The sequence below is a fragment of the Chromobacterium haemolyticum genome (genome assembly GCF_002081825.1).
In the GTDB taxonomy this organism is placed as follows: Bacteria; Pseudomonadota; Gammaproteobacteria; order Burkholderiales; family Chromobacteriaceae; genus Chromobacterium; species Chromobacterium fluminis.
Genome location: NZ_MUKU01000011.1, coordinates 1 through 112,332, shown reverse-complemented (window position 1 = coordinate 112,332; position 112,332 = coordinate 1). Strand labels below are relative to the sequence as shown.

The 112,332-nt window shown below is 60.8% G+C and carries 110 protein-coding genes, 5 tRNA genes and 3 pseudogenes (1 of these 118 only partly in view); 36 read left to right on the top strand and 82 right to left on the bottom strand.

Annotated elements, in window-relative coordinates:
- The 4 genes from ubiU to B0T39_RS10680 all read left to right on the top strand — a co-directional run.
- Positions 1-691: the 3' portion of a ubiquinone anaerobic biosynthesis protein UbiU gene (gene ubiU, locus B0T39_RS10695; protein WP_081546398.1), read on the top strand. Its footprint begins 326 nt before the window's first position; the window shows 691 of its 1,017 coding nt (coding positions 327-1,017); its start codon lies beyond the left edge, outside the window; it ends in the stop codon at positions 689-691.
- A 25-nt stretch (positions 692-716) separates the two neighbouring features.
- A complete protein-coding gene (locus tag B0T39_RS10690; RefSeq protein ID WP_081546396.1) occupies positions 717-1,646 on the top strand; it encodes a U32 family peptidase in 930 nt (309 codons plus the stop codon).
- A complete protein-coding gene (gene ubiT / locus B0T39_RS10685; RefSeq protein WP_081546394.1) occupies positions 1,633-2,067 on the top strand; it encodes a ubiquinone anaerobic biosynthesis accessory factor UbiT in 435 nt (144 codons plus the stop codon). Before B0T39_RS10690 ends, ubiT begins: the two co-directional genes overlap by 14 nt.
- 265 nt (positions 2,068-2,332) lie before the next feature.
- Positions 2,333-3,091: a GGDEF domain-containing protein gene (locus tag B0T39_RS10680; protein WP_081546392.1), complete on the top strand. Its 759-nt coding sequence runs from the start codon at positions 2,333-2,335 to the stop codon at positions 3,089-3,091.
- 1 nt (position 3,092) lies between these two features.
- On the opposite strand, the gene B0T39_RS10675 is transcribed toward B0T39_RS10680, so the two are convergent.
- The gene (locus B0T39_RS10675) at positions 3,093-4,385 is read right to left on the bottom strand and encodes an NAD(P)/FAD-dependent oxidoreductase (RefSeq protein ID WP_081546390.1); all 1,293 of its coding nucleotides are present in this window, start codon (positions 4,383-4,385) and stop codon (positions 3,093-3,095) included.
- Between the two features lie 173 nt (positions 4,386-4,558).
- Complete coding sequence (locus tag B0T39_RS10670; RefSeq protein WP_081546388.1) at positions 4,559-5,524, bottom strand: LysR family transcriptional regulator; 966 nt, start codon at positions 5,522-5,524, stop codon at positions 4,559-4,561.
- 625 nt (positions 5,525-6,149) lie between these two features.
- Here B0T39_RS10670 and B0T39_RS10665 point away from each other — a divergent pair.
- From B0T39_RS10665 to B0T39_RS10650, 3 genes and pseudogenes are all read left to right on the top strand, one after another.
- Positions 6,150-8,063, top strand: a pseudogene (locus tag B0T39_RS10665) (ribonucleoside triphosphate reductase).
- Positions 8,044-8,751 carry an anaerobic ribonucleoside-triphosphate reductase activating protein gene (locus B0T39_RS10655; RefSeq protein ID WP_081546382.1) on the top strand — a complete coding sequence of 236 codons (708 nt, stop codon included), beginning with the start codon at positions 8,044-8,046 and terminating at the stop codon, positions 8,749-8,751. Before B0T39_RS10665 ends, B0T39_RS10655 begins: the two are co-directional and overlap by 20 nt.
- 278 nt (positions 8,752-9,029) lie before the next feature.
- A complete protein-coding gene (locus B0T39_RS10650; protein ID WP_081546380.1) occupies positions 9,030-9,827 on the top strand; it encodes a LuxR family transcriptional regulator in 798 nt (265 codons plus the stop codon).
- A gap of 16 nt (positions 9,828-9,843) precedes the next feature.
- Here B0T39_RS10650 and B0T39_RS10645 read toward each other — a convergent pair whose 3' ends face one another.
- A complete protein-coding gene (locus tag B0T39_RS10645; protein WP_176219536.1) occupies positions 9,844-10,509 on the bottom strand; it encodes an acyl-homoserine-lactone synthase in 666 nt (221 codons plus the stop codon).
- Positions 10,510-10,919: 410 nt separating this feature from the next.
- Between B0T39_RS10645 and B0T39_RS10640 the strand changes: the two genes are divergently transcribed.
- Entirely contained in the window at positions 10,920-12,101 is a 1,182-nt protein-coding gene (locus B0T39_RS10640) for an NAD(P)H-dependent flavin oxidoreductase (RefSeq protein ID WP_081546376.1), read from the top strand.
- 138 nt (positions 12,102-12,239) lie between these two features.
- Here B0T39_RS10640 and B0T39_RS10635 read toward each other — a convergent pair whose 3' ends face one another.
- The 4 genes and pseudogenes from B0T39_RS10635 to B0T39_RS10625 form a co-directional block, all read right to left on the bottom strand.
- Positions 12,240-13,034, bottom strand: coding sequence for a MetQ/NlpA family ABC transporter substrate-binding protein (locus B0T39_RS10635; RefSeq protein WP_043636254.1), 795 nt, complete (start codon positions 13,032-13,034; stop codon positions 12,240-12,242).
- A gap of 219 nt (positions 13,035-13,253) precedes the next feature.
- Entirely contained in the window at positions 13,254-13,931 is a 678-nt protein-coding gene (locus tag B0T39_RS10630; protein WP_081546374.1) for a methionine ABC transporter permease, read from the bottom strand.
- Positions 13,931-14,164 carry an NIL domain-containing protein gene (locus tag B0T39_RS26555; RefSeq protein ID WP_425598752.1) on the bottom strand — a complete coding sequence of 78 codons (234 nt, stop codon included), beginning with the start codon at positions 14,162-14,164 and terminating at the stop codon, positions 13,931-13,933. The genes B0T39_RS10630 and B0T39_RS26555 overlap by 1 nt, the downstream gene beginning before the upstream one ends.
- A 45-nt stretch (positions 14,165-14,209) precedes the next feature.
- Positions 14,210-14,941: pseudogene (locus tag B0T39_RS10625) on the bottom strand (methionine ABC transporter ATP-binding protein); the annotation flags it as partial.
- A gap of 219 nt (positions 14,942-15,160) precedes the next feature.
- On the opposite strand from B0T39_RS10625, the gene B0T39_RS10620 reads away from it, so the two are divergent.
- On the top strand, positions 15,161-16,516 hold the full coding sequence (locus B0T39_RS10620) for an aldehyde dehydrogenase family protein (RefSeq protein ID WP_081546370.1): 1,356 nt from the start codon (positions 15,161-15,163) through the stop codon (positions 16,514-16,516).
- Positions 16,517-16,546: 30 nt separating this feature from the next.
- Here B0T39_RS10620 and B0T39_RS10615 read toward each other — a convergent pair whose 3' ends face one another.
- On the bottom strand, positions 16,547-18,874 hold the full coding sequence (locus B0T39_RS10615; RefSeq protein WP_081546368.1) for an N-6 DNA methylase: 2,328 nt from the start codon (positions 18,872-18,874) through the stop codon (positions 16,547-16,549).
- A 179-nt stretch (positions 18,875-19,053) separates the two neighbouring features.
- On the opposite strand from B0T39_RS10615, the gene B0T39_RS10610 reads away from it, so the two are divergent.
- Positions 19,054-20,700, top strand: a complete 1,647-nt coding sequence (locus B0T39_RS10610; protein WP_081546366.1) for a methyl-accepting chemotaxis protein — start codon at positions 19,054-19,056, stop codon at positions 20,698-20,700.
- A gap of 546 nt (positions 20,701-21,246) precedes the next feature.
- On the top strand, positions 21,247-22,884 hold the full coding sequence (locus B0T39_RS10605) for an APC family permease (RefSeq protein WP_217806222.1): 1,638 nt from the start codon (positions 21,247-21,249) through the stop codon (positions 22,882-22,884).
- An 18-nt stretch (positions 22,885-22,902) separates the two neighbouring features.
- Here B0T39_RS10605 and cynR read toward each other — a convergent pair whose 3' ends face one another.
- Positions 22,903-23,829 carry a transcriptional regulator CynR gene (cynR, locus tag B0T39_RS10600; protein WP_081546364.1) on the bottom strand — a complete coding sequence of 309 codons (927 nt, stop codon included), beginning with the start codon at positions 23,827-23,829 and terminating at the stop codon, positions 22,903-22,905.
- Positions 23,830-23,938: 109 nt separating this feature from the next.
- Between cynR and B0T39_RS10595 the strand changes: the two genes are divergently transcribed.
- The 4 genes from B0T39_RS10595 to B0T39_RS10580 all read left to right on the top strand — a co-directional run bounded on the left by B0T39_RS10595 (position 23,939) and on the right by B0T39_RS10580 (position 28,032).
- A complete protein-coding gene (locus B0T39_RS10595) occupies positions 23,939-24,574 on the top strand; it encodes a carbonic anhydrase (RefSeq protein WP_081546362.1) in 636 nt (211 codons plus the stop codon).
- Positions 24,575-24,616: 42 nt separating this feature from the next.
- Positions 24,617-25,087, top strand: coding sequence for a cyanase (gene cynS, locus B0T39_RS10590; protein WP_081546360.1), 471 nt, complete (start codon positions 24,617-24,619; stop codon positions 25,085-25,087).
- A gap of 391 nt (positions 25,088-25,478) precedes the next feature.
- Positions 25,479-27,038 (top strand): OPT/YSL family transporter, encoded by a 1,560-nt coding sequence (locus B0T39_RS10585; RefSeq protein ID WP_081546358.1) that lies wholly within the window; start codon positions 25,479-25,481, stop codon positions 27,036-27,038.
- Between the two features lie 64 nt (positions 27,039-27,102).
- Positions 27,103-28,032, top strand: a complete 930-nt coding sequence (locus tag B0T39_RS10580) for a DUF1177 domain-containing protein (protein WP_081546356.1) — start codon at positions 27,103-27,105, stop codon at positions 28,030-28,032.
- 57 nt (positions 28,033-28,089) lie between these two features.
- Here B0T39_RS10580 and B0T39_RS10575 read toward each other — a convergent pair whose 3' ends face one another.
- The 13 genes from B0T39_RS10575 to B0T39_RS10515 form a co-directional block, all read right to left on the bottom strand.
- Positions 28,090-28,473, bottom strand: coding sequence for a hypothetical protein (locus tag B0T39_RS10575; RefSeq protein WP_141111173.1), 384 nt, complete (start codon positions 28,471-28,473; stop codon positions 28,090-28,092).
- 23 nt (positions 28,474-28,496) lie between these two features.
- On the bottom strand, positions 28,497-28,841 hold the full coding sequence (locus B0T39_RS10570; RefSeq protein ID WP_141111172.1) for a DUF1484 family protein: 345 nt from the start codon (positions 28,839-28,841) through the stop codon (positions 28,497-28,499).
- 320 nt (positions 28,842-29,161) lie between these two features.
- Complete coding sequence (locus B0T39_RS10565; RefSeq protein ID WP_081546350.1) at positions 29,162-29,890, bottom strand: substrate-binding periplasmic protein; 729 nt, start codon at positions 29,888-29,890, stop codon at positions 29,162-29,164.
- A 268-nt stretch (positions 29,891-30,158) separates the two neighbouring features.
- Positions 30,159-30,656 carry a thiol peroxidase gene (gene tpx / locus B0T39_RS10560; protein WP_043594076.1) on the bottom strand — a complete coding sequence of 166 codons (498 nt, stop codon included), beginning with the start codon at positions 30,654-30,656 and terminating at the stop codon, positions 30,159-30,161.
- A gap of 98 nt (positions 30,657-30,754) precedes the next feature.
- Positions 30,755-31,582 carry an ABC transporter permease gene (locus B0T39_RS10555; RefSeq protein ID WP_019102964.1) on the bottom strand — a complete coding sequence of 276 codons (828 nt, stop codon included), beginning with the start codon at positions 31,580-31,582 and terminating at the stop codon, positions 30,755-30,757.
- A gap of 52 nt (positions 31,583-31,634) precedes the next feature.
- The gene (locus B0T39_RS10550; RefSeq protein WP_081546348.1) at positions 31,635-32,894 is read right to left on the bottom strand and encodes an ABC transporter permease; all 1,260 of its coding nucleotides are present in this window, start codon (positions 32,892-32,894) and stop codon (positions 31,635-31,637) included.
- A 61-nt stretch (positions 32,895-32,955) separates the two neighbouring features.
- Positions 32,956-33,990: an ABC transporter substrate-binding protein gene (locus tag B0T39_RS10545; protein WP_081546346.1), complete on the bottom strand. Its 1,035-nt coding sequence runs from the start codon at positions 33,988-33,990 to the stop codon at positions 32,956-32,958.
- Between the two features lie 65 nt (positions 33,991-34,055).
- Complete coding sequence (locus B0T39_RS10540; RefSeq protein WP_254894534.1) at positions 34,056-34,433, bottom strand: ABC transporter substrate-binding protein; 378 nt, start codon at positions 34,431-34,433, stop codon at positions 34,056-34,058.
- 77 nt (positions 34,434-34,510) lie between these two features.
- The gene (locus B0T39_RS10535) at positions 34,511-35,320 is read right to left on the bottom strand and encodes a class II aldolase/adducin family protein (RefSeq protein WP_141111170.1); all 810 of its coding nucleotides are present in this window, start codon (positions 35,318-35,320) and stop codon (positions 34,511-34,513) included.
- Positions 35,321-35,397: 77 nt separating this feature from the next.
- Complete coding sequence (locus B0T39_RS10530) at positions 35,398-36,438, bottom strand: ABC transporter substrate-binding protein (RefSeq protein ID WP_081546340.1); 1,041 nt, start codon at positions 36,436-36,438, stop codon at positions 35,398-35,400.
- A 41-nt stretch (positions 36,439-36,479) separates the two neighbouring features.
- The gene (locus tag B0T39_RS10525) at positions 36,480-37,583 is read right to left on the bottom strand and encodes an ABC transporter ATP-binding protein (RefSeq protein ID WP_081546338.1); all 1,104 of its coding nucleotides are present in this window, start codon (positions 37,581-37,583) and stop codon (positions 36,480-36,482) included.
- A gap of 147 nt (positions 37,584-37,730) precedes the next feature.
- On the bottom strand, positions 37,731-38,360 hold the full coding sequence (locus tag B0T39_RS10520) for a response regulator (protein WP_081546336.1): 630 nt from the start codon (positions 38,358-38,360) through the stop codon (positions 37,731-37,733).
- Positions 38,357-40,744 carry a PAS domain-containing sensor histidine kinase gene (locus B0T39_RS10515; RefSeq protein WP_217806221.1) on the bottom strand — a complete coding sequence of 796 codons (2,388 nt, stop codon included), beginning with the start codon at positions 40,742-40,744 and terminating at the stop codon, positions 38,357-38,359. Before B0T39_RS10515 ends, B0T39_RS10520 begins: the two co-directional genes overlap by 4 nt.
- A gap of 324 nt (positions 40,745-41,068) precedes the next feature.
- Here B0T39_RS10515 and B0T39_RS10510 point away from each other — a divergent pair, with 324 nt between their 5' ends.
- A complete protein-coding gene (locus B0T39_RS10510) occupies positions 41,069-41,617 on the top strand; it encodes a cupin domain-containing protein (protein ID WP_081546332.1) in 549 nt (182 codons plus the stop codon).
- A 149-nt stretch (positions 41,618-41,766) separates the two neighbouring features.
- On the opposite strand, the gene B0T39_RS10505 is transcribed toward B0T39_RS10510, so the two are convergent.
- The 3 genes from B0T39_RS10505 to B0T39_RS10495 all read right to left on the bottom strand — a co-directional run bounded on the left by B0T39_RS10505 (position 41,767) and on the right by B0T39_RS10495 (position 45,884).
- The gene (locus B0T39_RS10505; protein WP_081546330.1) at positions 41,767-43,203 is read right to left on the bottom strand and encodes a sodium:solute symporter family protein; all 1,437 of its coding nucleotides are present in this window, start codon (positions 43,201-43,203) and stop codon (positions 41,767-41,769) included.
- Between the two features lie 328 nt (positions 43,204-43,531).
- Entirely contained in the window at positions 43,532-44,752 is a 1,221-nt protein-coding gene (locus tag B0T39_RS10500) for a DUF2399 domain-containing protein (protein ID WP_081546484.1), read from the bottom strand.
- 88 nt (positions 44,753-44,840) lie between these two features.
- Positions 44,841-45,884, bottom strand: a complete 1,044-nt coding sequence (locus tag B0T39_RS10495; RefSeq protein ID WP_081546328.1) for a GGDEF domain-containing protein — start codon at positions 45,882-45,884, stop codon at positions 44,841-44,843.
- Positions 45,885-46,078: 194 nt separating this feature from the next.
- On the opposite strand from B0T39_RS10495, the gene B0T39_RS10490 reads away from it, so the two are divergent.
- From B0T39_RS10490 to kynA, 9 genes are all read left to right on the top strand, one after another.
- Positions 46,079-46,594, top strand: a complete 516-nt coding sequence (locus B0T39_RS10490) for a GNAT family N-acetyltransferase (RefSeq protein WP_081546326.1) — start codon at positions 46,079-46,081, stop codon at positions 46,592-46,594.
- Positions 46,595-46,698: 104 nt separating this feature from the next.
- Positions 46,699-47,091 carry a hypothetical protein gene (locus tag B0T39_RS10485; RefSeq protein WP_081546324.1) on the top strand — a complete coding sequence of 131 codons (393 nt, stop codon included), beginning with the start codon at positions 46,699-46,701 and terminating at the stop codon, positions 47,089-47,091.
- Between the two features lie 72 nt (positions 47,092-47,163).
- Entirely contained in the window at positions 47,164-48,498 is a 1,335-nt protein-coding gene (gene miaB / locus B0T39_RS10480; RefSeq protein WP_081546322.1) for a tRNA (N6-isopentenyl adenosine(37)-C2)-methylthiotransferase MiaB, read from the top strand.
- Positions 48,499-48,552: 54 nt separating this feature from the next.
- Complete coding sequence (locus B0T39_RS10475) at positions 48,553-48,870, top strand: YciI family protein (RefSeq protein ID WP_368651275.1); 318 nt, start codon at positions 48,553-48,555, stop codon at positions 48,868-48,870.
- Between the two features lie 82 nt (positions 48,871-48,952).
- Complete coding sequence (locus B0T39_RS10470; RefSeq protein WP_081546320.1) at positions 48,953-49,933, top strand: PhoH family protein; 981 nt, start codon at positions 48,953-48,955, stop codon at positions 49,931-49,933.
- The gene (gene ybeY, locus B0T39_RS10465; protein WP_081546318.1) at positions 49,920-50,426 is read left to right on the top strand and encodes an rRNA maturation RNase YbeY; all 507 of its coding nucleotides are present in this window, start codon (positions 49,920-49,922) and stop codon (positions 50,424-50,426) included. Before B0T39_RS10470 ends, ybeY begins: the two co-directional genes overlap by 14 nt.
- Before the next feature lie 3 nt (positions 50,427-50,429).
- Positions 50,430-51,281 carry an HlyC/CorC family transporter gene (locus tag B0T39_RS10460; protein WP_019102982.1) on the top strand — a complete coding sequence of 284 codons (852 nt, stop codon included), beginning with the start codon at positions 50,430-50,432 and terminating at the stop codon, positions 51,279-51,281.
- A 259-nt stretch (positions 51,282-51,540) separates the two neighbouring features.
- Positions 51,541-53,025 carry an apolipoprotein N-acyltransferase gene (gene lnt, locus B0T39_RS10455; protein WP_141111168.1) on the top strand — a complete coding sequence of 495 codons (1,485 nt, stop codon included), beginning with the start codon at positions 51,541-51,543 and terminating at the stop codon, positions 53,023-53,025.
- Between the two features lie 165 nt (positions 53,026-53,190).
- Entirely contained in the window at positions 53,191-54,033 is an 843-nt protein-coding gene (gene kynA / locus B0T39_RS10450; RefSeq protein WP_081546316.1) for a tryptophan 2,3-dioxygenase, read from the top strand.
- 45 nt (positions 54,034-54,078) lie between these two features.
- On the opposite strand, the gene B0T39_RS10445 is transcribed toward kynA, so the two are convergent.
- The 4 genes from B0T39_RS10445 to B0T39_RS10430 all read right to left on the bottom strand — a co-directional run bounded on the left by B0T39_RS10445 (position 54,079) and on the right by B0T39_RS10430 (position 60,841).
- Positions 54,079-55,716 carry a methyl-accepting chemotaxis protein gene (locus B0T39_RS10445; RefSeq protein ID WP_141111167.1) on the bottom strand — a complete coding sequence of 546 codons (1,638 nt, stop codon included), beginning with the start codon at positions 55,714-55,716 and terminating at the stop codon, positions 54,079-54,081.
- 172 nt (positions 55,717-55,888) lie between these two features.
- On the bottom strand, positions 55,889-57,376 hold the full coding sequence (locus B0T39_RS10440) for a CoA-acylating methylmalonate-semialdehyde dehydrogenase (RefSeq protein ID WP_081546312.1): 1,488 nt from the start codon (positions 57,374-57,376) through the stop codon (positions 55,889-55,891).
- A 42-nt stretch (positions 57,377-57,418) separates the two neighbouring features.
- Positions 57,419-58,735: an aspartate aminotransferase family protein gene (locus B0T39_RS10435; protein ID WP_081546310.1), complete on the bottom strand. Its 1,317-nt coding sequence runs from the start codon at positions 58,733-58,735 to the stop codon at positions 57,419-57,421.
- Between the two features lie 228 nt (positions 58,736-58,963).
- Positions 58,964-60,841: a methyl-accepting chemotaxis protein gene (locus tag B0T39_RS10430; protein WP_081546308.1), complete on the bottom strand. Its 1,878-nt coding sequence runs from the start codon at positions 60,839-60,841 to the stop codon at positions 58,964-58,966.
- 246 nt (positions 60,842-61,087) lie between these two features.
- Between B0T39_RS10430 and B0T39_RS10425 the strand changes: the two genes are divergently transcribed.
- Genes B0T39_RS10425 through B0T39_RS10415 form a run of 3 tightly spaced genes read left to right on the top strand, consistent with a single transcriptional unit; the run spans position 61,088 to position 64,282 of the window.
- A complete protein-coding gene (locus tag B0T39_RS10425; RefSeq protein ID WP_081546306.1) occupies positions 61,088-62,485 on the top strand; it encodes a PLP-dependent aminotransferase family protein in 1,398 nt (465 codons plus the stop codon).
- Positions 62,486-62,520: 35 nt separating this feature from the next.
- On the top strand, positions 62,521-63,318 hold the full coding sequence (locus B0T39_RS10420) for an MOSC domain-containing protein (RefSeq protein ID WP_081546304.1): 798 nt from the start codon (positions 62,521-62,523) through the stop codon (positions 63,316-63,318).
- 52 nt (positions 63,319-63,370) lie between these two features.
- Positions 63,371-64,282, top strand: coding sequence for a glutaminase (locus B0T39_RS10415; protein WP_081546302.1), 912 nt, complete (start codon positions 63,371-63,373; stop codon positions 64,280-64,282).
- A gap of 115 nt (positions 64,283-64,397) precedes the next feature.
- On the opposite strand, the gene rplQ is transcribed toward B0T39_RS10415, so the two are convergent.
- The 48 genes from rplQ to rsmD all read right to left on the bottom strand — a co-directional run bounded on the left by rplQ (position 64,398) and on the right by rsmD (position 97,570).
- Positions 64,398-64,793: a 50S ribosomal protein L17 gene (gene rplQ, locus B0T39_RS10410; protein ID WP_019102992.1), complete on the bottom strand. Its 396-nt coding sequence runs from the start codon at positions 64,791-64,793 to the stop codon at positions 64,398-64,400.
- 25 nt (positions 64,794-64,818) lie between these two features.
- Positions 64,819-65,802 carry a DNA-directed RNA polymerase subunit alpha gene (locus tag B0T39_RS10405; RefSeq protein WP_039755788.1) on the bottom strand — a complete coding sequence of 328 codons (984 nt, stop codon included), beginning with the start codon at positions 65,800-65,802 and terminating at the stop codon, positions 64,819-64,821.
- Between the two features lie 23 nt (positions 65,803-65,825).
- Entirely contained in the window at positions 65,826-66,446 is a 621-nt protein-coding gene (gene rpsD, locus B0T39_RS10400; protein ID WP_043594097.1) for a 30S ribosomal protein S4, read from the bottom strand.
- An 18-nt stretch (positions 66,447-66,464) separates the two neighbouring features.
- Entirely contained in the window at positions 66,465-66,860 is a 396-nt protein-coding gene (gene rpsK / locus B0T39_RS10395) for a 30S ribosomal protein S11 (RefSeq protein WP_008955659.1), read from the bottom strand.
- 19 nt (positions 66,861-66,879) lie between these two features.
- Entirely contained in the window at positions 66,880-67,242 is a 363-nt protein-coding gene (gene rpsM, locus B0T39_RS10390) for a 30S ribosomal protein S13 (protein ID WP_048411917.1), read from the bottom strand.
- Positions 67,243-67,312: 70 nt separating this feature from the next.
- Entirely contained in the window at positions 67,313-67,426 is a 114-nt protein-coding gene (gene rpmJ / locus B0T39_RS10385) for a 50S ribosomal protein L36 (RefSeq protein WP_011137711.1), read from the bottom strand.
- Positions 67,427-67,686: 260 nt separating this feature from the next.
- Positions 67,687-69,006 carry a preprotein translocase subunit SecY gene (gene secY / locus B0T39_RS10380; RefSeq protein WP_039755684.1) on the bottom strand — a complete coding sequence of 440 codons (1,320 nt, stop codon included), beginning with the start codon at positions 69,004-69,006 and terminating at the stop codon, positions 67,687-67,689.
- An 11-nt stretch (positions 69,007-69,017) separates the two neighbouring features.
- On the bottom strand, positions 69,018-69,449 hold the full coding sequence (rplO, locus tag B0T39_RS10375) for a 50S ribosomal protein L15 (RefSeq protein ID WP_043636363.1): 432 nt from the start codon (positions 69,447-69,449) through the stop codon (positions 69,018-69,020).
- A 3-nt stretch (positions 69,450-69,452) separates the two neighbouring features.
- A complete protein-coding gene (rpmD, locus tag B0T39_RS10370) occupies positions 69,453-69,638 on the bottom strand; it encodes a 50S ribosomal protein L30 (RefSeq protein ID WP_011137715.1) in 186 nt (61 codons plus the stop codon).
- Entirely contained in the window at positions 69,631-70,149 is a 519-nt protein-coding gene (rpsE, locus tag B0T39_RS10365; protein ID WP_043594101.1) for a 30S ribosomal protein S5, read from the bottom strand. Before rpsE ends, rpmD begins: the two co-directional genes overlap by 8 nt.
- Before the next feature lie 13 nt (positions 70,150-70,162).
- Positions 70,163-70,516: a 50S ribosomal protein L18 gene (gene rplR, locus B0T39_RS10360; protein ID WP_081546300.1), complete on the bottom strand. Its 354-nt coding sequence runs from the start codon at positions 70,514-70,516 to the stop codon at positions 70,163-70,165.
- A 13-nt stretch (positions 70,517-70,529) separates the two neighbouring features.
- On the bottom strand, positions 70,530-71,063 hold the full coding sequence (gene rplF / locus B0T39_RS10355) for a 50S ribosomal protein L6 (protein ID WP_081546298.1): 534 nt from the start codon (positions 71,061-71,063) through the stop codon (positions 70,530-70,532).
- 9 nt (positions 71,064-71,072) lie between these two features.
- Positions 71,073-71,468, bottom strand: coding sequence for a 30S ribosomal protein S8 (gene rpsH / locus B0T39_RS10350; protein ID WP_019104495.1), 396 nt, complete (start codon positions 71,466-71,468; stop codon positions 71,073-71,075).
- Positions 71,469-71,482: 14 nt separating this feature from the next.
- The gene (rpsN, locus tag B0T39_RS10345) at positions 71,483-71,788 is read right to left on the bottom strand and encodes a 30S ribosomal protein S14 (RefSeq protein ID WP_081546296.1); all 306 of its coding nucleotides are present in this window, start codon (positions 71,786-71,788) and stop codon (positions 71,483-71,485) included.
- A 4-nt stretch (positions 71,789-71,792) separates the two neighbouring features.
- Positions 71,793-72,332, bottom strand: coding sequence for a 50S ribosomal protein L5 (gene rplE, locus B0T39_RS10340; protein ID WP_019104493.1), 540 nt, complete (start codon positions 72,330-72,332; stop codon positions 71,793-71,795).
- A gap of 10 nt (positions 72,333-72,342) precedes the next feature.
- Entirely contained in the window at positions 72,343-72,657 is a 315-nt protein-coding gene (rplX, locus tag B0T39_RS10335) for a 50S ribosomal protein L24 (protein WP_048413703.1), read from the bottom strand.
- Positions 72,658-72,666: 9 nt separating this feature from the next.
- Positions 72,667-73,035 carry a 50S ribosomal protein L14 gene (gene rplN / locus B0T39_RS10330; protein WP_019104491.1) on the bottom strand — a complete coding sequence of 123 codons (369 nt, stop codon included), beginning with the start codon at positions 73,033-73,035 and terminating at the stop codon, positions 72,667-72,669.
- 203 nt (positions 73,036-73,238) lie between these two features.
- The gene (gene rpsQ / locus B0T39_RS10325; RefSeq protein WP_043594104.1) at positions 73,239-73,502 is read right to left on the bottom strand and encodes a 30S ribosomal protein S17; all 264 of its coding nucleotides are present in this window, start codon (positions 73,500-73,502) and stop codon (positions 73,239-73,241) included.
- Position 73,503: 1 nt separating this feature from the next.
- Positions 73,504-73,692, bottom strand: coding sequence for a 50S ribosomal protein L29 (gene rpmC, locus B0T39_RS10320; RefSeq protein ID WP_011137725.1), 189 nt, complete (start codon positions 73,690-73,692; stop codon positions 73,504-73,506).
- On the bottom strand, positions 73,692-74,108 hold the full coding sequence (rplP, locus tag B0T39_RS10315; RefSeq protein WP_019101458.1) for a 50S ribosomal protein L16: 417 nt from the start codon (positions 74,106-74,108) through the stop codon (positions 73,692-73,694). The genes rpmC and rplP overlap by 1 nt, the downstream gene beginning before the upstream one ends.
- Positions 74,092-74,793 (bottom strand): 30S ribosomal protein S3, encoded by a 702-nt coding sequence (rpsC, locus tag B0T39_RS10310; RefSeq protein WP_081546294.1) that lies wholly within the window; start codon positions 74,791-74,793, stop codon positions 74,092-74,094. The genes rplP and rpsC overlap by 17 nt, the downstream gene beginning before the upstream one ends.
- Positions 74,794-74,803: 10 nt before the next feature.
- On the bottom strand, positions 74,804-75,133 hold the full coding sequence (rplV, locus tag B0T39_RS10305; RefSeq protein ID WP_019099946.1) for a 50S ribosomal protein L22: 330 nt from the start codon (positions 75,131-75,133) through the stop codon (positions 74,804-74,806).
- Between the two features lie 9 nt (positions 75,134-75,142).
- Positions 75,143-75,421 carry a 30S ribosomal protein S19 gene (gene rpsS, locus B0T39_RS10300; protein WP_019099947.1) on the bottom strand — a complete coding sequence of 93 codons (279 nt, stop codon included), beginning with the start codon at positions 75,419-75,421 and terminating at the stop codon, positions 75,143-75,145.
- Positions 75,422-75,427: 6 nt separating this feature from the next.
- Entirely contained in the window at positions 75,428-76,261 is an 834-nt protein-coding gene (gene rplB / locus B0T39_RS10295; RefSeq protein ID WP_043594111.1) for a 50S ribosomal protein L2, read from the bottom strand.
- 11 nt (positions 76,262-76,272) lie between these two features.
- Positions 76,273-76,581 (bottom strand): 50S ribosomal protein L23, encoded by a 309-nt coding sequence (gene rplW / locus B0T39_RS10290; RefSeq protein ID WP_019100830.1) that lies wholly within the window; start codon positions 76,579-76,581, stop codon positions 76,273-76,275.
- Positions 76,578-77,198, bottom strand: coding sequence for a 50S ribosomal protein L4 (gene rplD, locus B0T39_RS10285; protein ID WP_081546292.1), 621 nt, complete (start codon positions 77,196-77,198; stop codon positions 76,578-76,580). Before rplD ends, rplW begins: the two co-directional genes overlap by 4 nt.
- Positions 77,198-77,842, bottom strand: coding sequence for a 50S ribosomal protein L3 (gene rplC / locus B0T39_RS10280; RefSeq protein ID WP_081546290.1), 645 nt, complete (start codon positions 77,840-77,842; stop codon positions 77,198-77,200). The genes rplD and rplC overlap by 1 nt, the downstream gene beginning before the upstream one ends.
- 158 nt (positions 77,843-78,000) lie before the next feature.
- Complete coding sequence (gene rpsJ, locus B0T39_RS10275) at positions 78,001-78,312, bottom strand: 30S ribosomal protein S10 (RefSeq protein ID WP_011137734.1); 312 nt, start codon at positions 78,310-78,312, stop codon at positions 78,001-78,003.
- A 15-nt stretch (positions 78,313-78,327) separates the two neighbouring features.
- Positions 78,328-79,518 (bottom strand): elongation factor Tu, encoded by a 1,191-nt coding sequence (gene tuf / locus B0T39_RS10270; protein WP_081546274.1) that lies wholly within the window; start codon positions 79,516-79,518, stop codon positions 78,328-78,330.
- A gap of 77 nt (positions 79,519-79,595) precedes the next feature.
- Positions 79,596-81,692: an elongation factor G gene (gene fusA / locus B0T39_RS10265; protein ID WP_081546288.1), complete on the bottom strand. Its 2,097-nt coding sequence runs from the start codon at positions 81,690-81,692 to the stop codon at positions 79,596-79,598.
- Positions 81,693-81,719: 27 nt separating this feature from the next.
- Entirely contained in the window at positions 81,720-82,190 is a 471-nt protein-coding gene (rpsG, locus tag B0T39_RS10260; protein WP_081546286.1) for a 30S ribosomal protein S7, read from the bottom strand.
- 109 nt (positions 82,191-82,299) lie between these two features.
- Entirely contained in the window at positions 82,300-82,671 is a 372-nt protein-coding gene (rpsL, locus tag B0T39_RS10255; protein ID WP_019103491.1) for a 30S ribosomal protein S12, read from the bottom strand.
- Positions 82,672-82,879: 208 nt separating this feature from the next.
- A complete protein-coding gene (gene rpoC, locus B0T39_RS10250; RefSeq protein ID WP_081546284.1) occupies positions 82,880-87,076 on the bottom strand; it encodes a DNA-directed RNA polymerase subunit beta' in 4,197 nt (1,398 codons plus the stop codon).
- A gap of 54 nt (positions 87,077-87,130) precedes the next feature.
- Complete coding sequence (rpoB, locus tag B0T39_RS10245) at positions 87,131-91,303, bottom strand: DNA-directed RNA polymerase subunit beta (protein ID WP_081546282.1); 4,173 nt, start codon at positions 91,301-91,303, stop codon at positions 87,131-87,133.
- Positions 91,304-91,461: 158 nt separating this feature from the next.
- Complete coding sequence (gene rplL / locus B0T39_RS10240) at positions 91,462-91,833, bottom strand: 50S ribosomal protein L7/L12 (protein ID WP_081546280.1); 372 nt, start codon at positions 91,831-91,833, stop codon at positions 91,462-91,464.
- A gap of 36 nt (positions 91,834-91,869) precedes the next feature.
- Positions 91,870-92,367, bottom strand: a complete 498-nt coding sequence (rplJ, locus tag B0T39_RS10235) for a 50S ribosomal protein L10 (RefSeq protein ID WP_081546278.1) — start codon at positions 92,365-92,367, stop codon at positions 91,870-91,872.
- An 86-nt stretch (positions 92,368-92,453) separates the two neighbouring features.
- Positions 92,454-92,528: transfer RNA gene (locus B0T39_RS10230), tRNA-Thr, on the bottom strand.
- 179 nt (positions 92,529-92,707) lie between these two features.
- Entirely contained in the window at positions 92,708-93,403 is a 696-nt protein-coding gene (gene rplA, locus B0T39_RS10225) for a 50S ribosomal protein L1 (protein ID WP_019100247.1), read from the bottom strand.
- Positions 93,403-93,834, bottom strand: a complete 432-nt coding sequence (gene rplK, locus B0T39_RS10220) for a 50S ribosomal protein L11 (RefSeq protein ID WP_048411721.1) — start codon at positions 93,832-93,834, stop codon at positions 93,403-93,405. Before rplK ends, rplA begins: the two co-directional genes overlap by 1 nt.
- Before the next feature lie 99 nt (positions 93,835-93,933).
- On the bottom strand, positions 93,934-94,467 hold the full coding sequence (gene nusG, locus B0T39_RS10215) for a transcription termination/antitermination protein NusG (RefSeq protein ID WP_081546276.1): 534 nt from the start codon (positions 94,465-94,467) through the stop codon (positions 93,934-93,936).
- Positions 94,467-94,823, bottom strand: a complete 357-nt coding sequence (secE, locus tag B0T39_RS10210; protein WP_019100014.1) for a preprotein translocase subunit SecE — start codon at positions 94,821-94,823, stop codon at positions 94,467-94,469. Before secE ends, nusG begins: the two co-directional genes overlap by 1 nt.
- Before the next feature lie 69 nt (positions 94,824-94,892).
- Positions 94,893-94,968 (bottom strand) — tRNA-Trp (locus tag B0T39_RS10205).
- An 11-nt stretch (positions 94,969-94,979) separates the two neighbouring features.
- Positions 94,980-96,170 (bottom strand): elongation factor Tu, encoded by a 1,191-nt coding sequence (gene tuf / locus B0T39_RS10200; protein ID WP_081546274.1) that lies wholly within the window; start codon positions 96,168-96,170, stop codon positions 94,980-94,982.
- A gap of 40 nt (positions 96,171-96,210) precedes the next feature.
- Positions 96,211-96,285 (bottom strand) — tRNA-Thr (locus B0T39_RS10195).
- Between the two features lie 22 nt (positions 96,286-96,307).
- Positions 96,308-96,381 (bottom strand) — tRNA-Gly (locus B0T39_RS10190).
- Positions 96,382-96,434: 53 nt separating this feature from the next.
- Positions 96,435-96,519 (bottom strand) — tRNA-Tyr (locus B0T39_RS10185).
- Positions 96,520-96,657: 138 nt separating this feature from the next.
- Positions 96,658-96,909, bottom strand: coding sequence for a YfhL family 4Fe-4S dicluster ferredoxin (locus tag B0T39_RS10180; RefSeq protein WP_019100314.1), 252 nt, complete (start codon positions 96,907-96,909; stop codon positions 96,658-96,660).
- 103 nt (positions 96,910-97,012) lie between these two features.
- Complete coding sequence (gene rsmD / locus B0T39_RS10175; protein WP_081546272.1) at positions 97,013-97,570, bottom strand: 16S rRNA (guanine(966)-N(2))-methyltransferase RsmD; 558 nt, start codon at positions 97,568-97,570, stop codon at positions 97,013-97,015.
- 231 nt (positions 97,571-97,801) lie between these two features.
- Between rsmD and ftsY the strand changes: the two genes are divergently transcribed.
- From ftsY to rpoH, 4 genes are all read left to right on the top strand, one after another.
- A complete protein-coding gene (ftsY, locus tag B0T39_RS10170) occupies positions 97,802-98,959 on the top strand; it encodes a signal recognition particle-docking protein FtsY (RefSeq protein ID WP_081546270.1) in 1,158 nt (385 codons plus the stop codon).
- Between the two features lie 60 nt (positions 98,960-99,019).
- A complete protein-coding gene (gene ftsE, locus B0T39_RS10165) occupies positions 99,020-99,673 on the top strand; it encodes a cell division ATP-binding protein FtsE (protein WP_043592279.1) in 654 nt (217 codons plus the stop codon).
- Complete coding sequence (gene ftsX / locus B0T39_RS10160) at positions 99,670-100,578, top strand: permease-like cell division protein FtsX (RefSeq protein WP_081546268.1); 909 nt, start codon at positions 99,670-99,672, stop codon at positions 100,576-100,578. The genes ftsE and ftsX overlap by 4 nt, the downstream gene beginning before the upstream one ends.
- Before the next feature lie 185 nt (positions 100,579-100,763).
- On the top strand, positions 100,764-101,627 hold the full coding sequence (gene rpoH, locus B0T39_RS10155; RefSeq protein ID WP_019102027.1) for an RNA polymerase sigma factor RpoH: 864 nt from the start codon (positions 100,764-100,766) through the stop codon (positions 101,625-101,627).
- A gap of 70 nt (positions 101,628-101,697) precedes the next feature.
- Here the strand turns inward: rpoH and B0T39_RS10150 are convergent, their stop codons facing one another.
- The 4 genes from B0T39_RS10150 to B0T39_RS10135 form a co-directional block, all read right to left on the bottom strand.
- Positions 101,698-103,482, bottom strand: a complete 1,785-nt coding sequence (locus B0T39_RS10150; RefSeq protein ID WP_081546266.1) for a PglL family O-oligosaccharyltransferase — start codon at positions 103,480-103,482, stop codon at positions 101,698-101,700.
- Positions 103,483-103,557: 75 nt separating this feature from the next.
- The gene (locus tag B0T39_RS10145; RefSeq protein ID WP_081546264.1) at positions 103,558-105,381 is read right to left on the bottom strand and encodes a PglL family O-oligosaccharyltransferase; all 1,824 of its coding nucleotides are present in this window, start codon (positions 105,379-105,381) and stop codon (positions 103,558-103,560) included.
- 50 nt (positions 105,382-105,431) lie between these two features.
- Positions 105,432-105,869, bottom strand: coding sequence for a pilin (locus tag B0T39_RS10140; protein ID WP_081546262.1), 438 nt, complete (start codon positions 105,867-105,869; stop codon positions 105,432-105,434).
- A 12-nt stretch (positions 105,870-105,881) separates the two neighbouring features.
- A complete protein-coding gene (locus tag B0T39_RS10135) occupies positions 105,882-106,301 on the bottom strand; it encodes a pilin (protein WP_081546260.1) in 420 nt (139 codons plus the stop codon).
- 195 nt (positions 106,302-106,496) lie between these two features.
- Between B0T39_RS10135 and B0T39_RS10130 the strand changes: the two genes are divergently transcribed.
- The 4 genes from B0T39_RS10130 to B0T39_RS10115 all read left to right on the top strand — a co-directional run bounded on the left by B0T39_RS10130 (position 106,497) and on the right by B0T39_RS10115 (position 112,052).
- Positions 106,497-107,849, top strand: a complete 1,353-nt coding sequence (locus tag B0T39_RS10130) for an adenosylmethionine--8-amino-7-oxononanoate transaminase (protein WP_081546258.1) — start codon at positions 106,497-106,499, stop codon at positions 107,847-107,849.
- Positions 107,850-107,950: 101 nt separating this feature from the next.
- The gene (locus tag B0T39_RS10125; protein WP_141111166.1) at positions 107,951-109,453 is read left to right on the top strand and encodes a hypothetical protein; all 1,503 of its coding nucleotides are present in this window, start codon (positions 107,951-107,953) and stop codon (positions 109,451-109,453) included.
- A 199-nt stretch (positions 109,454-109,652) separates the two neighbouring features.
- Positions 109,653-110,771 carry a glutamate 5-kinase gene (proB, locus tag B0T39_RS10120; RefSeq protein ID WP_081546254.1) on the top strand — a complete coding sequence of 373 codons (1,119 nt, stop codon included), beginning with the start codon at positions 109,653-109,655 and terminating at the stop codon, positions 110,769-110,771.
- Positions 110,772-110,978: 207 nt separating this feature from the next.
- Positions 110,979-112,052 carry an ABC transporter substrate-binding protein gene (locus B0T39_RS10115; RefSeq protein WP_081546252.1) on the top strand — a complete coding sequence of 358 codons (1,074 nt, stop codon included), beginning with the start codon at positions 110,979-110,981 and terminating at the stop codon, positions 112,050-112,052.
- Positions 112,053-112,100: 48 nt separating this feature from the next.
- On the opposite strand, the pseudogene B0T39_RS25820 reads toward B0T39_RS10115, so the two are convergent.
- Positions 112,101-112,332: pseudogene (locus B0T39_RS25820) on the bottom strand (IS4 family transposase); the annotation flags it as partial.

Below are 112,332 nucleotides of genomic sequence, written 5' to 3'. Positions count from 1 at the left end.
CGCCGCAGAACGCCACCCTGAGCTGCGCCTGCACATGTCGGTGCAAAGCTCGGCCACCAATTACGAAGCCATCAATCTGGCGCGCGACATGTTCGGCATCCGCCGCGCGGTGCTCCCTCGGGTGCTGACCCTGGATCAGGTGCGCCACGTGATCGAACACACCGACGTCGAGATCGAAGTCTTCGGCTTCGGCAGCCTGTGCGTGATGGTGGAAGGCCGCTGTCAGCTGTCCAGCTACGCCACCGGCGAATCGCCCAACACACACGGGGTGTGCTCGCCGGCCAAGTTCGTGCGCTGGGAGCCGGACGGGCAGCGCATGAACGCCCGCCTCAACCACATCCTGATCGACAGCTACCGCGACGACGAACCCGCCGGCTACCCGACGCTGTGCAAGGGTCGCTTCCAGGTGCGCGACGAAACCTATTACGCGCTGGAAGAACCCACCAGCCTCAATGTGCTGGACATGCTGCCGCAAATCATCGCCAGCGGCGTCGCCGCCATCAAGGTGGAAGGGCGCCAGCGCAGCCCGGCTTACGTGGCCCAGGTGACGCGAGCGCTGCGCGAAGCGCTGGACGCCGCCGGCCGCGACGGCGCGCGCTTCCAGGCGCGCCCGGCCTGGCACCAGGCGCTGAACAAAGTGTCGGAAGGACAACAGCAAACGCTGGGCGCCTACAACCGGCCGTGGAAATGAGCGCCGCCCCCATGGAAAACCGCCAATGACAAGCCTTAATCTGCAATTGACTCTGGGGCCGGTGTTGTTCTTCTGGCCGCGCGACACCCTGCTGGACTTCTACGCCGCCGCCGCCGACTGGCCGCTGGACCGGATCTATCTGGGCGAAGTGGTGTGCTCGCGCCGCCAGCAGATGCGGCCGCAGGACTGGATCTCCTTGGCGCGCGACCTGGCCGCCGCCGGCAAGCGCGTCACGCTCAGCTGCCAGGCGCTGCTGGAGAGCGAATCCGATCTGCGCCGCGCGCGCCAATTGGCCGCCAACGGCGACATCGCGCTGGAGGCCAACGATCTGGGCGCGATCAAGCTGGCGCGCGAGCACGACCTGCCCTTCGTCGCCGGCCCGCATCTCAACATCTACAACGCCGACACCCTGAAGCTGATCCGCGACTGGGGCGCCGAGCGCTGGGTGCCGCCGGTGGAAATGGACCGCGCCACCTTGGCTCAACTGCTGGCCCGCTACGCCGAGATCGGCGCGCCCATCGCCACAGAGTTGTTCGCCTGGGGCAAGCTGCCGCTGGCGCTGTCCGCGCGTTGCTTCACCGCCCGTCATTACAATCTGAGCAAGGACGACTGCCAGTTCCGCTGCCTGGAACACCCGGACGGGCTGACCATGCGCACCCAGGACCAGCAGGACTTCCTCACCCTCAACGGCATCCAGACCCTGTCCGCCGGCTGCCACAGCCTGCTGCCGCATCTACGCGGCCTGGCCGCCATCGGCGTCGACGCCGTGCGCGTCAGTCCGCAGTCGCGCGCCACCAGCGACGTCGTCGCCCTGTTCCGCCAAGCGCTGGACGGCGCCGACCCGGACACGCTGCAAGCCGCCAGCGGACTCCATGCCGACGCCGAACTGGTGGACGGCTATTGGCGCGGCCAGGCCGGCAATCAAGCCATAGGAGCCTCCCATGCGCATTCCTGATCTCGCCCTGCCCTCCGCCGCCGCTGCGCTGCTGTCCCGGCTGCCGGCCGCGCCGCCGGCCTGGCTGCTGGCCGCCAGCCTCAATCAACTGGCCCGGCGCGGCGTACTGCCGGCGGACATGGCGCTGTTGACCGGCCGCCGCTTCGCCATTCGCGTGCTGGACGCCGGCCTGACACTGCGCTTCCGCGCCGACGAACAAGGCTTCCGCCGCGACCAGGACGACGAAGCGCCTGATTTGCAGCTCTCCGCCACGCTGGCCGACTTCGCCCGGATGATGCTGCGCGAGGAAGACCCGGACACGCTGTTTTTCCACCGCAAACTGCTGATTGAGGGCGACACCGAGCTGGGGCTCATCGTCAAGAACCTGCTGGACAGCGTGGACTGGAGCGCCACGCCGCTGGCGCGCTTCATGGCCGTTTAATCTCCTGTTCAAAATCTCTAGTGCAAGGACTAAGCAAGATGAAAACCGCTGAGAAAGCGGAATGTACACGTGGTACATGAGCATTTCGAAGCGGTGCTCGCCGTCTGACGCCTCACGACGCGCAGCAAGTCGTAAACAGGTTCTGATAAGGTGCTGCCGGCACGCGCGCCTTGTGGCCGAGCCAAGTTTGGGCTAATCCGAAAAGAATCAACGCAATCTAGCCGCCTCCCGGCGGCCTGCACTCATCGGAAACGGCCCAAGCCCCATGAAGTCACGCCTGTTCAGCCTGCGGCAGATCTTGCTCGACTTGGCCACCCTGCTCCTGGCCAATCTGCTGATATTCTGGCTGGCAGAACGTTACCAATGGCTGAACTCCGGCGATGGCAATGCGCAAACCATGGCGCTGGCCCTGCTGCTTTGCGTCAACCTGGCCGTATCGCTAGCGCTGTTCGCCTACCGCCGCGCCCGCGAATCCCACGCCATGCTGCAAGAGCTCAACACCCTCGCCGGCCAAGACGCGGTCACCGGCCTGGCCAACCGCCGCCAGGCCAACACCATTCTGGAACGCGAAACCGAGCGCTCCTACCGCACCCGCAGGCCGTTCTCGGTGCTGCTGTTGGACATCGACCACTTCAAGGACGTCAACGACAATTACGGCCACCTGGCCGGCGACCAAGTGCTGGCCGCCTTCGGCGAACTACTACAAAAACGCGCGCGCCAGTTGGACACCGTGGCGCGCTGGGGCGGCGACGAATTCCTGTTGATTTGCCCGGAAACCGAGCAGAGCGGCGCGATGGCGCTGGCCGATGATATCCGTCAGCGCTTGGCGCAGACCGAACTGCCGGCGGTGAATCGCTTGACCGCCAGCATCGGCGTGGCCACCCAAACCGTGGACGACATGCCGGAAACCCTGCTGCACCGCGCCGACATGTATCTGTACGCGGCCAAGAACGCGGGCCGCAACCGCGCGGTGGGCGAAGCTGGCAGCGCCAACCGCGAACGCCGCCTCGCCCCCGACGACTAACTCACAGCCCCAAGCGGTCCCTGAGCCCATACCACCACGCGCCCATGGTCAGCATCGGCACGCGGAACGCGCGTCCGCCGGGGAAGGGATAGTGCGGCAGGCCGGCGAAACGATCAAAGCGCCGGCTGTCGCCGTCGATGGCCTCCGCCAGCAAACGCCCGGCCAGATGGGTGTAAGTCACGCCGTGGCCGCTGCATCCCTGCGAGTAATAGACATTGTCGCCGATGCGCCCGGCCTGCGGCAGCCGCGACAAGGTCAGCGAGAAATTGCCGGTCCAGCCGAACTCGATCTTGTAATCCGCCAGCTGCGGAAAGGTTTTCAACATCTTGGGGCGAATCAGCCGCTCCACCTCGCCCGGATCGCGCGCGCCGTACACGGTGCCGCCGCCGTACAAGAGCCGGTTGTCGGCGGTCAGCCGGTAATAGTCCAACAGGAAATTGCAATCCTCGACGCAGTGGTCACCCGGCAACAGGCTCTTGGCCAGCGCTTCCGGCAAGCGCTCGGTCGTCAGCACCTGGGTGCCGCAAGGCAGACTCTTCTCCGCCAGCGCCGGCAATAGATCGCCCAGATAAGCGTTGCCGGCCACCACCAGGAAGCGGCAACTGATCTCGCCGCCGGCGGTTTCCACCCTCACCCGCCCGCCCGGATGAATCTTCAGCGCCGCAGACTGCTCGAAAATCCGCCCGCCCAGAGACTCCAGCGCCGCCGCTTCGCCCAACGCCAGGTTCAAGGGGTGGATATGCCCGCCCCAGTTGTCCAGCAAGGCGCCGACGTACTGATCCGACGCCACGATGCCCCGCATGCCCTCGCGATCCACCAACTGCAAACCGGTATGGCCGTAACGCTCCCACAAACGCTTCTTGGCCGCCAGCTCGTCCAACTGCTTCTGGGTGAAGGCGGCGAACACATTGCCGGTTTTCAGATCGCACTGGATGCCGTACTGCTCGATGCGCTCGCGAATGATACGTCCGCCTTCGAACGCCATCGCGCCCAACCCCTCGGCCGCCGCTTTGCCGTGCCGGCGCTCGATCACATCCATATCGCGGCTGTAGCTGTTGACGATCTGGCCGCCGTTGCGGCCCGACGCGCCCCAGCCCACCCGCGCCGCCTCCAGCACCGCCACCTGATAACCGCGCTCCGCCAGGTGCAACGCCGCGGACAAGCCGGTGTAGCCGGCGCCGATCACGCAGACATCAACCTGCAAAGCCCCTTGCAAGGACGGGCGCTCCGGCGCCGTATTGGCCGAGGCGGCGTAATAAGAGCTCGTATGTTCCTGTCGGGCCGGCGCGTTCATGGCTGTCTCCTTGGCAAAGCGAACGCGTGGCGTCCGTTCATGATTGGTATAAAAACACAATACACGCGCTCATTATATTTAACAACACCTAGGAGAAAGGATGGCTCGCGGCGGTAAAAAGACAACAAAAAAGCCAGCTCGAGCGCTGGCTTTCGGATGAAGCGGAGACCGGATCAGGCTGAGTTTTTCTGAGCCGCCTTGCGTTTGGCGCTCAAATCCAGGCCCGGCAAATCCGCCATGATGTCCGGATGATCCGCCAATTTCTCCACCACGAAATCAACGAACACCCGGGTGCGCGGCGCGATGTGGTCGCGATGCGGGAAGCAGATGTAAATCGAACGCTCCAGCGACACCATATCGGTCAACACCGGCTCCAGCTCGCCGGAACGGATCAGATGCACCACCTCGTGGCCCGGCAACTGGGCCACGCCCATGCCCAGACGCGCCAGCTCGGCCACCGCCTCCATCTCGTTCAAGGTGTAAGTGCCGTTGACCTCCAGCGGAATCCGCTCGCCCTTGCGGTCGAACTCCCACTTGAACAGACGGCCGGAAGTGGGGAACTGGAAATTGATGCAATCGTGGTTGCTCAGTTCCTCCGGAGCGCTCGGGCGGCCATGCAAATCCCAATACCCCGGCGACGCCACCACGTACAGCGGCATCTGCGCCAGGTTGCGCGCCACCATGCGGCTATCCGGCATCATGCCGGAACGCACCCCCACATCGTAGCCGTCCTCGATCAAATCGCTGAAGTGGTCGTCCAGGCCGAAGAAGACCCGCACCTTGGGGTAGCGCTCGCAGAACTCGCCCATGATGGGCAAGATGAAACGCCGGCCAAAGGAGTTGGGCATGCTGACCCGCAGATGGCCGGCCGGCTCGTCGCGGCTGGCTTTCAGCTGGTTGATCGCCGAATCCAGATTGTTCACCGGCCCGCGGCACTGGGCGTAGAAACGGCGCCCGTCCTCGGTCAGCGTCAATTGGCGCGTGGTGCGGTTGAACAGGCGAACCTCCAGCTCCTGCTCCAGCCGGGCAATGCTCTGGCTGATAGCGGCCGGCGATACGCCCAGCTTGCGTGCGGCGTCGGAGAAGCTGCCGTTTTCCGCCGTGGTCATGAAGACCATCAATGCTTTTAAGGTGTCCATAATCAGGGATGTTCCAGGCTCGGCATCGCCTACCCTTCACGCCCGGACGGACGCCCTGGATTTGACAATGCTGATAACATTATTAAGTAGTATCTCTTTAAAAAGGGTACACCATACCCTTTAATGATTAAAGAAGAACTTGCAAATTGTTGTGAATGCATCTTCATGGACAAATCCACGCCAGGAACAGAACCGACCGCAGCTTCCCCACTGCACCGCTCGCGGAGCGCACTTTGTCATATAGTTTTTACAGCTTGCTTGAAAATACATCGCCCTATTTTCTATGCAATCCAAGTATGCACCTGATTCGGGCTGAATGCCATGAGTTTGTTGCAACAGACTCAATGAAACAGCATCAAGTTGGCAACAATATGCCCCAGGGCCAACGGCGGCCGCTCAGAAGCGGCGTTTGCGGCGCGGCGGCATCCCATCCAGCATAAGCCATGCGTCGCCGCAAACAATACGAGAATCGCGCTCAACAAGCCGTTTTCACCGGCCTGACAAGCGTCGCCTTCTCCCAAAAGCGCCGCGCTTGATCCGCGTCAAGTTATCGCCACCTCGGCCACACAGACCATAAAACACAATTTATAGTGGCCTCCATTCGATAACTTCACTAGATATAGAAATGAGCACAGCTTCCGCGCCCACCGCCATGGTGGATGCCATCTCCGCGATCGACGAATATCTGGACCGGGCCGACTGGCGGGTCAACGCCAACGCCAACCAGGGCTACAGCCTGGGCGGCCTGATCCTCAACATCGCCGGCAAACTCACCGCCAATTACTGGCTGGAGCGGGTGCTGGCGCCGGAAGTTGCCATTGCCCACCGCCAGGGGGACTTGCACATCCACGATCTGGACATGCTGTCCGGCTACTGCGCCGGCTGGTCGCTGCGCACCCTGTTGCAAAATGGCTTCAACGGCATTCCCGGCAAAGTGGAATCCGCGCCGCCGCGCCACCTATCCTCCGCCTGCGGCCAAATCGTCAATTTCCTCGGCACCCTTCAAAACGAGTGGGCCGGCGCCCAAGCCTTTAGTTCCTTCGACACCTACCTGGCTCCCTTCGTCAAGAAAGACGGGCTGAGCTACGCCGACGTGCGCCAGTGCGTCCAGGAACTGATCTACAACCTCAACGTGCCCAGCCGCTGGGGCACCCAGACCCCATTCACCAATCTGACCTTCGACTGGACCTGCCCGGACGACGTCGCCGAGCAGATTCCGGTGCTGGGCGGAGAGGAAATGCCGTTCCGCTACGGCGATTGCGCGCGCGAAATGGCAATGATCAACCGCGCCTACATCGAAGTGATGCTGGCCGGCGACGCCAAGGGCCGCTCCTTTACTTTCCCCATCCCCACCTACAACATCACCCGCGACTTCGACTGGCACGGCGAAAACACCGATCTCTTGTTCGAAATGACCGCCAAATACGGCCTACCCTATTTCCAGAACTTCGTGAACTCCGACCTGGAGCCGCAGATGGTGCGCAGTATGTGCTGCCGGCTGCAATTGGACTTGCGGGAACTGCTCAAGCGCGGCAACGGCCTGTTCGGCAGCGCCGAGCAAACCGGCTCCGTCGGCGTGATCACCCTCAACTGCGCGCGTCTGGGCCACCGCTTTGCCGGCGACTACGCCGCGCTGCTGGCCGAAACCGACCGCTTGCTGGAACTGTCCCGCGACGCGCTGGAGAAAAAACGCGGCGAAGTGCAAACGCGCATCGACGACGGCCTCTACCCCTACACCCGTCACTTCCTGGGCTCGCTGCGCAATCATTTCAGCACCATAGGCGTCAACGGCATCAATGAAATGATCCGCAACTTCAGCGGCGACCGCATCGACATCACCAGCGACGAGGGCCACCAACTAGCCTGCGACTACCTGGATCACATCCGCCAGCGCATGGTGGAGTTCCAGGAAAGCACCGGCCACCTGTACAACCTGGAAGCCACCCCGGCGGAAGGCACCACCTACCGCTTCGCCAAGGAAGACCGAAAACGCTATCCCGGCATCTTGCAAGCCGGCAGCGACGCTCATCCTTATTACACCAACTCCAGCCAATTGCCGGTGGGCTTCACCGACGATCCCTTCGAAGCCCTGCAGCGCCAGGAACAGCTGCAGCGCAAATACACCGGCGGCACCGTGCTGCACCTTTATATGACCGAGGCGGTCAGCTGCGCCGACGCCTGCCGCGAACTGGTGCGCCGCTCGCTATCCCGCTTCCGCCTGCCCTATATCACGGTCACCCCGACCTTCTCGATCTGCCCCAAGCACGGCTATCTGTCCGGTCACCACGAATTCTGCCCGCGCTGCGACGCGGAACTGCTGGCGCGCCAGCCTTCATAAGCCCTTAAGAAAGGAAAGCTCATGACTCCCCCCACCCGCATCCCCGGCCAAGACGCCGCTCCGCTCAACGACGAACAGCGCACCCGCTGCGAAGTCTGGACCCGCGTAATGGGTTATCACCGCCCGGTGCAGTCTTTCAATATCGGCAAGCGCGGAGAATTCGACGAACGGGTCTGCTTCAGTGAACACACCGCCCGCTGACCCCGCAGCAGCCCGCATCGGCGGGCTGACGCCGTTCTCCAGCTGCGACTGGCCGGGCAAACTGTGCGCCGTGGTCTTTCTCGCCGGCTGCCCCTGGCGTTGCGGCTATTGCCACAATCCCCACCTGCTGCGGCGCCAAAACGGCGAAACCCGCTGGCCGGACACCCTGCGCTGGCTGCAAAGCCGGACCGGCCTGCTCGACGGCGTGGTGTTCTCCGGCGGCGAACCGCTGCAGGAGCCGGCGCTGCCGGCGTTGCTGGAACAGACCCGGGCGCTGGGCTTCGCCACCGGCCTGCACACCGGTGGCGCGTATCCGCAGCGCTTGCGGCGGGTGCTGCCGTTGCTGGATTGGGTCGGCCTGGACATCAAAACCGATTTCGGTGCCTATCCGGCGCTAACCGGCTTGCCCCGCAGCGGCGAGCAGACCGAGGCCTCGCTGCACTGTTTGTTGCAAAACAACAGTAATTTTGAATGTCGCAGCAGCATACATCCGCACTGGCACAATGAGATCCAACTGGCCGCGCTGGCGCGGCGGCTGGCGGCGCTGGGCGTCGCCGACTATCACTGGCAGCAACTGCGTCCGCCGCCCTCCTTCGCCCTGCCTCCGGCCCCGGCCGGCTGGCCCGCGCCGCAGCTGATAGAAGAGATCGCGCCTTTGTTCCAGCACTTCAGTTATCGGGAACACTGACAGAAGGTCCAGTTTTCCAAGCTTGTCCCGGCGTCTTCCTTATGACGCCCCAACTTCCCGCCTAGTTTGCCCCCCGCCAGATAGCACCAAATAAGTCATTGATCAATATAATTATTTCTACTTACGGATTTTTAGACAGGCAATTTGTTATAATGTCGGCGACGAATGCAACAGTCGCTGTTCTTGGCACCAGAACAAGGAGTTAGCGCTTCCCATGCCTTTTGCATGTGGGCTACTATCCAGCAGCGTAAAACCACAAGATCAAGAAAGATTTGCTCATGGTCATCTCAAATTCCGCGATAGCACGGCCGCTGCCCAGCGGCTTGTCCGCGAGTCAGCAATGGACGTTGCTGGAATGGATTCACCTTGCCGGACAAATCGAAACCGAAGCCGAGCTCAGGGGGTTTCTGGACATGTTGCTCAGCCAGGCGCCTTCCGAGCACATGGTGCTGGCGCTGGGTCGCATCAACCAGCACCAGCAGATTCAGCGGCTGGAGCGGGTCTTGAATGTCAGCTATCCCTCGGAATGGCTGAAGCATTACATGGAGGAAAACTACGCCCAGCACGATCCCATCTTGAAGATCCATCTGGGCAGCGGACCGGTGCAGTGGCAAGAGCGCTTCAGCCGTGCCAAGGGCAAGGAAGAACGCAAGTTCATCGCCGAGGCCGCCACCGTAGGATTGGAAAGCGGCGTCACCTTCAGCGCCGCCTCCAAACGCAATAATCTGGGTTGCATTTTCTCCGTCAGCGGCAAAGACGCCAGCTCCGACCCCAATCTGGTCGCCATGCTGGAATGTCTGACGCCCCACTTGCACCAAGCTGCGGTGCGCATCGCCAATCTGGCCCCGGCCACACCCAGTTCCATGCCGCTATCGCAGCGTGAATACGATATTTTCCACTGGATGAGCCGCGGCAAGACCAATTGGGAAATCGCCACCATCCTGGACATCAGCGAACGAACGGTGAAGTTCCACGTCGCCAACGTCATCCGCAAGCTGAACGCCAACAATCGCACTCACGCCATCGTGCTGGGCATGCACTTGTTGCCGCCTCCCGGACTCCAGGTCAGCGATTAGCTGCGGGCCGGCCAGCTTAAGCCCACGCGGGAGCATGCGCACGGTCATATTCCAACCAGGAACGGACGCACTCTCTTGGCGCAGCGACTTCCCGTCGCAGCGACTTGATGAACTCCGGATCAGCCTGCTCCCAGTCAAAGCAGCCCGCAACCGACATCACTCCGCCGTCCAGCGGTCTTGGCACGCCCACCGGCTGTATCGGAAACCCCATTCGGGACAGATGCCGATAAAAAGACGGCTCCACCACGAAATAAAGCCAGCGCACCTCGTTGGCGCGCGACCACTCCCATAAGCTCAGATACAACAAGCGCGCAATCGCTCTCGTCTCACGACCGGAAATCGTCTTGCCCACCGCGAAGCGAGTGATTTCCCCACAACCCGCGCCTTTGCGGATGCGCTCCCCAGGCGCCAGCAAACGGGCAAACTCCCGCTCGATCATGAAGGGCTGATCGCCTGGCGTGAAACGCGCCGACCCCACCACTTGCTGCTGCGCAATCACCGCCAGATTGTCGGAGAACACGTCGTAATCATCCAAGTCCAGGCCGTCCGGCCGCGGCGGTACCCAACCCAGTTGCACGCGAAACACCTGGTGGCGGAACTTCAGCAAATCAATTTCATAAGACGTCGCGTTGACCTTCTCCATCTGCAAGCTATCCAACTCCAGTGGAAAGAAATGAGCCATTTTATTTTCTCCAATCATCAAGTTACCGGCACGGGCACTGTAAGAGCAGGACTGAACCGGGAAATCTGACCAAATGGACAGGAGCTGATTTTTAGGAATGTGCTAAGGCCAACGATGGCAAAAAGTCTTTACCCTGGATTTGCCTGGACTTTCGCCGCGCGATTTCTTTTCACAAAAATGCCAAATACATATTTGAACGCATCACAATGGCTTAGCTAAAAATATCCTCACTAAAATCAAAAGTTTGCGTGCCATACCCGGCAGAGGCAAGTGCTCAAGTCATTGAAGCATCAATAGTTTTTCCGAGTTAAAAAGCGAGCCATCCTTAGTTTTTTGCCCTAGAGCAAAGACTCTTAAGGCCGCCATGCCTAAGATCGCCTTTTATTCACCCGTACCGGCATCGTTGCTAAATGACCACAAATTCCCCGCTCTACGCTCCCTTGCAGATAGGGCAACGCGCTCTGCTCCCCATCGTGCAAGGCGGAATGGGCATAGGCGTTTCCGCCAAAAGCCTGGCCGGCCACGTCGCCCGAGAGGGCGCGCTGGGCACCGTGGCCAGCGTCGATCTGCGCCATCTGCACGCTGATCTGGTTGAGCAGTCGCCATACGCGCGCGGTCAGGCCGAACTGGATCGTCTCAACCTGATTGCGCTGGATCGCGAAGTGAAGGGCGCGCTGACCTACGCTCAGGGCCACGGCATGGTGGCGGTCAATGTGATGAAGGCTGTGGCCTCTTATCCGGACTATGTGCGCCAAGCCTGCGAATCCGGCGCAGAAGCGGTGGTGATGGGCGCGGGCCTCCCGCTGGACCTGCCGGAGATGACCTCGGACTTTCCCAAGGTGGCCTTGATCCCCATCCTGTCCGAGGCGCGCGGCATCGGCATCGTGCTCAAGCGCTGGATGAAGAAGGGACGCCTGCCGGACGCCATCGTCATCGAGCACCCCAAACACGCCGGCGGCCATCTGGGCGCGGCCAGCCTCGCCGAACTGGACGCCGAGCGCTTCAGCTTCCAGAAAGTGCTGGACGACACCCGACAGTTGTTCAAAAGCCTGCAACTGGAAAGCGAGCGCATCCCGCTGATCGTCGCCGGCGGCGTCAACAGCTTCGAGAAGATGAAGGCCTGCATCCAGGACTTCGGCGCATCCGCGGTACAGATAGGCACCGCCTTCGCCGTCACCCGCGAGGGCGACGCGCACGACAACTTCAAGCGCACGCTGGCGGAGGCCAAGCCGGAAGACATAGCCGAATTCATGAGCGTGGCCGGCCTTCCGGCGCGCGGGGTGCTGACGCCCTTCCTGAAAAGCTATCTGAAGCGCGAGGCCATCTTGCAGGCCAACGCCAAGGCCGACCCCGCGCGCTGCACTCAAAGCCTCAATTGCCTGAGCGCCTGCGGCCTGCGCGACGGCGTGGCCAAGATGGGCCAGTTCTGCATCGATCTCAAACTCGCGGCGGCCTTCCGCGGCGAAGTGAGCAAGGGGCTTTTTTTCCGAGGCGCCGATCCGCTGCCTTTCGGCGACGCGATGCGCAGCGTCAACGAAACCATCCGCTATTTCCTGACCGGGGAGAAACCGGCCGATCTCGCCGGCGCCTGAACGCCTGTTCAAAGTCTCGCGAGCAAGGACGAGACAAGGCGAAAACAGCTTCAAGCCTGTAGGCAAACAAGACAAAGCCCCGCAAAGCGGGGCTTTATCAATTCAACCAGACATGTCGGACGGCTTGGCACTAGACTCTCAGAACGCCGGGATCACCGCGCCCTGGTACTTGCTCTCGATGAACTTGCGCGCTTCCGGGCTGGCCAGCGCGGCGGCCAGCTTCTTCACGCCCACGCTGTCCTTGTTGTCGGCCCGCGCCACCAGTAGGTTGGCGTAGGGCGAGGTGGTCTCGATGAACAAGGCGTCGCGCTTGGGATTGAGTTTGGCTTCCAGCGCGTAGTTGGCGTTGATCAGCGCCAGGTCCACCTGCGGCAGCACGCGCGGCAGCGTGGCGGCTTCCAGTTCCTTGATCTTCACCTGCTTGGCGTTGGACGCAATGTCTTTCACCGTCGGGTACAGATTGTTGCGGTCCTTCAATTTGATCACGCCGCCCTGATCCAGCAGCAGCAAAGCGCGGCCGGCGTTGGTCGGATCGTTGGGGATGGCCACAGTCGCACCCTTGGGCAGGTCCGCCACTTTCTTGAACTTGCTGGAGTAAGCGCCGAACGGTTCGATGTGCACCGGCTTGCTGGCCACGACCAGCTTGGTGCCGCGATCCTTGTTGAACTTGTCCAGATAGGGAATGTGCTGGAAGAAGTTGGCGTCCAACCGCTTCTCGGACACTTGCAGATTGGGCTGCACGTAGTCGTTGAACACCTTCACCTCCAGCTTGACCCCTTGCTTGGCCAGGGTGGGCTTCAAGGCTTCCAGGATTTCCGCGTGCGGCACCGGAGACGCGGCCACGGTGACGGTCACCAGGTCGGCGGCCAGCGCCTGCGCGCCCCACAGCGCGGTGACGGCGGTAAAGGCGAAGCGAGCGATATTCTTTTTCATGATGCGATTTCCTCTATTCAACACAGTGTTGGGTTCAAATCTCTTGGGTTTTCGATGCGGCCGCAGCGCCGGGCGCTCAGAGCCAACTCACGATCTCGCGAGCTCAGGCGAGACAAGGCGAAAACGGCTGAGAAAGCGGAATGTACGCGTGGTACATGAGCATTTCGAAGACGGTTTCAACGCCGTATCGCCGACGCGCAGCAGATCGTGAACAGGTTCTCAGCCGCGTTGACAGCGCAGCACCAGCCGGTCGCCAAAACTCTGTATCAACTGCACCAGCAACAGCAGCAACACCACGGTCACCACCATCACCTCGGTCTGAAAACGCTGATAGCCGTAGCGCACCGCCAAATCTCCCAGGCCGCCGCCGCCGATGACGCCGGACATCGCGGTGTAGGACACCAGCGCCACCGTGGTCACCGTCGCCGCGCCCACCAGGCCCGGCAAGGCCTCCGGCAGCAGTACGTGACGCACGATCTGGCCCAGGCTGGCGCCCATGGACTGGCTGGCCTCGATCACCCCCCGGTCCACTTCGCGCAGCACGTTTTCCACCAGTCGAGCGAAAAAGGGCGACGCGCCGGCCACCAGCGGCGGAATCGCGCCCGCCACCCCTATCGAAGTACCCACCAGCTTCAGCGTCAGCGGGATCATCACGATCAGCAAAATCACGAAGGGCAAGGAGCGGAACACATTGACCAGGAAGGACAGCGTGGCGTACAAGCGCGGCCGCGACAGCAATTGCCCCGGCGAGCTAACGTACAGCACCACGCCCAGCGGCAGGCCGAACAGCACGGTGAACAGCAACGAGGCGCCCAGCATGGTCAGCGTGTCCAAGGTGGCCTGGCCTATTTCCAGCCAGTCCATGCTCAATAATTGGGCCCAGTCGAAACCTTCCATCACAGCACCTCGCAACGCACGCCATGACTGGCGAATAATTCAGGCAGACTCTCCAGCGGAGCCTTCGACTCGATCACGCCGGCCACCAATTGGCCAAACGGCGTGCCCTTGATCTCGGACAGCGTGCCGCTGACCAGGTTGAAGCGGGCGCCCGCCTCCTTGCCCACTACATCCAGCACCGGCTGCAAGGTGGGATCGCCAACGAAGGTCAGCTTGATCAGCGGCGCGCCCACGCGCTGTTGCCAGGTCTGGCGCGCTTCTTCGTGATACAAGCCGGTTTCCGCCAATAGCCCGCGGGTCACCTCGTGCCGCGGGTGCAGAAACACGTCCAGCACCGGCCCCTGCTCCACCACGCGGCCGTGGTCCAGCACCGCCACCTGATCGCACAATTGGCGGATCACGCGCATCTCATGGGTGATCAACACAATGGTCAGGCCAAGCTGGCGGTTGATGTCGGCCAGCAGGGTCAGGATGGAATCCGTGGTTTCAGGGTCCAGCGCCGAGGTCGCCTCGTCGCACAGCAAGAGTTCGGGGTGATTGGCCAGCGCCCGGGCGATGCCGACGCGCTGCTTCTGGCCGCCGGACAATTGCGCCGGGTATTTGTCGCGATGGCCGGATAGCCCCACCAAGGCCAGCAGTTCTTCGACGCGAGCGTCCATATCGACCGCGGACACGCCGCCGGCCAACTCCAGCGGAAAGCGCACATTGCCCGCCACGGTGCGCGACTTCAACAAATTGAAATGCTGAAACACCATGCCGATGCGTTGGCGGCGCAATTGCAATTGCCGGCTGTCCAGCGCGGTCAGATCCGTGTCGCCCAAGCGCACCGCGCCGCGGTCCGGGCGCTCCAGCAGGTTCAGGCAACGCACCAAGGTGCTCTTGCCCGCACCGGAACGGCCGATGATGCCGAACACCTCGCCCTTGGCCACCTTCAGGCTGACGTCAGCCAAGGCCGGCACTTCACGCCCGTCCACCCGGTAATGTTTGTATAAATTCTCTATTTCAATCATGCCTTGCCTCTGAATCCCGCCATCCGTCAACGCCACTGCCTGACGATTGCGAACCAGTCTATAAGCAAGTCACATAAAACCTAAAGAACTATAAATTTAATCATTTATTCAAATTAGAAATATGAATGACAAATCACCGCGGAATTGACCCCGCTCACCCCCGTCCCCGGGGATTTTTGCTACATTGTGTCTTTGCTTGCCAACCGAATACAGCACGTCATGACCGCCTTTACCAGCTGCAACCCCGCCACAGGAGAAGTCGTCTACACCCGCGCCGCCTGGCCGGAATCCCAACTGCCTGCCGCCCTGGCGCAGCTGCGCGAGGCACAGCGCCACTGGCGCGAGCTGAGCGTGGCCGAACGCGCCGAGCAACTGCTGCGCCTGGCCGATCAACTTCAAGCTCATCGCGAAGAACTGGCCGGCCTGGTCACGCTGGAGGTGGGCAAACGCACTGCGGAATGCCTGGCGGAAATCGACAAATCCGCCCAGTTGATCCGTTACTACGCTCAATTGGCGCCGGAACTGCTGGCTTCGCTGGACATCCCCACCCAGGCCAGCCGCAGCGGCGTGGCCTTCGAGCCGCTGGGCACGGTGCTGGCGGTGATGCCGTGGAATTATCCGATCTGGCAGGTGCTGCGCTTCGCGGTGCCGGCGCTGATGGCCGGCAACGCCTGCCTGGTGAAGCCGGCGCCGTCGGTGCCGCAATCCACTCAGCGTCTGCTGGAGTTGGCGCGCGCCGCCGGCTTGGCGGTGCTGGACGTGGCCTGGATAGATCATGATCAAGTGGAAGAGGCCATCCGCCAGTGCGACGCGGTGGCCTTCACCGGCTCCACTCAAACCGGGCGCGCCATCGCGGCGCTGGCCGGCCGCCATCTGAAAAAGACCGTGCTGGAGTTGGGCGGCAGCAATCCCTTCATCGTGCTGGCCGACGCCGACGTCGCCGCCGCGGCTCAGGACGCGGCCAACTCCCGCTTCCGCGACGCGGGCCAGAGCTGCAATGCGGCCAAGCGCATGATCGTGGTGCCGGAAATCGCCGAAGCCTTCATTGACGCCTTCTGCGCCGAAGCCGCCAAACTGCGCGCCGGCGACCCGCGCCACCCCGCCACCACCTTGTCGCCGCTGACCCGCGCCGATCTGCGCGAAGCGCTGCACGCCCAGGTGCTGGACGCCGTCGCTCACGGCGCCGAGCTGCGGCTGGGCGGACAGATGCCGGCCAGCCCCGGCTTCTTCTATCCGGCCACGGTGCTGGACCGGGTCAACTCGGACTGCCGCGTCTACCACGAGGAAGTATTCGGCCCGGTAGCCGGCATTTTGCGCGCGCGCGACGAGGCCGACGCGCTGCGGCTGGCCAACGATACCCCCTTCGGCCTGGGGGCCAGCATCTACAGCGCGGACAAGGAGCGCGCCTGGACACTGGCGCGCCAAATAGAAGCCGGCAGCGTGTTCATCAACCGCCATACCAGCTCGGACCTGCGCCTGCCTTTCGGCGGCGTCAAATCCTCAGGCTATGGCCGCGAGCTGTCCGAGTTCGGCCTGTACGAGTTCGTCAACGTCAAAACCTACTGGCAGAAATAAGCCGCCGTCGCAACGGCGGCCGGCGGGCCTTTAGTCTTCCGACGGAAAGCGCGCCAACAGCGCGTCGCGCCGCGCCTGCCATTGCTGCAGGCGCTGCTGCAGAGCAAGCAAGGCTTCGTCCTGGCGCGCCAACTCCTCCACCAGCTTGCGTTGCTCGCTCAAGGGCGGCACGGGCAGCGGCATTTCCGCCAGCGCCTCGAAGCCGAACTCGGCCCCCTCCACCGCCGCGCCCAGCCGTTCCAGGCAAAAGCGCCACCCTTCCGACTGCCGGTAGCACTCCAGGAAAGCCGGCAAGATCCGAGCTTCGTCCAACGCGAAAGCCCTTTGGTCCGCCGCGGCCAGCGTCGGAGCTTCGTCGACGTTGCGCGCCAGCGCGCCCTGATACAAACGGGCCGGATCAAAGGCGAAAGCGTTGGGCGGCAGCGCCGTGCCCAGGCCCTCTCCGGCCCGACGCCAGCCGCCGCCCTCGGTAGCCTCCAACAGTTCGCCCTCGGCGGTGGCCGCCAGCGGCGCGGCCAATTCCCCCAATTTGCACACCTCCCAGTTGCCGGGAACCACCCCCAACGGACTGGGTTTGAACGATTGATGCGGACTCCACTTGCCCATGCGCCGGGTGCCGTAGCCGCGGTTGAGCAAGGCCTGGATGCGGCTGGGGCGCAGCTTGCGCTCCGCCGCGTATTGGCTGGACAGCAACTCCAACTTTTCATCCGTCAAAGCCAGGCAGCCCTCCAGCTCGCCCTCCTCCGCCCGCCAACCCTGCTCTTCCGTGAAGAAGGCCGCCAGCCGCGCGTCCAGCGCCTGCTCCTGCTCTTGCAAGGCGGCCAGCTCAGTGGCCAAGGCCTCGGCGTCCACCACCTCGGCCGCCTCGTCCTGGGCGAAGTAGCGCTGCACGTTCAGATTGCCCCGGTGACCTTGCTTGATCTCGCGCAGCCCCACCAGGCGCAGATAGTCCGGCTCTTCCGTTTCCTGCTCCACCGCGGCGCGGTAAGCGCGCAGGATATGTTCGATGTCCTCTTGCCGCAGCGTGTTCTGCACCCGGCCACGGCCGAACTCCTTGCTGGCGTCGACGATGATCACCTTATTGCGCAGGCCCGCCGGTTTGTTCTTGTTCAACACCACCACGCAGGTGGGCATGCCGGAACCGTAGAACAAGGCAGGCGGCAAGGCGATTACTCCCTCGATGCGGTCGCCGGACTGGCCTTGACTGCCAAACAGCAGGCCGTTGCGGATGCGGCCCTCGTCGCCGTCGCGGAACAGCACGTCGTGCGGCATCACCAGCGCAGCGCGACCATCCTCTTTCAAGGTGGCCAATACGTGCTGAACGAAGGCGTAATCGCCGAAGCTGCGCGGCGGAATGCCGTAGCCGAAGCGCTTATGCTCGTCCGTCAGCTTCTTGTAGTTGGGCTCGGCGGGACGTTTGCGGCGACGCTTCTTGCCGTCGGCGGGCGGCGGTTCCACCGCCTCGGCCTCCAGTGGCGTCCACCAGTTTTTCACCGTGAACGGCAGTTGCGCCACGATGCGGTCGAAGCGAGGCAGCCAGCCTTCCGGGGTCAGGTGCTTGGGCTCCACCAAGGTGTCCCCCAATTCCAGGCTCATCTCCACGCCGTGGAAATAAGCGCACAGCTTGGCCATCGCCCAAGTGGCCGGCAGTTTTTCCTGGCCGAACAACTCCAGCGCGACTCGGCCGTCCGGCAAGCGGCCGCCCGGCCGCGCGCCCAGCATGCGCCAAGCTTCGAGCAAGGTGCCCGCCACGCCGCAGCTGGGGTCGTACAGGCTCTGGCCCGGCTGAGGCTCCGCCAGCCGCAACAGCAACTGGCTGACCGGCGCCGGCGTGGAAAAGGCGCCGCCGCGCTTGCCGGACTCCGCCGCGTAGCGGCGCACCAGCCCTTCGCAGACCTCGCCCAGACGGGACGGCGCTTCCAGAGCGGCGTCGCCCAGCTTCAGCGCGCCGATATGGTTCATCAAGGGGTGCAGCACCTCGTCGCTCAAGCGCTTATGGCCCTGGTATTGAGCAACGCTGAGTACGCCGGCCAGCGCCGGGTGATGCTCCTCAATGGCGGCCACCGCCTTGTCCAGCGCCTCGCCTATGCCTTTCTTGCGCTCTTGCAGGCCGGGCCAGCGCGCATGCTGCGGATAGACGCCGTATTGTTCCTGCACCACGCCCTCGGCGCGCTTGCGGCTCATGCCCTCGGCCGCCACGCGCGCCTGAACCCGCTCCACAAACACATCGTGCAGGCGCTTGAGCACAAACAGGCCGAACACGTGGTTCTTGTAGTCGTACAGGTCCACTTGCTCGCGCAGCAGTTCCGTGGACGCCCACAGCGCCTGTTCCAACTGGTCCGGGGATAGCAAAGTCATAAGCCAACAACCAAGTTAAATGACAAACCCGGCTATTTTAGCCGCAACGTCGCACAGCGTCGGCAAAGAATGGTCTCGGCAATAGGGTTCCCTACAGGACAATTCATCTTCATGTCATTCTGCCGTCATCCGCCGCGCCTAGACTGCGGCTCTTCCGCATCGCAACTCACGACATCATCATGACTTTGGCCAAACGCCTGTGGCTGACCATCCTCTTCACCCTCGCCAGCCTGGCGTTGGCCCTCATCCTCACCGGACAGCAGCTGAGCGGCCTGACCCGCGCGGTGGACCGCCACAGCGCGCGTCAGCAATTGAGCGCCAGCCTCTATCAGCTCAAAGCCGGCGTATTGCAGCTGTCGCGGCTGGACCCGCTGCTGCCGGACAGTCCGGCGCGGCTGCGGGACACCAGCCTGGCCGTGGCGCGCCTGACCGGCGACATCGCCACCGGTCTGCCCGCCAATGAGTCCGCCCCCTTTCGTCAGGCAGTCGGCCGATTGTGGCAAGACTACGAGCGCAATCTGAGCAGCGCGCTGGCCATCGCCGAGACCGCGCCGCAGGACGCGCTGTCCATTCCGGAACAAGCCTGGCAGCAAAGCCTGCAGCCGCTGGCGACCTTGCTGGACCGCCAACAGGCGCAGGAACAAGGACGGCTGGCCCAGGAAACCGCGCAATTGCAGGACACGCTGCAAGGCCTGGCCTGGCTGACGCTTGGCCCGCTGGCGCTGGCCAGCCTGATAGTGGCGGCAATGCAATTGGCGCTGGCGCGCCGGTTGAAGCGGCAGTTGCAGGCGATGGCCGCTTCAGCCGACGCGCTGGGAGAAGGCAATCTGGCGATGCGGCTGCCGGCTCAGGGCCGCGACGAGCTGGCCGCCACCGCCGGCCGCCTGAATCAGTTCCTGAACAAGCTGAACGACTTGCTGCGCCGGGTGGAAGCCGACGCCCACCGCAGCGGCGGCGACTGCCAGCGCCTGCAATTGCTGACTTTGCAAGTGGCCGACGCCAGCCGCCAGCAAAGCGCCAAGGCCAAGCTCAGCAACGAGGCGGCCCACGCGGTGGCCGACAGCGCCCAAACCGTGGCCGGCCATCTGCAACAGGCGGACGCCCACACCCGACAAGCGGCGGACGATACCGGCCGCGCGCGCGAACTGGGCCGGCTCAACGCCGAAGCGATGCGGACGCTGGCCGACAATATGGGATGCGCGCAAACGGAAATGCGCCAGCTCCAACTCAGCCTGGACGACATCGCCGGCGTCAGCGGACTGATCCGCGATGTAGCCGAGCAAACCAATCTGCTGGCGCTCAACGCCGCGATTGAAGCCGCGCGTGCCGGCGAAAGCGGCCGCGGCTTCGCCGTGGTGGCCGACGAAGTGCGCAAACTGTCAGAGCGCACCCGCGCCGCCACCGGCAGCATCTTCGACGCGTTGGGCCGCGTGGAGGGCGCCACCGGCTCGCTGCACGCCGCGCTGGAGCAAGCCGGCGACGCCTGCGCCGACAAGCTGGATTCTCAACAGGCGCTGGATCAGGCTCTGCTGCAAGTGGACGCGGGGTTGGAGCGCTTGAATCGCTTGATGGCCGACATCCGCGAGCACAGCGCCGCCCAGGCCCGCGCCGGCGGAGACATCCGCCAGCACGGCCACGAAGTGGCTCACCTCGCCGCCGCCATCGACCAGCAAATGCAGCAAGCCGCGCCGGTGATGCAGCACCTGGCCGCCGCGGCGCAGGATCTGAATCAGACCCTGAGCTGGTTCCGCATCGACGCGCCGGACGCCGAACCCGCGTCTTCCGCCGAGGCGCCCGATTGGCGGCTGCGGCAACAACCGGCTTAGCCACCGCGCCGGCGTCAATTAGGCAGAAAATTGCCGCCGACTCACGCCTAGAGCATTTATTCCACACAAAGTCTTGCCATCCGCCTAAACACGCAATAGATCGCCCTTTTGCTCGCCATCTTCAATCTTTTGTCATGTTTGAAATAAGCTAGCGAGTACATTTCGTTACATACCGTAATGAAAAGCAAAGGTAGATTAGCCCCCTCTTATAAAAGAGCACATCAGACCGGGCCCACCCGGCACCCGGGACAAGCTCGCCGGCGCCCTCCGCGCCGGCGCATCCAGCACGCCGTCATTCTCCATGCCATGCCCTCCGCCTCGGACGGCCGGGCGAGCGCGTCGTGGTCGGAACTTGTCTCCATCGCTTGCCCGCCGCGTCCGGAGCTGACTCCACCGGGCCGTCGGGTTTTCAGAAGCTGTTTACGATCTCGCGAGCCAGAGCGGGACAGGGCGAAAGTGGCTTCAGCATTCTGAAGCGGTACTCGCCGTGTGACGCCTCACCACGCACAGCGGATCGTCAGCAGGTTCTTTAGACAGGAGATACCTTTGACACAGCAACACTCCCGCCATATCGGCCCCGTCGCCCTGATGCTGACCGGCCTGGGCTCCATCATCGGCTCCGGCTGGCTGTTCGGCGCCGCCCACGCCGCCCAGATCGCCGGCCCCGCCGCCATCGTCGCCTGGATAGTCGGCATGGTGATCATTCTCTCCATCGCGCTGAGCTACGCGGAACTGGGCGCCATGTTCCCGGAAAGCGGCGGCATGGTGCGTTACGCCCGTTACTCCCACGGCTCCCTGCTCGGCTTCATCGCCGGCTGGGCCAACTGGATCGCCATCGTCTCGGTGATCCCGATCGAGGCCGAGGCTTCGGTGCAATACATGAGCTCCTGGCCATACGCCTGGGCCCAACAACTGTTTTCCAACGGCGAATTGACCCCGCCCGGCCTGATGCTGTCCGCGCTGCTGGTCATCGTCTACTTCATGCTCAACTACTGGGGCGTGCGCCTGTTCGCCAAGGCCAACAGCGCCATCACCATCTTCAAAGTGATCGTGCCCGCGCTGACCGTGGGCGCGCTGATCTACAGCGGCTTCCACCCCGGCAACCTGGGCGGCGACACCCCCGGCGGCTTCGCGCCGTTTGGCTGGGCCAGCGTCATGACGGCGGTGGCCACCAGCGGCATCGTGTTCAGCTTCAACGGTTTCCAAAGCCCGATCAACCTGGCCGGCGAAGCCCGCAATCCGGGCAAGAGCGTGCCCTTCGGCGTGGTGGGTTCCATCCTGCTGGCCGCGGTGATCTATGTGGCGCTGCAAGTGGCCTTCATCGGCGCGCTGTCGCCGGCGGACCTGGCCCACGGCTGGCAAGGCCTGAACTTCAGTTCCCCCTTCGCCCAACTGGCGATGGCGCTGGGCCTGAACTGGCTGATGCTGCTGCTGTACTTCGACGCCTTCGTCAGCCCCAGCGGCACCGGCGCCACCTATATGGCCACCACCTCGCGCATGATTTACGGCATGCAGCGCAACGGCACCATGCCGGAGATCTTCGGCCGCATCCACCCGCTGTACCAGATCCCTCGCCCGGCGATGTGGTTCAACCTGGCGATCTCCTTCGTGTTTCTGTTCTTCTTCCGCGGCTGGGGCACGCTGGCGGCGGTGATCTCGGTGGCTACCGTGATTTCCTACCTGACCGGCCCGATCAGCGTGGCCTCTTTGCGCCGTTGCGCCTCCGACCTGCCGCGCCCGCTGCGCCTGGCCGGCCTGAGCGTGATCGCGCCGTTCGCCTTCGTCTGCGCGTCCCTGGTGCTGTACTGGGCGCGCTGGCCGCTGACCGGCGAGATCATCTTCCTGGTCGTGGCCGCCTTGCCGGTGTACTTCTGGTATCAGGCCCGCGCCGGCTGGCCCGAGTTTGGCCGCGAACTGAAAGGCGCGCTGTGGATGGTGCTCTACCTGCCGACGATGGCGCTGCTGTCCTACATCGGCAGCCATGACTTCGGCGGCATCGGCCTGTTGTCCTACGGTCCCGACATGGCGGTGGTGGCGGTGGTGTCTCTGGCCTTCTACTACTGGGGCGTCAACAGCGGCTGGCGTACTCGTTACCTGGACGCCGAGCACGACGCCCGCACGGTAGCCGACATGCAAGCCGCCGAGAGCGCGCCGCGCGGCAAGCTGGCCGGCCAGCAAGCCTAAACCTCTCCCGGGTGCCGCTCAGCCGGCTCCCGCCGCGGGCGGCCTCGCGCCGCCCTCGGCTTCCAACTCCTCTCCCAAAGCGTCCAACACCGGCAGAAACGCCCGCAAAGCGGCGCTGCGATACGCGGCCTTGCGCGTCAGAACCGCCGCCGTGCGCGCCGGCAACGGCGTTTGCAATTCCACAGCCCCCAGCTCCGGATGCCGCCGCGTGATCGCCCTCGGCAGAATGGTGGCGCAATCGCTGTGGCGGACGATCTCCATCACCGCGCCGATGCTGTTGGCCTGCGCCGCGATCCGCGGCTTCAGGCCCAGTTCCCGGAAATAGCGATCGATATGGCCGCGAGTGGCGAAATCCGCGCTCAATAGCGCCCAGGACGTCTGCGCCAAAGCCTCGGCGTCCACCGCTTCCGCCTGTCGTCGCCATGGGTGGCCCTCGCCCACCACCACGGCCAGGGTTTCGCTAAACAGCGGCCGCGCGTCTATCTCCGCCGAGCGCGCCTGGTCGAAGGCGATTCCGACATCGATCTCATCCTCCAGCAAGGCCAGCTCGATCGCGTCCAGCGTCGCCTCGCGCACGCCTAGTTCGATGCCGGGGTAGAGGCTGCGCAGCCGCGCCGCCAGCGGCCCCAACAAGTAGCTGGCGAAAGTCGGCGTCATCGCCAGCCGCAAACTGCCGCGCGACAAATCGCCGACATCCCGAGTGGCTCGCCGCGCCGCCTCCAGCTCGCGCAACGCGCGGCGCGCGTATTCCAAATAAACCGCCCCGGCGTCGGTGGGCCGCACCATCCGCCCGCCGCGGTCCAGCAACTGCGCGCCCACCGTCTCTTCCAATTGCTTGATCTGCTGCGACAGCGTGGGCTGCGAAACATGCAGCGCCTCGGCCGCCCGAGTGAAGTTGCCGTGCTCGACAACGGCCTGCAGGTAACGGATATGTCGAAGAATCATGCGCCAAAACTATAGGAAATAATTATGGAAATCATTTTATATCGGTCTTGGACCCTATAGAAAAAAAGCCTCATCCTTGGTGCATCCCTTCCCCGCCAAGGAGCAAGCCATGCAAGCCCTCATCGACGGTTTTCTGAAATTCCAACAGGAAGCCTATCCCCAGCGTTCTGCGCTGTTCCGCCAGCTGGCGGACAGCCAGGCCCCCGGCGCCTTGTTCATCACCTGCTCGGACAGCCGTGTGGTGCCGGAACTGCTGACGCAACAAGAACCCGGCGAGCTATTCGTGATCCGCAACGCCGGCAACATCGTTCCCTGCTACGGGCCGGAACCGGGCGGCGTCACCGCCTCGGTGGAATACGCGGTGGCCGCGCTGGGCGTCGCCGACATTGTGGTCTGCGGCCACTCCGACTGCGGCGCGATGACGGCGATCGCCAACGGTCATTGCCTGGACCATCTGCCAGCGGTGGCCGGCTGGCTGCGCCACGCCGACTCCGCCAAAGTGGTGAACGCGGCGCGCCGGCACGACGACGCCCGCCAGCGGCTGGACGACATGGTGAAAGAAAACGTCGTCGCCCAACTGGCCAACCTCAAGACCCATCCCTCGGTGGCGCTGGCGATGCGCCAGGGCCGGCTGACCCTGCACGGCTGGGTCTACGACATCGAAACCGGCGCCGTCCTGGCCCTGGACCACGCCAGCCAGCGCTTCGTTTCCCTGGCGGATTTTCCGCTGACCCGCGCCGCCTGAAAGCGGCGCGTCTCCCTCAAATCAAAAGATAAGGACTCTCCCATGCAACACTCCAATATCAATCAGGATCTCCGTGTAGAACTGACTGCTCGCGCCCTCGCCGCCAAGGCCTTGAAAGACCTCAGCTGGGAACAAGTCGCCGCCGACACCGGCCTCAGCCTGGCCTATGTCACCGCCGCCGTGCTGGGCCAGCACGCGCTGCCCAAAGCCGCCTCGGAGTTGGTCTGCCAACGGCTGGGCCTGAACGCGGCCGACGCCTTGCAGCTGCAAACCATTCCCTTGCGCGGCAGCATTCCCGGCGGCATTCCCACCGACCCCACCATTTACCGCTTCTATGAAATGATCCAGATCTACGGCACCACGCTGAAGGCGCTGGTGCACGAGAAATTTGGCGACGGCATCATCAGCGCCATCAATTTCAAGCTGGACATCCGCAAAGAGGAAGACCCGGACGGAGGCGAACGCGCGGTGATCACCCTGGACGGCAAGTTCCTGCCCAATAAGCCGTACTAAGAACCTGTTTACGATCTGCTCCGCTGCGGCGATACGGCGTTGAAAATGCCTTCGAAATGCTCATGTACCGTGTGTACATTCCGCTTTCTCAGCTGTTTTCGCCTTGTCTCGCTCTGGCTCGCGGGATCGTAAACAGACTCTAAAGAAACGTCCCTCAGCCTTTCTAGATTCAAATCCGCTTCACGGATAACGAGGGGCTAGCCCCATTCCGCCCTTCTGCCTAGCGGCGCATCTTGCGCCGCTGTTTTTTTGCCCACGGCAAAACGCCGGCAGAGCTCAAACCGGGCCGACCAAGGCCGCTTGACACCGTTGACGCCGCCCTCTTAGTTTGCAAGTTAACTTTCTCGTGAGCGCAGCTTGCCGCGCCGCAAGCCAATCAGGGGGTCACGCCATGCAAGACGACAAGCCGATCACGAGCATCGCCACCCTGGCCATGCTGCTTGCGCTCGCCATCCTGGGTGCCATCATCGGCATCCAATTGCTGAGCACCCTGGGCATCACACCGAGCACCTCCATCATCGGCGCGCTGCTGGCGATGCTACTGGCCCGACTGCCCTGGCGCATGTTTCGGCCTTATCGTTCCATCCATACCCAGAACCTGGCGCAGACCGTGATCTCCTCCGCCACCTTCGGCGCCGCCAACAGCCTGCTCATGCCCATCGCCGTGCCTTGGGCCATGGGCATGCCCGAGCTGATCCTGCCAATGTTCTGCGGCGTGGCCGCCGCCATGCTGCTGGACGGCTATCTGCTCTACCGCATGTTCGACACCCGGGTCTTCCCGGCCGGCAACGCCTGGCCGATAGGCACCGCCACCGCCGAGGCCATTCTCGCCGGGGACCGGGGCGGCCGTAACGCCCGCCTGCTGCTGGCCGGCATGGCCACCGGCATCGTCGGCGCGATGCTCAAAATACCGATGGCGGCCTTTGGCACCGCCTTCATCGGCAATATCTGGGCGCTGAGCATGTTCGGCCTGGGCCTGTTGCTGCGCGCCTACTCCGAACCCATCGCCGGCATCGACCTCAACGCCCGCTACCTGCCGCACGGCGTGATGGTGGGCGCCGGCCTGGTCGCCCTATTCCAGGTGGCCGGCGCGATCCGCGGCAAGCAGGCCGATAGCGGCCGCGCCACCACCCCGGACCGCGAGGTGCGCCACGCCTTGGGCCTGGGCGCCGTCGGCTATCTGCTGATCTCCATGCTGCTGGCGCTAGCGGGCGGCCTGTGGAGCGAAATGGCGCTGCCCATGCTGCTGCTGTTCGTGCTCTACGCCGCTTGCGCCGCCTTCGCCCACGAACTGATCGTGGGCATCGCCGCCATGCACTCCGGCTGGTTTCCTGCATTCGCGGTGGCGCTAATCACCTTGATCATCGGCATCTTGCTCGGTTTTCCCCCTTTGGCGCTCTGCCTGTTGACCGGCTTTACCGCCGCCACCGGTCCGGCCTTCGCCGACATGGGCTTCGATCTGAAAGCCGGCTTCATCCTTCGCGGCCATGGCAGCGACCTGCCGGCGGAACAACATGGGCGCCGCATCCAGATGCTCGCCGCCATGGCCGCCTTTGTCATCGCCATCCCGGTCGTCTGGCTGGTCCACTCTGGCTATTTCGCCCAAGACCTGCTGCCGCCCGCGGCGCGGGTGTTCGCCAAGACCATCGCCGCCGGCAGCCAGGCGAACCTGGCCTACTCTCTGGGACTGTGGGCCATTCCCGGCGCCATCATCCAATGGCTAGGCGGCCCTCGCCGCCAACTCGGCGTGCTGCTCTCCACCGGCCTGTTGATCAACAACGCGGCCGCAGGCTGGGCGGTGCTGCTTGGTATCGCCTTGCGCATCTTCATCCGCCGCCGCTGGGGGGAAGCCGCCCGACCATCAATGGAAGTGATCGCCGCCGGCTTCATTGCCGGCGACGCGCTCGCCAGCTTCTTCGGCTCCCTGTTCACCACGCCCGGCAAACGTTAAGGACGGGCTCGCGCTCTCACCGTCAGCGGCGAATGCCAGCAGACACCAAACAAGGAAGCATGACATGAGCTTGCAACAAACCCTACAAGCATTTGAGTTGCTGGATAGCGCCAAAGTGGGCGGCCAGGATATCGTCGAACGATTCGCCGCCGATCCCGGCGTCCGCGCCGTCAGCACGCGCGTCCAGGGCGCCAAGGGCGGCACCGACTTCATCCGCATCGACATCCCCGGCTCCCATGGCAAAAGCGCCGGCGGCGCGGCGCCCACTCTGGGCATCGTCGGTCGCCTGGGCGGCATCGGCGCCCGCCCCGACCGTATCGGTCTGGTGTCAGACGGTGACGGGGCCGTCGCCGCCGTCGCCTGCGCGCTGAAGCTGGCCCTGATGCAGCGCAATGGGGATCAACTGGCGGGCGATGTGGTCATCACCACTCATATCTGTCCCGACGCCCCCATCCTGCCGCGCCAGCCGGTGGACTTCATGGACGCGCCGGTAGACGACGCCACGATGAACCGCTACGAGGTGGCCGCCGAAGCGGACGCCGTGCTGTCGATAGACACCAGCAAGGGCAACCGCATTCTCAACCACAAGGGCTATGCGATCTCGCCCACCGTCAAGGAAGGCTATATCCTGCGCGTGGCCGAGGATCTGCTGCGTATCATGGAGCGAAGCAGCGGCCGCCCGGCGGTGACCTTTCCCATCACCACCCAGGACATCACGCCTTACGGCAACGGGGTCTATCATCTGAACAGCATCCTGCAACCCGCCACCGCGACGGCGGCGCCCGTCGTCGGCGTCGCCATCTGCGCCGAAACCATCGTGCCTGGCAGCGGCACCGGCGCCAGCCATGAAATCGATATCGCGCTGGCGGTGAAATTTGCGCTGGAAGTGGCCAAGGAGTTTGGCCGCGGCGGCTGCCAGTTCTACGACGCCAAGGAGTACGCCCGCCTGCTGGAGCTGTATGGCAGCCTGCGCCATCTACAAACCCGCCAGTGAGCGAGGACGCTCCATAGCACTCGCTGCGCGGATGAGGACTCGCCTTGCCGATATCGCCTACAGCTTCACCCATGGGGCGGGCTGGCTCCGGACGACTAAAGGCGCCGGCGCGCCCACCAGCGCCTGGCGGGCGGTGACCATATTCTTGAACCCCGCCAGGCGATAACACTGCCGCACACAGGTATCGCGGTTGGTCCATTTCCCGGACGCCCACATCTCCAATAAAGCGGCGCGGGCAGACTCGTGCTCGCCACGCCATTTGCGCCAAAGGTGGAAAGCCGTCAACGCCTGCTTGATTTCCTGATGGATGTCTTCGGTGTTGGCCGGATGGATTGGATTGTTCTCCGCCAGAGAAATCACCCCCAGGCGCATCTCATAAGCAATGATCAAACGGGCGGCGCACTTGAGAGCCTGGTTTTGCTGGATCAGCAACCTCATCATGGCAATGCTCTCCCTAATAGCCATCACAGCACGCCGTTAAGGTGTTCCAGCCCCTGTTTCAAGCGTTGCTGTATCGGTTCCAGCAAGGCCAGCGCGTCCTCGCTGGTGAACAACAGCGGCTCGTCGCGGCGTTCCAACAAGGTGATCAAGGCCAATAAGCCAGTGTGGGCGGTGCGCATGTCCATCACGCCGCGCAGCAGGGCGGTGTCCAGTTCGACATAGCAATGGTTCAACTGCTGGCCTAGTTCGCCGAGCTGCACCAGATCGCCAGTGACGGCGGGCAAGCGCTTTGAACAGCGGTGCAACTGCTCCATCAACGGTGCGGCGACGGGCGGAGGCATAGCGGGGGGCAAGGTAGAGAAGGTCATCACGGTCTCCATGTCAGCTTTGGAAACCTGCCCAGGCGAGGCTGAGGCAGGCACGTGACAAGGGTAGAAGACCGGCTAGTTCTACAACGACCGGTAGCCCATGGGGCTCCCTGCCACGGCCCGCCCCGAATGGGTACGGCGTGGCAGCAGACGTAACGGCGCCAAAGCGGACCGTTGTGTCTGCGGTAGAACTAATTTATGGGCTTCTACCCCCTGCGGCGTGAGATTGGGCACGACGCGGGACCAAGCCTAAACAGGCTGGCGGAGGGCGTCAAGGCATTGGGGATGGCGGGATAGCTGCGCGTCGACACTAGGCTCGATCAGGGAGCAAGCAGTATGGATTGATTGATGCGCTGCATCAGTTCGGGACTGGCCTGCTTGCTGCACATGATGTAGCGCTTAAGCCCCTCGGGAATGTCTTTGAAAGACAAGATCGTCAGTTTTTTGGCATCGATTTCTTTTTTCTGCAGCAGGTATTTGTAGTCCTCGACGTCAATCAGCATATAGTCGGCGCGCTGAGAAACAATCATTTGGGCTAGCTCGCCTGGCGTTACCGTCGAATCCATCACTGCGGCGCTTGCATGATCAATCATCGCATCCAATTCGGTTCCATAAGAAACGCCGGCAACTTTACCAATTTTAAATTCGGAGCTGGCCAACAAGGCTTTTAGCGTGCTGAATTTTTGAATATTTTTTGCGGATTTGAAGTTGGCCAATACCAAGTGCGGCTTATCTTGATGAATAGCCAAGGAAAACCGAGCAAAGGCCTCGCGCTCAGGCGTTTTATACCAACCTGGAGAACAGATCAGTTTTTTATTTGCTTCAATATTATTAAGAATGCGCTTGGCGGGCACTTCCTCAAACTCCGCTGGCACGGCCGCGCGGTGCAAGATTTCAATAGTCCGCTCCAATAAAAACCCTGCCGGTTTTCCATTTTGACTATAGCTATAGGGCGGTTTGTCTCGGTACTGCAAGGACAGGGCCTGCTCCGCCAGGCAGCTTGGCACCAATCCCAGAAATGAGAGGATAAAGAACAGCCGCTTAGCCATAAGTCCTCCAGAGGCATTTCGTAATGCAAGCGAGCATGACGCCTTGTTTCATTTGAGCATGGGGACATGAGAACGTGGGTCGTTAAGCGGGGTAGACGGCGCCTTTGTCACAGGGCTCAACGTCGAAGTCTTGTGAAGATAAAGATTTAAAACCGCTGTGATGGATCCACTATAGGATTATTTTGACCTGATGGCGGATTGTCGCCTAAGCCGGGACGCAAAAAACCCGCCGATTCGCACCGGCGGGTTTGGTTTGCGGCAACGCCGTTTACAGCGCGGCCAGCGCGGCGTCGTAGTTCGGTTCTTCGCCGATCTCGGCCACCAGCTCGCTGTGCAGCACCTTGTTGTCCTTGTCCAGCACCACCACCGCGCGGGCGGTCAGGCCGGCCAGCGGGCCGGAGGCCAGCTTGACGCCGTAGTCGGCGGCGAACTGCGGATTGCGGAAGGTGGACAGGGTCACCACATTGTCGATGCCCTCGGCGCCGCAGAAGCGCTTCTGCGCGAACGGCAGGTCGGCGGACACGCACAGCACCACGGTGTCGGCCAGCTTGGCGGCGCGTTCGTTGAACTTGCGCACCGACATCGCGCAGGTGGGGGTGTCCACGCTCGGGAAAATGTTCAGCACCTTGTTCTTGCCGGCGTAGTTGTCCAGTTTGACTTCGGCCAGGTCGGCGGAGGTCAGGGTCAGCGCCGGAGCTTGCTGGCCCTTGGCCGGCAGCGCGCCGGCCACTTCAACCGGATTGCCGCGCAGAGTAACGGTAGCCATGTGGGAATTCCTTATTTGGGTTCAGGGGTGAGTGACTCCGCTAGTGTGCGGCACACTGGCCGAATTTCAACCCCTCCCAAAGTAGGGCCAAGCCCATCTCAACCGGCCGGCCGGCTGCGCAAGCGCTCGGAACGGCCGCGCAACCACTCCAGCGTCAGCAGCATCAGCACCGAGAAACCGATCAACAGCGTGGCCGCCGCGGCGATGGCGGGGCTGAGGTTTTCGCGGATGCCGCTGAACATCGCCCGCGGCAGCGTCGTCTGGCCCGGCCCGGCGACGAACAGCGTCACCACCACCTCGTCAAAGGACGTGCCGAAGGCGAACAGCGCGCCGGAGATCACCCCCGGCGCGATCAGCGGCAGGGTCACCTTGAAGAAAACCCGCAGCGGCGACGCGCCCAGGCTGGCGGCGGCGCGCACCAGGTTGCGGTTGAAGCCCTGCAGCGTGGCGCTGACGGTGATCACCACGAAAGGCACGCCCAGCGCCGCGTGCATCAACACCAGCGTCAGATAGCTGTTGTCCATGCCCAAGGGCGCGAAGAACAAATAGCCGGCCACGCCGACGATCACCACCGGCACCACCATCGGCGAGATCAACACCGCCATCAGCAGGCCCTTGCCGGGAAACTCGGCGCGGGTCAGGCCGATGGCGGCCAGCGTGCCCAGCGTCATCGCCAGCACGGTGGCCAGCGGCGCGACGATCAGGCTGTTCTGCAAGGCGCGCATCCACTCCGCCGAGGAGAAGAACTCCTGGTACCAGCGCAGGGAAAAGCCGTTGAGCGGGTAGACCAGGAAGGCGCTGCCGTTGAAGGACAGCGGGATGATCACCAGCACCGGCAGCACCAGGAACAGCAGCGTCAGGCCGCTCAGCAGGCGGTGCAGGTAAAACCACAAACGTTCTTCCGGCAAGGTGTGATGGCTTGGCATCGGTTTGGCTCTCCAGTATCGGTTTGGTCCAAGCGGCTATCCAGGCTGCGCTTCAGCCCAGCCGCAGCCGCTCGCTTCCCACCAGACGGTGGTAAACCGCGTACAGCAGCAAGGTGGCCGCCAGCAGCAAGCCGCCCAGCGCGGTGGCCATGCCCCAGTTGATGGTGGTGTTGGTGTAGAAGGCGACGAAATAGCTGACCATCTGGTCATTGGGGCTGCCCAGCAAGGCCGGGGTGATGTAGTAACCGATGGACAGGATGAACACCAGCAGGCAGCCGGCGCCGACGCCGGCCACGGTCTGCGGCGCGTACACCCGCCAGAAGCTGGCGAAGGGATGGCAGCCCAGCGAGATCGCCGCGCGCAGATAGCTGGGCGAGATGCCCTTCATCACGCTGTAGATGGGCAGAATCATGAAGGGCAGCAGGATGTGCACCATGGCGATGTAGACGCCGACGCGGTTGAACACCAGCTGCAGCGGCTGCTCGATCAGGCCCAGGCTCAGCAAGGCGGCGTTGATCAGGCCTCCGGACTGCAGCAGCACGATCCAGGCGGCCACCCGCACCAGCACCGAGGTCCAGAACGGCAGCAGCACCATGATCATCAGCAGATTGCTGCGGCGCGTGGGCAGGCTGGCCAGCAGATAAGCCAGCGGATAGGCCAGCAGCAGGCATAGCGCGGTCACCACCAGGCTCATCCAGAAGGTGCGGGCGAACACGCTCAGGTAAATGCCCTGATCCGGCATCGCGCGGCTGAGCTCGCCCAGGTCGTCGATGCGGTGATCCAGCGCCGCCAGCAGATAGTAAGGGGTGTAGACGGACTGGTTGCGGCGTATCGCCAGCCAATAGGCCGGATCGCCCCAGCGCTCGTCCAGCTCGGTCAACGCCTGCTTGAACGAAGACGGCGCCGGCTCCAGCGGCAAGGCGCGCGCGGTTTTGCCCAACAGGCTGCGATAGCCGGGCACTTCCATGTTCAGCCGCTTGCCCAAGTCGCCCAGCGTCTGTTGTTCGCCGGCCAGCCGCACATCGTCGACGAGCGCGCGGTAGGCCGTTTCCGGCGGCAGCGACTTGCCGTCCCAGACCGCGAGCGCCCGCACCGTCCGCGGCAAGGTGCCCGCCACCTCGGGATTGTCGACGCTGCGCAGCAGCAGCGCGCCGATGGGCACGATGAAGGTCAGCAACAGGAACAACAGCAGCGGCGACACCAGCGCCAGCGACTTGAGCTTGCCCAGCCGCTCCGCCCTGGCCAGCCGTGCCTTCAGAGGCAGCGGGGCCGGCGCGGACGCGCGGGAATGAGATACCGAGGAAGCGGTCATGGCTTGGACTCCGTCAAAACGGCCGCCGAAAGGCGGCCTCCGCTAAATGAAGGACGAGCGCTTACTTAGCCGCCCAGGCGTTGAAACGCTGCTCCAGGCTCTCGGCGTGATCGGCCCAGAATTCCAGATTGATCTTCAGCGCGTCCTTGATGTTCTGCGGCGCGGTGGGCAGATCCGGCAGCTCGCTCTTGTCCAGCAGCGGAATCGCCCGCTTGTTGCTGGGGCCGTAGGCGATGTTCTGCGAATAGACCTTCTGGTTTTCCGGCTTGCTGGCGAAAGCGATAAACTGGTAGGCCTGATCGCGCTTGGGCGTGCCCTTGGGAATCGACCAGTAGTCGAAGTCGTAGAGGTTGCCGTTCCACACCACTTTCAGATTCTTGCCCTCCTTGCGCGCCACCGCGATGCGGCCGTTGAAGGCGGAGCTCATCACCACATCGCCGGAGGCCAGGTATTGCGGCGGCTGGGCGCCGGCCTCCCACCACTGCAGATAGGGCTTGATCTGGTCCAGCTTCTTGAAGGCGCGGTCCACGCCGGCCGCGGTGCCCAGCGCCGGATAGACATCCTTGGCCGCCACGCCGTCAGCCAGCAGCGCGATCTCCAGCGTGCCCTTGGCGCCCTTGCGCAAGCCGCGTTTGCCGGGGAATTTCTTCACGTCCCAGAAATCCTTCCAGCCCGCCGGCGCGGTCTTCAGCTTGTCGGCGTTGTAGGCCAGCGCGGTGGACCAGACGAAGATGCCGATGCCGCAGGGCTGGGCCGCGCCGGGCACGAAGTCCGCCTTATTGCCGATGCGCGCGTAGTCCAGCCGTTCCAGCAGGCCCTCGTCGCAGCCGCGCACCAGTTCCGGCGATTCCACTTCCAGCACGTCCCAGGACACGCTCTTGGTGTCCACCATCGCCTTGAGCTTGGCCATTTCGCCGTTGTACTCGCCGCTGACCAGCTTGAGCCCGGTGCTCTTCTGGAATGGCGCGTAGTAGGCCTTGGCCTGGGCGCCCTTATTGGCGCCGCCGTAGGAAATCACCGTCAAATCCTTGGCCGAAGCCGCGCCGGCCAAGGCCAGCGCCGCGCCCAGCATCATGAATTTTTGTTTCACTGCCATCCTCATTCTCCTTGTTGACTGCATCGTGACGCCGGCGAGGCCGGCGCGGCTTTCAAAACCGACCATCAACGCAGGGCCCAGGCGTTGAAGCGCTGCTCCAGGCTTTCGCCGTGATCGGCCCAGAACTCCAGGTCCACCTTCACCGCGTTTTTCATGTTCTGCGGCGCGGTGGGCAGCTCCGGCAGTTCCGCTCTGTCCAGCAGCGACAACGCTTTCTTGTTGCTGGGGCCGTAGCTGATGTTTTGGGAATAGACTTTCTGGTTTTCCGGCTTGCTGGCGAAGGCGATGAAGCGATAGGCGGCGTCCTTGTTGGGCGAGCCTTTGGGGATGGCCCAGGAATCGAAGTCGTATAAGCTGCCGTCCCAGACGATCTTCAGGTTCTTGCCCTCTTTCTGCGCCGCGGCGATGCGGCCGTTGAATGAACCGTGCCGCCGGTATTTCAACTCCGCCGGTTCCCGGTTTGAGCTCGCCCTCGCCAAGCGACGGCACAAGGTCCGGTCAAGAAAACCGCCCATCCCTGTCAAAGCTTGTAGCCGGGATCAAGCCGGTCCAGCCGGCGCAGCAACGCCTCCCAGGCCAAGTCGATGAACATATCGTCCTTCAGTTCCTGCTCGCCCACCTCGCGCCCCGGCTCGTTGAACTGGCGCTCGGTCCGCCGGCAAACCTCCACGGACGGCAGGCGCAAGGCACCGGCCGCCTGCGCTGCCAACTGGATGTCGCAGGCCTTTTCCAGGTAGTACATGCGCAGGAAAGCCTGCTTGACCGTTTCCCCCACGGTCAGCAAGCCATGGTTGCGCAGAATCAGCACCGGCTTGTCGCCCAGATCCCGCACCAGGCGCGCCTGTTCGTTGAGGTCCAGGGCGATGCCTTCGTAATCGTGGTACGCCACCTTCCCGTAGAACTCCATCGACATCTGGTTCACCGGCAACAAGCCCTCCGCCAGGGCCGCCACCGCGCACCCGGCCCGGGTATGGGTGTGCAGCACGCACTGCGCATCCGGTCTTGCCGAGTGGATGGCGCTGTGGATGACGAAGCCGGCCGGGTTGACCAAGGCGTCTTTCTCGTCCAGCGCCAGGCCATCAAGACCGATCTTGACCAGGCTGGACGCGGTGATTTCGTCGAACATCAGCCCGTAGGGGTTGATCAGGAAGTGGTGCTCCGGCCCTGGCAAGCGCACCGAGATGTGTGTCGAGATCAGATCGCTCATGCGAAAGTGCGCAATCAGCCGATAACAGGCCGCCAGTTCTCGACGTAGTTGCCGCTCCCCCTCTGACTCCACGGGCTGGGCGCCCTGCTGCGGGGTAGGGCTGAGCTTTGCTGAGAGTTCCATCATTCATTGCCTCGGAATGTGTATCCGCCCCCATCGGGGCCCTCTGACGGCGCCTGCCGGCGCCGCGACAACCGCGCTTACTTGGACTTGGCCACCCAGGTGTTGAAGCGCTGCTCGAGCTCCTCGCTCCTATCCACCCAAAACGCCGTGTCCTCGCTCAGCGCCACGGCGAGATTCCTCGGCGAAGTCGGCAGGTCTCGGCTCATTTTCGCGTCCAGCATCTGAATCGCCTTGCGGTGGGTGACGCCGTAATCGATGGTGTCCGCATAGACTTTCTGGTTGACCGGCTGCGTGGCGAAGCGGATGAACTTCAGCGCGTCGTCCTTACGCGGGCTGCCCTTGAGAATCGCCCAGTAGTCGTAGTTGTAAACCGAGCCATTCCATACCATCTTCAGGTTCTTGCCTTCCTTCCTCGCTTCGGAAATTCGGCCGTTGTAGGCCGAGCTCATCACCACGTCGCCCGAGACCAGAAACTGCGGCGGCTGGGAGCCCGCCTCCCACCACTGGATATTCGGCCTGAGCTGGTCCAGCTTGCGGAAGGCCCGATCGACGCCCGTCGGGGTGGCCAGCACCTTGTAAACCTCCTTCGGCGCCACGCCGTCCGCCATCAGCGCGAACTCCAGATTGTCCTGCGCGCCCTTGCGCAAGCCGCGCTTGCCCGGGAAGGTCTTCACGTCCCAGAAATCCTTCCAGCCGGCCGGCGCCGCCTTCAACTTGTCGGCGTTGTAGGCCAGAACGATGGACCAGACGTTCATGCCTATCCCACAGCTCTGCACCGCGCCGGCGAGAAAATCGGCCGGCTTGCCGATCTTGCTGTAATCGAGCTTTTCGAACAGGCCTTCGTCGCAACCGCGCGCCAGCGCCGCCGGCTCGACTTCGACCACGTCCCACGACACACTCTTGGTGTCCACCATGGCCTTGATCTTCGCCATCTCGCCGTTGTATTCCGCCCCGATCACCTTGATGCCGGTCGCCCGCTGGAAGGGGCCGTAATACGCCTTGTCCTGAGCGGACTTCCCGGCGCCGCCGAACGAGATCACGGTCAGAGCGGCAGCCATGGCCTCGCCCACGAAAGCCAACCCCAGGGTCATAACGACCAACTTGATGCTTGCAGTCATTTTCAGGTTCTCCTTTGCAAAGGGAGTGCTGCCACTCCTTGCTATTCCTGAACCAGCGGATCGAGCGCGCGCACATGCTCGACCTGCCAGCCCAGCGGCACCACGTCGCCGACGGCGAGCGTGGCATCCAGTTCCGCGATGGCTTGCTTGACGAAGAAGTTGGGCTTGCCGCACACCTCCATGCGCACGCGCACGTGGTCGCCCAGATAGATGAACTCGGCCACCCGGCCGGAGAAGCGGTTGTCGCAGTGCTCGCTATGGCCGTTGAGCAAAATGCGCTCGGGGCGGATGGACAGCGACACCCGGCTGCCGGTCTCGCCCACTTTCACCGCCAGCGCCGCCACCCGCTCGCCGCGCTCCAGCTCCACCAGACAGCGCTCGCCGTCCTGGCTCAGCAACGTGCCTTGCAAGCGGTTGTTCTCTCCGATGAAGTTGGCGACGAAGGCGTTGCCCGGCCGCTCGTAAAGCTGGGCCGGCGCGTCTACCTGCTGGATTTCGCCCTGGTGGAACACCGCCACCCGGTCCGACATGGTCAGCGCCTCGCCCTGGTCATGGGTGACGTAGACCACGGTCACGCCCAGCCGCTGGTGCAGGTGCTTGATCTCCATCTGCATGTGTTCGCGCAATTGTTTGTCCAGCGCGCCCAAGGGCTCGTCCATCAGCACCAGCTGCGGTTCGAACACCAAGGCGCGCGCCAGCGCCACCCGCTGCTGCTGGCCGCCCGACATCTGGCCCGGATAGCGGCCGGCGAAGGCGTCCAGCTGCACCATGGCCAGCGCCCTCTTCACCTTGTCCTGAATGTCCGCCTTGGACACCCCGCGCACGGACAGCGGGAAGGCCAGGTTTTCCGCCACCGTCATGTGCGGGAATAAGGCGTAGTTCTGGAACACCATGCCGATGTTGCGCTTGTGCGGCGGCACCCGGTTGATGGAGCGGCCGGCTAGCTGGATCTCGCCGCCGGTCGGGGTTTCGAAGCCGGCCAGCATCATCAGGCTGGTGGTCTTGCCGGAGCCGGACGGCCCTAGCAGGGTGAGGAATTCGCCGCGGCGGATATCCAGGTTCAGGTTTTTGACGATGAGGTTTTCGCCGTCATAGCTTTTCTGGACGTTGAGGAAGCGGACAAGCACATCGCTGGCTGCGGACATGGCGGCGGCACCTGAAAGTGAATGCGTACGCCAACCATGCTAAGGAGCGCGGCGCGCGCCCGCCATCGGCGGGCGGCGGATTTTGCCGTCGGGATAAACGGCGCGCGCTGTAGGGAAATTCTTAGTGCGCCGCAGCAGTCAAGCGCGTTAAAACAGCTGATGTTCGATGGCGTAGCGCACCAGATCCGCCAGCGACTGCGCGCGCAGCTTCTGCATCAGCCTGACCTTGTGAGTGCTGACGGTTTTGGCGCTGATCGCCAGCAGCTGCGCCACCTCATTGACATTGGCGCCCTGCGCCAGGCGCTGGAACACCTGGAATTCGCGCTCGGACAGCTGAGCGTGCGGCGGCCTCTCGTCGCTGAGATTGACTTCGAACACCAACCGGTCCGCCAACTGCGGGTCGATGTAGCGGCCGCCGCCGGCCACTTTGCGGATCGCGGTCAGCAGCAGCGCCGGATCGCTGTCCTTGGTGGCGTAGCCGGCGGCGCCGGCCTTGAGCGCGCGCGCGGCCATCTGCACCTCGTCGTGCATGGACAGCACCAGGATGGCCGGCGCTTGGGCCAGCCCCCGCAAGCGCGGAATCACGTCCAGGCCGCTCAGGCCCGGCATGGAAATATCCAGCAACAACACATCGCAAACGGCGGTGCGCAAGGCGTCGAACACCGCGCCACCGTTGGCGGCTTCGCCGACCACTTGCAAATCATCGGCCAGGCCGATCAGCTGCTTGATGCCTTCGCGCACGATGGTGTGGTCTTCCGCCACAATCACTCGAATCATGTCTCCTCCTCCCCTTCATCCGGCCGCAAAGGCAGCCGGGCCGTCAAACTACAGCCCTGCCCCGGCGCGCTGGCGATCTCCAGGCCGCCGCCGAACATCAGCAGGCGTTCGCGCATGCCCACCAGGCCGTAGGAACTGCCCGCCTCCCCCGGCCGCCGCTCGAAGCCCTTGCCGTCGTCGACAATGCTCAGCGTCAATTCGCCCGGCTGCGCCTGCAAATGCAAGGTCACCGTATGAGCCTCGGCGTGGCGCATCACATTGGTCAGCGCCTCCTGCAATACCCTAAACAGGCCCACCGCCTTGGCGTCGTCCAGCCGCAACGGCGTTTCCGGTACCAGCACCAGACAGGGTATGCCGCTGCGGGCCTCGAAGCGACGCGCCTGCCATTCCACCGCCGAAGCCAGGCCCGCGTTCAGGATGGGCGGCCGCAGCGCGGTGGCCACGTCGCGCACCAGGGCGAAAGTCTGGGTGATCAGCTTCTTGATGCTGGCCAGCCGCTCCGCCGCCGCGCCCTCCGGCCGCCCCAGGCTCAGTTCCAGCATCGAGGTTTCCAGCTTGAGCACGGTCAGCACCTGACCCAGCTCGTCGTGCACCTCGCGCGCGATATGCGCTTTCTCCTCCTCGCGCACCGTTTCGAGGTGAGCGGCCAAGTCTCGCAGCATGGCGCGCGACGCGCTCAGTTCCAGTTCATTGCGCTTGCCGGCGCTGATATCCCACAGGATGCCGTCCCACACCATGCCCGCCGCGCCGTGGCGGCGGGCGCTAGCGCGCAGATCGGCCCAGCGCTCCGCGCCGTCGCGGGTCAGAATCCGGCCCTGCCAGCTCCAGTCTCTCAGCTCTCGCCAAGCCGCCCGCCAGCTCTCACGCAGGCCGGCGGCATCCTCCGGATGCGCCAAGGCCAGCAAGCCCTCTGGCCGCGCCAGCAAGTCCGCGGCCGGATAGCCGGTCAGCGCCAGGCTGGCCTCGCTGACGAAGGCCAACCGCGGGTCTTCCGCCGCGTCGCCGCGCTCCAGCCGGAACACCAAGCCCGGCACATTTTCAGCGATGCCCTTGAAACGCGCCTCGCTTTCCCGCAAGGCGGCGCGCGCCTGCCGCTTCTCGCTGACGTCGTGCATAAAGGCCACCAGATAGTCGGCACCGCCGAAGCGCAGAAAACTGAACGAGACATCCACCGGCAAGCTGCCGCCGTCGGCGCGCAGACAATCGATTTCGAACTGCAACAGGCCCCGACTGCGCGCTCGGCTCCACAAATCCAGCCAGCCATCCATGTCCAAGTCCGGCTGGAAGCGAGACAGCGGCTGTCCCACCGCCTCGGCCTCCGCGCAGCCCAGCATCGCCAGCGCGGCCTGGTTGGCGTAACGCAGCCGGCTGTCCCAGTTCAGCCACAAAATGCCCACCGTGCTGTGATCCACCGAGAACTGGGTCAGCCGCAAGGCCTCGGCGCCGGCCTCCCGTTGCGCCAGCGCCTGACGCGCAGCCGCCAACGCCTGCCGCATCTGCCGCTGTTGCCTGCCTCGCCACAGCAATGCGCCGACCAAAGCCAGGATGAGCAATCCCGAAACCTGGCTCAGCCACCGCCAGAACGACAGGCTGTCGCCCAAGGGCGTCGGCTCCGCCTGCACCCAGCGCGTGTAAAGATGGCCGCGCTGCGACGCCGGCATCGCGCTCAAAGCCCGGTCCAGCAGCGTAGCCAACTGCGGCCAGTCCTGCCGCGACGCCAGCCGCAGCAGCCGGGTGGCGCCGCTGTCGCCCACCGCGCGCAAGGGCGAGAACTCGGGCTCCCGCAGCAGCTGGTTCAGCTGCGCCTCGTCCACCACCGCGTAATCCGCCCGCTGCTGCAGCACTTGCTGCAACGCGGAACGGTCCGAGCCGGCCGGCCAACGCCGCAAAGCCGGATAGTTGGCGGCCAGGAAAGCCGCCGCCGCGCCGGGTTCGGCCACCGCCACCCTTACGTTGCCCGGCAGTTGCTCCAGCTCCAGCGCCGCCGCCGGCTCGCCGCGTCCAACCAGCTTGTAGGGTATGCGCAGGAAGGGGCCGGAAAACAGCCAGTAACGCAAGCCTGCCGGTGTCTGCTCCAGCCCGGGCGCGACATCCACGCTGCCCGTCCGCGCCGCCGCGCTCAATTGCGTCTTGTTCGGATAGGCCGTCCAGGCCAGCTTGAGCCCTAACTCGGCGGCCAGCCGATTCATCAGTTCCACATGCGCGCCGCTCAGCGCTTGCCGGCGCGCGTCCAGCACCGCGTACGGCGCTTGCGGCACCACGCCCACACGCAATACAGGAAGCCGGCTCAACCAGTCCCGCTCCGCCGCAGACAGGCTCAGCGCCCAACTAGGCGACGCCAGCCACAGCGCCGCCAACCCCGCCATCCACAATAAGGCTTTCAATGCGTCCCTCCGGCGCGCCGGACGGCGCGCATGACTCCATACTGTGGCAGCGCGGCGGCGCTGTCTAAAAAATCAAACGCAAAGCGGAAAAGGTTGTGGCAAGAGGCGCAGGCGGCGGGCCTGGCGGATGGGCGACGGAGGGGAGAGAAAGGCTGACGGACGCGGCGAAATGGCTCCAGATTTGGAAAATGCGCCGCAGCTGGCCAGAAAGCGCGAATTGCGCTGCATGGGCGGCGGCGACATCAGTATACTGTGACGCTATTCGAAAAATTGTCGAAAATACTAAGCAGAGGCCGACAAGGGCACGCCACCGAGGTTACAGGCATGGATATTGGATTTCGCGTCAAACAAGTGCGCGAGCACTTCGCGCTGTCGCAGCGCGAGCTGGCGAAACGGGCCGGCATGGCCAACGCCACCATCTCGCTGATAGAACAGAACCGGGTCAGCCCGTCCATCAGCTCGCTATTGAAGCTGATCCAGGGCTTTCCGATGACGCTGACCGAGTTCCTGACTTTTGGCGAACCGCCGCCCAGCGACCCCTACACCTTCCGCCGCGACCAACAACCGGACCTGGGCCGCGACGGCTTGAAACTGCTGATCATCGGCGCCTCCAACCCCAATCGCCAGATGCGCATGCTGCGCGAGCTGTATTCGCCGGGCGCGGACACCGGCAAGGAAATGATCACTCACCCGGAGGGCGAGGAGTGCGGCGTGGTGGTTCGCGGCACGGTGGAGCTGACCGTGGACGGCCACATCAGCATTCTCTCCGCCGGCGACGGCTATTACTTTCCCAGCACCCTGCCGCACAAATTCCGCAATGTCGGGCCTGACGAGGCGGAGATCATCAGCGCCAATACCCCGGCCAACTTCTGAGCGTTTTGTCTCGCTCTAGCTCGCAAGACACAGCGAGAACGGCTGAAGCAGCGGAGCGCGCATAGGCCACGCCAGCATTCTGAATGCTGGTGCTCACCGTGCAAGGTCTCACGACACACAGCGGATCGTAAACAGGTTCTGAGGCCGGATCAGGCCCGGCCCATCCCCGCCAAAGCCTGCCGTCCCAGCCGCTGCGGCAGCAGGCTGCCCGCCACCATGCCGACAATGCTGAAGCCCAGGCCCGCCAGCTGCGGCGGCCAGAACGGGTCCGCCGGGCCGAACCAATCCAGCGCCAGCCAGCTGCCCAGGCCCAGCGCGATGGCCAGCAAGGCGCCCTGCGGCGTGGAGCGCCTCCAGAACAAGCCGGCGAACAACGGCGCCACCGCCGACACCAGCGTCACCTTGTAGGCATTGCCCACCATTTCGTAGATGGTGGCGTCGGACAACAGCGCGAACACCGTGGTAACAATGGCCAAAGCCACCACGGTCAGCCGCATCGCCAACAGGAACTGCCGATCCGACATCACCGGGATGAAACGGCTGAGCACGTTCTCGGTGAAGGTCACCGACGGCGCCAGCAAAGTACCGGACGCGGTGGACATGATGGCGGACAACAGCGCGCCGAAGAACATCACCTGCGCGAACAGCGGCGTGCGTTCCAGGATCAAGCTGGGCAGAATCATCTGCGCATCCTGCTGCATCCAGCGGCTGACCATGGTCGGGTCGATCAGGGTGGCGGCGAAGCCGATGAAGATGGGCAGCATGCAGAAAGTCAGGTACAGGCCGCCGCCGACGATGGACGCGCGCGCCGCGACGTTCTCGTTCTTGGCCGACATCACCCGCTGGAAAATATCCTGCTGCGGAATCGAACCCAACATCATGGTCAGCAAGGCGCCGACAAAGCCGACGACGTCCTTGGGCGACATGCTGGGAATCATGGTGAACTTGTCCTGCGCCGCCGCGTGCTGCAGCACCTTGACCGGGCCGCCGGCCATATCGCCTATCAGCCAGGTCAGATAAAGCAGGCCGGCGACAATCACCGTCATCTGGAAGAAATCGGTCAAGGCCACCGACCACATGCCGCCGAACAGCGTGTACACCAGCACGATGCCGGCGCCCAGCAGCATGCCGGCGTTGGCGCTGATCGCGCCCTGGGACAACACGTTGAACACCACGCCCAGCGCGGTCAACTGCGCCGCCACCCAGCCCAGGTAGGAGGCGATGATGCACAACGACACAAACAGCTCCACATTGCGGCCGAAACGCTGTTTGTAGAAGTCGCCTATGGTCAGCAGATTGAGCCGGTACAGCGGTCGCGCGAACAGCAGGCCCACCAGCACCAGGCACATCGACGAGCCGAACGGGTCTTCGACGATGCCGGCGAAGCCCTTATCGATAAAGGTGGCCGGAATGCCCAGCACCGCTTCCGAACCGAACCAGGTGGCGAACACCATGGCGGTGACGATGGGAAACGGCAGGCTGCGGCCGGCCACGGCGAAATCGCGGGCATTGCGCACGCGAGTGGCGGCATACAGGCCGATGCCCACGGACAACAACAAATAAACAACGACGAAGCCAATCAGCATGGGAAGGATGTTCCTCTTCTGGCGGCGCGCGCACGCGCCAAAACGGCGGCCCAAAAGCAAGAGGCCGGCGGGGGTGCCTGACACCCCGCCAGCCTCTCTCAATTCCTGAAAACCCTGATATCTTGCCTTTGCCATCAAGGGTTTGGGGGGCGATGATAACGCAGCTTTTTCCCGCTGTGTACCCATCGCCGGGCAGTTTTTTCACACCCGCCCCAATTTGCCCGAATGTCATCGCCGGCGCGTTGCCGCCCATCAGTCTTTTCCGCTTGCCGCCGGTCGTCGAAGCCGGATTTGCGCGGCTGTTTTCAGCGGGCAGGACGATGGACGTTCAGTCTCCCCAGTCCTCGATGAACAAGGCCTCCTGCTCCACTTTGCACTGCTTCTCCTGCATCTCCATCGCCAGGCCGTGCAGCAAGGGCGGCAGGCCGCCGCCCATCAGACGCGCCAACTGCGTCTGCTCCGCCTCGCTCAAAGGCTGGGCGCCGTTGGCCAACGTCAGTTGCTCCGGCTGCATCCGCCACGGCGACCATGGCCGCCCGGCCTGCTCCGCCACCTGGCCGGCGGCCATGGCGACGGCGATGCCGGACGGAGCCAGATCGCAAGCGATCTGCACCGGCACCCGCAGCAGGGTTAATAAGTGACGAACCGCCTCGCGCCAGCGCTGATGCGGCTGGCCCGGCACCCAGATGGTCAACACCGGCAGCGCTTGCTGGCTAAGCGTCTGGAACACGCTGAGGTTCTCCACGATGCGCACGCTGCGGATCGCGCCCTCCACCGCGCTAACGCTCATCAACGCTTCCGGCCCCAAGGCCACGCCTTGCTGCAGCAAGGCGGCGGACAGCAGGCATTGCTGCCCGGCCCACAAGCCCAGCGGCCCGGACAAGAAAACGTGCGGAGTGTGGGCGGCGATGCCGCAGGCCTCCAGATCCACGCCGAACTCCGCCAACCACTGCCGGTCCGCGGCGCCGAAAGCCTTGCTGCGCCCCAGCGCGCGCTGCGAAAACTGGCGCTCGGTGCCCCAGCAGCCGTCCAGCAGCCATTGGTCCAGCGCCTGGGCCAGCTTCAGCCGGCGCTCCAGCGTAGAGGATTGCAAATGCGGGCTCAGGCTTTCCGCCAGGCCCAACAACCAGGGATGGCGCGGCTGCCAGCCTCGCCACAGTTCCACCACCTCGGCCTGAGGCTGCGCGTCGGCCATGCCCAGCAAATGGCGCAGGCCGTACATGTCCAGCCATTGCACCCAGAACGGTTCCAGCTGACTGAGGCGCAGGCCGGTTTCGGCGTGCAGTTCCACCTCGCACCAGCCGGCCTCCAGCAAGCGGCGCAGCAGGTTCGCCGCCAGGGCGTGACTGTCCGCCAGCGCGAGCAGGCTGCTCCAGCGCATGCGATTGCGGCGCGATTTGAGCCAGCCGTCCACCAGTTCCTGCTCTTCCTGGCTCAGCAACAGCGGCTGCGGCGCGGCCTGCGGCGTCAGCAGCAGATTATGGCCGCGCGCGCCCAGCGGGGTGCGGCGAACGGAATCGGGATCGATCTGGGACAACCAATGCGACATAGCGGGCGACTCGGTGAAAAGGCGGATGAGGAATAGACCATTTTTCCGCCAGAAATTCAATGCCGCGCCGCGTATCGGGAGCCGGCCCTCAAGCCGCTTGCCAGGCGATGACTCGATCGCGGCCGCCGGACTTGGCCTGATACAGCGCTTGGTCCGCCCGATGGAAAGCCTGCTGCAAACCGCCGTTCCCCACCTGACAAACACCGGCGCTGACCGTCACCTGCCCATGGGGAAAAGGGGCGGCGCGCACCTGTTGGCGGAAACACTCCAGCCGCGCCTGCCCCGCCGCGTCGCTGCGCGCCGCCAGCAACACGCCGAACTCCTCGCCGCCGATGCGGCCGTAAATCTGGTCGTGAAAGGTTTCGGCCAACAAGGCGCTGACCTCGCGTATCGTCTGATCCCCCACCGCGTGCCCGTGGGTGTCGTTGATGCGCTTGAATAGATCGATATCGATGATGGCCAGATAGAAGGCGATGCCCTCATGTCCAAGCGCGTACTCCGCCTGCTGCAGAAAGGAGCGCCGGTTGGGCAGGCTGCTCAGCGAATCGTAAAATGCCTGCCGCCTCAGCTTGTTCAACAATAGATGGTTGCTGCGCAGGGTTTGCACCACCTGCAGATGCACCAACACCATGCCGCCGATGATGATGGCCAGAAAGCCGAAGCCGTAAATCGTCTGCTCGCCGCCCCAGCGCAGAAACACGCGCGCGGGATCGAACACCAACAACAACAGCCCCCAAAAACTCAGGGTGTGCCATACGTTGGACATGCTGATCGACATCACCAGCGCCGACACGCCCAACGTCGGCAACAACAGGTACTCGCCGTAACCGCCGGCATCCAACGCCCGCTTCATCGCCAGGCAATAGCCAATGGCGAACAAAACCTGCCACAACAGCAGGAAACGGCCGCGCCGCGCCCAGACCTGCAGCAGGATCAGGCCGCCCAGGCCTAGGCCCACCGCCAGAAACACCCATCCCGGCACCATGCCGCCATACAGACGACGCACCAGCAAAAAACCCAGCGCGGCCAACACACCCACCCCCTGAAAGCCCAGGCTGCGCCATTGAAAGGCGTCGATCAGATAAGCGTCGAAATCTTGTTCCAGCGGCCGCACCGGCGCAGGTATCGTCATCGCATCATGCTCCCGCCCACACGCGTCTGACATCGCGTCTTGCTGTGGTATAGGCGCCTGAACCGCCCCCATGCAATCTTCCCCGAGGCCGGCTGGCCCCCCGCTCTCCCGGAGGCTATAATCGCCGCCTTCGACGCGGCGCGGCTCTGGCCGCGCGCTTTGCTTTTTGTCTTCCATGGATTGGCCCGCACCCGATGTCCGCAGTCTGTCGCCGGCAGGACGCCATTGTCCTGCGCCCGATGCAAGTTCAAGATTTTCCCGCCGTGCTGCAAGTTCAGCAACACTGCTATCCACCGTCGCTGATAGAAAGCCGCGACGCGCTGGCTTCGCGCCACCGGCTATCCCCGGACACCTGCTGGGTGGCGGAGCGCCCCGGACAGTTGCTGGGCTATGTGTTCGCCCACCCCTGGGCCGGTGGCCGTCCGCCCAGCCTGAACCGCCCGCTGGAGCAGTTGCCGGAAGCGGTCGACACCCTGTTCATCCACGATCTGGCGCTGCACCCGGACGCGCGCGGCCATGGCCTGGGACCGCGCCTAGTGCAAACCGTGCTGGGCCAGGGCCGGCGGCGCGGACTGCGCCAGGCGCGGCTGGTGGCGGTTCAGGGCGCCGCGCGCTACTGGAAACGCTTTGGCTATCAGCCCTGCTCGCGCGACGATTACACCCGCCAGGCCTACGGCGAAGGCGCGGTCGGCATGCAACGCTCCTTGTAAACGCAGGCCTCATCGGCGCGCCAAAACGCCTATGCTGCAAGGAAGATTTGGCCAGCCCCTTGGCCAAGCTATGATAGAATCGCGCGCAACGTATTCAATTCCTTATGAAAATACTCATAGTCGCCCTGTGCGCGGCATGGCTCGCCGCCCCGGCTCTGGCCGGCCGTTTGCTGCCGATGGAACTGAAGGCCGGCACGGTTAGCGCCGCAAACGACGCCACCATCGAGTTCGTCAAGAAAGACCGCTCCTTGCTGGAAAGCCTGCTCGGCATTTTCATCCGTTCCGAACGCCAGTTCCCGTTGGCGCCCGGCCTGCGCATCTTCGACGAGCACAACCGCTTCCTGCTGCGCGGCCAACTGGAAGGCCTGGAAGGCCGCCCTGTGGGCGTCACCTTCAATATGCAAGGCCAGATCAACCGTATCTGGGTGCTGCGTCCCGAGGAAGTGGAGATGCTGAAGCAGAGGGAAGCCGAAGCGGCCGCCCAGCCGTCCCAATAAACTCAGCCGCTCGCGGCGCGCTTGTCGGGCTTGGCCCGGCGGCGAACTGAAACACGCTGGAATCTAGCTGCAATGAAAAAGGTATATATCAAGACGTTCGGCTGTCAAATGAACGAGTACGACTCGGACAAAATGGCGGACGTGCTGTCCGACTCCGAAGGCATGATCAAGACGGACAAGCCGGAAGAAGCCGACATCATCCTGTTCAACACCTGTAGCGTGCGCGAAAAGGCGCAGGAAAAAGTGTTTTCGGACCTGGGCCGCATCCGTCCGCTGAAAGAGGCCAAGCCCGATCTGATCATCGGCGTCGGCGGCTGCGTGGCGTCGCAGGAAGGCGAAACCATCGTCAAACGCGCGCCTTACGTCGACGTGGTGTTTGGCCCGCAGACCCTGCACCGCCTGCCGGACCTGATCAAGTCGCGCCAATCCAGCGGCAGCCCCCAGGTGGACATCTCCTTCCCGGAAATCGAGAAGTTCGACCACATCCCGCCGGCCAAGGTGGAAGGCGGCGCGGCTTACGTTTCCATCATGGAAGGCTGTTCCAAGTATTGCTCCTTCTGCGTGGTGCCCTATACCCGCGGCGAGGAAGTCAGCCGCCCCTTCGACGACGTGCTGACCGAGATCGCCGGCTTGGCCGCGCAGGGCGTCAAGGAAATCACCTTGCTGGGTCAAAACGTCAACGCCTATCGCGGCGCGATGTCCGACGGCGAAATCGCCGACTTCGCGCTGCTGCTGGAATACGTGCATGAAGTGCCGGGCGTTGAGCGCATCCGTTTCACCACCAGCCACCCGCGCGAGTTCAGCCAGCGCATCATCGATTGCTACGGCAAGCTGCCCAAGTTGGTGTCCCATCTGCACCTTCCGGTGCAAAGCGGCGCCGACCGCGTACTGACGGCGATGAAGCGCGGCTATACCGGTCTGGAGTACAAATCCATCATCCGCAAGCTGCGCGCGCTGCGGCCGGACCTGTGCCTGTCGTCCGACTTCATCGTCGGCTTCCCCGGTGAAACCGAAGCCGACTTCGAACAAACGCTGAAGCTGGTCAAGGACATGGAGGTCGACTTCAGCTACGTATTCATCTACAGCCCGCGTCCGGGCACGCCGGCGTCCAATCTGCCGGACGATACCCCCCACGCGGAAAAAGTGCGCCGGCTGGAAGCCCTGAACGAGGTGATCGAGGCCAAGGGCTTCGCCATCAACCAAGCCATGGTGGGCACGGTGCAGCGCGTGCTGGTGGAAAGCGTGTCCAAGAAAGACGCCACCATGCTGGCGGGGCGCACCGCCAACAACCGCGTGGTCAACTTCGTCGGCCACCCGCGCCTGCTCAAGCAGATGATAGACGTGCGCATCACCGAAGCCCGCCCGCACTCGCTGATGGGCGAGGCGCTGATCGCGGAAACCGTCTGAGCATGACGTCCGTCCGCCATTTTTTTGCGCCGGCCGCCCCGGGCGGGCGTATGCTTGGCGCTTTCCATCCGAGCTGACGCCGCCATGTTCATCGTTTCGCTAAGCTACATCGCCCCGCTGTCCGATATCGACGCGCAGCTGGAAGCGCACGTCGCCTGGCTGCGACAGGGCTACGCTTCCGGTTTGCTGCTGGCTTCCGGCCGCAAAACGCCGCGCACCGGCGGCGTGATCCTGGCGCGCGGCGAACGCGCCGAGCTCGAGGCCCTGCTGGCGCGCGACCCGTTCGCCGTCGCCGGCCTCGCCCGCTATGAAATCACCGAGTTCCACGCCAGCATGAGCGCGCCGGAACTGGATTGTCTGCGGAACATTTGATGAGCGCCGCAGCCTTAACCCTTGTCCATCTGCCATCCCGCCCCGCCGCGGGCCGCCCAGAACGACCCAGACTACGAGCCGCATGACTACATCGCACGCCGAACCCCTCAGCTTCAACCCTGTCGACAACGAACGGCTGGCCCGCCTGTGCGGCCCGCTGGACGAGCACCTGAAACAGATAGAAACCGGCCTGGACGTGACCGTGCAGCGCCGCGGAGAAAGCTTCCGCGTGCAGGGTGAACAGGCCAAAACCGCGGTGGAGGCGCTGACCCGGCTCTATCTGCTGGCGGAAAAACAGGAGCTGTCGATAGACGACGTGCAACTGTGCCTGGTGGAACTGCGCCGTCACGCGCCCAACGGCGCCACGGCGGCCGCCGAAGACGAAGACGTTCCGGTGCTGGTGACCCGTCGCGGCGATTTGCGCGGCCGCACGCCGCGCCAGAGCTACTACATCAAAGCCATTCAGCAACACGACATCACCTTCGGCATCGGCCCGGCCGGCACCGGCAAGACCTATCTGGCGGTGGGCTGCGCGGTGGACGCGATGGAGCGCGACACGGTCAAACGCATCGTGCTGGTGCGCCCGGCGGTGGAGGCCGGCGAGAAACTGGGCTTCCTGCCCGGCGACCTGGCGCAGAAAGTGGACCCGTATCTGCGGCCGCTCTACGACGCGCTGTACGACCTGATGGGCTTTGACCGCGTGACCCGGCTGTTCGAGAAGAACCTGATCGAGATCGCGCCGCTGGCTTATATGCGCGGCCGCACCTTGAACAACGCCTTCATTATTCTGGACGAGGCGCAGAACACCACGCCGGAACAGATGAAGATGTTCCTGACCCGCATCGGCTTCGGCTCCAGAGCGGTGATCACCGGCGACGTGACCCAGATCGACCTGGCCCGCCATCAGAAAAGCGGCCTGGTCGAAGTGGAGCGCATTCTGGACAAGGTGCGCGGCATCCATTTCCATCATTTCCAGAGCGACGACGTGGTGCGCCACCCGCTGGTGCAGAAAATCGTCGACGCCTACGACCAATACCAAAGCAAGCAAGATGAAAAAAGCTAAGCGCAATCCGCTGCTGGCGCGCCTGGCCGCGCGCCTGGAACTGAGCCTGGACGTGCGCAGCCAAACCGCCGCGCTGCCGCGGCCCGCAGATTTGCGCCGCTGGAGCCAGGCGGCGCTGCAAGCCGGCGTCAAGCAGGCCCAGGTCAGCATCCTGATCGTGGACGCGGATGAAGGCCGTCAAATGAACCGCGACTACCGCGGCAAGGACTACGCCACCAATGTGCTGAGCTTCGCCCTCAACGAGGGCGAGCCGGTGCCCGGCCTGCCCTTGATCGGCGATCTGGTACTGTGCGCGCCGGTGGTGGAAAAAGAGGCCGCCGAGCAAAACAAGCCGCTGCAAGCGCATTACGCCCACCTCTTAGTGCACGGCATGCTGCATCTGCAGGGCTTTGACCACGAGCAAGACGACGAAGCCGAAACCATGGAAACGCTTGAAACCGTCATCATGCAGAGGCTAGGATATCCCGACCCCTATCGAGAGGAGCAGTTCTAAGAAATGGAAGACCCCAGTAAACCGCGGCCGACTTGGCTGGAACGCCTGTCCACCATGTTGCTGCGCGAGCCGGAAGATCGCGAAGAGTTGATCGAACTCTTGCACAACGCCTTCGAGCGCAATCTGCTGGACGCGGAAGCGCTCGGCATGATCGAGGGCGTGCTGGAAGTCAGCGAGCTGACCGTGCGCGACGTCATGATCCCGCGCAGCCAGATGAACGTGATCAGCTGCGACGACCCGATCACCCGCTTCCTGCCGATGGTGATCGACTCCGGACACTCGCGCTTTCCGGTGATAGGCGACAGCAAGGACGACGTGCTGGGCATTCTGTTGGCCAAGGAACTGTTGCGCTACTTCCACGCGCCGGCCAGCTTCGATTTGAAAGCGGTGCTGCGTCCGGCGGTGTTTGTGCCGGAATCCAAGCCGCTGAACGTGCTGCTGCGCGATTTCCGCGCCACCCACAACCACATGGCGGTAGTGGTGGACGAATACGGCGGCGTCTCCGGCCTGGTGACCATCGAAGACGTGATCGAGCAGATCGTCGGCGACATCGAGGACGAATACGACACCGAGGACGACGAGGAAGACATCCTGCCGGTGCGCGGCCATCAGCGCTACCGGGTCAAGGCGCTAACCGAGATCGAGGACTTCAACCATTACTTTGAAACCGATTTCGAAGACGACGACGTCGACACTGTCGGCGGCCTGGTGATCTCCCTGACCGGCCACCTGCCCAAGCGCGGCGAAGCGGTGGAAGCCGCCGGCCTGCGCTTCACCGTGCTGCGCGCCGACAACCGCCGCGTAGACACCCTGCTGGTGGAGCGGATTCAGGCCGGCGAGACCAGCGAGGTCTGAGGACCTGTTTAAATCTGCTGCGAGTCGGAGCCTTACACGGTGAGAACCCCTTAGAAATGCTCATGTACCCCGTGTACACTCGCTTTCTCATCCGGTTTCGCCCTCGTTCGCAAGCTCGAAAGCAGGCTCTGAAAACCATCTCCAGGCGCAAGAGGCCGGATTGGGCTTGGTGCCCGCGTCTCCCGCTCCTAAGATGAATATCAGCTATTTGACAATCCGTCGGCCGGCTTTTGCCGGCCGGCTTCGCCTGATGCCTACCATGCGCACTTTACTGGTCCTGCTGGCAGCCGCCTTGGCTGGCAGCCTCACACTATTCGCCTTCGCCCCCTACCGCTTGTTCTGGATCATGCCCCTGTCGCTTGCGGCGCTGGCGGACCTGACCCAGCGCCACCCGCAACACGCGTTCTGGATCGGCTATGTCTGGGGCTTGGCCGCCTACACCAGCAACTTCAACTGGATCTACAACAGCCTGCACGACGTGGCCGGCCTGCCAGTCTGGATCGCCTTGCCGCTGGTGCTCTTGCTGCCGGCCTATCTGGCTCTCTACCCGGGCCTAGCGATGTGGCTGAGCGCCCGCGTCACCGCCAAGCCTTGGCAACGCTGGCTGCTGGCCTTTCCGGCCTTGTGGGAGCTGGGGGAATGGCTGCGCGGCTGGGTGCTGACCGGTTTCCCCTGGGCCGCCGCCGGCTACTCCCAGATCACGGAAAGCCCGCTGGCCGGCTACGCGCCGCTGGGCGGTTCCCATCTGGTCACCTACCTGGTGGCGTTGTCCGCCGGCGCGCTGGCGCTGATGATTCACAGTGGCGGGAAGATGCGCGCCGGCCTGCTGATCGCCGCGCTGGCGGTATGGGGCAACGGCCTCTGGCTGAAAAGCATTGAATGGACCTTGCCTCAGGGCAAGCCGATCAGCGTGGCGCTGGCCCAGGGCAATATCGCCCAGGAACTGAAATGGTCGCCGGAAAACCTGGAAGAATCGCTACGCGTGTATTACCAGCAAGTGGCCACCGCCCGCGCCGACCTGATGCTGCTGCCGGAAACCGCGCTGCCGCTCTTCCTCGACGACCTGCCGTCCGGCTATCTGAGCATGATGGAAGGCCAGGCCCAGCGCGCCGGCATGGCGCTGGCCACCGGCGTGCCGCGCCGCACCAACGACGGCCGCGGCTATTTGAACGCGGTGGTGGCGCTGACCACGCCGGGCCGCCCCTTCTTCGCCAAGGACCACCTGGTGCCCTTTGGCGAATTCATCCCGGTGCCCGGCCTGATAGGCTGGATCTACCAGTTCATGAATATGCCGATGTCCGGCTTCAGCAGCGGCGGCGCCAATCAACCGCCGCTGACGCTGGCCGGCGAGAAGATCGCCTTCAACGTCTGCTACGAGGACAGCTTCGGCGAAGAACTGATAGGCCCGGCCTCCCAAGCCAGCATCATGGCCAACGTCAGCAACCTGGCCTGGTTCGGCAAGAGCGTGGCGATGAGCCAGCACCTGCAGCTGTCCCAGGCCCGCGCGATGGAAAACGGCCGCTACATGCTGCGCGCCACCAATAACGGCATGACCGCCATCATCCGCCCGGACGGCGAAATCGCCGCGGTGGCGGCGCCCTACACCCGCCAGGTGTTGCAGGGCTTCGCCCAGGGCCGCCAGGGGCTGACGCCCTATATGCGCCACGGCAATATGCCGGTCTTGATAGGTTGCGCGGCGCTGCTGCTGCTAGCCATGTTACTGGGGCGCAAACACCGGCCTTGAGCTGTCCTCCGCCTTGCTAACGCGCGATGTTTCCACACTGGAACATCGCGCGTTTTGACATTCGCCCCCGGATTCCCGATCATCATTCGCCGGCGACGCGAACCGGTCCCGTACCGGAACCACACCAAGAAACGCCGCGCCGCCTCTACAAGGGAAAGAAACACCATGAACGAGAGAAAACTGGAAGCCGGGATCGTCACCAACTTTTCCGAGCGCATGAGCTACGGCGGTTATCTGTGCCTGGATGAACTGCTGGCCTGCCAGAAACCGCTGTCCAATCCGCCGCACCACGACGAGCTGCTGTTTGTGATCCAGCATCAAACGTCGGAATTGTGGATGAAATTGATGCTGCACGAATTGCAGGCCGCGGTGCGCTTCGTCCAGCAGGACACGCTGGGGCCCAGCTTCAAATGCCTGGCGCGGGTCAAGCAAATCCAACGCCTGCTGTTTGAACAATGGGCGGTGCTGGAAACGCTGACGCCGTCCGAATACATGGAGTTCCGCGACGTGCTGGGCAACTCCTCCGGTTTCCAGTCCCACCAATACCGTTCCATCGAATTCCTGCTGGGCAACAAGAATCAGGCGATGCTGAACGTGTTTGCCCACGAGCCGGACAAGCACGCCGCGCTAAAAGCCATTCTGGACGCGCCCAGCCTGTACGACGAATTCCTGCGCCTTCTGGCGCGCCGCGGACTGCCGGTGCCGGCCTCCAGCCTGGAACGCGACTGGTCGCAGCCCTATCAGCGCAACCCGGAGCTGATCCCGCTGTTCAAGTTGATCTACGATCAGCCGCAGCAGCACTGGGAAGCCTATGAGATGGCGGAGAAGCTGGTGGACGTGGAGGAATACTTCCATCTGTGGCGCTTCCGGCACATGAAGACGGTGGAACGGGTCATCGGCTTCAAACAGGGCACCGGCGGCTCCAGCGGCGTGCGCTTCCTCAAGCAGGCGCTGGAGCTGACCTTCTTCCCTGAGTTGCTGGACGTGCGCACCGAGATAGGCCGCTAACGCGGCGGGGGGAAACGGCGGCGGCCCGGGCCGCCGCGTCGCCTCTCAACAGCGGAAGCGCGACACCAGCCCGCGCAGATTGCCGGCCAGCTGGCTCATGTCCGCCAGCGCCGCCGAGGCGGTGGATGCCGCCTGCGCGTTCTTGCTGGAGCTCATCGCAATCTGCTCGACGTATTGGGCGATATCCTGGCTGGCGGTGCCCTGCTCCTTCAGCGCGTGTGAAATATCGTTGACCACGCCCAGCACCCCGCCGGCGCTCTGGCTGATCTCGCCCACCGCCGCGCCGCCCTGCTCGGCCAGCTCCAGTCCGTTCTTCGCGCGCCGCACCGCCTCTTCCATCGAACCGTGCGATTGGGTGGAGCTTTGCTGGATCTCGGCAATCATGCCGGCAATCTCTTCGGTAGCCTGAGCCGTGCGCTCGGACAGCTTGCGCACCTCGTCCGCCACCACCGCGAAGCCCCGGCCCTGCTCGCCGGCGCGCGCCGCTTCGATCGCCGCGTTCAGGGCCAGGAGATTGGTCTGATCGGCGATGTCCTTGATCACTTGCATGATGCCGGAGATCACCTGTGCCTTGTCCACCAGCTCGTTGATGGTGCCGGCGGCCAGTTCCACCGATTCATTGATGCGGCGCATTTCCGCCACCGCGCGCGAGATCACCTCGCTGCCCTGCTGAGATGACTCGCCGGACTGTTCGGACAGGTTGCGGGCGTCCTGGGCGCGATCGGAAATATGGTTGATGCTGACGGTCAGCTCTTCTATCGACGCCGCCATCGAGGTGGCCGCCTCGCTCTGCTGTTCCGAACCGTTGGCCACTTCGCTGGCATGGCTGCTGACATCCGCGCTCATCTCCGACACCCGATTGGCCGCGGCGGCGATTTCGCCCACCAGCTGCCTCAACTCTCCCTGCATGCCGGCCACATTGGCCAGCAGGCTGTCGCGGTCGCCAGCCTTCACCGGCACCGCCATATCCAGCTGGCCGGCGGCGATGCGCTTGACGATGTCCACGGTGACCGCCGGCTCGCCGCCCAACTGGCCCAGCACGCTGCGCATGATGTAGCCGCCCAGACCAGCCAGCAGCAGCAGGATCACGCCAACCTCCAGCGCCAGATTGAACAGCGATTTGTGATAGGCGGCCGCCACGTCGTCCAGATAAATGCCGGTGCCCAGCACCCAGCCCCAGCCGGGGGAGGTCATCAAATAGGAAATCTTGGGCTGCGGCGCGTCAAAACCCGGTTTGTCCCAGACATAGCCGGCATAGCCCTTGCCGCCGCCGGCGCTCAAGGCTTGGTCGAACAACTGGCCCATGTCCTGGCCGCTCCCCTCCTTGACCCCGTGCAGATTTTTGCCGATCAAGGCCGGCTTCACGCCGTGGGCGACATAGGTCAGGCCCTTGTCGAAGGCGAAGAAATACTCACGCTCGTCGTAACGCATGCTGCTCAGCGCCGCCGCCGCCAGTTGCTTGGCCTGCGGCTCGCTCATCTTGCCGTCCGCCGCCATCTTCTCGTAAGACGTCACCAGCGCCGCTGCGGACTCCACCAGATTGCGCGTCTTGTCCTTGCGATCCTGCAACATGGCGTCCCGCTCGCGCATCACCGAGAGCACGCCTATCGCCGTCACCAGCAGCGCCATCGCCACCAATAGCAAAAGCAGCCGGCCGCGCAGGCTCATTGTTGTTTTATTCATCTCCATCTCCCCACACCTTGTTAGCTTATTCTAGACAGTGCTTATCGCTCTTTCTTATGCGATTAATCCCAGTTTGAGGCATTTCGATGAAAAATATCAATAGCATAAAAAAACCCGGATCGCTCCGGGTTAAACTGGACGCGAGCACGCGTCCAGAGTCATCATTCCGTCCTTACTTCATTGTCGGCATCACGAATTCGGCGGTCATCTTGGCCGGCCAGCGGCTGGTCACCGTCTTCATCCGGGTATAGAAACGCACACCCTCCGGGCCGTGCATATGGTGGTCGCCGAACAGCGAGGCCTTCCAGCCGCCAAAGCTGTGGAAAGCCATCGGTACCGGGATCGGCACATTGATGCCCACCATGCCCACCTGAATGCGGTGACTGAACTCGCGCGCGGCGCCGCCGGAACGGGTGAAGATGCTGGTGCCGTTGGCGAAGGGATGGGCGTTGATCAGGCTGACCGCGCTGTCGAAGTCCGCCACCCGCACTACCGCCAGCACCGGCCCGAAGATTTCCTCCTTATAGATGGTCATCTCCGGCGTCACATGGTCGAACAAGCAGCCGCCGAGGAAAAACCCGTCCTCGTGACCGGGATGGCGGTAGCCGCGGCCGTCCACCACCAGTTGCGCGCCTTCGGCCACGCCCTGATCGACATAGCCCGTCACCTTGTCCAAATGCTGGCGCGTCACCAACGGCCCCATTTCCGCCGCCGCGTCGTCGCCCACGCCTATCTTCAGATTGCGCGCGCGTTCGGCCAACCGTTCCACCAGCGCGTCGCCGATATCGCCCACCGCCAACACCACCGAGATCGCCATGCAGCGCTCGCCGGCCGAGCCGTAAGCGGCGCCGATCAGAGCCTCCACCGCGCCGTCCAGATCCGCGTCCGGCATCACCACCAGGTGGTTCTTGGCGCCGCCCAGCGCCTGCACCCGCTTGCCGTGACGCGCGCCGGTTTCGTAGATGTACTGGGCGATGGGCGTTGAGCCGACGAAGCTGAGCGCGGCGATGTCAGGATGGACGAGCAAAGCGTCCACCGCCTGCTTGTCGCCGTGCACCACGCTGAACACGCCGGCCGGCAAGCCGGCCTGCTGCAGCAGTTCCGCCAATAGCAGCGCGGCGGACGGGTCGCGCTCGGACGGTTTGAGGATGAAACAGTTGCCGCAGGCCAAGGCGACCGGGAACATCCACAGCGGCACCATGGCCGGAAAGTTGAACGGGGTGATCCCGGCCACCACGCCCAGCGGCTGGCGCATGGAATGACTGTCGATGCCACCGCCCACCTGTTCGGTGAACTCGCCTTTCAGCAGTTGCGGAATGCCGCAGGCGAACTCCACCACCTCCAGGCCGCGGGCAACCTCGCCGATGGCGTCGGACACCACCTTTCCGTGCTCGCTGGAGATCAGCGCCGCCAGCCGCTGCTGGTTCTGCTCCAGCAACTCCTTGAACTTGAACATCACCCGCGCCCGCTTCAGCGGCGAGGTTTCCGCCCAGGCAGGGAAGGCCTTGCGTGCCGCCGCCACCGCGGCCTGGACCTCGTCCGGGCTCGTCAGCGGCACGCGGGCGGCGACGCTGCCCAACGCCGGGTTGTAGACATCGCCAAAGCGGCCGCTCTGGCCTTCGCAGCGTTCGCCGCCGATGTAATGAGGAATGGTCTGCATCTTATGTTCCGATTCGAATGAATTGAGTATTCGGCGCCGCGCTTACTCGCAGGCGCGCAAGGCGGAGGCGATGGTGTCGAACAGCCGGTCGATCTCGTGCTTTTCGATGATCAAGGGCGGCGACACCGCCAGGATGTCGCCCGTGAAGCGCACCAGCACGCCTTGTTCCCAGCACTTGAGGAAGACGTCGAAACCGCGCTGCCCGGCCGCGCCGGGGCGGCTGTCCATTTCGATGCCGGCCACCAGGCCCAGGTTGCGGATGTCCTTGACGTAGGGCTGGCCGCGCAAAGCGTGCGCGCGCTCCTCGAAATAAGCGGACAGCCCGGCGGCGCGCTCGAACAACTGCTCCTCGCGGTACAGGTCCAACGAGGCGATCGCCGCGGCGCAGGCCAGCGGGTGGGCGGAATAGGTGTAGCCGTGGGGGAACTCAATCATGCGCTCGCCGGCGGCGGCCATGAAAGCGTCGTGGATCTCCGGCTTCACCAGCAGCGCGCCCATCGGCACCACACCATTGGTCAGGCCCTTGGCGCAAGTGATGATGTCCGGCAGCACGCCAAACTTGTTGGCCGCCCAATCCGCGCCCAGGCGGCCGAAGCCGGTAATCACCTCGTCGAAGATCAGCAGGATGCCGTAGCGGTCGCAAATTTCGCGCAGGCGCCGCAAATAGCCCTTGGGCGGGATCAGCACGCCGGTGGAGCCGGCCATCGGCTCGACAATGACGGCGGCGATGGTGGACGGATCGTGCAGGGTCAGGATGCGCGCTTCCAGTTCGTCGGCGAACTCGGCGCCGTGCTCGGGCTCGCCGCGGCTGAAAGCGTTGCGGGCAAGGTCGTGAGTGCTGCGCAAATGGTCCACCGCCGGCAGGGACACCGGAAAGTGTTTGCGGTTGCCGGCCATGCCGCCCACCGAGATGCCGCCAAAGTTGACGCCGTGATAGCCGCGCTCGCGGCCGATCAGCTTGACGCGGGCGGCGTCGCCGCGCACGCGGTGATAAGCTACCGCCATCTTCAGCGCGGTGTCCACCGCCTCCGAGCCGGAACCCACGAAGAAGGCCTTACTCAAGCCCTTGGGTGCCATCGCCACCAGCTTGTCTGCGGCCTCGAAGGCCTTGGGGTGCGCCATCTGGAACGGCGGCGCGTAATCCAGCGTCGCCACTTGGCGCTGCACCGCCTCGACGATGGGCTTGCGGTTGTGGCCGGCGGTCACACACCACAAGCCGGCGCTGCCGTCCAGGATCTGGCGGCCTTGGTCGTCGGTGTAATACATGCCGTCGGCACTCACCAGCATGCGCGGGGCGCTCTTGAACTGGCGGTTGGCGGTGAAGGGCATCCAGAACGCGTCCATCTGCGGCTGATTCATCGTTGTCTCCCCTGGCTCTCGGCCGAATGATGACAACTAATCTAGCGGCTGCACCAATACAATTACAGGTACAGTTGGCGCGAATTTGCACAGTCCCGTATCGGCAAAATCGCCAGTACAGTCAAAACTATGAAAAAACCCGGCCGTAGCCGGGTTTTCACAAGACAGTTGCACTCGTTCAGAACGTGTTCAGGTCTTACAAGCGCGCAACAGATATTGAACAGGTTCTCAGACGCGGAAGCTGGAGAACAGCTGCCGCATATCTTTGGCCGCCTGCGATAGATCATTCAGCGTATCGTGCACCGTCTGCAATGCGCCGTCGCTGTCGACGATGCGGCCGTTGATCTGCTCAGTGCTCTGCGCAATCAAAGTAGTGGCCTTATGTTGCTCGCTGGTGGACAAGGTGATCTCGTTCATCTTGGCCATCACCTCCTGCATCGCCTGCTGGATCTGCTCAATACGCTGCACCGCGCTGTCTGTCAGTTCTACGCCACCGTCCACCGAGCTGACGGTGCGCTGCATATTGGTCACCGCCTGGCTGGTTTCCTCACGGATGGTGCTGACCATGCTGGAAATTTCCACCGTGGCCTGGCCGGTGCGCTCGGCCAGTTTGCGAACTTCGTCCGCCACCACCGCAAAGCCGCGGCCCATTTCGCCTGCGCGCGCCGCTTCGATCGCCGCGTTCAAGGCCAACAAGTTGGTTTGATCGGCGATATCCTTGATCACATTGGTAATGCCGCTGATCTGCTGCGAGCGCTGATCCAGCGACACCAACATGCCGGACAAGCCCTTCACCGCCTCCACCGTACTATTCATCTCGCGGGAGATGCGCTGCATTTCGTCCGCACTTTCGCTGGACACGGTGCCGGTGTGGTTGACCAGCGAATCCGCCTCGCGCGCGGCGTCGGCGATATGGGAAATGCTGACGGTGATTTCCTCCAGCGTTGCGGCGTTGGAGCTGGACACATCGGAAATTTGCCGGGAATCACGCGCCACCTGATCCACCGTTGTCGCCACGCTCTGCACGCCGTTGGTGACGTTTTCCGCCTCGGTGCGCACCGCCACGAACATGCTTTGCAAACGATGAATGAAGCTGTTGAACGCGGTGGCGGTCTCCGCGATCTCATCCTGGCCCTGCACTTCGATGCGGCGGGTCAAATCGCCCTCGCCCTTGGATATCTCCAGCATCGCGTTGCGCAAGCGGCCAAGGCCGGCCAACATCTTGCTCAGCATCACGCTGGCCACCGGGATCAGCACCACCACGCACAGCGCGCCCAAGCCCACCACGGTCAACAGCAGTTTTTCCAGCGGCTCGTTGACCACGGACTTGTCTATCATCACGCCCAGCAACCAGTTGGTGCCTTCCACCGGATCGACTTGCACCAGCTTGGTCTCGCCGTTGACTTCGATTTCCTCCATCGCACTGCTAGTGGACAACTGCACCAGCTTCTCACCGGTCAACGCCGGCACTTTTTCCGCCAGCGGCTTCAGCGTCAAGGTGGTGTCCGGGTGCGCGATCACCTTGCCGGCCTTATCCACCAGGAAGGCGTAACCGTTGCCCCGCAACTTGGCGGACAGCACGGTCTTGACCAGATCGTCGATGAAGATGTCGCCGCCCACCACCGCTTTCAGCGTGGAACCGTCGAACACCGGGGACACGAAAGTCACCACCAATTTCTTGGTGTCGAAATCGACGTAGGGATCGGATACGCCCGGCTTGCCGCTGGCCTGAGCCTGCTGATACCAAGGACGCGCCACAGGATCGTAACCCGCCGGTTGCGGCTTGAAGTCGGAACGGATCATTTTGTGATCAGCCGTGCCGATATAGGTCATGTCGTAGCCGCCGGCCTGACTCAAGCGAGCCAGCATCGGCATAGGCTCCGGCGTTCCCACCACCGGATTGCCGGCTATCACCACCTTGACCTTGCCGCCGTACCAGTCCTTGACCAGATTGGCGTATCCGCGCGAGGTGCTGGACAACTCATTGTCCACGCCCTGAACAATCTCGTTGCGCATCTGGGTATACACCAAGGTCGTAATAATGGCGCCCAGCAAAACCAGCAGCACTGCAATGAATACAATCAACTTTACACGCAAAGAGCGCATTTCCGTCCTCCATCCCCAATTCGACTTGGCTCGCCGCGATTGCTTGTCATTCCGCGACAAAGCACTGTTATGATCATTCTCAATGCCGGTAGGCTCTGTTCTTGTCTTAGCCGTTCCGTCAGCAAAGCTCAACAAAAAACATACAGATTGACGGCTGCGACATGCCATCCGGCTTATGACGTGATATTTATCACAAGCTGTTCTCAACGGACAGGCCCAATATCAATGATGCTCAAATAGTGCGCAATGGCTAGCCTGAATCTTATGCCCATAGATGGCATTACATTGGTTGAAAACATCGTCAATTCAGCTATTTCCGCCATCCAATGCGGCCAATGGCGTAAAGGCGCAAAAATCCCATCTATTCGCAGAATGGCCGGGGAGCTGGACGTCAGCCCTTTCACCGTGGCCGAGGCCTACGATAGGCTGGTGACTCTGGGCTATCTGGCCGCGCGACCGGGCTCGGGCTTTTACGTGGAGGCTAGGCGGGAAAGCCGGCCACCCGATCTGCCGGCAGCTCCTCGCGTCTGGCCGGTGGACGAATACTGGCTGCTGCGCAAGATTTACCAGCAAGACGCCAATACCCTGTTCGCCGGCTGCGGCTGGCTGCCCTCCCACTGGTACGACGCCGAAGCTCAACAAAAAGCGCTGCGGCAACTGGCCCGCGACGCCGTCGTCGCTCCCGGCTACGGCGACCCAAAGGGCTTTCTGCCTTTGCGCGAACATTTGGCCGACCGTCTGAGCGAACGCGGCATCCAGGCTCGCGCCGACGACATCGCACTGACCCAGGGCGCCAGCCGCGCGCTGGACATGGCGGCCTGCGCGCTGCTTCAAGCCGGAGACACCGTGCTGGTGGATGATCCCGGTTATTGCAACCTGCTGTCCTGCCTGGCGTTTCGCGAGTTCAAGCTGGTGCCGGTGCCTTGGACCGAACACGGTCCCGATCTCGAGCAATTGCGCGCGCTGCTGCTCCAGCATCGACCGCGGGCCTTCTTCACCAACCCCTGGCTGCAAAACCCCACCGGCGCCAGCTATGCGCCGTCCATCGCCCACCAGGTGTTGCGGCTGGCTGAGGAGTACGACTTCCTGATTGTGGAGGACAATGTTTCCGCGGACTTCGCCGGCGACCGCCAACCCGCGCTGGCGGCACTGGACGGCCTCAAGCGCGTGCTCTACATCGACAGTTTCTCCAAGTCGCTATCGCCGGGCCTGCGCGTCGGCTATCTGTGCGGCCCGTCCGAACTGCTAGAGCACATCGTTCATTACAAGATGATGTCCGGGCTGACCTCGCCGGAGCTGAACGAGAGGCTGGCGCTGGAATTGGTGTCAGAGGGCCGCTACCGCCGTCAGTTGGAGCGGCTGCGCGCACGGCTGGCCGAAGCGCAAGCGCAATGCCAACAGTTGTTCCTCGAACACGGCTGGCAGCTGTTCGCGCGGCCGGCCAACGGCCTGTTCCTGCTGGCGCGGCCCCCCGGAGAGCTAGACGCCAGGCGGCTGGCCGAACAAGCGCAGCAACACAAGATCCTGCTCGCGCCCGGTCATCTGTTCCGCGCCTACGGCATGCCCTCCGACTGGCTGCGCTTTAACGTCGCCTTCAGCCAGGATCGTCGGCTGTGGGATTTTCTGAGTAGCCCGCCGCAGTGATAACATGCGGTAACCACAGCTTAGCGGAGCCCATCATGCAACTCGTCGAAATGTTCGTCCATCCGTTGAAATCCTGTCGCGGCCTTTCCTACAGCCGCGCCTTCGCCGGCAAGCAGGGCCTGCTGCATGATCGCGAATGGCTGCTGACGGGAGACAACGGCCGCTTCTTCACCGCCCGCACCCATCCGCAGCTAGTGCGCGTGGAGGTAGACCTGATTCCAGGCGGCGCGCTGTTCAAATTTCCAGGCAAGACGCCAGTACTGGCAATGAGCACTCAATACCAGCAAGACGCGCCGGCCACGGTATGGAAGGATAACTTTGCCGCCTATCATGGCGACGCCGCCGTCGATCGCTGGTTCAGCGAAGTACTGAACGAACCCTGCCGGCTGCTGTGGCTGGGCATGCATTCCAATCGCCGGCTGAAGGACAGCGAACACGCGATGTCCTTCGCCGACGGCTACCCCTATCTACTAGTGAATCAGGCATCGCTGGACGCATTGAACGACGAGCTGGATCAGCCGGTTACACTGCGCCATTTCCGCCCCAATCTGGTGGTCAGCGGCGATTACGCCTGGGAAGAGGACGATTGGAAAGTCGTGCAGATCGGCGGCGTGGTGTTCGACGTCGCCAAGCCATGTTCGCGCTGTGTGCTGACCACGGTGGACCCGGATACCGGCATCAAGTCGCCGGAACAGCAGCCTCTGCGCACGCTGGTCAGCATCCGCACCTTGCCGGAAGGCGTCTGCTTCGGCGTTAATTTGGTGCCTCGCAATGAAGGCCTGCTGGAATTGGGCGCCGATTTCAGCGTGCTGGAAACCCGCTACGAATTTTGATTTCCCAACGCCGGGCCACCGGCGTTTTGACCGATTTATGCTGAATGAATTAATGAATTTGCAAGACCTACTCGATCAAATCCACGCAGAAGTTGTCGCCTACTACGGCCAAGGCCGAGTCGCCGACTACATTCCGGCGCTGGCCGAAGTGCCGCCGCGTCAGTTCGGCATGGCCATCACCACCTTGGATGGCCGCCATTACCGCTGCGGCGACGCCGCCGTTCCCTTTTCCATCCAAAGTATTTCCAAAGCTTTCATGCTGGCGCTCACGCTGGAGGCCGATGGCGACTCCTTATGGAGCCATGTCGGCAAAGAACCCTCCGGCAACCCGTTCAATTCGCTGGTGCAGCTGGAATACGAGGACGGCGTTCCTCGCAATCCCTTCATCAACGCAGGCGCGCTGGTCGTCACCGACCGCGCCGTCAGCCATTTTGACGACGCCCACGGCGCCTTGCTGACCCGCTTGCGCCAGGAGTCGGGCAACGCCACCTTGTGCGGCAACGCCCGCGTCGCCGAATCCGAGCGCGCCCACGGCCACCGCAACGCAGCGCTGGCCCACTTCATGAAGAGCTACGACAACCTCGACAACGAGGTGGAGAACGTACTTCAGCAATATTTCAACAGCTGCAGCATCACGATGAACTGCGTGGAGCTGGCCAATGCAGGCTTGTTCCTCGCCAACCACGGCATCACCCGCGACGGCTTGCAATCGCTAAGCCGCAGCCAGGCCAAGCAAATCAACGCGGTGATGCTGACCTGCGGCACTTACGACGCCGCCGGCGAATTCGCCTACCGAGTGGGCCTGCCGGTGAAAAGCGGCCTCGGCGGCGGCATGCTAGCCATCATTCCCGGCAAAATGAGCATCGCCGTGTGGAGCCCGGAGCTCGACGGCAAGGGCAATTCGGTGCTGGGCCTGGAAGCGTTGGATCGCTTCACCACGCGTACCGGCTTATCGATTTTTTAAACCATCCTGTCAACCGGGTCACCGGATAAGAAAAAACCCGCGCAAGGCGGGTTTTTTCTTATCCGGCAATGAAAAAAGCCAGGCTTGCGCCTGGCTTTTTCCTCAACTTCGTCGATTACTCGGCGGAGTTGTCTTCAACCGCTACGGCATCTTCCGCACGGTCCACCAGCTCTACCAGAGCCATCGGGGCGTTGTCGCCCTTGCGGAAACCGTACTTCAGGATACGCACATAACCACCATTGCGGGCGGAGAAGCGCGGGCCGAGAACGTCGAAGAGTTTAACCACGATATCGCGGTCACGAGTGCGGTCAAACGCCAGACGACGGTTGGCGAGAGACGGCTTTTTACCGAGCGTAATCAACGGCTCGGCCACACGACGCAGTTCTTTGGCTTTCGGCAGCGTGGTCACGATAACTTCGTGCTTCAGCAGCGAGTTCGCCATGTTGCGCAGCATCGCCAGACGATGGCTGGTCGTGCGGTTCAGTTTACGATTACTGTAACGATGACGCATTGTTAATGTCCTTTTATCTCAAACCTTACGGCTTTTCGAGGCCAGCAGGCGGCCAGTTCTCGAGTTTCATCCCGAGAGTCAGGCCTTTGGAAGCGAGAACTTCCTTGATCTCGTTCAGCGACTTGCGGCCGAGGTTCGGAGTCTTCAGAAGCTCGGTTTCAGTACGCTGGATCAGATCGCCGATGTAATAAATGTTCTCAGCTTTCAGGCAGTTGGCCGAACGAACCGTCAGTTCAAGATCGTCTACCGGACGCAGCAGGATCGGATCGATCGGCGGCGCCTTTTCAACGACTTCTTCAACCGCTGTGCCTTGGAGATCGGCAAAGATCGACAGTTGATCCATCAGAATACGAGCAGCGTTGCGCACTGCCTGTTCCGGCTCGATCACGCCGTTGGTCTCGATATCGAGAACCAGGCGGTCGAGGTCGGTACGCTGCTCAACACGGGCGCTTTCCACAGCAAAGCTCACACGGCGAACCGGCGAGAAGGAAGCATCCAGTTGAATGGTACCGATGGAACGGTTGTCTTCATGATTGGATCGAACCGACACCGGCTGATAGCCGCGGCCTTTTTCGATCTTGATCTCCATGTCGATCTTACCGCCAGAAGAGATGTGACAAATCACGTGGTCCGGATTGATCACTTCCACATCGTGCGGCAGTTCGATATCGCCAGCCAAGACAGCACCTTCGCCGTCCTTTTTCAAGGACAGCACAACACTGTCACGACCATGCAGCTTAAGCACTACGCCCTTGAGGTTGAGGAGGATGTCTACGACATCCTCGCGCACGCCATCAAGTGCGGAATACTCATGCAAAACGCCAGCGATAGTCACTTCGGTCGGAGCATAGCCCGGCATCGACGACAGCAGAATCCGGCGCAGCGAATTACCCAGAGTATGAGCGTAGCCGCGCTCGAACGGCTCCATCGACACACGAGCGTGAGTGGCGGAAACCGGCTGAACGTCGATAAGACGAGGTTTCAGAAATTCCGAAGCGCTGTTTTGCATAGTCATTCCCTAAGAGCTAGCGATTACTTGGAGTAAAATTCCACAACGAGTTGTTCGTTGATATCGCTAGACAGTTCGGAACGTTCCGGAGCGGATTTGAAAGTGCCTTCCATTTTCTTGGAATCAACCAGAACCCAAGACGGGAAACCACCCTGCTCGGCCAGAGCCAGACCTTCTACGATACGGGCCTGTTTCTTGGCTTTTTCACGGACGGACACTACGTCACCGGCTTTAACCTGGTAGGACGGAATGTTCACAACCTGGCCGTTCACAACGATAGCCTTGTGGCTAACCAGCTGGCGCGCTTCGGCGCGAGTGGAGCCAAAGCCCATGCGATATACAACGTTGTCCAGGCGGGCCTCGAGCAGCTTCAGCAGGTTTTCACCCGTAGAGCCCTTGCGACGCACAGCTTCCGCAAAGTAATTGCGGAACTGACGCTCGAGTACACCGTAAATACGACGGATTTTCTGCTTTTCACGCAGTTGCACACCGTAGTCAGACAGGCGGCTCTTACGAGCGCCATGCTGGCCCGGAGGGCTATCCAGTTTGCACTTGGAATCCAGTGCACGACGCGCGCTCTTCAGGAAAAGGTCGGTGCCTTCACGACGAGCGAGCTTACACTTAGGGCCGATATAACGTGCCATGTTCTCACACTCTCCGAATTAGATACGACGTTTTTTGGGCGGACGGCAACCGTTGTGCGGTACCGGCGTCACGTCGGAGATGCTGGTGATCTTGAAACCCAGCGCGTTGAGTGCGCGAACAGCGGATTCACGACCCGGACCCGGGCCCTTGATACGAACTTCGAGGTTCTTCACACCGTATTCTTGGGCAACTTTACCAGCGTGCTCTGCTGCTACCTGAGCAGCAAAGGGTGTACTCTTGCGCGAGCCCTTGAAACCAGCGCCGCCAGAGGTAGCCCAAGACAATGCATTGCCTTGACGGTCGGTGATCGTAATGATGGTGTTGTTGAACGAAGCGTGCACGTGCACGATGCCTTCGCTAACAGACTTGCGCACTTTCTTGCGTACACGAACTGCTGTGTTTGCTTTAGCCATTATCTGTTGTTCCTATTAATTACTTCTTGCCGGCGATCGCCTTACGCGGCCCCTTACGGGTGCGAGCGTTAGTGCGAGTGCGCTGACCGCGGCACGGCAGGCCACGACGATGGCGGAAGCCGCGATAGCAGCCCATGTCCATCAGACGCTTGATGCTCATGGTGACTTCACGACGCAGATCACCTTCAACGGTGAACTTGGCGACTTCGTCACGCAGAGTTTCCATTTCCGCGTCAGTCAGATCCTTCACTTTCGTGGAAGGGTTCACGCTGGCAGCAGCACAAATCTGCTGAGCGCGAGTCTGACCGATGCCGAAAATTGCCTGCAGGCCGATAACGGCATGCGCATGATTGGGGATGTTTACCCCTGCAATACGGGCCATACTCTTTCCTTAAGCCTTAAGACCTTGAAAAGTTTGCGATTGTAACACGCAAATCCAGGTCTAACAAATGTTAGCCTTGTTTTTGCTTGTGACGCGGATCCGTGCAAATCACGCGAACTACGCGATTGCGACGAATAATTTTGCAGTTGCGGCAAATCTTCTTTACCGAAGGCTGTACTCGCATGTCAGTTCCTTTCAATCCTCTAAAAGAGCAAGTGCGTTATTTCGCACGGAACACTATCCGGGACTGGCAGGACCGAGGGGAAACCCTCGCCCCAAACCGCCGTCAGATTGGATGCGAATGCCTACGCAATCGCACCCCGCCTGAACTGCCCGGTTACCACGTGTCCATTCACAAGCAAAACTCCGAAGCGAACTCCGGAATTTCGCACTGCATCTGGATGGTGTCTTCCTTAGCCAATAACCCAGCGCGAGCTCAAGTTGTCAGCGCGTGAGCGCGTTGCCTTTGAAGTTGGCCTTCTTCAGCAAGCTCTCGTACTGATGCGACAGCACGTAAGACTGTACCTGCGCCATGAAGTCCATGGTCACCACCACGATAATCAGCAGCGATGTGCCGCCGAAGTAGAACGGTACGTTCCACTTCAAGATCAGGAACTCCGGCAGCAAGCAGACCAGTGTGATATAGATCGCACCAATCAGCGTCAGCCGCAGAATGATCTTCTCGATGTATCGGGAAGTCTGCTCACCAGGACGAATACCCGGGATGAAGGCACCGCTCTTCTTCAGGTTGTCAGCCGTTTCCTTCGGGTTGAACACCAACGCCGTGTAGAAATAGCAGAAGAAGACGATGGCCGCCGCATACAGCAGCACGTAGATCGGCTGACCGGGATGCAGTTTGTCTGCGATGCCCTTCAGCCAGCCCATGTGCTCGCCCTGACCAAACCAACCGAGAACGGTGGCCGGGAACAGGATGATGCTGGACGCGAAAATCGGCGGAATCACCCCCGCCATGTTGAGCTTGAGCGGCAAATGCGTGCTCTGGCCCTGCATGACGCGATTGCCCACCTGCCGCTTGGCGTAGTTCACCAGGACTTTGCGTTGGCCGCGCTCGGCGTACACCACCACATAAGTCACCACGATCACTCCGACAAACAACACGACGGCAAACAGGATAGGCAAAGAACCCTGACTGGTCAGAGTCAAGGTCTTGCCGATCGCAGCCGGAACGCCAGCGGCGATACCTGCGCAGATGATCAACGAAATGCCGTTGCCAATCCCGCGCTCGGTAATCTGCTCGCCCAGCCACATGAGGAACATGGTGCCGGTTACCAGCGATACGACTGTCGTCAGGTAGAACTCCCACTGCGGAGTGACCACCAGGTTAGGCTGCTTGTACAGCATCACCGCAATGCCGAAACTTTGGAAAGTCGCGAGCAAAACGGTGGCGTAACGTGTGTACTGGGTTATCTTACGACGTCCCGCATCGCCCTCCTTCTTCAGCTGCTTGAGGCTCGGAAGAACCTCGGAGGCGAGCTGAAGAATGATGGAGGCGGAGATGTACGGCATGATGCCAATGGCAAATACCGTAAATCTCGAGAGGGCGCCGCCCGAGAACATGTTGAACATGTCGAGCAGGCCCGTCTGCGATGAGTGGAACAACTTCGCTAGCTCGGCAGGGTTGATACCCGGAACCGGAATGTGGGCACCGATGCGATAAACGATCAGGGCACCAATCAGGAACCAGATTCGACGCTTGAGATCACCAAACTTATTGGCATTTGCCACTAGAGAAGTATTCGCCACAGATTATTGCCTTATTCTACGCTGCCGCCGGCAGCTTCGATGGCGGCGCGAGCGCCGGCAGTTACGCCAACGCCGCGCAATTTTACTGCGCGCTCAATCTTGCCGGACAGCACCACCTTGGCGGAATTCGCCTGGATGGAAGCCAGACCAGCTTGCTTGAGAGAGAGCAGGTCGATTTCATCAACCGGCAGCAGGTTCAGTTCGGACAGGCGAATCTCGGCAACCTTGCCTGCGTTCAGCGACTTGAAGCCGCGCTTCGGCAGACGACGTTGCAGCGGCATTTGACCGCCTTCGAAACCAACCTTGTGGAAACCACCTGCACGGCTCTTTTGACCTTTGTGACCGCGGCCACAAGTCTTGCCCAGGCCGCTGCCGATGCCACGGCCTACACGGCGCTTGGCATGCTTGGCGCCGGCACCCGGCTGTACAGTGTTCAGCAGCATCTCTTAGCCCTCGAATTTCAACAAGTAGCTGATCTTGTTGATCATGCCACGGTTTTCAGGGGTATCGAGCACTTCAACAGTCTGGCGAATTTTCTTCAGACCCAGACCACGGGCGCAAGCCTTGTGAGACTCCAGGCGACCGATCAGGCTCTTTACCAGAGTGACCTTTACAGTCTTGGCGTTACTCATGGCTCACCCCCAGGATGTCCTCGACGCTCAGGCCACGCTTGGAGGCGATTTGCGCCGGGGTGTTGATGTTGCTCAGACCATCCAGAGTTGCACGCACCACGTTGTACGGGTTGGTGGAACCATGAATTTTTGCCGAGACGTTATGAACACCCATAGCATCAAAGATAGCGCGCATCGGGCCGCCGGCTTTCACACCGGTACCTTCTTTAGCGGGCTGGATGAATACAGTAGTAGCGCCGTGCTTGCCAACCACAGTGTGGTGGAAAGTGCCGTTTTTCAACGGAACCTTAACCATGTTGTGGCGAGCCTGTTCCATTGCCTTTTGTACGGCAACCGGAACTTCCTTGGAACGGCCTTTACCCATGCCAATTCCGCCATCGCCATCACCAACCACGGTCAAGGCGGAGAAAGCCATGATACGGCCGCCTTTAACCACTTTGGTGACGCGGTTGACGCTGATCATTTTCTCGACCAGACCGTCGCCACGATCTTCCGTTTCGTGTTTAGCCATTCTTCACTCCGAATTAGAATACGAGACCGTGTTCGCGAGCGGCGTCAGCCAGCGCTTTCATACGACCGTGGTATTTGAAACCAGAGCGGTCGAAAGCGACTTTCTCGATGCCAGCGGCTTTTGCTTTTTCAGCAATGCGCTTGCCGATCACGGCTGCAGCTACCACATTGCCGCCGTTTTTGAGATCAGCGCGTACGTCGGTTTCCAGCGAAGAGGCGCTGGCCAGTACTTTGCTGCCAGTCTCATCAACGATCTGGGCATAAATGTGGCTATTGGTGCGGTACACAGTGAGACGCACCATCTTGAGCTCCGCAATACGGGCACGGGTTTTACGTGCGCGGCGGAGTCGAGCTTGTTTCTTGTCCATATCAGTGCCTCAGTTACTTCTTCTTGGTTTCTTTCAGAACCACAACCTCATCAGCGTAACGAACGCCTTTGCCTTTGTACGGCTCAGGAGCGCGATAAGCGCGGATTTCGGCAGCCACCTGGCCAACGCGCTGTTTGTCAGCGCCTTTGATCAGGATCTCGGTCTGACTCGGGGTCTCAGCTTTAACGCCTTCAGGCATTTGATGAGCCACCGGGTGGGAGAAACCCAGAGACAGGTTCAGGGTGTCGCCTTGAGCCTGGGCACGATAGCCCACGCCTACCAGCTGCAGCTTCTTCTCGAAGCCTTTGGACACGCCGGTCACCATATTGTTCAGCAGCGCGCGCAGAGTGCCGGACATGGCACGAGCGAACTTGCTGTCGTTCTTGGCGGCGAATGTCAGTTGGCCGTTGTCCAGCTTGACATCTACCTCTTCGCACAGAGCGGTGCTCAGGGTGCCCAGGGCGCCCTTAACAATCACTTCTGCAGCGCCGAATTTGACTTCGACGCCAGCCGGGATGACTACGGGATTCTTAGCTACGCGAGACATTTGACCCCCTTAAGCCACGACGCAGAGCAACTCGCCGCCGATGCCGGCCGCGCGCGCTTTGCGATCAGTCATAACGCCTTTGGAGGTGGACAGGATAGCCACGCCCAAGCCATTCATGACTTTCGGGATTTCGGTGGAGCCCTTGTACACACGCAGGCCAGGGCGGGAAACGCGGTCAATGCGTTCGATCACCGGACGGCCAGCATAGTACTTGAGCTGGATATCGAGAACAGGCTTCTTCTCTTCGCCGGCAACGGCGAAGTCTTCGATGTAGCCTTCTTCTTTCAACACCTGCGCCAGCGCAATTTTCAGCTTGGAAGACGGCATGGAAACTGCCACCTTGGAAGCCATTTGGCCGTTGCGGATGCGGGTCAACATATCGGAAATAGGATCGTGCATGCTCATTTATGTGTCTCCTATTACCAGCTGGCCTTCACAACCCCCGGAATCTCGCCCTTCAGAGCGATTTCACGGAGTTTGTTACGACCCAGACCGAATTTGCGGAATACGCCACGCGGACGACCGGTGATGGCGCAGCGACGACGCTGGCGAACCGGGGAAGCATTGCGCGGCAGCTGCTGCAGTTGCAGGCGAGCTGCAAAGCGCTCTTCTTCCGAGAGGCTTTGATTGTTGATAGTCGCGATAAGGGCTTCGCGCTTGGCAGCAAATTTTGCAGCCAGCTTGACACGCTTCTCTTCGCGCTGAATCAGTGCAAGTTTTGCCATGTGCTTAACCCTTGAACGGGAACTTGAACGCGGCCAGCAAAGCGCGGGCCTCTTCGTCAGTCTTCGCGGTGGTGGTAACAGTAATGTTCATGCCACGCAGAGCATCGATCTTGTCGTACTCGATTTCCGGGAAGATGATCTGTTCTTTAACGCCCATGTTGTAGTTGCCGCGGCCGTCGAAAGACTTGGCGGAAACACCACGGAAGTCGCGAACGCGCGGCAGCGCGATCGTCACCAGGCGGTCCAGGAACTCGTACATGCGTTCGCGACGCAGAGTTACCTTGCAACCCACCGGATAGTGATCGCGAATCTTGAAGCCTGCGATGGATTTGCGAGCGGTGGTGACAACCGGCTTCTGGCCGGCGATCTTTTCCAGGTCGCCCACGGCGAAATCCATTACCTTTTTATCGGCAACAGCTTCGCCCACACCCATGTTCACAGTGATCTTCTCAATGCGCGGGACTTGCATGATGGACTTGTAGCCGAACTGTTTCATCAGTTCAGGCACTACGGTGTCTTTGTAGAAATCGTAGAGACGTGCCATGTTTTGTTCCTTACGCGCCAATGACTTCGCCGTTGGACTTGAACACGCGTACCTTGCGGCCGTCTTCAAGAACCTTGAAGCCTACGCGGTCAGCCTTTTGGCTTGCCGGATTGAAAATGGCGACGTTCGATGCGTCAACAGGCATGGTCTTTTCAACGATGCCGCCGGCCACGCCACGCACCGGATTCGGCTTCTGGTGTTTCTTGGCGACATTCACGCCCTCAACAACCAGTTTCTCGTCCAGAACGCGCAGAACGGTGCCGCGCTTACCTTTGTCTTTGCCGGTGATTACTACGACTTCATCACCCTTGCGAATTTTGCGCATGCGATCTCCTTACAGTACTTCAGGAGCCAGCGAAACGATCTTCATGAAGCGCTCGGTACGCAGTTCACGCGTAACAGGCCCGAAGATACGAGTGCCGATAGGCTCAAGCTTGTTGTTGAGCAGGACGGCGGCATTGCCGTCGAACTTGATCAACGAGCCATCCGGACGACGCACGCCTTTGGCTGTGCGAACCACAACCGCGTTGTAAACGTCGCCTTTTTTGACGCGTCCGCGCGGAGCAGCATCCTTGATGGTCACCTTGATGATGTCGCCTACGCTTGCATAGCGACGCTTGGAACCGCCCAATACTTTGATGCACATAACGTGACGCGCACCTGTATTGTCAGCGACCTCAAGCATGGTCTGCATTTGGATCATGTGATGATTACCTTTCTAATCCAACTTTATCCGTCACTCTCATCTGCCGGTTTCTCGCATAAGAGCAAGACCAAACAGACGAAACGCCACAGAAACTGTGGCGTATCCAACGGCCAGTTTTGGACCCCGTAAGGGCGGAACTCCTACCCGATAGGGGTAGGAAGATGGCCATTATACAGGGAGCCTTCGCTCCCTGCAAGTCTTTACACCTGGCGGGATTTCTCTACCAGGGCAGTTACCACCCACGTCTTGGTCTTCGAGAGCGGACGGGACTCGCTGATAACAACGATATCGCCGGCCTTGAACTCGTTGTTCTCGTCGTGCGCGTGGAACTTCTTAGAACGACGGATAATTTTGCCGTAGATCGGGTGCTTTACTTTGCGCTCGACCAGTACGGTCACGGTCTTATCCATCTTGTCGCTGACTACGGTACCGGTCAGCGTACGTACCACTTTGGTTTCGCTCATCTTAAACTGCCTTTTCTTTCAGAACGGTGCGCACGCGAGCGATGTCGCGACGTACTTTCTTCAGTTCAGAGGTCTTGGCGAGTTGCTGAGTGGCGTGCTGCATACGCAGAGCAAACTGGGCCTTCAAGAGGCTAAGCAGTTCCGCCTTCAGCTCGTCAACAGTTTTGGCTTTCAGTTCGGACGCTTTCATTACTGACCTACCTGTCTAGTTACAAACACAGTGGCGATCGGCAACTTGGCTGCGGCCAGACGGAAAGCTTCACGAGCGAGTTCCTCGGAAACACCATCCATTTCGTACAGCATCTTGCCAGGCTGGATTTCGGCCACGTAGTACTCCGGAGAGCCCTTACCCCCGCCCATACGGACTTCAGCAGGCTTGGAAGTAATCGGCTTGTCCGGGAAGATGCGGATCCAGATGCGGCCGCCACGCTTGATGTGACGGGTCATCGCGCGACGCGCAGCTTCGATCTGGCGCGCGGTCAGACGACCACGACCAACCGCCTTCAGACCGAAATCACCAAAGCTCACTTTGTTGCCACGAGTAGCGATACCTGTGTTGCGGCCTTTATGCTGTTTACGGTACTTGAGTCTAGTTGGCTGCAGCATTTCGAGCACCCTTTCTCGATTTCTTCTCGGTCGCTACCGGAGCCGGCTGAACTTGACCCGGCTTGAGCTCGCCCTTGTATACCCATACCTTGATGCCGATGATACCGTAGGTAGTTTTGGCTTCGGAGGTTGCGTAGTCTACGTCTGCGCGCAGGGTATGCAGCGGCACGCGGCCTTCGCGGTACCATTCGCTACGAGCGATGTCGATACCGTTCAGACGGCCGGAGCTCATGATCTTGATGCCTTGAGCGCCCATGCGCATTGCGTTTTGCATAGCGCGCTTCATGGCGCGACGGAACATCACGCGCTTCTCCAGCTGGGAAGCGATGCCGTCGGCGATGATTTGAGCGTCCAGTTCCGGCTTGCGAACTTCTTCGATGTTCACATGCACGGGAACGCCCAGGCGCTTTTGCAGTTCTTGCTTGAGCAGCTCGATGTCTTCGCCTTTTTTACCAATCACCACACCCGGACGGGCGCTGTGAATGGTGATGCGGGCGGACTTAGCCGGGCGCTCGATAGTCACACGGCCAACCGAAGCATGGCCCAGGCGCTTTTTCAGGAATTCGCGAACTTCGATATCCTGCTTCAGCATTCCCGGGAAGTTCTGCGAATTCGCGAACCACTTGGAAGACCAGTTTTTGTTAACGGCAAGACGGAATCCCGTCGGATGAATCTTCTGACCCATTTCTTACCCCTTAATTGCCAACGGTCAACGAGATGTGGCAGGTCTGCTTTTCGATGCGGTTACCACGACCCTTAGCACGGGCGGTGAAACGCTTCAGACTAGCGCCTTTGTCAACAAAGATGCCGGTGACACGCAGGGTGTCAATGTCGGCGCCTTCGTTGTGCTCGGCGTTAGCGATGGCAGATTCCAGCACTTTCTTGATGATTACCGCGCCCTTCTTCGGGGAGAAGGCCAAGATATTCAGAGCCTGATCAACGGACTTGCCGCGGATCAGATCGGCCACCAGGCGGCATTTTTGTGCCGAAAGGCGAACGCTTTTCAGATTTGCAGATACTCTCATCGCTTCACCTTATCTCTTCTTCGCCTTCTTATCGGCCGCGTGGCCTTTGAAGGTACGAGTCAGGGAGAATTCGCCCAGTTTATGGCCGACCATGTTTTCGGAAACATAAACAGGCACATGGGTGCGACCGTTGTGCACAGCGATGGTCAGACCAATGAAATCCGGCAGGATGGTCGAACGACGGGACCAAGTCTTGATCGGACGCTTGTCGCTGGTTGCCCGCACCGCATCTACTTTTTTCAGCAGATGCAGATCAACGAACGGGCCTTTTTTCTGCGAACGTGCCATTGTCAATTACCCTTTTTTGGAATAGCGACGGCGTACGATCATATTGTCGGTACGCTTGTTGCGACGGGTACGGAAGCCCTTAGCCGGAGTGCCCCATGGGCTAACCGGTACACGGCCTTCGCCAGTGCGACCCTCACCACCACCGTGCGGGTGGTCAACCGGGTTCATGGCAACGCCACGTACGGTCGGACGGATACCGCGCCAGCGAGTAGCACCAGCCTTGCCCAGCTTGCGCAGGGAGTGCTCTTCGTTACCCACTTCACCAACAGTCGCTCGGCAATCAACATGCACCAGGCGGATTTCGCCCGAACGCAGACGCAGTTGAGCGTAAGCGCCTTCGCGAGCCAGCAGCATCGCGGATGCGCCAGCGGAACGAACCATCTGAGCGCCCTTGCCAGGCTGCATTTCCACGCAGTGGATAGTGGTACCCACCGGGATGTTGCGGATCGGCAGAGCGTTACCGGCCTTGATCGGAGCTTCCGCGCCGGACAACAGCTCAGCACCGGCCTTCACACCGCGCGGAGCGATGATGTAGCGGCGTTCGCCATCGGCGTAGCACAAGAGGGCAATGTGAGCGGTGCGGTTCGGATCGTATTCGATGCGTTCCACTTTCGCCGGGATGCCATCCTTGTTGCGACGGAAGTCGATGATGCGGTAGTGCTTCTTATGGCCACCGCCACGATGACGCGTGGTGATGTGGCCATTGTGGTTACGGCCACCAGTGGAAGATTTCTTTTCCAGCAGGGCTGCGTGCGGAGCACCTTTGTGCAGGTCAGGGTTTACTACCTTGACAACGGCACGGCGGCCCGCGGAAGTCGGTTTTACCTTAACGATAGGCATGCTCTATCTCCTTACTCCGCTGCGGCCGGGGTAGCGGTCAGATCAATTTCTTGACCTTCCACCAGGCTAACGTAGGCCTTTTTCCAGTCACTGCGACGACCGATGGAACGGCCAAAGCGCTTAACCTTGCCCTTGACATTCACAGTGGAAACGCCTTCAACTTTTACGTTGAACAGCATTTCAACCGCAGCCTTGATTTCGGGCTTGGTCGCATCTTTGGCAACGCGGAACGCCATTTGCTGGTTCTTCTCAGCAATCATGGTGCTCTTTTCGGAAACGATGGGAGCAAGAATTACTTGCAACAGACGTTCTTGGTTCATGCCCACTGCTCCTCAAGTAGCTTCACAGCGTCGCGAGTGATCACGGTCTTCTTGAAGCGCAACAGGCTGTACGGATCAGCTTGAACCGCTTCGATAACCAGCACATTCGTCAGGTTACGCGAAGAGAGATAGAGGTTTTCGCTCAGTTCGCCAGTGATGAACAAAGCCTGTTCCAGGCCCATGGGCTGAACGGCGCCAACGAATTCTTTGGTCTTCGGGCTATCAACGTTCAGCTCGTCAACCACGATCAGACGCTCGTCGCGAACCAGCTGCGACAGAATCGCGGCCATGCCTGCACGGAACATCTTGCGGTTAACTTTCTGGGTGAAGTTCTCGTCCGGCTTGTTCGGGAAAGCACGGCCACCACCACGACGGTTCGGGGTAGAAGTCATACCTGCACGAGCGTTACCAGTACCTTTCTGACGGAAAGGCTTCTTGGTCGAGTGCTTCACTTCAGCACGGGTCAGCTGGGCGCGGTTGCCGCTACGGGCATTCGCCAGGAATGCGGTAACAACCTGATGCACCAGAGCTTCGTTGTATTCGCGACCGAACAAAGAGTCGGACACTTGCAGGCTGCCAACAGCCTTGCCTTGGGTATTGATTACATTCAATTCCATCACGCACCCGCCTTCACGCTAGGACGAACGACTACGTCACCGTTCTTGGCGCCAGGAACAGCACCCTTAACCAGAATCAGTTGACGCTCGGCATCGACACGAACGATTTCCAGGCACTGCACGGTGCTCTTGACGTTACCGTATTGGCCCGCCATGCGCTTACCCGGGAAAACGCGACCCGGATCTTGCGCCTGACCGATGGAACCCGGCGTGTTATGCGAACGCGAGTTACCATGGGAAGCACGGTTGGAAGAGAAGTTGTGACGCTTGATCACGCCGGAGAAGCCCTTACCTTTGGAGGTGCCGGTTACATCAACCAGTTGACCAACGGTGAAGATCTCAACAGCGATGGCATCGCCCGGCTTGAAGTTGGACAGATCGGAGGAGGTCAGCGAAAACTCGACCAGACCCAGACCTGCTTCAACGCCAGCCTTGGCGAAGTGGCCCGCGGCAGCCTTAACAACACGGCTGGCCTTTTTGGAGCCATAGGTAACCTGCACGGCATTGTAGCCGTCGGTTTCAGCAGTTTTGATTTGCGTGACGCGGTTAGCGGACATGTCCAGCACAGTTACCGGGATGGTTGCGCCATCTTCGGCAAAAATGCGGGTCATGCCGACTTTGCGACCGACAAGACCTAAACTCATGTTTATTTCCTTTTTCAGGCGCCGATTACGATTGACCGGCATAAAAAACACGACAGAAAAAACAAAAGCGGACTCGCCAAAATGGCGAGTCCGCTAATGTATCACAGAAAATTCAAGAATCGCAAGAACTTAGCTCGCAAACCCTTGAACTTAAGCGATTACTGCAGCTTGATTTCCACATCCACACCGGCCGGCAGATCGAGCTTCATCAGAGCGTCGACGGTCTTGTCGGTCGGATCCACGATGTCCATCAGACGCAGGTGAGTGCGGATTTCCAGCTGATCGCGGGAAGTCTTGTTCACGTGCGGGGAACGCAGCACGTTGAAACGCTCGATTTTGGTCGGCAGCGGAACCGGGCCTTTAACAACGGCGCCGGTGCGCTTGGCGGTTTCAACGATTTCCTGAGCGGAGCGATCGATCAGGTTGTAATCGAAAGCTTTCAGGCGGATGCGGATTTTCTGGCTAGACATTAGATTCTCCGATCCTTAAGCAATGATCTTGGCAACAACGCCGGCGCCGACGGTACGGCCGCCTTCGCGGATGGCGAAACGCAGACCATCTTCCATGGCGATCGGGGCGATCAGCTCAACGGTGATTTCAACGTTGTCGCCCGGCATTACCATTTCCACGCCTTCCGACAGAGTAACGGCGCCCGTTACGTCGGTGGTACGGAAGTAGAACTGCGGACGGTAGTTCGCGAAGAACGGGGTGTGACGGCCACCTTCGTCTTTGCTCAGCACGTAGACAGAAGCCTCGAACTTGGTGTGCGGGGTGATGGTACCCGGCTTGGCCAGCACTTGGCCACGCTCAACGTCTTCACGCTTGGTGCCGCGCAGCAGCACGCCAACGTTGTCACCAGCTTGACCTTGGTCCAGCAGCTTGCGGAACATTTCCACGCCGGTGCAAGTGGTCTTCGCGGTAGCCTTCAGGCCCACGATTTCCAATTCTTCGCCGACTTTAACAATGCCGCGCTCTACGCGACCGGTTACCACGGTACCGCGACCGGAGATCGAGAACACGTCCTCGATCGGCAGCAGGAACGGCTTGTCGATGGCGCGTTCCGGAGTCGGGATGTAGGAATCCAGAGCGGCAGCCAGCTTGAAGATGGCCGGTTCGCCGTATTCGGACTGGTCGCCTTCCAGCGCCAGACGAGCGGAGCCGATCACCACCGGGGTGTCGTCGCCCGGGAAGTCGTAGGAAGACAGCAGATCGCGAACTTCCATTTCAACCAGTTCCAGCAGCTCAGCGTCGTCCACCAGGTCGGCCTTGTTCAGGAACACGATGATGTACGGAACGCCAACCTGACGGGACAGCAGGATGTGTTCGCGAGTTTGCGGCATCGGACCGTCAGCGGCCGAGCACACCAGGATAGCGCCGTCCATCTGGGCAGCACCGGTAATCATGTTCTTAACGTAGTCGGCGTGACCCGGGCAATCTACGTGAGCGTAGTGACGGGACTCGGTTTCGTATTCTACGTGGGCGGTATTAATGGTAATACCGCGAGCCTTTTCTTCCGGCGCGCTGTCGATCTGGGAGTAGTCTTTGGCTTCGCCACCGAACTTCTTCGACAGAATGGTGGTGATAGCAGCGGTCAGAGTGGTTTTACCATGGTCTACGTGACCGATGGTGCCTACGTTTACGTGCGGTTTATTCCGCTCAAACTTTTCTTTTGCCATTTTGCAAAAATCCTTAATTAAAGAACATTAGATCGGGACTGACCAAGCCTTTACGGCCCGGCCAGCCTCAGCGCGCATTACTTGCGAGCGGCCATTACGGCGTCGGCAACATGCTTCGGAGCTTCGGAGTAGTGCTTGAACTCCATGGAGTAGGTCGCACGACCCTGGGTAGCGGAACGCAGATCGGTCGAGTAACCGAACATCTCGGCCAGCGGTACTTCGGCCTTGATCTTCTTGCCACCCAAACCATCGTCGTCCATACCCTGAACGATGCCGCGACGACGGTTCAAGTCGCCCATCACATCGCCCATGTACTCTTCCGGAGTTTCTACTTCCACCGCCATCATCGGCTCGAGGATGCACGGACCGGCGCGGCGCATGGCTTCTTTGAACGCCAGGGAGCCAGCCAGTTCGAACGCGATCTGCGAGGAGTCGACGTCGTGGTAGGAACCGAAGGTCAGACGCACGGTAACGTCAACCACCGGGAAGCCGGCGAGAATACCGCTGGACAGGGTGTTCTGAATACCCTTATCCACGGACGGGATGAATTCACGCGGAATCACGCCACCCTTGATCTCGTCGACAAACTTGTAGCCATTGCCCTCGCCGGACGGCTCAAGGGTAATGACTGCATGGCCGTACTGGCCCTTACCACCGGACTGCTTGACGTGCTTGCCGTCAACATCAGTAACGATCTTGGTAATGGTTTCGCGGTAAGCCACTTGCGGAGCGCCAACGTTGGCTTCAACGCCAAATTCACGCCGCATGCGGTCAACCAGAATTTCCAGGTGCAGTTCGCCCATACCGGAAATAATGGTCTGGCCGGATTCTTCGTCGGTACGCACGCGGAACGACGGGTCTTCCTTGGCCAGGCGGTTCAGGGCAACGCCCATCTTCTCCTGGTCGGCCTTGGTCTTCGGCTCAACGGCAACGTGAATCACCGGCTCCGGGAATTCCATACGTTCCAGAATGATTTCGGCGCTCAGATCGCACAGGGTTTCACCCGTGGTCACTTCTTTCAGGCCGATGGCGGCGGCGATGTCGCCGGCACGCACTTCTTCCAGTTCGATACGGTCGTTCGCCATCATCTGCACGATACGGCCGATACGCTCTTTCTTGCCCTTGATGGAGTTCAGCACGGTATCACCGGACTTAACCACACCAGAGTAGACGCGGAAGAAGGTCAGCTGACCCACGTACGGGTCATTCATCAGCTTGAACGCCAGAGCCGAGAACGGCTCGTCGTCGGAAGCGTGACGCTCCGCCGGCTTGCCGTCGGTTTCACCGGCGATGGCCGGGATGTCGATCGGCGCCGGCAGCAGTTCAATCACGGCATCCAGCATGCGCTGAACACCCTTGTTCTTGAACGCGGAGCCGCACAGCATCGGCTGAATTTCGCAACGCAGGGTGCGCGCGCGCAAACCAGCGATAACTTCTTCCTCGGTCAGCGTTTCGCCGCCCAAGTACTTGTCCATCATTTCTTCGCTGGCTTCAGCCGCGGCTTCAACCATCTTCTCGCGCCATTCTTCGGCAACGGAAACCAGGTCGGCCGGGATTTCGCCGTATTCGAATTTCATGCCCTGGGACGCTTCATCCCAGATGATGGCCTTCATCTTCAACAGGTCAACCACGCCGGTGAAGCCGTCTTCAGCGCCGATAGGCACGACGATGGGCACCGGATTGCCGCGCAGGCGAGTTTTCACCTGTTCAACCGCACGGAAGAAGTTGGCGCCTTGACGGTCCATCTTGTTCACGAAGGCGATACGCGGCACTTTGTACTTGTTAGCCTGGCGCCATACGGTTTCAGACTGGGGCTGAACGCCGCCCACCGCGCAGTACACCATCACCGCGCCGTCCAGCACACGCATGGAACGCTCTACCTCGATGGTAAAGTCCACGTGCCCCGGGGTGTCGATGATGTTGAAGCGGTGCTCGGGGAATTGCATCCCCATCCCCTTCCAGAAGGTGGTCACAGCAGCGGAGGTGATGGTAATGCCACGCTCCTGCTCTTGCTCCATCCAGTCGGTGGTGGCAGCGCCGTCATGAACCTCGCCCAGCTTGTGGTTCACGCCGGTGTAAAACAGAATACGCTCGGTAGTGGTCGTCTTACCGGCGTCAATGTGAGCGGAGATACCGATGTTACGGTAACGCTCAATGGGGGTTTTCCTTGCCACGATCTACACCTTAAATAGTGGGTCTGCTTAGAAGCGGAAGTGCGAGAAGGCCTTGTTGGCTTCTGCCATGCGGTGCACTTCGTCACGCTTCTTCATCGCGCCGCCACGGCCTTCGGCCGCGTCGAGCAATTCACCAGCCAGGCGCAGGTCCATGGACTTTTCACCGCGCTTGCGCGCAGCGTCGCGCAGCCAACGCATGGCCAGAGCCATACGACGCGACGGACGTACTTCAACAGGAACTTGATAGTTTGCACCACCTACGCGGCGGCTTTTTACTTCTACTACCGGCTTGGTGTTGGACAGTGCTGCGTTGAACACTTCCAGGGCATTTTTGCCGGATTTCTTTTCGATCTGTTCCAGAGCACCGTAAATGATGCGCTCTGCAACGGATTTCTTGCCATCAATCATGACTACGTTCATGAACTTGGACAGGTCCTGGGAACCGAACTTCGGATCCGGCAGGATTTCGCGCTTGGGGACTTCTCTGCGACGTGGCATGTTACTTCCTTAGATTATTCAGTTGAGCTTTAGCTCATGACTACCCAATGGAGCAGTCACTTACTAGACGACCCTGAGTGTTGATCAGGCCGCCTTGAGAGCATCCCAATTACTTAGGACGCTTGGCACCGTACTTGGAACGAGCCTGTTTACGGTCTTTAACACCTGCGGTGTCGAGGGAGCCGCGAACGGTGTGGTAGCGAACACCCGGCAAGTCTTTTACACGACCGCCGCGGAGCAGCACTACGGAGTGTTCCTGCAGGTTGTGGCCTTCACCACCGATGTAGGAAATCACTTCGAAACCGTTGGTCAGACGCACCTTGCACACTTTACGCAGAGCCGAGTTCGGCTTCTTCGGAGTGGTGGTGTAGACACGGGTGCACACGCCACGCTTCTGCGGGCAGGCTTCCAGCGCAGGCACCTTGCTCTTCGCCTTGATGGCGACGCGGCCTTTGCGAACGAGTTGGTTAATGGTTGGCATTACTATCAGTTCCTAGTTGAAGCTCTCCAACGGCAACACGCCGCCAGAAAGGACGGAGGATTATATTTTAGTCAACACCCCACCGTCAATGAAAACAACGCCGCCCCATCACCTTAACCGTTGATAGGGCAGCGTTTTTTCAACACTTTACGTCAAGACCGTCCGGAAGCGGGCAATTCCGCCTCTTTCCGGCCAGGACGATTAAGCGTTATTCGTTGCTGTCGAGCGCATCCGCCGGGGCGATGTCGAAGAACTGGGCTTCGGCCGCTTCCAAGGTGTGCTGCGTCGAGCCGCGACGGGTTCGGTGGTAAGCCAGACCGGTACCCGCCGGAATCAGACGACCGACAATCACGTTTTCCTTCAGGCCGCGCAGGTCGTCCTTCTTGCCCATGATCGCCGCTTCAGTCAGCACGCGAGTGGTTTCCTGGAAGGAAGCCGCGGAGATGAAGGAGTCGGTGGACAAGGACGCCTTTGTGATACCCAGCAGCACGTTTTCGTACTGCGCAGGCTCTTTGCCTTCCGCCAGCATCTTGTCGTTCATTTCCAGCGCGTCGGCGCGCTCCACCTGCTCACCCTGGATGAACTCGGTGTCGCCGCTGTCGGAGATGATCACGCGACGCAGCATCTGGCGAATGATCACCTCGATGTGCTTGTCGTTGATCTTCACACCCTGCAGACGATACACCTCCTGCACCTCTTGAACGATGTAGCGGGCCAAGGCCTCGATGCCCTGCAGACGCAGAATGTCGTGCGGGTCCACTGGGCCATCGACGATGGATTCGCCGCGGTTCACCACCTGACCGTCGTGCACCAGCACGTGCTTGTCTTTCGGGATCAGGTTTTCGTAACCGTTGCCTTCCAGATCGGTGATGATCAAACGCTGCTTGCCCTTGGTGTCCTTGCCGAAGGAGATCGTACCGGTCACTTCCGCCAGCATGCCGGCGTCTTTCGGCGAACGCGCTTCGAACAACTCGGCCACGCGCGGCAGACCACCGGTAATATCGCGGGTCTTGGACGATTCCTGCGGGATGCGGGCCAGCACTTCGCCCTTGCCCACTTCCTGACCGTCGCGCACCGTAATAATGGCGCCCACCTGGAAGGTGATCGATACCGAGGCTTCGGAACCGGCCAGCTTCACTTCGTTGCCGTTGTCGTCCAGCAGCTTCACCAATGGACGCAGCATCTTGGACTGCGAACCGGCGCGGCGCTTCGGATCGATCACGACCAGCGTCGACAGACCCGTTACTTCGTCGGTCTGCTTGGCAACGGTGTTGCCCTCTTCCACGTTCTCGAACTTCACGCGACCTGCGTACTCGGTGATGATCGGACGGGTATGCGGATCCCAAGTGGCCAGCACGGCGCCCGCCTTGATCACCAGGCCATCGGTCACCATCAGCGTCGCGCCGTACGGCACTTTGTGACGCTCGCGCTCGCGACCCATATCATCGTGGATCACCACTTCGCCGGAGCGGGTGATGACGATGAGCTCGCCCTTGGTGTTCGCCACGTAGCGCATCTGACTGGAGAAGCGCACGGTGCCGTTGGACTTGCCTTCCACCTGGCTGGCAGCCGCGTTTCGCGACGCCGCGCCACCGATGTGGAAGGTACGCATGGTCAGCTGGGTACCCGGTTCACCGATGGACTGGGCGGCGATCACGCCGATGGCTTCGCCGGCGTTGACGCGCTTGCCGCGAGCCAAGTCGCGACCATAACACTTGGCGCACAGACCGTAGCGGGTGTCGCAAGTGATGGCGGTACGCACCTTCACTTCGTCGATGCCCAGGCTGTCCACCACGTCCACCAGATGCTCGTCCAGCAGCGAACCCGCTTCGATCACAGTCTCGCCGGTGGACGGATCCACCAGATCGATCGCGGCCACGCGGCCCAGGATGCGGTCGCGCAGCGGTTCGATCACGTCGCCGCCCTGCAGCACGGCCTTCATGGTGAAGCCGTTGCTGGTGCCGCAATCGTCCTCGATCACCACCAGATCCTGCGTTACGTCGACCAGACGACGCGTCAGGTAACCCGAGTTCGCGGTCTTCAAGGCGGTATCCGCCAGACCCTTACGCGCACCGTGAGTGGAAATAAAGTACTGCAGTACGGTCAGGCCTTCGCGGAAGTTCGCGGTAATCGGCGTTTCGATAATCGAGCCGTCCGGCTTGGCCATCAAACCCCGCATACCGGCCAGCTGCTTGATCTGGGCTGCGGAACCCCGCGCGCCCGAGTCGGCCATCATGTAAATGGAGTTGAAGGATTCCTGATCGACTTCCTTGCCTTCGCGGTCCAGCACCTTCTGCTTGGACAGCTCGTCCATCATCGCCTTGGCGATCTTGTCGCCGGTGCGGCCCCAGATGTCCACTACCTTGTTGTAGCGTTCGCCCTGAGTCACCAGACCTTGACGGTACTGCTCTTCGATCTCTTTGACTTCCTTCTGCGCGTCGGCAAGCAGGTCGACCTTCTTGGCCGGGATCTGCATATCATCCACGCAAATGGAAATGCCGCCGCGAGTGGAGTAGGCGAAACCTGTGTACATCAACTGGTCGGCGAAGATCACCGTGTCGCGGATGCCGCAACGACGGAACGAAACATTGATCAGTTTCGAGATTTCTTTCTTCTTCAGCGCCTTGTTGATGTGCTCGAACGGCAGGCCTTTCGGCAGGATGTCGGACAGAATGGCGCGGCCCACGGTGGTGTCGTAACGCTTGATCACCGGCTGGAACTCGCCCTGCTCGTCTTTTTCCCATTCGCGCAGGCGCACGGTGATGCGCGTCGCCAGCTCAACCTGACGGGTTTCGTAGGCGCGATGCACTTCCTTGGTGTCCGCAAACACCATGCCTTCGCCCTTTCCGTTCACCTTGTCGCGGGTCATGTAGTACAGACCCAACACGATATCCTGCGACGGCACGATGATCGGGTCGCCGTTCGCCGGGGACAGCACGTTGTTGGTGGCCAGCATCAGAGTGCGGGCTTCCATCTGCGCTTCCAGCGACAGCGGGACGTGAACAGCCATCTGGTCACCGTCGAAGTCGGCGTTGAACGCCGCGCAGACCAACGGGTGCAGTTGGATGGCCTTGCCTTCGATCAGCACCGGCTCGAACGCCTGGATGCCCAGGCGGTGCAGCGTAGGCGCACGGTTCAGCAGTACCGGATGCTCACGGATCACGTCTTCCAGGATGTCCCAAACTTCCGGCACTTCCTGCTCTACCAGCTTCTTGGCCGCCTTGATGGTGGAGGCCAGGCCCATCACTTCCAGCTTGTGGAAGATGAAAGGCTTGAACAGCTCCAGCGCCATTTTCTTCGGCAGACCGCACTGATGCAGACGCAGAGTCGGGCCCACGGTAATCACGGAACGACCGGAGTAGTCCACGCGCTTACCCAGCAAGTTCTGACGGAAACGACCGCCCTTGCCCTTGATCATGTCGGCCAGCGATTTCAGCGGACGCTTGTTGGCGCCGGTCATCGCCTTGCCGCGACGACCATTGTCCAGCAGCGAGTCAACCGATTCCTGCAGCATGCGCTTCTCGTTGCGCACGATGATGTCCGGCGCGCGCAGTTCCAGCAGGCGCTTCAGACGGTTGTTACGGTTGATCACGCGGCGGTACAGATCGTTCAGATCGGAAGTCGCGAAGCGACCGCCGTCCAGCGGCACCAGCGGACGCAGTTCCGGCGGCAGCACCGGCAGCACTTCCAGAATCATCCATTCCGGCTTCATGCCGGAACGCTGGAAGGCCTCCAGCACTTTCAGGCGCTTGGAGATCTTCTTGATCTTGGTGTCGGAGCTGGTGGCCTTGAGCTCGGCGCGCAGGGTCTCGATCTCGCTGTCCAGGTTCAGCTTCTTCAGCAATTCCTTGACCGCTTCGGCGCCCATCATGGCGACGAACTCTTCACCGTACTGGTCTTCCTTGTCCAGGAAGTCCTCTTCTGTCAGCAGTTGACGGTATTGCAGCGGGGTCATGCCCGGATCAGTCACCACGAACGCTTCGAAGTACAGCACGCGTTCGATGTCGCGCAGCGTCATGTCCAGCACCATGCCCAGACGCGACGGCAGCGACTTCAGGAACCAGATGTGCGCGGTCGGGCTGGCCAGCTCGATGTGGCCCATGCGCTCGCGACGCACCTTGGACAAGGTGACTTCCACGCCGCACTTCTCGCAGATCACGCCGCGATGCTTCAAGCGCTTGTACTTGCCGCACAAGCACTCATAATCCTTCACCGGGCCGAAGATGCGCGCGCAGAACAGGCCGTCGCGTTCCGGTTTGAAGGTACGATAGTTGATGGTTTCAGGCTTTTTTACTTCACCATAAGACCAGGAACGGATCTTGTCAGGCGAGGCGATGCCGATCTTAATCGCATCAAACTCTTCTTCTTGCGTAACTTGCTTAAAGAGGTCGAGCAGAGCTTTCATTGCGTCTCCAGTCAGGGGACAGGCGCGGCGGCTTGCCGCGCCCATTCAACCCAATCAATAACGTTCCAGGTCCATGTCGAGGCCGAGCGAACGGATTTCCTTCACCAGCACGTTGAAGGATTCCGGCATGCCGGCATCGATCTTGTGCTCGCCCTTCACGATGTTCTCGTACACCTTGGTACGACCAGTCACATCGTCCGACTTCACGGTCAGCATTTCCTGCAGAGTGTAGGCGGCGCCGTAAGCTTCCAGCGCCCACACCTCCATCTCACCGAAACGCTGGCCGCCGAACTGAGCCTTACCGCCCAGCGGCTGCTGGGTCACCAGCGAGTACGGACCGGTGGAACGCGCGTGCATCTTGTCGTCGACCAGGTGATGCAGCTTCAGGTAGTGCATCACGCCAACCGTCACCTTGCGGTCGAAAGCTTCGCCGGAGCGGCCATCGTACAAGGTCATTTGCGTCTTGGACTCATTAAAGCCCATTTTCTCGGTCAGCGGGTCTTCTTGCGGATAGGCCAGATCCAGCATGTGCTTGATCTCGGTCTCCTTCGCCCCGTCGAACACCGGCGTGGCGAACGGCATGCCTTTGCGCAGGTTGTCCGCCAAAGACAAGATCTCGTCCTCGCTCAGCGAAGCAATGTCTTCGGCCTTGCCGGCTTCGTTGTAGATGCGCTCCAGGTAGCCGCGGATCTCGGCGGAGGACTGCTCCTTGAACATGCGGTCAATGCGCTCGCCGATACCCTTGGCGGCCCAGCCCAGATGCACTTCCAGGATCTGACCGATGTTCATACGCGACGGTACGCCCAGCGGGTTCAGCACGATGTCGACCGGACGACCGTCGCCCATGTACGGCATGTCTTCGATCGGCAGAATGCGCGACACCACACCCTTGTTACCGTGGCGGCCGGCCATCTTGTCGCCCGCCTGCAGGCGGCGCTTAACGGCCAGATACACCTTGACCATCTTTTGCACGCCCGGCGGCAGTTCATCGCCCTGGGTCAGCTTGCGCTTTTTGTCTTCGAACTTGAGATCGAATTCTTCGCGCTTCTGCGCCAGGCTTTCCTTGATCAGTTCCAGCTGCTTGGCGATGTCTTCATCCGACATGCGGATGTCAAACCAATCATGCTTGGACGGCAGGTCGGCCAGGTATTCCTGATCGATCACAGTGCCCTTCATCAGGCGCTTCGGACCGCCGTTGGCGACCTTGCCCACGATCAAACGCTCAATACGGCTGAAGGCGTCGTTGTCGAAAATACGCAGCTGGTCGTTCAGGTCCAGGCGATAACGCTTCAGTTCCGAATCAATGATGGACTGGGCGCGCTTGTCGCGCTCAATGCCTTCTCGGGTGAACACTTGCACGTCGATCACGGTGCCCACGGTGCCGGTCGGCACGCGCAGCGAGGTGTCCTTCACATCGGAGGCCTTCTCGCCGAAGATCGCGCGCAGCAGCTTCTCTTCCGGGGTCAGTTGGGTTTCGCCCTTAGGCGTCACCTTGCCCACCAGCACGTCGCCCGCCTCAACCTCGGCGCCGATGTACACGATGCCGGCTTCATCCAGACGGCCAGCCATGCGCTCGGACAGGTTCGGGATGTCGCGGGTGATTTCCTCAGGCCCCAGCTTGGTGTCGCGGGCAACCACGGACAGCTCTTCGATATGGATCGAGGTGTAGCGGTCTTCGGCGACCAGCTTCTCCGAGATCAGGATCGAATCCTCGTAGTTGTAACCGTTCCACGGCATGAAGGCGATGGTCATGTTCTGACCCAGCGCCAGCTCGCCCAGATCAGTGGAGGCGCCGTCGGCCACCACGTCGCCGCGCGCGATGTGGTCGCCCACTTTCACGATCGGACGCTGGTTGATATTGGTGTTCTGGTTGGAACGGGTGAACTTGGTCAGGTTGTAGATATCCACACCCACCTCGCCCGCGGTCGCCTCCTCGTCATTGACGCGAATCACCACACGGCCGGCATCGACATAGTCGACCACGCCGCCGCGACGCGCCACCACGGTGGTGCCGGAGTCAACCGCCACCGAGCGCTCGATACCGGTGCCCACCAGGGCTTTTTCCGGACGCAAGCAAGGCACGGCCTGACGCTGCATGTTGGCGCCCATCAATGCGCGGTTGGCGTCATCGTGCTCCAGGAACGGAATCAGCGAGGCGGCAACGGACACCACTTGGCCGGTGGCCACGTCCATGTACTGTACGCGGTCCGGGGTCGCCAGAATGGTTTCACCCTTCTCGCGGCAGGTCACCAGCTCGTCGATCAGCGTGCCCTCTTCGCTTAGCTCGGCGTTGGCTTGAGCAATCACGTAGCGGCCTTCTTCGATCGCCGACAGGTAATCGATCTCGTTGGTGACCTTGCTGTCCACCACTTTGCGGTACGGCGTTTCCAAGAAGCCGAACTCGTTGGTGCGCGCAAAGACGGACAGCGAGTTGATCAAACCAATGTTCGGGCCTTCCGGCGTTTCGATCGGGCATACGCGGCCATAGTGGGTCGGATGCACGTCTCGCACTTCGAAGCCGGCGCGTTCGCGGGTCAAACCGCCCGGGCCCAGGGCCGATACGCGGCGCTTGTGGGTGATCTCGGACAGCGGGTTGGTTTGATCCATGAACTGGGACAGCTGCGAGGAACCGAAGAATTCCTTGATCGCGGCGGAGACCGGCTTGGCATTGATCAGGTCGTGCGGCATCAGGTTGTCGGACTCGGCCTGATTCAGGCGTTCCTTGACCGCGCGCTCGACACGCACCAGACCGGCGCGGAATTGGTTCTCGGCCAATTCGCCCACCGAACGCACGCGACGGTTGCCCAGGTGATCGATATCGTCCACTTCGCCGCGGCCATTGCGCAGCTCAGTCAGGATCGCGATCACGGAAACGATGTCTTCGGTCGACAGCGTGCCTTCCATCACATCGCGACGCTCGGCGAATTTCTCGCCGATCAGGACCTTGAACCACTCCGGGGTCTTGTCGTCGAACTTGTACTGGTAAGTGCGCGAGCTGAACTTCATGCGACCCACGCGCGACAGATCATAGGTTTCTTCGCTGAAGAACAGACGCTGGAACAGCGCTTCCACCGCGTCCTCGGTCGGCGGTTCGCCCGGGCGCATCATGCGGTAGATCGCCACGCGAGCTTGCAGCTGGTCCTGAATATCGTCTGCGCGCAGGGTCTGCGAGATATAGGAGCCCTGGTCCAGGTCGTTGGTGAACAACACTTCCACCTGCTGGATATCCGCCAGCGCGAGCTTGGCCAGCACCTCTTCGGTGATTTCGTCGTTAGCGCGCGAAATCAGCTCGCCGGTATCGCCATTCGCCACATTGTGCGCCAGCACCTTGCCCAGCAACGCGTCAGCCGGCACTTCGATGCGGTCCAGCTCTGCGGTCTGGATGTCACGGATGTGCTTGGCGGTGATGCGCTTGTCCTTGGCCACGATCAGCTTGCCGTCGGCGGCAACGATGTCGAACTTGGCCACTTCGCCCTTCAGACGATCCGGCACCACGCGCATGAACACGCCGCCCTTGGTCAGGTAGAAGGTGTCGAAGCTGTAGAACTCGGACAGGATTTCTTCGTTGGTGTAACCCAGCGCCTTCAGCAGAATGGTCACCGGCATCTTACGGCGACGGTCGATACGGAAGTACAGCAGGTCTTTCGGGTCAAACTCGAAGTCCAGCCAGGATCCGCGGTAAGGAATCACGCGGGCGGAGAACAACAGCTTGCCGGAGGAATGAGTCTTGCCACGGTCGTGCTCGAAGAACACGCCCGGGGAGCGGTGCAACTGAGAAACGATGACGCGCTCGGTACCGTTGATGATGAAGGAACCATTGGTCGTCATCAGCGGAATTTCGCCCATGTACACTTCGTTCTCGCGCACTTCCTTCACCACAGGCTTGGAAGACTCTTTGTCGAAGATGGTCAGGCGGATGCGCGCGCGCAGCGGAGCGGCGTAAGTGATGCCGCGCAGCTGGCACTCCTGCACGTCGAACGGCGGCTCGCCCAAGACATAATGAGCGAAATCCAGACGCGCATAGCCATTGTGGCTGATGATCGGATAGATCGATTTGAACGCAGCCTGAAGGCCCACATCCCTACGCTGGTCAAGCGGCACACCCAACTGGAGAAATTCGGTGTAGGAATCAATCTGGGTCGCCAACAGGAATGGGACATCGAGAACACTGGCACGTTTCGCAAAACTTTTACGAATACGCTTCTTCTCAGTAAACGAATAACTCATAGAGTCTCCATCGAGGTGGGGTGGCGCAAGCAAGAAACCAAAAGTCAGCAGCCACGCTCAATAATTGCTGGCTTTTACCTTCTTCGTTTCGGCCAACTACAAGCGCAATAAGGCTGGCGGATTACTCCGCCAGCCTCACCCTCTTTTTTCAAAGAAGATTATTTGATTTCAGCCTTAGCACCGGCTTCGGTCAGCTGTTTCAGGATGTCGTCGGCTTCAGCCTTCGCCACGCCTTCTTTCAGGGCTTTCGGAGCGCCGTCAACCAGGTCTTTGGCTTCTTTCAGGCCCAGACCGGTGATGGTGCGCACAACCTTGATCACGCCAACCTTGTTGTCGCCAGCGCCAGTCAGGATAACGTCAAACTCGGTTTTTTCTTCAGCGGCAGCAGCGCCGGCGCCAGCCGGGCCAGCAACAGCAACAGCAGCGGCGGAAACGCCGAACTTCTCTTCGAACGCCTTAACCAGGTCGTTCAGTTCCATCACGGTCAGACCAGCAACGGCCTCGAGGATGTCTTCTTTGGTGATTGCCATGTGAAAATCTCCTGAATTCTATAAGAATCAAATAAGTTAAGCGGCTTCGGCTTGCTTCTTGTCGGACAGGGCGGCCAGCGCGCGGGCGAAGCCAGCGACCGGAGCCTGCATAACGTAGAGAAGCTTGGACAGCAGTTCTTCGCGGCTCGGGATGGACGCGAGCTCAGCAACCTGAGCGGCGTTCAGCACCTGGCCATCGTAGGAACCTGCTTTGACGACGATTTTATCGTCAGCCTTGGCATATTGATGCAGCACCTTGGCAGCAGCGACCGGGTCGGTGGAAACAGCGTAAACCAGCGGGCCGACCATTTGGTCAGCCAGACCGGCAAACGGGGTGCCTTCCACAGCACGGCGAACCAGCGTGTTCTTCAGAACGCGCAGGTACACGCCATTCTCGCGCGCCTGAGCGCGGAGTTTGGTCATGCTGCTTACCTCGATGCCCCGATATTCAGCGATAACGAGGGTCTGAGCGTCTGCCAGCGTGGCAGATACTTCAGCTACGACCGCCTTTTTATCTTCGATATTGAGACTCAAGGTCTACCTCCTAGACTGAAATGAAGCGAAAGGATTTTCGCTTCGCTTTGCAGCGGCGACCTACATCAGGAGACATCATAAAGAACTGGTGCTCATGGGCGGAATTGAACCGCCGACCTCTCCCTTACCAAGGGAGTGCTCTACCCCTGAGCTACATGAGCTTGAACTTTGTTCAGAAGCCTGTTTCGGGTACACCATCTGCGTAGGTTGCGGATTTCCGTACCGGCGAATCTGCGATTAAGCCTTGCGGCGCCTACGGTCTTTGACAACCTGACAAGCAAGCTTGCCAGCCCAAAGCCTTGGCGAGACGGCGAACCGCCCCGCCAAACTCAAACAGCGATTAAGCGCTGATCGAGTTGGTATCTACACGAGCGCCGACACCCATGGTGCTGGATACGGCGATCTTTTTCAGATACACGCCCTTGGAAGCTGCCGGCTTGGCTTTCACCAAGGCATCAACCAGAGCGGAGAAGTTTTCACGCAGAGCTTCGGCTTCGAAAGAAGCACGACCGATGGTGGCGTGAACAATACCAGCCTTGTCGGTACGGTATTGAACCTGACCGGCCTTGGCGTTCTTCACAGCTTCGGCGACGTTCGGGGTCACGGTGCCAACCTTCGGGTTCGGCATCAGGCCGCGCGGGCCCAGAATCTGACCCAGCTGACCCACAACGCGCATGGCGTCCGGGGAAGCGATCACGATGTCGAAGTCCAGATTGCCGGCCTTCACCTGCTCGGCCAAGTCGTCGAAACCAACGACTTCGGCGCCAGCGGCTTTAGCGGCTTCAGCGTTCGCGCCTTGGGCGAACACGGCAACGCGTACCGACTTGCCGGTGCCGCGCGGCAGAACCACGGAGCCACGAACCACTTGGTCGGATTTACGCGGATCCACGCCCAAGTTCACGGCGATGTCGATAGACTCGTCGAACTTGGCGGTGGCGGCGGCTTTCACCAGGGAGATCGCTTCGTCGATTGCATACAGCTTGTTGCGATCAACGCTAGCTTTCAGAGCTTGCAAGCGCTTGGAAACCTTAGCCATTACACGCCCTCCACTTCCAGGCCCATCGAGCGGGCGGAGCCGGCGATGGTGCGAACAGCGGCGTCCAGATCGGCAGCGGTCAGGTCCGGCTGCTTGGTCTTGGCGATTTCTTCCAGCTGAGCGCGAGTCACTTTACCCACCTTGTCGGTATTGGCCTTGGCCGAACCGGACTTGATGCCAGCAGCCTTCTTCAGAAGGATGGTGGCCGGAGGGGTCTTCATGATGAAGGTGAAGGACTTGTCCGCGAATGCGGTAATCACCACCGGAATCGGCAGACCCGGCTCAACGCCTTGGGTCGCGGCGTTGAACGCCTTGCAGAATTCCATGATGTTCAAACCACGCTGACCCAAGGCCGGGCCGATCGGCGGCGACGGATTGGCTTTGCCAGCGGGCACTTGCAGCTTGATATAGCCGACAATTTTCTTTGCCACGATTAAACTCCTAGTTTGGGTATAACGCGAGCATTAACTCGCTTCCCGACGAAAGCGCAATAGTATACACGCTTAAAAAATGCTTGCCAAGAGGCAGACTTACAACTTTTCAACCTGGCCGAATTCGAGCTCAACCGGGGTGTCGCGACCAAAAATCTGAACCGACACGCGCAGCTTGTTGCGCTCGTAGTTCACCTCGTCGACGGAACCATTGAAGTCATTGAATGGACCGTCGATGACGCGCACCTTCTCACCCACCTCAAACAGAACTTTCGGCTTCGGCTTCTCCACGCCCTCTTGCATCTGCTGCATGATGGCCTCGACTTCCTTCTTGGAAATCGGCGCCGGGCGGTTAGCGGTGCCGCCAACAAAGCCGGTCACCTTCGGAGTGCTCTTGACCAGGTGCCAAGTATCGTCGGTCATTTCCATCTCGACCAACACATAACCCGGGAAAAACTTGCGCTCGGTAATGGAGCGGCGACCGTTCTTCACGTCGACGACCTCCTCCACCGGCACCAGAATCTGGCCAAACTGATCGGCGACATCAGAACGCTCAATGCGCTCGCGCAGCGCCTTTTGCACGCTCTTTTCAAAACCCGAGTAAGCGTGAACCACATACCAGCGCATTGCCATTATTTACCTCGACCAAGAATCACATCATAAAACAACCAGGACAGACTGGAGTCCACCAACCACATGAACAAGGCCAGCACCAGCACAAAAACAAACACCATGCCGGTCATCTGCATCGCCTCCTTGCGAGTCGGCCACACCACCTTGCGCGCCTCGACTAGAGACTCGTTGGCGTAAGAGACGAAACTCTTCCCCGGCTGCGACAACCAGATCGCGCCAACCGCCAGCACCACACCGGCCACAAACGAAAGCGCGCGCAAAATGCCCTGATCCGCCGGAATCATGTAAAAACCGACGATACCAGCCGCCACCAGCAAACCGGCCAGCGCCAGCTTGATTTTATCCTGCATTTCCATGTCGATATCTTCTCAATGCGCGTATGCGACAAAAGACCAACCGGCGCACAAGCGCCGGCTGGTCTTAATTGGCAGGCCAGGAGGGTCTCGAACCCCCAACCCTCGGTTTTGGAGACCGATACTCTACCAATTGAGCTACTGGCCTTTAAACTTTAATTAAGCAATGATCTTGGCAACAACGCCGGCGCCGACGGTACGGCCGCCTTCGCGGATGGCGAAACGCAGACCATCTTCCATGGCGATCGGGGCGATCAGCTCAACGGTGATTTCAACGTTGTCGCCCGGCATTACCATTTCCACGCCTTCCGACAGAGTAACGGCGCCCGTTACGTCGGTGGTACGGAAGTAGAACTGCGGACGGTAGTTCGCGAAGAACGGGGTGTGACGGCCACCTTCGTCTTTGCTCAGCACGTAGACAGAAGCCTCGAACTTGGTGTGCGGGGTGATGGTACCCGGCTTGGCCAGCACTTGGCCACGCTCAACGTCTTCACGCTTGGTGCCGCGCAGCAGCACGCCAACGTTGTCACCAGCTTGACCTTGGTCCAGCAGCTTGCGGAACATTTCCACGCCGGTGCAAGTGGTCTTCGCGGTAGCCTTCAGGCCCACGATTTCCAATTCTTCGCCGACTTTAACAATGCCGCGCTCTACGCGACCGGTTACCACGGTACCGCGACCGGAGATCGAGAACACGTCCTCGATCGGCAGCAGGAACGGCTTGTCGATGGCGCGTTCCGGAGTCGGGATGTAGGAATCCAGAGCGGCAGCCAGCTTGAAGATGGCCGGTTCGCCGTATTCGGACTGGTCGCCTTCCAGCGCCAGACGAGCGGAGCCGATCACCACCGGGGTGTCGTCGCCCGGGAAGTCGTAGGAAGACAGCAGATCGCGAACTTCCATTTCAACCAGTTCCAGCAGCTCAGCGTCGTCCACCAGGTCGGCCTTGTTCAGGAACACGATGATGTACGGAACGCCAACCTGACGGGACAGCAGGATGTGTTCGCGAGTTTGCGGCATCGGACCGTCAGCGGCCGAGCACACCAGGATAGCGCCGTCCATCTGGGCAGCACCGGTAATCATGTTCTTAACGTAGTCGGCGTGACCCGGGCAATCTACGTGAGCGTAGTGACGGGACTCGGTTTCGTATTCTACGTGGGCGGTATTAATGGTAATACCGCGAGCCTTTTCTTCCGGCGCGCTGTCGATCTGGGAGTAGTCTTTGGCTTCGCCACCGAACTTCTTCGACAGAATGGTGGTGATAGCAGCGGTCAGAGTGGTTTTACCATGGTCTACGTGACCGATGGTGCCGACGTTTACGTGCGGTTTATTCCGCTCGAACTTTTCCTTAGCCATGGCAAAATTTCCTGGATACGAAACAACACAAAGTAAATGGTGGTGCCCATGGGCAGAATTGAACTGCCGACCTCTCCCTTACCAAGGGAGTGCTCTACCCCTGAGCTACATGGGCCCTTTAAAACAGGCTATACGCTTGGAGCGGGTGAAGGGAATCGAACCCTCGTCGTAAGCTTGGAAGGCTTCTGCTCTACCATTGAGCTACACCCGCCTGCAACAACAACCTCGAGCGACTTTCATCGCACACGCCCAGACGCTAAATTCTGGTGGAGGGAGAAGGATTCGAACCTTCGAAGGCTGAGCCGTCAGATTTACAGTCTGATCCCTTTGACCGCTCGGGAATCCCTCCTGAAAGAGACCCGAATATTATAGATAGCTCCGATGGCCGTCAACCGGTTTTTGCATTTTCCCCCAATTATTTTGCCGACAAAAGCAAAGCGCCCCGGCAAGCCTGGGGCGCTTTCAATAAATTCAAAAGCTTAGCGTTTCACGCCTGACCGGAAATCCGCAGATACTTCTGATGCAACGCCTCCTGAGTCTCCTCGTGAGACGGATCCAAGGGGATGCAATCGACCGGACAGACTTGCTGGCATTGCGGCTCATCGTAGTGGCCGACGCATTGGGTACACAGATTGGGGTCGATTTGATAGATTTCCTCACCTTGGGAAATCGCGTTGTTGGGGCACTCCGGCTCGCAGACGTCGCAGTTGATGCATTCGTCGGTAATCATCAAAGACATAGTAAATTCCTCAAGTATTCCACAACATGAATTCTGTCACCCGACAGTCGGGCTCGCAAGTTCGCCCCGTTATATATTTATGAGAACGCTGCGCACAAAGCGCTCAGACAGGATCCGCCGCCCGGCGCAGCAAACCGTAGTGCACCTGCCCGGCCTTGGCCCGCTTCAACACCTCCCAGCCCGGCAGTTCCTCGGGCCAACGGCGGCTTTCGATATACGCCAGACCGTCCTCGCTCATGACCTGAGCCAGTAAAGGTAAAACCTGGACCAACAAATCGGAATCAAACGGCGGGTCGACGAAGACGACGTCAAAACGCTCCCGGCAAGCCTTCAAATAAGCCAAGGCGTCGAACTGAGCCACATCGATGCTAGCGGCGGACAGCAACTGCCGGTTGGCCTTTAGGGACTCGGCCGCCGCGCGGGACTTCTCCACCATCATCACGCGCCGCGCTTCGCGAGAAGCGGCCTCGAAGCCCAGCGCCCCGCTGCCGGCGAAAAGATCCAGGCAGGACTTGCCGTACAGCTGCTGACCCAACCAATTGAACAAGGTTTCCCGCACACGGTCCGGCGTTGGCCGCAAACCCTGAGCGTCGGGAAACGGCAATAGCCGGCGCCGATACTCGCCACCGATGATTCTGACCGTGTTACGCGACTGACTCATAATTCCAAGCTCAAAAAACAAGGGGCTGAGTGTAACCCGATCCGCGTCGTTACGCCTCATTGTCGCGCAAACCGGCCGCCATCTGTCGCCGCTCACGCCACAAAAAGCTATCCATTCCTTATATATAGATTTCAACGATGCGATGCCCCCCTCTGCACTGCAACAATTGGGTAAGCATCTCCATTTGAGGATACAATTTAGCCATTTACCGAATTCTGCCGGCCTTAACGCATGTTTAGCTTCTTCAAAAGAAAACCCCAATCCGAGCCCACGCCTCCGACAACAGTCCAAACGGAGCCGGCGGCCGACACTCAAGCCGCCATCCCACCTGAAGTGGCCGCCCCCGCCATCCAACAACCAGAAGCGCATTCGCCCGAGCCTCAGCACTCTACTCCCGAGCTCGCGCCAGCGCCCGCCGAAGTCGCCCCAGTCCCGGCTCAAGCCGCCGCGCCACATGAACCCGCTCCGGTTTCTCTGAAAAAGATGAGTTGGGCAGAACGCCTGAAAGCGGGGCTGTCGAAAACCCGCGATAAGCTGGGCAAATCCCTCGCCGGCCTGTTTGGCGGCGGCAAGATCGACGAAGAGTTGTACGAGGAACTGGAAACCGTGCTGCTCACCGCCGACATGGGGGTGGACGCCACGCTGCACCTGCTCGGCGACGTGCGCGAGCGCGTTTCGCTAAAAGGGCTGAAGGATGCCTCTGAACTGAAAGACGCGCTGAAAGAGTCGCTAAGCGACTTGATCTCTCCGCTGGAGAAACCGCTGGACGTTAACGGCAAGAAACCCTTCGTCATCATGATGGCCGGCGTCAACGGCGCCGGCAAGACCACGTCGATAGGCAAGCTGGCCAAGTACTATCAAAGCCAGGGCAAGAGCGTGTTGCTGGCCGCTGGCGACACCTTCCGCGCCGCCGCGCGCGAACAGCTGATGGCCTGGGGCGAGCGCAACAACGTCACTGTGATCGCCCAGCAAGGCGGCGACTCCGCCGCCGTTTGCTACGACGCGATTCAAGCCGCGGTCGCCCGCGGCATCGACATCGTGCTGGCCGACACCGCGGGCCGCCTGCCCACCCAGCTGCACCTCATGGAAGAGATCAAAAAGGTGAAGCGGGTGATCCAGAAGGCCTTGCCGGACGCACCGCATGAAATCATTCTGGTTCTGGACGCCAACATCGGCCAGAACGCCATCACTCAGGTCAAGACTTTTGACGACGCCCTCGGCCTGACCGGGCTAATCTTAAGCAAGCTGGACGGCACAGCCAAGGGCGGGGTAATCGCGGCTATCGCCAAGCAACGCCCCGTTCCGCTGCGCTTTATCGGCGTGGGCGAAAGCATAGACGATCTGCGGCCGTTCAAGACCAAGGACTACATCGACGCGCTGTTTGACTGAACGCATCAGCCATCGCAAGCTCTCACTCTTGCCGTCACCAGCTAACGCGGGAACAGAATAATGATCCAGTTCGACCAGGTCACCAAGCGCTACCCAGGTGGCAACGAAGCCCTGAAAAACCTGTCTTTCAACATCGATACCGGTGAGATGGTCTTTCTCGCCGGCCATTCCGGCGCCGGCAAATCCACCTTGCTCAAGCTAATCGCCGGCATAGAGCGCGCCACCGCCGGCGGCGTAGTGGTCAACGGCCAGAACCTATCCAAGCTGCGCTCCAGCCAGATCCCCTATGTGCGCCAACACATCGGCCTTGTCTTCCAGGATCACAAGATCCTGTTCGACCGCAGCGTGTTCGACAATGTGATGCTGCCGCTGGACATTATCGGCTTTGATCGCCGCGACGCCGCCAAGCGCGTGCGCGCCGCGCTGGACAAGGTTGGCTTGCTCGGCAAGGAAAAGAGCATGCCGATCCGCCTGTCAGGCGGCGAACAACAGCGCCTGTGCATCGCCCGAGCCGTGGTGCATCGCCCCAGCATCCTGCTTGCCGACGAACCCTCGGCCAACCTGGATCGCGCTTATGCGCTGGACATCATGGAATTGTTCAAATCCTTCCACCAGGTAGGCGTCACCGTGCTGATCTCAGCTCACGACGAAACCCTAATGGAAGACTACGGCCGCCGAATCATTCGCCTGCGGGAAGGACAATTTGCCGCATGAAACATTATCTCTATCTGAACTGGCAAAGCGCCAAGCAGGCGCTGATCAAGATTCTTCGTCAACCGTTCGGCAGCTTTTTGACCTTGCTGATGTTGTCGCTGGCACTGGCCTTGCCGCTCTCGCTTTATTTGACCGTCAGCAGCGTGCAGGACTGGGTAGGCCGCTTGAGCGCCACGCCGCAAGTCACCTTGTTCATGGAGCAGTCATCGGAAGAAGCGGACTTGGCCGCGGTCACTTCCACTTTGACCCATCATCCCAAGGTCAAGAGCTACAGCTTCGTCAGCAAGAACAAGGCGCTGGCGGACATGGAGAAACGCAACGGCCTGCCGGGTTTGGCCGATGGCCTGGACAGCAACCCGCTGCCGGACGCTTTCGTCGTCACGCCTAAGGCGCTGGAGCCCCGCGAACTAGAGATGCTGCAAAAGGAATTGTCCGGCCTGCCCATGGTGGAACAAGCGCAATTCGACGCGGATTGGGCAAAGCGCCTCTACGGCATGGTGGAAATGGGCAAGCATCTGACCTGGTTCATGGCCATCGCCCTGGGCCTGGCGCTGGTGCTGGTAACCAATAATGCGATCCGAATGCAAATCCTGGCACGCCAGGACGAAATCGAGGTGTCCAAATTGATAGGCGCGCCGGACAGTTTCATCCGCCGCCCCTTCATGTACCACGCGATGTGGCAAGGCATCCTGGCCGGCTTGGCCGCCTGGGCACTGACAGGCTGGCTGACCTCAGTCGCCAACCCGGCAATTCGCGAATTCGCCCAGTTGTACGGAGAACGGGTGGAGCTGCGCAATTTGAGCCCGATTGAACTGGCCGTCGCCGTCGCCGTTTCCGCCCTGCTGGCGACGCTGGGCGCCCGCCTCGCCTCCGACCATCATCTGCGCAAGATAGAACCCAAATGAAACGCGGCCGCTTGCCAGCACATGTAAGCGGCGCAACAACTGTTAATCAGAGCAGACAGCGTCGACATATCGGCTGCGTTACTATCGAGTCGATAGAAAAAATCATTGGCGCAGGAACCTTTCATTGCTAGCACTCTCCATATACGAGTGCTAACATATCACTACCCAAGGAGGTAGTTATACAGATGACCACAACATTTGCCTTGCCCGTCCCGTCCACCAGCGGCAGCCTGGAGCAATACATCCAAGCTGTTAACAGCGTACCCATGCTGACGCCTGAGCAGGAAAACGAGCTTGCAACGCGCTTTCAGGAGCAAAACGACCTGGAAGCCGCGCGCCAGCTGGTGCTCTCGCACCTGCGCGTGGTGGTATCGATTTCCCGCGGCTATTCCGGTTACGGTTTGCCGCAAGCCGACTTGATTCAAGAAGGCAATATCGGCCTGATGAAGGCCGTCAAACGCTTCGAGCCCGATCGCGGCGTGCGCTTGTTCTCTTTTGCCGTGCACTGGATCAAGGCCGAGATTCACGAATTCATTCTGCGCAATTGGCGCTTGGTGCGCATCGCCACCACCAAGCCACAGCGTAAGTTGTTCTTTAATTTGCGCAGCATGAAGAGCAGTTTCTCCGCGCTGTCGGAAAACGAGGCCCGCCAAATCGCAGCCGATCTGGGCGTCAAGCCGGAAGAAGTCCGCGAAATGGAAACCCGCATGAGCGGCCAGGACGTCGCCTTGCTGGCTGACGACAATGACGACGACGGCTACGCGCCGATTGACTGGCTGGCCGATCACCACAATGAACCGACCCGCGAACTTGAGCGCCGCGCGTTCGACCATCTGCAAACCGAAGGCCTGCAGCAAGCGTTGGCCACGCTGGACCCGCGCAGCCGCCGCATCGTTGAAGCGCGCTGGCTGGCCGACGACAGCGGCTCCACGCTGCATGAGCTGGCCGCCGAGTTCGGCGTATCCGCCGAGCGTATCCGTCAGATAGAGGCCAAGGCTCTGGGCAAGATGAAGACCGCGCTCAGTCAGGGCGTGGTGATCGAAGGCTAAGTCCTCCCCGCTCAATAAAAAACCACAGACCAAGGTCTGTGGTTTTTTTGTGCCCTATCATCGCAAGGGCCTACTCGGCCATGGTCTGGTACTTGGCCGGCAACTTGGCGTAGGCTGCGCGAGCCACCGCGCGCAGGGGCTCCCATTCCGCCCTGTCGTCGTCCAAGGTGCTCAGGAACACGCCGGCGTAAGTGGGAAAAGAAGCCAGCGTCGTCCGCAGGGTCTGCTCCGCCTGAGCTTGTTTTCCGGCCAACACTTCCAGCTGCGCGCGCTTCAACATCACTTCCGGATAGGGGCGGAATGCGGTTAGCCGGTTCTCCAGCGCCAATTTACGCTCTAGTTGCTCCGGCCCCACTTTCAAGTAGTCATCCACTGTGTAAAGCGCGTGGTAGGCGAATAGCGGCTTGGTATCGGCGATCTCGATCAAGCGTTCCATCCTCCCCGCATCCCGTTTCGCATCATTGGTCGGCGTATACAAGCCTACCAGCTCCCAGAACATTGATAGACTACTGATTGACAGCCAGCCCACCCAAACCAGCGCCGCGAATAACGGGAGACGTAGTGGCCAAGCCAGCTGACGATCGCCTCGCGGCGCCATGGCTGCGAAGATCACCAGCATCGCCAGAAAGTAGTAATACCACAGCGGATACTCCAACATGCTGTGCGTCAGCGTCACCGCCAGGCAGCCCAAAGCCAATACCCCTTCGAGGGTGGCGCGACGTCCAAAGAACGGCCACAGCACCCAGGCAAAACCGCCGACGATCAACAAGGTGGCCATGCCGCCCATCTCGGCCAGCAATTGCAGAACCAGATTATGGGAGTTGGTGAACAAACCGCTATTGAAACCGGAGGCGGCGAATTGCGGCAGCGGCTGCAAACGCACGCTCTCCGCGGCAAACTGCGACCAACCCACCCCCGTCAGCGGATGCGACTGGAAACTCAGCCATGCTTTATGCATTTCTGCGAAGCGCCGCGACCCCATATCGTCGCCATTGGCCGCCAGGCGCGCCAGACCAGAAGTGTTTTGCAAGTTTTCGTGCGTCAGCCAGGAAAGCAATTGATTAAACCAAGGCAGGGCGAACTGCATCGCCAACACCACCAGGCAGGACAGCCACATCGCCCACAACATCCGGCGCGACTCCGCGCTACCGATGCGCCAATGCCAGAGCGCGGCCAGCCCGGACAAGGCCACCAAATACAACAGAATAGTGCGCGAACCCGCCCACCCCAGCATCAAAGCCAGGCCGAGGACGAGAATGCTCAGGCCCCAGCGCGGTAGCCTGCCGGCAGCATACAAATACACCCCAGCCACCACCGACCACATCAAATAGTGCGCATACTGATTGCGTTGGCCGATATGGCCAAAAATATTGCTGGTGGGGTGAGAGCCATCGTAGAACAAGCCCAGCTCCGCGGCGTAGCCGGTCAACTGAGCCACGCCTATCGCCGCCTGCACCAAGCCGCCAAGGATCAAGGCCCAAGCCAGCCAGACCGCGAACGGTCGCTCGCCCATTTCCTCGCGCAAAGACATAGTGACCGCTGCGAGCAAGGCCGCAGCCAGCCAGGCCAAGGCAGTGGCGTAATTCATTCCGGGGAACAAGGCCTCCACCCAGAACGGCTGCCCGGCCCAAAGCAGTCCCATGGCCAGACACCACCAGGCGCTGCGCGGCATATAGCGGAATAACGATCCGCTCGGCAACACGAAGACCGCCGCCGCCAGCAGCAGCCAGACCACATTGATTTCGCCAAACCATTGCGGCAGCGGCACATAGTGGATGCGCGAGGCGAAAGGCAGGATGGCGATGAGGCATAGGGCCAGCATCGCCAGGAATGTGGAAAATCTTTGAGCGCTCATATTACGGCTGTCGTTTGCTAGATGGAGGACGCAGGATACCGCAAGCAGGCGCTCCAACAAACCGTATCCTCGCGGTCAAAACAGCGGCTTGCGTGTCACGGGTACGGCCACGGTCATCACGGCGGCCAACTGCGCGGCCTGACTGTGAGGAGGATGTTGGGCGTAGGCTTGAGCAGCGACCATAGCTAGCTTTCTCAGAGGGGCAACTTGGGGACTATTTTGAGAAGCCAACATACCTACAAAACCATTCACATAGTCTGGATAATTAGCGATTGCCATCTTTAATGATTTATTCGCTTCTACCTTATTCCCATCCAAAGCCTGCAATATTGCCAACTTTATTAGCACATTAGGATATGGACGGTAACGCGCTAGCATTTCAAAATGAGCAAGCTTTATATCCAGCTGTTCGCTTGTAGGTATCATATAATTAGCCAATGCCATATCCACATCTCTTGCCCAAAATGGGTTTCTTCCAATACTCGACAACGCCTCTAACCGAGCAATATTATCTTTTTCATTTAATGATGGAGCACCATATTGAACAATAGTCCAAAAAGAACTTAGCCCCATCATAAAATACATCAAAAACCCTACCCCAAACAAAACCGACAACCCTTTTACGAACTCAGGGCGAAGCGAGATGCTCCACTCGCTATCTTTTACCAAAGCACAAACCAAAATAAACATGATTAAAAATGGCATATACCACATAGGATACTCAAACATACTATGCACCAAAATCACCACAAAAATACCGCACAACCACAGGCTTTCTATATTCTTTTTCACTTTCAACAACAGTCTGAACAGTAGATAACACAAGCCTAACACTACAGGAACTGTCCCAAATAACCCAGTCTCCGCTAGCAACTGGAAAAACAAATTATGACTATGAGTAAACAGCCAACTCTCCGGCTGTTTAGGCAAGCCGGCAAGCCATTCCATCCTTACCGTCTCTGCCGCAAACCCTCCCCACCCTACACCAAACCATGGATGCTCCATAAAAATAAGCCATGCCTTGGTCCACTCAATCCGTCTCCGCGCCCCCAAACCACCATCCATAATACGATCCGAGCCGCTAACAACATTAATAGGCAACCCCATTTTACTTAGCAGCAGCATAATCTCGCTATTCCAGAGTTGAAAGCAAAACATCAATAGTGCCGCCCCCACTACAGCCCAAGCAAACAACTTTACTTCACTACGTTCTTTTTCATTACCCTTCAGACTTCTATACCAGTACCACACCAACACTGACACCAAAAGCATATAGGCCAAAGGCAAACGAGCCCCAGACCAAGAAATCGCCAAAATTACTGGCAGTAAAAAAAGCAACACAAACCTGTATCGCATGCTACCAATCGCATACAAATAACAAGCCGACAGAACCCCCCAAAAAAGAAAATTTGCATATTGATTTCGCTGCCCTATATTTCCAACCACATCCAATGAATTTGGACTATAAACAATTAGCCCATAAAAATACTGCCCCATCCTCAATGCCTGAAAAATACCAGCAAAAGACTGCAGCAGTGCGAATGCAACAACAACCTTCGCCAGCATTACAATCAAAGAATTAACATCGGACGAATTCAAGCAACTACGCAATAAGAGAACAAATAAAGCCAAACCGACAAAAACAATGGCAAGCTGACTATAAAAAACTGATTGCAACATAACCATAGCAACAACTAACAAAACCAATTCAAGCCAGGAAACAAGTACTTTCCCAAACTTTAAAAAACACAAGCAGAGCATGGCTATACCAAGCAAAGCAAATGCTGAGGCATCAGACATCCAATCAGGTAGCGGCACATAACGCAACCAACTCATGAACGGTAAAGAAACCACCAGTGCAATCAATAAAAAAGAAAGCAGTTTTATATTTTTATCCATAACAAAAAGGGTGCCCTTAGGCACCCTCCTTATGCAAGGTTTTTTTAATATCAGTTGCCGGCACGGCAGTTAGCTGGCAGCCATTGAGTGCTAAGCCCACTTGTCCCTGATGCTGCACATATCCAAGTAATAGATCCGGCTGAAGCGGTAGGAGTCAGAGTCAATTGATTTTTAGTAGCATCAATTAACGTCGTGCTATATGTAACGGTAATAACACCATTTGTACCAACAGCAACGCTGGTTACTGAGTTACCACTAATTGTGGCTTGCAAGCCCGCAGACGCATTAGTCCCAGGGAAAGAACCATTTGATGCATAATATTCAGCAACTGCCGTTTTGGCAGCAGAAGCCAGACTCAAACCTTCCGACACTCTAGCTCGTTTGGTATAGTCCTGATAAGCGGGGATGGCAATGGCAGCCAAAATACCGATGATGGCAACAACAATCATCAGTTCTATAAGAGTAAAACCTTGTTGGGATTTTTGCATTACACGCTCCATTTAATGACAAGACGAAGGCACATATTGAGCATAAGCCGCATCCGTTGAGCACGACCATGCAACAGTACCACTACTCACTACAGGAGAAAAGACCACTGTTAAACCAGAGACTACGCTGTTATTAAATAACACGGTCACAGTACTGACTCCGCTGCTGATTCCAACCTGCACATTACTGACATAATTTCCTACCAAAGTATCAGGCAAACCCGCACTGGCATTGGTGCTTGGCCAAGTATTACCCGCCAGATAGAATTCAGACACCGAGGTCTTTGCCTGATCCGCATAAGTCAGACCCTCCGCCACCTTGGCTCGAACCACATAGTTCTGATAAGCTGGAATCGCAATCGCCGCCAAAATACCGATAATAGCAACAACAATCATTAGTTCAATCAAGGTAAAACCAGCCGCCTTCCTCATTGCTCGGCTCCAAGGCTTCTTTTATAGGAAGCGGCTTATGCAGAAACCATGCCAGCCCCTCTTCCACTCCTATCCCAGTCAATCCGACAGGCATCAACAGCGCAACAGGTAGAAATGTGACGTTTTTGGTCAGTCCGCTGACCTCTCCCTCCCTGTGATAGCATCGAATGCTTAATCTGAATACATAGAACAGAGATGAGCGATAACCAAGACTGGCTGCAACGCAGCTTCAATACCGTCTGGCACCCCTGCACCCAGATGAAGCGTCATGAGGCTTTGCCCATCGTTCCCATCGCCAGCGCCGACGGCGTCTGGTTGAGCGACTTCGACGGCAAGCGCTATCTGGACGGGGTCAGCTCCTGGTGGGTCAATCTGTTTGGCCATGGCCAGCCTCGCATCAAGCAGGCGATCAAGAATCAGCTCGACACGCTGGAGCACGTGATGCTGGCCGGCTTTACGCATCAGCCGGTGGTGGAGTTGTCGGAGCGTCTGGCCAAACTCAGCGGCTTGGCCCATGTGTTTTATGGCTCCGACGGCGCCAGCGCCACGGAAATTGCGCTCAAGATGAGCTTTCACTACTGGCGCAACCAGGGGCAAGCGGGCAAGACCCGCTTTATCAGCCTGGAAAACAGTTATCACGGCGAAACCGTCGGCGCCCTGGCCGTGACCGACGTTCCCTTGTTCTCCAACACCTATGCCGGCTTGCTGAAGCCGGGTCTGCGCGCACCGTCTCCGGACGCCCGCCGCGCGCTGCCCGGTGAAAGCGCGGCCGATGCCGCGCTCAGAGCGATCCAGGCGCTGGAAAATCTGCTAGCCAAGCACGCGGGAGAAGTTGCCGCTGTCATCGTGGAACCCTTGGTGCAAGGTGCGGCCGGAATGGCGATGTACGATCCGCTCTATCTGAGCGAACTGCGCCGGCTGTGTAATCAATATCAGGTGCACTTGATCGCCGATGAAATCGCTGTGGGCTTTGGCCGGACCGGCAGCTTGTTCGCTTACCAGCAAGCCGACATCACGCCGGACTTTCTCTGTCTGTCCAAAGGCATTACCGGCGGTTTCCTGCCGCTTTCCTGCGTGTTGACCAGCGATCCGATTTATCAGGCCTTCTACCACGACGATGTCACCCGGGGTTTCTTGCATTCGCACAGCTATACCGGCAATGCGCTGGCCTGCGCCGCGGCCCTGGCAGTGCTGGATATCTTCGCGGAGGAGGATGTCCTAGCCGCCAATGCCGCCAAAGCTCAGCGCTTCAATACGATGATGGCAGGCATACAAGCGCGTCTGGATGTCAGGAACTTCCGCCACAAGGGCATGATTTGGGCTTTCGAGGTCGACACCGCTCGAGCCGATTTCGCCCAGGCCTGCTTTGCTGCAATGCTGCGCCGAAGTTGCCTGTTGCGTCCGATCGGCAACACCGTTTACTTCATGCCGCCCTACTCGATCACCGACAAGGAAATGGCCTTCCTGATCGCCGCCACCGAAGCCACACTGGAGGAACTGGCGCGCGCATCCAACACCGCCGACGGTCAAAGCATCCCTTTGCCGTGATCCGCCTTGCCATGGCGGGGTGAGTGCTCATAGCATGGAAATGGCAAGATTTACATTGTGAATCGCCTTGCATGCCGCCATCCACCCTGCCAGAACAAACTATGGATCCTCTGCTGATAGATACTCAACCGGATAGCGTGGCGGCATGGCTCGAGCGGCTGCCTTTCACCGATCTGCCCGAATGCGGACGATTATTAAGTCAGTCCATGCAAAACCTGTCCCGAGTTCCACTGGACAGCCATTTGCGCCACAAGCTCCTGAAGCTGTACCTGAAAGCGGTGGATCGCTATTACCCTCTGCTGGAAAACGAGATTCGCCAACATGACAGTTTGGGGACGCCGAAGGTGCGCCAGCTGGCCTTGCTGAGCGTCGAGCTGTTCGCTCTGATTTTCATCACTTTCAAACAGACTCTGCACGATCGCCTTGCCAAGCGCGGCCTGCTGGATCGCGAGCACCCTAAAATCGAGCTGATGGCCTACACCATGATGGCGGCGCGCCAGCTGCTAAGCATCAGCCAGCAATGCTATAGCCCGATCACGCCGGACTTCTGGTACGACTGCCACCAGTTGCATGTCTTCGCCAGCGGCCGCGGCTGGCAAGACAAGGGGCTGGCCAACGACGATTCCATCCAGACCATCTACTTGCAGATCCTATTGATGGGGCTGACCCCCAGCAACCGCCTCGCCCCCACCGAGCAGGCCTTGTCGCGACAGCTGATCTTCGATTTAGCAGCCAAGGCCCGGTTGATTCCGGTGGAGGCCTTGACCCAGCCGGTCCATGGCTATCTGGTTGATCAACAAATCGACTCCCCGCCGCGCTTTCTGCCGATTTCCGCTAGCAAATTGGGCCCAGGCTGCTTTCTGCTGGATCTGGAACCGCTCCGCGACATCCTGGAGAAAAGCAGAGAGGCGCTGCAAAAAGCGCAGAACAATCGTCAGCAGGGCCTGATGGTAGACGAATTGCAGTTGTTATCCTTGCTGGTGGAAGAATGGCATCAGCCCAAACGTCGCCGTCATCCGCGGCTCAAGACTCAAACCATCATCGAAATCGTCGCGGCACTGCCGGGCATCTGGTTCCATCGCAACGATCTAAGTTGGCAGTTGCCCGGTATCGCCGCTGAAGAGGACACGCTTCGCCACCGGCCGCCGCCGCCGCCCTGCTTGCTGGCCATTTCCAATCAGAGCGACAACGGTTTGCTGCTGCACGGCCAACCGCGAGATCAATCGCTGCGTGCAGGGGAACTGCTGCTGGTCACCCCGCCAAACCAACCGGAAAACGCCAAGCTCGGCATCGCCCGCTGGGTTGCGCTACGCGCGGATGGTCGGGAAATCGAATGCGGCGTGGAGTTTATCGGTGCGCCCCCCCGACCCGCACTGGCCATGCCCAGCATTACCCATCCCGGCGACAGCTTTCAGTTCGCCTTGCTGCTGGCCACGCCTGCGGGAATGCCCAGATTGCTGTTGATGGCTGGACGCCCGTATAGCCAGTTACGCGAATTCCGCCTACAAGACGGCGAACGGGAAAGCCTGATCCGGGTATCCCGCTTGCACACGCAGACTCCGCTGTTCCAAATCATGGAATACCGCGACAGCGAGCATTTCTGACCCAGATCAAGCTTTTATCTGGCCGAGGACCCAGCCGAATTCCACGGTCCGCATCAAAGTCCGTGTAATCAACAGGCTGCCGACACGGTGACGGAGGCGCTTTGCCGCCGTCGGTTCTCCTCGCCGCCGGAGGCGGTCCGGCCCGCTCTTTTTCGGGTAAACTCCCCCGCATCTATCGTTTCGACTCATGGAGTTTTGGATGCGCTCGGTTATTCACGCCGCTGACCGGATTGTGGTCAAAGTCGGCTCCAGTCTCGTCACCAATGACGGCAAGGGCCTGGATATGGCGGCGCTCAATCGCTGGGCCGCGGAAATCGCCGAACTGAAGCGGCGTGGCAAACAGGTGGTGCTGGTTTCCAGCGGCGCGATTGCCGAAGGCTGCCAACGTCTGGGCTGGACAGTGCGCCCCAAGGGCGTGCACGAATTGCAGGCCGCCGCCGCAGTGGGCCAGATGGGCCTGTGCCAGGCGTATGAAACCGCCTTCCGCGGCTTTGGCTTGCAAACCGCGCAAATCCTGCTGACGCATGAGGACTTGGCTGACCGCACCCGCTATCTGAACGCCCGCTCCACCTTGACCAGCCTGTTGAATCTGAACGCGGTGCCCATCATCAATGAAAACGACACTGTAGTTACCGATGAAATCCGCTTCGGCGACAATGATACCCTGGGTGCGCTGGTGACCAATCTGATCGAGGCCGATGCCCTGGTTATTCTCACTGATCAGCAAGGCCTGTACAGCGCGGACCCTCGCAAGCACCCCGACGCGGAATTCATCCATGAAGCCATCGCCGGCGAGCCACGGTTGGAAGAGATGGCCGGCGGCGCCGGCTCCAGCGTCGGCACCGGCGGCATGATCACCAAGATTCTCGCCGCCAAGCGCGCGGCGCGCAGCGGCGCGGCCACCGTGATCGCCTGCGGCCGCGAGCATCAAGTGCTGTCGCGCTTGGCGGATGGCGAGGGCATCGGCACCCAGTTGCTGCCGCCCACCAACCGCATGGCGGCGCGCAAGCAATGGTTGGCCGATCATCTGAAATTGTCCGGACGCCTGGTTCTGGACGCCGGCGCGGCGCAGGCGGTGCGGGAACGCGGTACCAGCTTGTTGCCTATCGGCGTTTGCGCGGTGGAAGGCGATTTCCTGCGCGGCGAGGCGGTGGCCTGCGTCGATCAGGAAGGCAAGGAAGTGGCCCGCGGCCTGGTCAACTACAGCTCCAGCGAAGCGCGCACCATCATGCAGAGGCCCACCCGGGAGATTGAAGCCGCGCTCGGCTATATGATCGAACCGGAATTGATTCATCGCGACAATATGGTCGCGCTGTAAGAACGTGTTTACGATCTCGCGAGCTAAGGCGAGACAAGGCGAAAACGGCTGAGAAAGCGGAATGTACACGTGGTACATGAGCATTTCGAAGACGGTTTCAACGCTGTATCGCCGAAGCGCAGCAGATCGTAAACAGGTTCTAAGGGATGCGGCGGCGCCTTCGCTCCATCTCCACTTTCCATTCTTTGAATTAAAGGATTCACGCGTATGAAAAAGCTGGCCCTTTCGGCGCTTCTGGCTCTGACTTGGGGCTCGGCAATGGCCGAGGACGTACTCCATATCTACAACTGGAACAACGCCTTGTCCGCAGACACCGCCAAGCGCTTTGAACAATCGTGCAAATGCCGGCTGGTGCAGGACTATTACGGGGACAACGAGGAGATGCTGGCCAAGCTGGCCGCCGGCGCCAAAGGCTACGACATGGTCTTCCCCACCGCCTTCGCCGTCAGCACGCTGATCAAGCAGGGCAAAACCCAGCCGCTGAACAAGGCGCAGCTGCCCAATTGGAAAAACCTCAACTCAGGCTACCTGAACCTGAACGCGCCGTTCGACGCCGGCAACAAGGTGGCAGCCCCCACCGTGGTGTCGCTGACCTTGCTCGGCTACAACGAAACCCAGTTGCAAAAAGCCGGCGTGTTGCCGCAGGCCAACAGTTGGGCCTTGATCTTCGATCCGGCGGTGCTGGCCAAGATCAAAGGCCGGGTCACCGTACTGGATTCGCAGCGCGAACTGATGTCCGCCGCCCTGCTCTATCTGGGCAAGGACGCCAACTCCACCCATCCCGCCGATTGGAAAGCCGCTGCCGAGGTGATCCGCAAGGCCAAGCCCTACTGGGCCGCCTTCAATAACCAGAGCTACATCAAGGAACTGACCGTAGGCAATATCTGGGTGGCCCACGGCTATTCCAACGATTTGTTCCAGGCGCAGCAGGACGCGATGCGCGCCAAACGGCCGTTCAAGCTAGGCTACCAGCCACAGAAGGAAGGCAATATCCTGGCGGTGGACAATATGGTGATTCTAAAGGACGCTCCGCGCCCGGACTTGGCGCACCGCTTCATCAACTTCATGCTGGACGGCAAGAACGCCGCCGAAATCTCCAACCAGATCGGCGCAACCAACCCGGTCAAGGCGGCCGAGGCCTTCTTCAAACCTCAGATCAAGGCCAATCCGGTGATCATGCTGGAGCCGGCCAAGGGCAAGTACGTGGCGCTGAAAGATCTGGACGTGAAATCCCGCCGCGATTTGAACCGCCTGTGGTCGCAGATCAAGATCGGCCGCTGAGCCATACCCCGTTGCGACGAAAATCCCGGCCAACGACCGTAATGCCGTTCACTTAGCGGATCGAACTTGTTTGATCGGGTAACGGGACGGCTGCTTTTTCACAACGCGAGGGCATTCACGCCCTCGCCGTTGTTTCGAAAGTAGCAATTCACTCAAGCGCTCGCGCAGGCGAAGCAGCCGCGCCGGCAAGGTGCCGGGGCTGCTGATTGCTAGCCAGCTCCACTCGTAGCGCAAATAATGCAGCGCCGTCGTAAAGCTCAGATCCGTCGGTCTGACGCTG

What these genes read in the sequence shown, in the direction of transcription:
- B0T39_RS10690 (WP_081546396.1), top strand. Translation starts at nt 717, where the DNA reads ATGACAAGCCTTAATCTGCAATTGACTCTGGGGCCGGTGTTGTTCTTC.
- ubiT (WP_081546394.1), top strand. Translation starts at nt 1,633, where the DNA reads ATGCGCATTCCTGATCTCGCCCTGCCCTCCGCCGCCGCTGCGCTGCTG.
- B0T39_RS10680 (WP_081546392.1), top strand. Translation starts at nt 2,333, where the DNA reads ATGAAGTCACGCCTGTTCAGCCTGCGGCAGATCTTGCTCGACTTGGCC.
- B0T39_RS10675 (WP_081546390.1), bottom strand. Translation starts at nt 4,385, where the DNA reads ATGAACGCGCCGGCCCGACAGGAACATACGAGCTCTTATTACGCCGCC.
- B0T39_RS10670 (WP_081546388.1), bottom strand. Translation starts at nt 5,524, where the DNA reads ATGGACACCTTAAAAGCATTGATGGTCTTCATGACCACGGCGGAAAAC.
- B0T39_RS10650 (WP_081546380.1), top strand. Translation starts at nt 9,030, where the DNA reads ATGGTCATCTCAAATTCCGCGATAGCACGGCCGCTGCCCAGCGGCTTG.
- B0T39_RS10645 (WP_176219536.1), bottom strand. Translation starts at nt 10,509, where the DNA reads ATGGCTCATTTCTTTCCACTGGAGTTGGATAGCTTGCAGATGGAGAAG.
- B0T39_RS10640 (WP_081546376.1), top strand. Translation starts at nt 10,920, where the DNA reads ATGACCACAAATTCCCCGCTCTACGCTCCCTTGCAGATAGGGCAACGC.
- B0T39_RS10635 (WP_043636254.1), bottom strand. Translation starts at nt 13,034, where the DNA reads ATGAAAAAGAATATCGCTCGCTTCGCCTTTACCGCCGTCACCGCGCTG.
- B0T39_RS10630 (WP_081546374.1), bottom strand. Translation starts at nt 13,931, where the DNA reads ATGGAAGGTTTCGACTGGGCCCAATTATTGAGCATGGACTGGCTGGAA.
- B0T39_RS10620 (WP_081546370.1), top strand. Translation starts at nt 15,161, where the DNA reads ATGACCGCCTTTACCAGCTGCAACCCCGCCACAGGAGAAGTCGTCTAC.
- B0T39_RS10615 (WP_081546368.1), bottom strand. Translation starts at nt 18,874, where the DNA reads ATGACTTTGCTATCCCCGGACCAGTTGGAACAGGCGCTGTGGGCGTCC.
- B0T39_RS10610 (WP_081546366.1), top strand. Translation starts at nt 19,054, where the DNA reads ATGACTTTGGCCAAACGCCTGTGGCTGACCATCCTCTTCACCCTCGCC.
- cynR (WP_081546364.1), bottom strand. Translation starts at nt 23,829, where the DNA reads ATGATTCTTCGACATATCCGTTACCTGCAGGCCGTTGTCGAGCACGGC.
- B0T39_RS10595 (WP_081546362.1), top strand. Translation starts at nt 23,939, where the DNA reads ATGCAAGCCCTCATCGACGGTTTTCTGAAATTCCAACAGGAAGCCTAT.
- cynS (WP_081546360.1), top strand. Translation starts at nt 24,617, where the DNA reads ATGCAACACTCCAATATCAATCAGGATCTCCGTGTAGAACTGACTGCT.
- B0T39_RS10585 (WP_081546358.1), top strand. Translation starts at nt 25,479, where the DNA reads ATGCAAGACGACAAGCCGATCACGAGCATCGCCACCCTGGCCATGCTG.
- B0T39_RS10580 (WP_081546356.1), top strand. Translation starts at nt 27,103, where the DNA reads ATGAGCTTGCAACAAACCCTACAAGCATTTGAGTTGCTGGATAGCGCC.
- B0T39_RS10575 (WP_141111173.1), bottom strand. Translation starts at nt 28,473, where the DNA reads ATGATGAGGTTGCTGATCCAGCAAAACCAGGCTCTCAAGTGCGCCGCC.
- B0T39_RS10570 (WP_141111172.1), bottom strand. Translation starts at nt 28,841, where the DNA reads ATGACCTTCTCTACCTTGCCCCCCGCTATGCCTCCGCCCGTCGCCGCA.
- B0T39_RS10565 (WP_081546350.1), bottom strand. Translation starts at nt 29,890, where the DNA reads ATGGCTAAGCGGCTGTTCTTTATCCTCTCATTTCTGGGATTGGTGCCA.
- tpx (WP_043594076.1), bottom strand. Translation starts at nt 30,656, where the DNA reads ATGGCTACCGTTACTCTGCGCGGCAATCCGGTTGAAGTGGCCGGCGCG.
- B0T39_RS10555 (WP_019102964.1), bottom strand. Translation starts at nt 31,582, where the DNA reads ATGCCAAGCCATCACACCTTGCCGGAAGAACGTTTGTGGTTTTACCTG.
- B0T39_RS10550 (WP_081546348.1), bottom strand. Translation starts at nt 32,894, where the DNA reads ATGACCGCTTCCTCGGTATCTCATTCCCGCGCGTCCGCGCCGGCCCCG.
- B0T39_RS10545 (WP_081546346.1), bottom strand. Translation starts at nt 33,990, where the DNA reads ATGGCAGTGAAACAAAAATTCATGATGCTGGGCGCGGCGCTGGCCTTG.
- B0T39_RS10535 (WP_141111170.1), bottom strand. Translation starts at nt 35,320, where the DNA reads ATGGAACTCTCAGCAAAGCTCAGCCCTACCCCGCAGCAGGGCGCCCAG.
- B0T39_RS10530 (WP_081546340.1), bottom strand. Translation starts at nt 36,438, where the DNA reads ATGACTGCAAGCATCAAGTTGGTCGTTATGACCCTGGGGTTGGCTTTC.
- B0T39_RS10525 (WP_081546338.1), bottom strand. Translation starts at nt 37,583, where the DNA reads ATGTCCGCAGCCAGCGATGTGCTTGTCCGCTTCCTCAACGTCCAGAAA.
- B0T39_RS10520 (WP_081546336.1), bottom strand. Translation starts at nt 38,360, where the DNA reads ATGATTCGAGTGATTGTGGCGGAAGACCACACCATCGTGCGCGAAGGC.
- B0T39_RS10510 (WP_081546332.1), top strand. Translation starts at nt 41,069, where the DNA reads ATGGATATTGGATTTCGCGTCAAACAAGTGCGCGAGCACTTCGCGCTG.
- B0T39_RS10505 (WP_081546330.1), bottom strand. Translation starts at nt 43,203, where the DNA reads ATGCTGATTGGCTTCGTCGTTGTTTATTTGTTGTTGTCCGTGGGCATC.
- B0T39_RS10500 (WP_081546484.1), bottom strand. Translation starts at nt 44,752, where the DNA reads ATGTCGCATTGGTTGTCCCAGATCGATCCCGATTCCGTTCGCCGCACC.
- B0T39_RS10495 (WP_081546328.1), bottom strand. Translation starts at nt 45,884, where the DNA reads ATGACGATACCTGCGCCGGTGCGGCCGCTGGAACAAGATTTCGACGCT.
- B0T39_RS10490 (WP_081546326.1), top strand. Translation starts at nt 46,079, where the DNA reads ATGTCCGCAGTCTGTCGCCGGCAGGACGCCATTGTCCTGCGCCCGATG.
- B0T39_RS10485 (WP_081546324.1), top strand. Translation starts at nt 46,699, where the DNA reads ATGAAAATACTCATAGTCGCCCTGTGCGCGGCATGGCTCGCCGCCCCG.
- miaB (WP_081546322.1), top strand. Translation starts at nt 47,164, where the DNA reads ATGAAAAAGGTATATATCAAGACGTTCGGCTGTCAAATGAACGAGTAC.
- B0T39_RS10470 (WP_081546320.1), top strand. Translation starts at nt 48,953, where the DNA reads ATGACTACATCGCACGCCGAACCCCTCAGCTTCAACCCTGTCGACAAC.
- ybeY (WP_081546318.1), top strand. Translation starts at nt 49,920, where the DNA reads ATGAAAAAAGCTAAGCGCAATCCGCTGCTGGCGCGCCTGGCCGCGCGC.
- B0T39_RS10460 (WP_019102982.1), top strand. Translation starts at nt 50,430, where the DNA reads ATGGAAGACCCCAGTAAACCGCGGCCGACTTGGCTGGAACGCCTGTCC.
- lnt (WP_141111168.1), top strand. Translation starts at nt 51,541, where the DNA reads ATGCGCACTTTACTGGTCCTGCTGGCAGCCGCCTTGGCTGGCAGCCTC.
- kynA (WP_081546316.1), top strand. Translation starts at nt 53,191, where the DNA reads ATGAACGAGAGAAAACTGGAAGCCGGGATCGTCACCAACTTTTCCGAG.
- B0T39_RS10445 (WP_141111167.1), bottom strand. Translation starts at nt 55,716, where the DNA reads ATGAATAAAACAACAATGAGCCTGCGCGGCCGGCTGCTTTTGCTATTG.
- B0T39_RS10440 (WP_081546312.1), bottom strand. Translation starts at nt 57,376, where the DNA reads ATGCAGACCATTCCTCATTACATCGGCGGCGAACGCTGCGAAGGCCAG.
- B0T39_RS10435 (WP_081546310.1), bottom strand. Translation starts at nt 58,735, where the DNA reads ATGAATCAGCCGCAGATGGACGCGTTCTGGATGCCCTTCACCGCCAAC.
- B0T39_RS10430 (WP_081546308.1), bottom strand. Translation starts at nt 60,841, where the DNA reads ATGCGCTCTTTGCGTGTAAAGTTGATTGTATTCATTGCAGTGCTGCTG.
- B0T39_RS10425 (WP_081546306.1), top strand. Translation starts at nt 61,088, where the DNA reads ATGGCTAGCCTGAATCTTATGCCCATAGATGGCATTACATTGGTTGAA.
- B0T39_RS10420 (WP_081546304.1), top strand. Translation starts at nt 62,521, where the DNA reads ATGCAACTCGTCGAAATGTTCGTCCATCCGTTGAAATCCTGTCGCGGC.
- B0T39_RS10415 (WP_081546302.1), top strand. Translation starts at nt 63,371, where the DNA reads ATGAATTTGCAAGACCTACTCGATCAAATCCACGCAGAAGTTGTCGCC.
- rplQ (WP_019102992.1), bottom strand. Translation starts at nt 64,793, where the DNA reads ATGCGTCATCGTTACAGTAATCGTAAACTGAACCGCACGACCAGCCAT.
- B0T39_RS10405 (WP_039755788.1), bottom strand. Translation starts at nt 65,802, where the DNA reads ATGCAAAACAGCGCTTCGGAATTTCTGAAACCTCGTCTTATCGACGTT.
- rpsD (WP_043594097.1), bottom strand. Translation starts at nt 66,446, where the DNA reads ATGGCACGTTATATCGGCCCTAAGTGTAAGCTCGCTCGTCGTGAAGGC.
- rpsK (WP_008955659.1), bottom strand. Translation starts at nt 66,860, where the DNA reads ATGGCTAAAGCAAACACAGCAGTTCGTGTACGCAAGAAAGTGCGCAAG.
- rpsM (WP_048411917.1), bottom strand. Translation starts at nt 67,242, where the DNA reads ATGGCCCGTATTGCAGGGGTAAACATCCCCAATCATGCGCATGCCGTT.
- rpmJ (WP_011137711.1), bottom strand. Translation starts at nt 67,426, where the DNA reads ATGCGAGTACAGCCTTCGGTAAAGAAGATTTGCCGCAACTGCAAAATT.
- rplO (WP_043636363.1), bottom strand. Translation starts at nt 69,449, where the DNA reads ATGCTGCTGAACACTGTACAGCCGGGTGCCGGCGCCAAGCATGCCAAG.
- rpmD (WP_011137715.1), bottom strand. Translation starts at nt 69,638, where the DNA reads ATGAGTAACGCCAAGACTGTAAAGGTCACTCTGGTAAAGAGCCTGATC.
- rpsE (WP_043594101.1), bottom strand. Translation starts at nt 70,149, where the DNA reads ATGGCTAAACACGAAACGGAAGATCGTGGCGACGGTCTGGTCGAGAAA.
- rplR (WP_081546300.1), bottom strand. Translation starts at nt 70,516, where the DNA reads ATGGACAAGAAACAAGCTCGACTCCGCCGCGCACGTAAAACCCGTGCC.
- rplF (WP_081546298.1), bottom strand. Translation starts at nt 71,063, where the DNA reads ATGTCTCGCGTAGCTAAGAATCCCGTAGTCATCCCGGCTGGCGTCGAA.
- rpsH (WP_019104495.1), bottom strand. Translation starts at nt 71,468, where the DNA reads ATGAGCATGCACGATCCTATTTCCGATATGTTGACCCGCATCCGCAAC.
- rpsN (WP_081546296.1), bottom strand. Translation starts at nt 71,788, where the DNA reads ATGGCAAAACTTGCACTGATTCAGCGCGAAGAGAAGCGTGTCAAGCTG.
- rplE (WP_019104493.1), bottom strand. Translation starts at nt 72,332, where the DNA reads ATGGCACGTCTCTACGATTTCTACAAAGACACCGTAGTGCCTGAACTG.
- rplX (WP_048413703.1), bottom strand. Translation starts at nt 72,657, where the DNA reads ATGCGCAAAATTCGCAAGGGTGATGAAGTCGTAGTAATCACCGGCAAA.
- rplN (WP_019104491.1), bottom strand. Translation starts at nt 73,035, where the DNA reads ATGATCCAAATGCAGACCATGCTTGAGGTCGCTGACAATACAGGTGCG.
- rpsQ (WP_043594104.1), bottom strand. Translation starts at nt 73,502, where the DNA reads ATGAGCGAAACCAAAGTGGTACGTACGCTGACCGGTACCGTAGTCAGC.
- rpmC (WP_011137725.1), bottom strand. Translation starts at nt 73,692, where the DNA reads ATGAAAGCGTCCGAACTGAAAGCCAAAACTGTTGACGAGCTGAAGGCG.
- rplP (WP_019101458.1), bottom strand. Translation starts at nt 74,108, where the DNA reads ATGCTGCAGCCAACTAGACTCAAGTACCGTAAACAGCATAAAGGCCGC.
- rpsC (WP_081546294.1), bottom strand. Translation starts at nt 74,793, where the DNA reads ATGGGTCAGAAGATTCATCCGACGGGATTCCGTCTTGCCGTTAACAAA.
- rplV (WP_019099946.1), bottom strand. Translation starts at nt 75,133, where the DNA reads ATGAGAGTATCTGCAAATCTGAAAAGCGTTCGCCTTTCGGCACAAAAA.
- rpsS (WP_019099947.1), bottom strand. Translation starts at nt 75,421, where the DNA reads ATGGCACGTTCGCAGAAAAAAGGCCCGTTCGTTGATCTGCATCTGCTG.
- rplB (WP_043594111.1), bottom strand. Translation starts at nt 76,261, where the DNA reads ATGCCTATCGTTAAGGTAAAACCGACTTCCGCGGGCCGCCGTGCCGTT.
- rplW (WP_019100830.1), bottom strand. Translation starts at nt 76,581, where the DNA reads ATGAACCAAGAACGTCTGTTGCAAGTAATTCTTGCTCCCATCGTTTCC.
- rplD (WP_081546292.1), bottom strand. Translation starts at nt 77,198, where the DNA reads ATGGAATTGAATGTAATCAATACCCAAGGCAAGGCTGTTGGCAGCCTG.
- rplC (WP_081546290.1), bottom strand. Translation starts at nt 77,842, where the DNA reads ATGAGTTTAGGTCTTGTCGGTCGCAAAGTCGGCATGACCCGCATTTTT.
- rpsJ (WP_011137734.1), bottom strand. Translation starts at nt 78,312, where the DNA reads ATGTCTAGCCAGAAAATCCGCATCCGCCTGAAAGCTTTCGATTACAAC.
- tuf (WP_081546274.1), bottom strand. Translation starts at nt 79,518, where the DNA reads ATGGCAAAAGAAAAGTTTGAGCGGAATAAACCGCACGTAAACGTAGGC.
- rpsG (WP_081546286.1), bottom strand. Translation starts at nt 82,190, where the DNA reads ATGCCACGTCGCAGAGAAGTCCCCAAGCGCGAAATCCTGCCGGATCCG.
- rpsL (WP_019103491.1), bottom strand. Translation starts at nt 82,671, where the DNA reads ATGCCAACCATTAACCAACTCGTTCGCAAAGGCCGCGTCGCCATCAAG.
- rpoC (WP_081546284.1), bottom strand. Translation starts at nt 87,076, where the DNA reads ATGAAAGCTCTGCTCGACCTCTTTAAGCAAGTTACGCAAGAAGAAGAG.
- rpoB (WP_081546282.1), bottom strand. Translation starts at nt 91,303, where the DNA reads ATGAGTTATTCGTTTACTGAGAAGAAGCGTATTCGTAAAAGTTTTGCG.
- rplL (WP_081546280.1), bottom strand. Translation starts at nt 91,833, where the DNA reads ATGGCAATCACCAAAGAAGACATCCTCGAGGCCGTTGCTGGTCTGACC.
- rplA (WP_019100247.1), bottom strand. Translation starts at nt 93,403, where the DNA reads ATGGCTAAGGTTTCCAAGCGCTTGCAAGCTCTGAAAGCTAGCGTTGAT.
- nusG (WP_081546276.1), bottom strand. Translation starts at nt 94,467, where the DNA reads ATGGCAATGCGCTGGTATGTGGTTCACGCTTACTCGGGTTTTGAAAAG.
- secE (WP_019100014.1), bottom strand. Translation starts at nt 94,823, where the DNA reads ATGGAAATGCAGGATAAAATCAAGCTGGCGCTGGCCGGTTTGCTGGTG.
- tuf (WP_081546274.1), bottom strand. Translation starts at nt 96,170, where the DNA reads ATGGCTAAGGAAAAGTTCGAGCGGAATAAACCGCACGTAAACGTCGGC.
- B0T39_RS10180 (WP_019100314.1), bottom strand. Translation starts at nt 96,909, where the DNA reads ATGTCTTTGATGATTACCGACGAATGCATCAACTGCGACGTCTGCGAG.
- rsmD (WP_081546272.1), bottom strand. Translation starts at nt 97,570, where the DNA reads ATGAGTCAGTCGCGTAACACGGTCAGAATCATCGGTGGCGAGTATCGG.
- ftsY (WP_081546270.1), top strand. Translation starts at nt 97,802, where the DNA reads ATGTTTAGCTTCTTCAAAAGAAAACCCCAATCCGAGCCCACGCCTCCG.
- ftsE (WP_043592279.1), top strand. Translation starts at nt 99,020, where the DNA reads ATGATCCAGTTCGACCAGGTCACCAAGCGCTACCCAGGTGGCAACGAA.
- ftsX (WP_081546268.1), top strand. Translation starts at nt 99,670, where the DNA reads ATGAAACATTATCTCTATCTGAACTGGCAAAGCGCCAAGCAGGCGCTG.
- rpoH (WP_019102027.1), top strand. Translation starts at nt 100,764, where the DNA reads ATGACCACAACATTTGCCTTGCCCGTCCCGTCCACCAGCGGCAGCCTG.
- B0T39_RS10150 (WP_081546266.1), bottom strand. Translation starts at nt 103,482, where the DNA reads ATGAGCGCTCAAAGATTTTCCACATTCCTGGCGATGCTGGCCCTATGC.
- B0T39_RS10145 (WP_081546264.1), bottom strand. Translation starts at nt 105,381, where the DNA reads ATGGATAAAAATATAAAACTGCTTTCTTTTTTATTGATTGCACTGGTG.
- B0T39_RS10140 (WP_081546262.1), bottom strand. Translation starts at nt 105,869, where the DNA reads ATGCAAAAATCCCAACAAGGTTTTACTCTTATAGAACTGATGATTGTT.
- B0T39_RS10135 (WP_081546260.1), bottom strand. Translation starts at nt 106,301, where the DNA reads ATGAGGAAGGCGGCTGGTTTTACCTTGATTGAACTAATGATTGTTGTT.
- B0T39_RS10130 (WP_081546258.1), top strand. Translation starts at nt 106,497, where the DNA reads ATGAGCGATAACCAAGACTGGCTGCAACGCAGCTTCAATACCGTCTGG.
- B0T39_RS10125 (WP_141111166.1), top strand. Translation starts at nt 107,951, where the DNA reads ATGGATCCTCTGCTGATAGATACTCAACCGGATAGCGTGGCGGCATGG.
- proB (WP_081546254.1), top strand. Translation starts at nt 109,653, where the DNA reads ATGCGCTCGGTTATTCACGCCGCTGACCGGATTGTGGTCAAAGTCGGC.
- B0T39_RS10115 (WP_081546252.1), top strand. Translation starts at nt 110,979, where the DNA reads ATGAAAAAGCTGGCCCTTTCGGCGCTTCTGGCTCTGACTTGGGGCTCG.